The following is a 115,343-nucleotide window of genomic DNA, read 5'->3' as shown; positions in this document are numbered from 1 at the left end:
CAGTTGCTTAATATTCCTATAAAACATTCCAAAGTAGCCCATCAAAAAACCAAAGACGTCAAACTCGAAACCGCTTTTGATTGGCAAAAACAACACTTCAAATCCTTAGAAGCAGCGTATCGTACTTCGCCTTTCTTTGAATATTTTGAAGACGACATCGCTCCTATTTTCCAAAAGAAACATACCTTTTTAATGGATTTGAATTTGGAAACCATGTCGGTCGTTTCAAAATGTTTAGGCTTGGAATTCGATTACAACGAAACGGCCGAATACTTTCATGAGGTTACTGATAAAATCGATTGGCGCGGATTGATTAACGGTAAAAAAGACACTTCGGTTTTCGAACCTTACACGCAAGTTTTCGGAGAAAAACACGGGTATTTGAACAATTTAAGCATCCTCGACTTATTATTCAACGAAGGCCGATATGCCTTAGATTATCTTAAAAAACAAAGGCTGTAGTCTAATTGGCAAAAGCCAAACGCGTCATAATCGGGAAGTGATCCGAATTTTCGAAACGCGAAAAACTTTGGAAACTTTTCACCTTCATGCGCTTATCGGCAAAGATGTAATCAATACGCGCCGGATAATACTTGAAACGATAGGTTTGTCCGAAACCTAAGCCGGCTTCTTCAAAACAATCGCTTAAATCGCCTTTAATATTGCGATAGATGTACGAAAAGGCGCTGTTGTTCATATCGCCGCAAATTATTACCGGATACGGACACGCTTTACGGTGGTTGACTAACTTCTCCGCTTGCTTTTCTTGCTTTTTAAAAGCCTCACGAATTCGAACAAACAATTGTTGGGATTTGCTTTTGTCGATAGCATCAACATGCGACTCAATTTCATTCACATCCGGAGAAATTTTTATCGATTGCAAGTGAATGTTATACACGCGAATCGTATCTTTTCCTTTTTTGATATCGGCATAAACTACATTATTCCCTAAATCGGGTATTTTGAAATCGCCTTGATTGAAAATCGGATATTTGGAAAAAATAGCTTGACCGGTTTTGATTTGCTTGCCTTCCATGAATACCGCTTTGTACTTGTATGCTCTCAGATTTACTTTGGCACTTTCGGAATATTCCTGAAGACAAATGATATCCGGGTTTTGGTCGTTGATGAAAGACAAAATAGTATCGCCTACATGTTCGTTGGGCAACCATTCGAATAAATTAAATAAACGAACGTTGTAGCTCATCACCGTAAAATCTTTTTCCTCTTCAGCTAATGCTCTCGAGGAAAACTTGTAGAACTTATTGATAAAAGTAATCCCCAATAACAACACCAATCCCGATAAAATAACTTGTCGCTTGAGTTGCAACAACCAATACACAAAGAAAAAGGCGTTTAAAATCAGAAACAGCGGTAAAATGAGTGTCAGCACCGATAATAACGGAAACAACTTTGGCGCTAAAAAAGGTAACGCATAAGCCACGAATGTCAATACAGTCAACGCTATATTGAATCCGAACATTACTTTATTAAACCACGATAGCTTTTTCAAAAAGATTGATTTAAGATTTCATTTTCCTCAAACAGAAAACGACAAACAAATATGCAAAATAATACTGCTATTTTCCAGCGCGAAACAGAAATTCTTTTTCTTCGGCGGTCAAACTGTCGTAACCCGATTGGCTGATTTTATCCAAAATCTCATCAATTTGTTGTTGGGTTTTATCTTTGGCCACAATTTTACTAGTTGGTTTGGCGACAGGCTTCTTCGGATTGACGTGTACTTTTTTGAATGGTGTTGTTTTTTTTGGAGAAAATAAATTCGCAAAAAAATCAATCACTGAGGTAACAATGCGACTCAAATCGGTGCCATTTTGCAACAATTTGATGTAAATAAATCCGAAAAATGCACCACTCAAATGCGCAATGTGTCCGCCCATATTGCCCAATTGGATTTGCAGTAAATCGAGCAGTAACAATACGCCGGTAATGTGCCATAGTTTAACATTACCTATCAAAAGCAATCGGATTTCCATTAAAGGTTGGTAGGTTGTAGTAGCTACCAAAAGCGCCATAATAGCCGCTGAAGCACCAACCATAGTAGAGGAATAACCTAATAAGTAAAAACTCAACACATAAACCAAACCTGCAAAAACAGCACTCAACAAATACAAGCCTAAATATTGCTTTTGAGTAAAAAAAGTCAAGAACAAACGACTCGAAAAATGCAAGACCATCATGTTGAAAAACAAATGCATAAATCCCTGATGGAAAAAAGCATAAGTGATAAGTGACCAAGGCTTATATAAGGCCTCCATGGGTTGAGAAGAAACGGCCAACCAAGTCGGATAATCGAAAAAACCACTTGCAAATTGATAAAACAACGGAATCGACAAGATAAATAAGCCTACATTCCAATAAATCATTTTATTGGCTATGCCTCCGATTCTGTATTGCAGTTTTAAATCTTCCAGTATGCTCATAACTAATCCCAGCGCTTATTGTTGAACGAATTTTTCTTCCAATACCACATCATAATAAAACCGGTTAAAGCACCTCCCAAATGCGCAAAGTGAGCAATTCCGGTTCCGCCGCTCCCGAAAATTGAGCTGCCTTTGAACCCTAAAACCAAATCCAGAACCAACAAACCCGGTACAAAATATTTGGCTTTAATAGGTACGGGGATAAACATCATCATCAATTCGGCATTCGGGAACATGAAAGCGAAAGCGATTAATAAACCATAAATTGCGCCGGAAGCTCCAACGGCCGGTATATTATATGAACTATACATGGCTTCTAAATCCGATAAAGAAATGATTTCCAATAAGGCATTATTGTATCGTCCTTCTTTTACAACAGCATTAATAACCTCCGTCGGAACATTCGCTTGTTGTAATATTTCCAAAGCATGATGGTATTGGTAATAATTCACGCCCATATGCAATAAAGCCGCCCCCAATCCACAGGAAATATAGAAAAACAAAAATTTTCTCGCACCCCAAAAATGTTCCAAAGCACTACCAAAGGAAATTAAAGCAAACATATTAAAGACAATATGCATCAAGTTTGGAAAACGGGCATGCATAAACATGCTCGTTAAAGGTTGCCAATAGTTGAAATTGGGATTATCCGGAGAAAAAAGAGCAAACAATTGATAAGTAACATCGCCCACATAATTGGAGCCGATGTAAAAAATAACATTGATTATCAGTAACTGCTTAACAGTCTCGGTCATTCGCATCATACGCTGAATTTTTTGTCTATATCTTCCACACTCATAGTGATGAAAGTGGGTTTTTGAAACGGCGACACATCCGGCTCTTTACAAGCAAACAGGTTGTGCACCAAATTTTCCTGTTCTTTTTCGGTCAAATACGTTCCGGTTTTAATGGCCAAACTACGCGCCATAGACTTGGCGATAGTATCATTTTGCGAAAAACTACTGTCCGGTATGCCGTCTTGCAAATCACGCAATAACTCTTCCAAAACAATGGAAATCTCACTTTCGGTCACATTGACAGGTAAACCGGAAATCATGACGTGGTCGACTTCCATCGCTTCAAATACAAATCCGGTATTTTCTAAAGCCGATTTTAATTCGGCCAATAAATCCATTTCGGGAGCCGAAAAATACAACTGCAACGGAAACAACAATTGCTGACTCGATGCTTGATGTACTGTCATGCTGGTTAGGAATGCTTCGTATAAAACCCGCTCATGCGCTCTGTTTTGGTTGATGATAACCATTCCGGACTTAATCGGACTGACAATGTATTTTTTATGAATTTGGTAAGTTCTTTTTACTTCCTGTTCTACTTCATTTTCCTCAAACAAGGAAGAAGTAACAGCATCGTTTTCAAAGGTCATTTCCGCCAATTCTTGCCCGGCTTGTTTCAGACCTACATACAAACTTTCCCAATTAGGCTGCGCTTCCGGCTTTTTATAGGATGGTGTTGAAAACGACTTACTAGGCTTATCATCAGCAAACGGATTGTAACTTCTGTCCACTTGAATGGTTGGATATTCCGCTTCTTTATTTTGGTATTGATAAGGCGTGTCCAAATTCGGATCTCGGTCGAAATCCAATACCGGCGCCACATTAAATTGTCCTAAACTGTGTTTGATGGCTGAGCGTAAAATGGCGTACAAAGCGTGCTCGTCATCAAACTTAATTTCGGTTTTGGTAGGATGAATATTGATATCGATGGTATGTGGCGGAACAGTCAAATACAGAAAATAACTCGGCTGCGAACCGTCTTTCAGCAAACCTTCATAAGCAGCCATAACGGCGTGATGCAAATAGCCGCTTTTGATGAAACGATCGTTAACAAAGAAGAATTGCTCCCCACGGTTTTTCTTGGAAAATTCGGGTTTCCCTACAAATCCTTGTAAACTTAAGATATCCGTTTCTTCTTTAACAGGTACTAATTTTTCATTCGTTTTGCCCGAAAAAATATTGACGATGCGCTGTCTGAAATTTGATATCGGCAAATTGAACATCTCACTACCGTTATGATACATCGTAAAATGGATGTTCGGATGCGCCATCGCTACACGCTGGAACTCATCTACTATATGACGTTGTTCAACGGTTTCCGATTTTAAGAAATTGCGACGTGCCGGGATATTAAAAAACAAATTCTTGACTGCAAACGAAGTACCTTTGGGCAAAACCGCCGGTTCCTGCGACATAAACTTGCCGCCTTCTATGACAATGTGCGTTCCTAATTCTTCTTGGTCTTGTTTGGTTTTCATTTCCACATGCGCAATAGCCGCGATGGAAGCCAACGCCTCACCACGAAAACCTTTGGTATGTAATGAAAATAAATCTTCGGCTTGGCGGATTTTAGAAGTGGCGTGACGTTCAAAACACAAACGCGAATCGGTGACACTCATCCCAACGCCATTATCAATCACTTGTATTAATGATTTTCCGGCATCTTTGATGATGAGTTTGATATCGGTGGCTTTGGCATCTACAGCGTTTTCCAACAACTCTTTGACTACCGAAGCCGGTCTTTGCACTACTTCACCGGCTGCAATTTGATTGGCCACATGATCCGGAAGCAATTGAATGATACTCGACATTATTTAGTTTCAGTGTTTTGAATTAAGGACTCGGGCTACCACCCAAACCAAGCAAATTTAAGGAAAAAGTATGGGGATTTATAGTTAATCATTCCCTAAAAATAAAAAACCTATTCACAAAAGAATAGGCTTATCATTTACATCCGAAAAGGGAATCTATTGCATCGTTTTGCTGCGCAAATCAGCCATTTTGATAGCAGCAATGGCAGCTTCAGTGCCTTTATTTCCGTGAACGCCACCACTTCGGTCGATAGATTGTTGTTCGTTATTATCCGTTAGCAAACAAAAAATAACCGGCACATCGGTTTGTACGTTTAAATCTTTGATGCCTTGGGTTACGCCTTCGCACACAAATTCAAAGTGCATGGTTTCGCCTTTGATCACACAACCAATAGTAATGACCACATCTACTTCTTGGGTGACGATCATACGTTGTGCGCCGTAAATCAGTTCGAAACTTCCGGGTACATTCCATCGCACTATGTTTTCCTGCAAAGCGCCACAATCCAACAAAGCGGCTTCGGCTCCTTGGTACAAGCCGTTGGTAATATGATCATTCCACTCGGATACCACGATACCAAACTTGAACTCTTTCGCACTGGGCAATTGGGTTTTGTCGTAATTAGAAAGGTTTTTATTAGCTGTTGCCATAATTTATGATTTTAAACTAAAAAAGGATTAAAGATACACTCCTTAATCCTTTTTTGGGTATTATTAATTTGAAATTTATTGCGCTAATCCGATTAAAGCATCTACTTGTTGAGCTTCAGGAGCAGTATCAAAATTTTCTTTGATGTCTGTGAAATATTTCAAAGCTTCGGCTTTGTTACCCATTGCTAAAGCAGTTTTACCGGCTTTCATCAAATATCTTGGTCTGGTAAAGTCGTTAGTCTGACTCGCATCAGCAGCTTTCACATAAAACTCTAACGCTTCTTTTTGTTTGTTTTGTTGTGCGTAAGCATCTCCGATAGATCCTTTAGCCAAAATGCTTAAAGTAACATCTTTAGAGTTGAATTTTTCCAAACTCGCAATAGCTTCAGCATATTTACCGGTGTTCAAGTAAGCGATACCGGCCATGAAATTAGCTTGGTTTGCGGCGTCAGTTCCTGAATATTGTTCAGCAATTTTAAGTACACCAAATTTACCTTCAGAACCATTCAATACTAAATTGAATAAAGAATCCGCTTTCACATCACCATCAACGGCTTTTTGGAAATTTTGTTGGGATACGAATAATTCTTCAGCAGCTTCTTGTTGGTTTGGCTCAGCAATAAATTTATCATAAGCGAAATAACCCACAACTACCACCACTACTGCCAACAAACCACCTAAAATTACTTTTTGGTTTTTAGCAATAAAATCTTCTGCTTTAGAAGCTGATTGGTCTAAGGTGTCGAATGCTTTAGCTGTAGTACTGTCTTTTTCATCAACATTTACGTCTTCAATGAAAGTTTCGTCTACTTTTTCCGCTTTTTCTTTTGGTGCTTTATATCCTCTTTTGTTAAAAGTTGCCATCTATTTTTAATTTAGTGTGCGCAAAAATAAAATTTTTATTCAAACTCCCATAAAAAAAATCGATTTAATATTTTTTAAAGTAGAAAATACTCGTTTTTGAATCGCTCACAAAAGAGCAACCGCTAAAGAATTCTAACGTTCATTCTTTTTATCAATAATTTTGAATAATTTGCAGGGCTTTCTTTAACTGCTTCAAAAAGAAAACAAATTATTGCAAACCAATTATTTAACCTTAACTCAAGCGATACCGAATTGTTTTTAAAACGCCTTTCAGTCCTAAACTACAAGAATTTTTCGGATGCCACCTTCGAATTTGATACTAAAATCAATTGCTTCGTAGGGAAAAACGGCATTGGAAAAACCAATATTTTGGATGCTGTGTATCATTTAGCCATCGGTAAAAGTTATTTCAACCCGCTGGCCGTGCAGAACATCAAACACGGTGAAGATTTTTTTGTGGTGGACGGCGAGTTTGAGAAAAACAACCGTACCGAGCAAATTCTGTGTAGCTTGAAAAAAGGCCAAAAGAAAATGCTCAAACGCAACGGCAAACTCTACGAAAAGTTCTCCGATCATGTGGGTTTTATACCATTGGTGATTATTTCACCGGCCGACAGGGATTTGATCATTGAAGGCAGTGAAACAAGACGCAAATTTATCGACAGTGTGATTTCGCAGTTAGACAGCAGCTATCTACAACAGTTGATTCAGTACCACAAGATTGTAAGCCAACGCAATGCGCTGTTGAAATATTTTGCCTTGAATCATGTTTTTGAAAAAGATACTTTGTCCATCTACAATGAACAATTGGAGGCTTTAGGGCAAGTTATTTTTGAAAAGCGAAAAGCGTTTTTGGCCGACTTTGTGCCGATTTTCAATGCGTATCATCAAACGATTTCCGATTCGGCCGAAACCGTACAATTGGTGTATCAAAGTGATTTGTTTGAGAAAGATACGTTGACATTACTGGAAGAAAACCTCAGCAAAGACAGAGCTTTACAATACACTTCCGTAGGGATTCACAAAGATGATTTGTCTTTTGAAATAGACCACTTCCCTATTAAAAAGTTCGGTTCGCAAGGACAACAAAAATCGTTTTTAATCGCCCTTAAACTCGCCCAATTCGATTTTGTCAAAAAACAAAGCGGTGAAAAACCTATTTTGCTTTTTGATGACATTTTCGACAAACTGGATGAGTTTCGCGTGAGTAAGATTGTAGAAATGGTGAATAATGACGAATTTGGCCAACTATTCATCTCCGATACGCATCCGGAACGCACCGAAAATATTGTAAAAACCACACACCAGAGTTATAAAATATTTAACCTTTAATGCAACGGTATTTTGTACTTTAGCTAAAACTTTTTTTATCATGAAAACCAAATTATTTTCCCTACTATTCATCAGCTTTTTATTTTTAAGTTGCCAAGGCCAAGCCACAAAACCGGTGCAAACCCTGGATGTTAAAACTTATGCGGAAAAATTAAAAAACACCGAAAAACCCCAATTGTTAGATGTTAGAACTCCGGAAGAATTCGGCGTTGAACATATAGAAAATGCCGATAATGTAAACGTTAACAGTCCTGATTTTGCTACCAAAGCGGGACAATACGACAAATCGAAACCCATTTTTGTGTATTGTAAAGTAGGCGGACGAAGTGCTCAAGCCGCTGATAAGTTAGTCGCCATGGGCTTTACAGAAGTTTACAACTTAGAAGGCGGTATCATGAAATGGACTACAGCCGGGATGCCTAAAGCCGGACAAACGGCTAAAACAGGTGGCATGACCGTTGAAGATTATCAAAAATTAGTAGCATCGGATAAAAAAGTACTCATCAATTTTACCGCGGTTTGGTGTGCACCTTGCCAGAAAATGAAGCCTTATATTTTGAAAATGCAGGAAGAATTAAAAAACCAAGTCAAAATTGTGAGAGTAGATGCCGACGAAAACAAAGGCCTGACCGAAGCCATGAAAATTGAAGGATTACCGATGATTATCATTTATGAAAATGGTAAAGAAGTTTGGCGCAACTTAGGTTACATCAGTGAAGAAGACTTAAAAAAACACCTTTAGTATGATTACCCAAGAAGCGCTACAGTTTTTAGAAGATTTGGTCGCCAACAACAATACCGATTGGATGCATGCCAACAAAAAACGGTATGAGCAATATAAAAAAGATTACCATGCGTTTATTGCCGGTTTGTTGGCCGAAATGAAACAACTTGACCCTAAACTAGACGATTTGGAAGTAAAAAATTGTACGTTTCGCATCAATCGAGACATTCGCTTTTCGAAAGACAAATCGCCCTACAAAACCAATATGGGCGTTTGGTTTACCCAAAATAAATTCCAAAAAAACAGCCCTGGCTATTACGTACATTTCGAAAAAGGCAACTGTTTTCTAGCCGGTGGTGTTTGGTGTCCGGAACCGGCGCAATTGAAACAAATTAGAAGAGAAATTGCTTTTTTCTACGACGATTTAGAGAAAATTGTAGCCGATGCAGCTTTCAAAAAAGAATATGGCGATTTGTCTCGTGAAGCAGATAACGTACTGAAAAAAGCGCCCAAGGATTTCGATCCGAACCATCCGGCCATCGAATTTTTAAAACTGAAGAGCTTTACGGCTTCGCAACCCATCGACGAAAAATTATTTACCGATAAAAATTTCAATAAAACGGTAGCGCAAAAACTGATCGCGCTCAAACCTTTAAACGATTTTCTGTACCGCGCTTTAGAAACCGAAGAATAAATTATCTTTTACATCTCATGCAAATTCAATCTAACTTCTCTTTAAAATCTTTCAACACTTTCGGCATAGAAGCCAAAGCCAAAAACTTTGTAGCGGTTCATTCTTTGGACGAATTAAAAACCGTTTTGGCAGAACATGCGGCTGAACCCAAATTCATTTTAGGCGGTGGCAGCAATATGTTGCTAACGCAAGACATTGAGGCTTTGGTGATTCATATCGACTTGAAAGGAAAAAGGATAGTAAAAGAAGACGACAACTTTGTATGGGTAGAAAGTATGGCCGGTGAAAATTGGCACGAGTTTGTGCTTTGGACTATCGATCAAAACTTCGGTGGTTTGGAAAACATGTCACTTATTCCGGGCAATGTCGGCACTACACCGGTACAAAATATCGGCGCTTACGGAACCGAAATCAAAGACACTTTTGTTTCTTGTGACGCTATGAAAATCGACGACCAAACGATGCGAACTTTCAGTAAAGAAGACTGTCGTTTCGGGTATCGAGAAAGCATTTTCAAGCAAGAAGCCAAAAACCAATACATCATTACTTCGGTAGTTTTCAAACTCACCAAACATAATCATAAAATCAACACTTCATATGGCGATATTACTAAAGAATTAGCACTGCAAAACGTGACCGATCCTTCTTTGAAAGACGTTTCCAATGCTGTGATTGCCATTCGACAAAGCAAATTACCCGATCCGAAAGTATTGGGCAACAGTGGTAGTTTCTTTAAAAATCCGGTCATTTCGAGAAGTCATTTCGAAAAAGTACAAGCACAATTTCCGGAGATTAAATTCTTCGAAGTTTCGCCTACCGAAGTCAAAGTTCCCGCCGGTTGGTTAATCGAACAAGCCGGTTACAAAGGATTTCGCAAAGGCGATGCCGGCGTTCACAAAAATCAAGCTTTGGTATTGGTGAATTACGGCTCGGCTACCGGGCAGGATATTTTGGCTCTTTCGCGTGAAGTACAGCAGGCCGTTTTCGACAAATACAGCATTGCTATTGAAGCGGAAGTGAATGTAATTTAAAACGATTCCCATGTACATTCCCGAGTTATACAAAAACGAAAATCGCGAAGAAATTGAAAACTTCGTCCACCAAAATGGTTTTGCGATTTTGGTTAATCAAACGCAAGGAAAATTGTGGGCCACGCACACACCATTGTTGTTAGAAACCCGTGAAGACGGTAAACTCATCTTAACCGGACATATTTCTAAAGCCAATCCGCAAGCATTAAGTTTCAATGATAATGACGAAGTATTAGCTATTTTTTCGGGTGCGCATACTTATATTTCTTCGTCTTGGTACGATCATGAAAATGTGCCGACTTGGAATTATTTGGCCGTACACGTTTACGGCAAAGTACGCGTTTACAATCACGAAGAAGCGTTAGATTTTCTGAAGAAATTAGTCGACAAATACGAGGCTAAATCGAAAAACCCTATTCGAGTAGAAAACTTATCCGAAAAAACAATGCGGGAAGCGCGTGGTATCGTTGCCTTTGAAATTGAAATTACGAACCTCGAAGCCCAAAAGAAACTTTCCCAAAATCGCGATGACAAAAACTACCGCAACATCATCACCGAGCTGGAAAAAACTAAGGAAAATCAAGCCCTTGCCGTAGCAGAAGCCATGAAAAAGAACCGATAGGAATTTGTTAAAATTCGTTTGATTATTGGTTGCAGAATACCTACATTTGCAGTCCTTTTTAAAAGATAAAAGAACACCATGTTATTAATAGTTTTCTGTGTATTCATCGCCGTAGTTGTTATTCAATTTTTGTATTACATTGTGGTATTCGGTAAATTTTCATTTGCCAAACCGCAAACCGTAAACCCGAAAAGAGTGCCGATTTCTGTAATTGTTTGCGCCAAAAATGAAGAAGAAAACGTCAAAAAGTTTGTACCGCTTTTGGCCGAACAAGATTACCACACATTTGAAATCGTATTGATTGACGATGCCTCCAGCGATAACACTTTAGAAATCTTTGAAGAATTCGAAAAACAATACCCAAACATCAAATTGGTTAAGGTAGAAAACAACGAAGCCTTTTGGGGCAATAAAAAATTCGCGCTAACCTTAGGCATCAAAGCCGCTAAATACGAATACTTGTTGTTTACCGATGCTGATTGCTATCCGACTTCCAAAGATTGGATTACTTCGATGAGTGCGCAATTTACGCAACAAAAGAATATTGTTTTGGGTTATGGTGCTTATGAAAAAATCAGCAATTCGTTTCTAAACAAAATCATTCGATTTGAAACCTTGTTAACTGCTACGCAATATTTTTCTTGGGCTAAAATCGGCAAACCTTATATGGGAATTGGTCGCAACATGGCTTACAAACGCGAAGAGTTTTTTAAAGTACGCGGCTTTATGGATCACATGAAAATCCGTTCCGGCGATGATGACTTATTTATCAATCAGGCTGCTAACGGAGATAATACAACCATTTGCTACGTACCGGATAGTTTTACTTATTCTACACCTAAAACCCGTTTTAAAGATTGGTTTACCCAAAAACGCCGTCATGTATCGACTGCCAAACACTACAAATTATTTGACCGCAATCAGTTAGGCTTGTTTTACGTGTCGCAGTTACTCTTTCTTTTATTGCCTATAGTTTTATTGGCGTTTCAATACCAATGGATTGCGGTAGTAAGTATAATCGGTTTCCGCTATCTATTTGCTTGGCTAACCTTAGGTTTTGCCGCGGGTAAACTCAAAGAAAAAGACGTCATGTATTGGTTTCCCATCATAGAAATTGTTTTGATTTTTACGCAACTGAATGTTTTTATCACCAATACGTTTTCTAAACCAGTACATTGGAAATAAAAAAATACATAGAGAAAGCCAAAAAAGGAGACCAAGTGGCCTTTACCTTTTTGCTCGACCGTTACTGGAACGAAGTGTATGGTTTTATGCTCAAACGTACTGAAAATGAAACCGATTCGGAAGACATTACTATAGAAACTTTCTCGAAGGCTTTTGACAAAATTGCGACTTACAATCCGGAATTCCAGTTCAACACTTGGTTGATTGCCATTGCTAAAAACGTACACATCGACATGTTACGCAAGAAAAAGTCGACCGTATTCGTAGAGATAACTGACGAAGAAGACCAACAAGCGTATAATGTGGCCGATAGTTCGCCTTCGGCAGAAGACGAATTGATTACCGAACAAAACCTGTCTCGCCTACTCCAATTCATCAAAGAATTGAAACCGCACTACCAAGAAGTGATCCAATTGCGTTACTTTCAAGAGATGAGCTATCAGGAAATCTCGGAACAATTGAATGAACCTTTAAGCAATGTAAAAATCAAATTGCTTCGCGCTAAAAAACTATTGGCTGAAATCATAGAAAGTAAAAAATAACTTTCTATTTAAAAATCGGCATCGCTTCCCAACCTTTTCAGAGAATTTGTTATCTTATAAGAAAATAGTTAAAAGTTTTTATACTATTTTAACATTTCTTGCGTTATAACATTAAATTCGATGCTTATGTAACATAGATACTTAACTCAAAACAATTCATTATGTCACACGTTAGTATTTATGAAAAAAACTGGATAGATCTGGTTTTTGAAGGCAAAAACAAAGCCTATGGCGCTTATCAATTGCGTCAAGAAAACACCAAAACCTCATTGATTGCTTTTATTGGAGGGATTACTTTTATGTTATCCTTGATTGGAGGCGGCTTAATGCTGACCTCATTTGATGACACCGAGGTAATCTGTCAATTTCCCATCATTGAGAACGAGCGCATTGTTCCAGTTGATATGGATCCGATTAAGGAACAGCAAAAAGAGGAAAGTGCCGCCGCAGCTCCACAAGAGATTTCTGAAGTTAAACCTCAAGATTTGTCTCGCATGGTAGTAGCTCAAACCAATGAAGCCACTCCGGATGTTCAAACCAACCAAGAAATTCGCGAAACACCACCGGCCAACGATGGTAGCGGAACCGGAACACTCACTGATGTTGGCAACAATGGCGGCGGTGATGATAACGGTAATGATGACGCAAGCACACCTGGCATTAACGAACCGGTCACCACTAACAAACTCGACAAACTCCCATTATTCCCGGGCGGAATGGATCGTTTTTACAAATACGTAAGCAACAACATCAACCGACCTGAAATAGAAGAAGACAGTCAAATCACCATGAGTGTTGTGATGGCATTTGTGATTGAAAAAGACGGCAGTATGACGGATATTCGAGCATTGCGAAGCACCGATAAAAATTTAGAGAGAGAAGCCATTCGTGTTTTGAAATCGCTCAAAACCAAATGGGAACCGGGATACCAAAACGACAAACCGGTGCGAACACTCTACATGTTACCGATTAAGGTTAAAATCTAATTCCTTAAAGCCGCCCATGAGGCGGTTTTTTGTTGGCATTAACCGAAAAACATTAACATCTATTGGTAAATAAAAGGTTTTAATTTCGATTAAATATTGGTATTATTGCAATCATTTTAAAATCATGAAGATTACGCTCGTCGGTTTTTTCCTTTCTTCCCTTTTGTACTTTTCCGGACCTGTTGGCGGAGAGCGCAATGGTGCTTATGATACCAATAGGAATAGTGACAGCACTTTAATCACCATCCCGTTTCCGGTTAAGTTTGGTCAAGTATCCGAAGCTTACCTTCAGGAGAAGAAGCCTAAAATCGATTCGTTTTACAACAAGTTCATTAATTCGCCTTTTTACAGCGGTAGTTTTTTAGTGGCTAAAAACGGTCGCATTCTATACGAAGATTACAAAGGATTATCCAATATCAAAACCGGAAAAAAGGTCGACGCTAATACTGCGATTCACTTGGCTTCAGTCAGTAAAATATTGACGGCCACGGCTATTTTAAAACTAGTACAGGAAGACAACATCATGTTAGACCAAAAGGTAACCGATTGGCTGCCGCGATTTCCCTATAAAAACACCACCATCCGAACTTTGCTGAACCACCGCAGCGGTTTACAGCATTACTCTAACTTTCCGGGACTATTGAAAAAAAGTTGGGATCGCAAAAAGGTATTGTCTAACCAAGATGTTTATGAAATATTGGTAAAGCATAAATTCAGATTGGTATTTAACGACAATACGCGTTTTGATTACTGTAATACCAACTACGTCATTTTAGCCTTAATTATTGAAAAAGCTACCGGTTTAAATTACCGTGATGCCATGCAGGAATTGATTTTTAAACCTTTGGGCATGAAAAACACCTTTGTATTCAATTACGATACCGACAGAGACACTGTTTGCAAGTCCTATCGCGGCAACAACATTTTTCCATGGGATCAATACGACCGTTTGTATGGCGATAAAAACATTTATTCAACACCCAGAGATTTAGTGAAATTTGATTTGGCGACCTATTCCCCCGATTTTATCAAACCCGAACTATTGCAAGAAGCCTACACCGGATATAGCGCCGGCAATATTGCCAAACCTATAAAAGATTACGGTTTAGGAATGCGTATGCGTTATTTGGCTAGCGGAGAAAAGCTGATTTACCACAACGGTTGGTGGCACGGTAACAACACTTCATTTGTTCCGATTAAAAAAGATACTATTACCATCATTTGTTTAGGGAATAAATATTCAAATCGTCCTTACGAAACCTTGCGTATGGCGAATGAATTCTTTTTAAAGAAAAAACCGGAACCGACTTTAGTACCGGAATTGCCTTATACCGGAGAATAAAACTATTCTTTCACCAAGTAAATGCCGTCGTCTTTAATTTCGATAAGCTTGTCTTTGTAAAGCGCACCAATGGCTTTTTTGAAAGTCTTTTTGCTCATTTTCAAAACAGTTTTGATGTCTTCCGGATGACTGTTGTCATTTAAACGAAGAAAACCTCTGCCGGCACGGAGTTCATTCAGAATTTTTTCGGCATTAGGTTCTACTTTGCTATAGCCGAATTTTTGCAGCGTGACATCTATTTTATGATCCGGTCGGATGTTTTTGATATAGCCTATGATACGATCGCCGGGTTTTATATCGTCGTACACTTCATCTTTATACAACAAACCTTTGTGTTGGTCGTTGATAATTACGTTGATACCAACCTCAGTAATATGAGAAATAATCAAATCCACTTCATCACCTACGGCTACCGTTAAATTTTCATTATTTAAAAACTGATTCGTTTTACTGGAAGCTACAATACGGTTGGTTTTCTCGTCCATATATGCATATACTAAATAGCGTTTGCCTTTTTCCATAGGACGCGCTTGCTCTTTGAACGGAACAAAGATATCTTTCTCCAAACCCCAATCGAGGAACGCACCAAACTGATTCACATAATTCACACGCAACAAACCAAATTCATCCAATAAAATATACGGCTCCAAGGTCGTAGCCACCGGTCTTTCTTCGTGATCTAAATACACAAAAACGATTATCTCATCGCCAATGGCATACTGCTTAGGCACATATTTTAAAGGCAACAACACATCGGATGTACCGTCCGTTAAATAAAGTCCAATTTTAGTTTCGCGTGCAATCGTAAGTGTATTGTAGTGGCCTATTTCCATAGTAAGGGTTGTATTTTACGGGGCAAAGATAGGCAAATTAAAAACTTGAACCGCAAACCGAAAAATTGTAGCTTTACGAAGTGTAACAAAACTTAGGATTACACTACTAACGGGCTATGAGTGACGATTTAGAAAAATCATTTGTAAAACAACTTAAGGAAAACCAGAATATCATTCACAAGATATGCCGGTTGTACACCAATGGTGAAGATGCACACAATGATTTGTTTCAGGAAATCACCATACAATTGTGGAAAGCCTTTCCCAAGTTTAGAGGCGAATCAAAGTTTTCCACTTGGGCTTACCGAGTGGCTTTAAACACAGCCATCACGTTATACCGCAAAAGCACCCGTACTGTAGCCACAGTAACTTACGAAGGCCAGAAACACTTTTTATCCCAGGAAGATTACAATCTCGAAGAAGAAGAGCAAATCAAGTTGATGTACCAAGCCGTGCAACAACTCAACGACATTGAAAAAGCACTCGTTTTTTTGTATCTGGAAGATAAAGACTATACCGAAATATCGGAAACATTAGGGATTAGTGAAGTGAATGCCCGCGTTAAAATGAACAGAATTAAAGGAAAATTAAAAAAGATATTAAATCCTTAAGGATTATGGAAGAGTTGGATTTATTAAAAAAAGCTTGGCAAAAAGACACCCATTCTTTTGAGCAAGTTACAGAAGTTGAAATTTACAAAATGCTGCATAGGAAGTCATCGTCTATAGTAAAATGGATATTGGTGATTAGTCTGTTAGAGTTTGGTTTGTGGGCTTTGGTTAGTTTTATGTTTAATACAGATGATGCTATCAAAAGTTTACATGCCGAAAGTTTTGAAATATACTTAAAAATTATCACCTACGTTAATTATGCCGTGGTATTGTGGTTTATTTATAATTTCTACCGAAACTATGCCCGTATCTCTACCACTACCTCAACCAAACAGTTGATGCAAGATATTATTCGCACCCGAAAAACGGTACAACATTATGTTTGGTATAACCTTTTTATGATATTCATCAGCACTTTACTTGGTTTTGCCATGGCGTTCATTTACAATCCTAACATGGACACACTTAGATATCAAATTGAACATGAAGATGGTTATAAAACCTTATCAATAACCATTTGTATGGTTCTAATTACTATAGTTGTTTTTGTGGGCTTATTTTGGTTGTTCTACCGAATAATTTACGGAACACTATTACGAAGGCTCAATGCGAATTACAAGGAATTGAAAAAAATAGACTTATAAAATGAAAAAAATATTTTTACTGCTGTGCTCCTTTTTTTTGGGAATGGCTTTTGGACAAAAAAGCGATAATTCTTTGTTATGGAAGATTTCGGGGAACGGACTCAAAGAACCGTCTTACTTGTTTGGCACCATTCACATTACTTGCGACGCTTCGCTATCTGATAAAGTAAAAACAGCCTTAGACAAAACCCAACAGCTGTGCTTAGAGTTGGATATGGATGATCCAAACATGCAAGTTGAAATGATGAACAGCATGATGATGCAAAACGGTGTTACCATGAAATCTCTGGCCAAACCTGAGGATTTTAAAGCGGTTGACGCTTTTTTAACGGCCAATGTTGGTTTTTCTGCCGAAATGCTGAATACCGTAAAACCATTTATGGTGAGTGCGATGCTTTATCCGAAAATGTTAAACTGCGAAATGCAATCGGTAGAAGCCGAGCTAATCAAAATAGCCAAAACCCAAAATGAAGAAGTCATCGGATTGGAAACGGTAAGTGAGCAATTAGCAGTTTTTGATGCCATTCCGTACCAAGAACAAATGAACGAATTGGTGATTACCGCCAAAGACAATATGCAGCGCGATAAAACGGAATTTACCGAAATGATGGCAATTTACAAAAGCGAGAATGTGGAAGCAATGGTAACCTTCACGGAAAAATCGCCCAATGCCATGACGTCTAAATACGGCGATGTATTGCTGAAAAACAGAAATCAAAATTGGATCAGTAGGATGACAACCATTGCCAAAAACAAACCAACCTTTTTTGGTGTAGGTGCCGCTCACTTAGGTGGGAAAGAAGGTGTCATTGCGTTGTTACGCAAAGCCGGTTTTACAGTAGAAGCGGTATATTAGTTTAGAAAAAAAGAGATAAGTTAAAAGGGATAAGTTAGTAATGGCTTATCCTTTTTTTTATGGCATACGGAAACCGGCTCGGTTTGAGTTTGTTGAAACGAGATGAATTAAAGATTCCAATCACAAATCGGATTTTACTATACTTCTTCTTTGCTTTCTTTCTCCACTTGCCATTTGCGCAATTGATTCAAACGCTCTTGTTCGGCCAATTCTTCGGCAGGTATGACTTTTAAGAAAGACGGATGTTGTTCGATAGCGTATTCTACTTTCTCTACAATTTGTTCTATGGTTTCGTTCTCGTAATCAATCACCAATGGCTCTTTTATGATAAACGATTGCAGTATGTTTTTCTTTTTCACGCGCAAGCCTTTTTTGTCGAATGAGCGTCGGAAACCATCAATTACAATTGGCACTACTATAGGTTTGTGTTGCTTGATGATATGTGCTGTTCCTTTGCGAACCGGCTTGAAGGATTTGGTGGTACCTTGCGGAAAGGTAATAACCCAACCGTCTTCCAAGGCAATGCGAATATTCTCGGTATCATTGGGATTGACTTCTCTCTTCTCAGTAACATCTTTCCCCCCACAGCGCCAAGTGCGTTCTACTGTAATGGCGCCTACATAAGATAAAATTCTGGGTAATAAACCGGCTCTCATGGTTTCACTGGCGGCCACATAGTATATATTCATTTTAGGCTGCCATAAATAGCCTACATTTCGAATGTGATCAACACGGCCCGAAAGACTGGCATTGAATACGTGAAACATAGCCACTACATCGGCAAAATAGGTTTGATGGTTGGAGATGAAAAGCACATTAGTATCCGGTAAGCCTTTGATGATTTCGGAACCTTCAATATGAAGTTCGTTAAAACCACGATACCGGCGGTGTGTTAATACTCCGAAAATGCGAATTAACCATTTCTTGATAAAAAGGATATGACCAAAAGGATTTCTTTTCAATAATCCCATAATTTTTTGAATTTATCTCCGACTGCTCAAAAATAACAGACGGGTTGCAAATCTAAAAAACTTAAACTTATAAAACCAATTTAAGCGTATCTTTCAGTTCGCTGAGCATCATAGCAGTGGCGCCCCAAACAAAATGTTCATTTACCTGAAATCCGGGGACTTCAATACTGCCGGCATAAGAAGTTTGCATTACAGTATTGACAATGATGTTGTCGTTCATAAAATCGGCAAAAGGAAACTCAACCAAACCGGCAACTTCTTCTTCTTGCAACACAAAATCGAGTTCCCTTTCACTGTAGCCTAAAAACGGATACACCATAAAGTTACTTGGCGGAATATAGACTTCAGTAAACGGACGAATCACTTTAATATGTTTCGGATGTATACCAATTTCCTCGTGGGTTTCCCTTAGGGCTGTATGGCTCAAATCGGCATCCTCATCCTCTACTTTACCACCGGGAAAAGCAATTTGAGAAGAATGAACACCATTATAACTCGTACGAAGTATAAGTGCTAAATGGGTTTGCGATGCTTTAGGATAAAACAGCATCATTACGGCAGCACGTTTGGGTACGACTTTAGTAAAATCGATGGCTTTCAATAAGTCCATACGATTAGAAGGAGCCATTTTTGCATGTGCTTTGGTTGCCGGTAGCTGCGCATTTTGTATTTTTGGCGTGTATTTTAAAAACTCTTCAAAGTGCATTTTGATCGTTTTAGAAATATAAAATTACCGTAAAAAAACAAAGCATCCCACTTTTATCCTCACAAAATGTACAGTAAAGAAGAAGCGCAACAAATAAAAAAAGAATTTTGGACAGCCTTTGCCGAGGCTTATCCGAGAAAATGGTTGTTGTATGACACTAAAATTAAAGACGTTACTTTTAAATTCTATATCGACAACAAGAAGGCTCAAGTACTTCTGGATATCGAACCCAAAGACGAGGAAAAAAGAAAAATCTACTACGAAAAAATTGAATCTCTCAAAACCATACTCCACGAAGAATACTTATCCGAAGCCATTTTGGAGCGCAACTTTTACTTGGATAACGGCAAAGTCATTAGCAGAATTTGGATTGAAAAACTGAATGTCAGCTTGAACAATCGCAACTACTGGCCGGAGATTTTTGAATTCTTTAGCGAAACGATGACAAAGTTTGAAATGTTCTTTTTTGAATTTGAAGAATATATCAAAGATTTGGAAATGAATACCTAGCGAAGAATAACGTCTTTCACAACTTCTTTCCCCAATTCTTCATTAATCATTTTGATGATTTTTTGTTTGCCGTAACTCAATTCTTCTCGTAAAACTGCCGAAGTTAGTGCTACATACAAAGTAGTTCCTTTTAAAACTACTTCTTTAGTGTAACTGTTTACGCCATTACCCATGAGGTTTTTCCAAGCCTGCTGTACGTCAATTTTGTCCATACCGGCCTGAAGCTTATTTGTTTCGATAAAAGCTTTTAATACGTCACCTATAGAACTTTCGTTGCTGAGTCGTTTGGCCATTACTTGAGAGAGAAAGGTTTAAACTTTTTGTAGGTATAAATAATATCTTGTTTGTTTTTAAGCACTAGAGTCGAATCTTCTAGCAAAATGATTGCTTCATTCCACTTACCATAATCGGTTTTACATTCTAAGAAAAAAGCATTATCAACCTCAAAGACTTTTAGGTTTTCTCGAATTCCGTTGGTTTTGAAAGTACCGTCGAATTGTGGCATAACTTTTTGGCGAAAACCTACTAAAGGTTGTCCGGTTTTAGCCGATTTAACCTCTATATAATCTATGGTTTCATTAACCTTGTATTCCTTGGTTTCTCCGTTGCTGAATTCGACTTCTTTAATTTCCCAATACCCGTTAAGCTGGGTTAAATTTTCTTTTTTTACCTCCGATTGACAAGAGAACAACAAAAAAATAACGGCTAAAAGAAGATTGTATTTCATAACAAGAGTACATTTTATCGAAGACAAATTTAATTCATTACACCGCAAAAGCGAACAAAAACAAAATTAATATTATCAACATTAAACTATTTTATACATTTATAGTCCTACTGAAAAATCGTTACTATTATGAAAAACTTGTACTCCCTTTTGTTACTCTCTTTTTTAACTTTCAGTTGCAATTCAGATTCCGATGGTGAAACAGAGCCTACACCGGAAGCCATGTATTTTCCACCCAGTGATGGCAGCAATACTTGGGAAAGCAAATCGGTTGCCGATTTAAATTGGAATCAAAATGCAGTACAACCCTTGTTGGATTATTTAGAATTGAAAAACACCAAATCGTTTATCATTTTGGTCAATGGTCGTATAGTAATGGAAAACTACTTTAACGGACACAGCGCTACAACACCATGGTATTGGGCCAGTGCCGGGAAAACACTAACAGCAACAGTTACCGGTATTGCGCAAGAAGAAGGACTAATCAACATTAACAACAAAGTATCGGATTATTTGGGCACCGGATGGACAAGCGCACCATTGGCCAAAGAAAGTATGATTACTTGCAAGAACCTGCTTTGCATGACTTCAGGCTTAAATGATGCCTTAGGAGACGATGTTTCGCCGGCAAATTTACAATATGTAGCCGATGCCGGAACCCGTTGGGCTTATCATAATGTATATGTGAAATTACAAGATGTCGTGGCCCAAGCGAGCGGACAAACTTGGACCAATTATTTCAACACCAAACTCAGAGATCGCATCGGAATGACCGGTGGTGCTTGGATTAACAGCGACGGTTTAAGCGTATATTGGAGTACAACACGTAACATGGCTCGTTTCGGACTATTATCGTTAAATCAGGGAAAATGGGACGGAAACACCATTGTAAACAGTGCCTACTTTAATCAGGCTACTACAACCTCACAAAATTTAAACCAAGCTTATGGCTATTTGTGGTGGTTAAATGGTAAATCAACTTATCGTTTACCCGGACTTCAATTACAGTTTAATGGTACTTTGATTCCGAATGCACCAAGCGATATGTATGCGGCTTTAGGCAAAAACGACCAAAAAATATATGTGATTCCGAGTATGAAAATGGTTATTATCCGAATGGGAGAAGTAGCCAATCCGGAGAATCCAACTTTTGCATTGTCCGGTTTTGACAATGAATTGTGGGACAAAATAAATGATTTATACCAATAAGCTTACTTGCGATTGATTAATCGCATAACACCGTACAAAAACAGTACAAAGGCTAACAATCGCAAACCCATAAAGACATTGGGCAAAGGTTTTTCAATAAAATAGCTCAGTACAACTATTAAAATACTGATTCCCATGAGTTTTATTGGAGATGAATCTTTGAAAAAAGATAGAATTTTGCTCATATTATTTATTTAAAAAAAGAATCTACAAATTCATATTTGTTGAAAACCTGCAAGTCTTCAATACCTTCACCAACCCCTATATACTTTACAGGGATTTGGAACTGGTCCGAGATACCGATAACCACACCGCCTTTGGCTGTACCGTCTAATTTGGTTACGGCTAAACAAGAAACCTCTGTAGCCGCTGTAAACTGTTTGGCTTGTTCAAAAGCATTCTGACCGGTAGAACCGTCTAACACCAGCAACACATCGTGAGGCGCTTCTTCTACCACTTTTTGCATGACACGTTTTACTTTGGTCAATTCGTTCATCAAATTGACTTTATTGTGCAAACGGCCGGCAGTATCAATAATCACCACATCGGCATTTTGGGTTACAGCACTTTGTAGGGTATCAAAAGCTACAGAAGCAGGATCGCTACCCATTTGTTGTTTGACCAAAGGAACACCTACTCTATCTGCCCAAACTTGCAACTGATCAATCGCTGCGGCACGGAAGGTATCTGCAGCACCTAAAACCACTTTGTAACCGGCCTTTTTAAATTGATTGGCCAATTTCCCTATCGTGGTTGTTTTCCCTACCCCATTCACGCCTACCACCATAATCACATAAGGTTTTTTGTTGGCAGGTATTGTGAATTCAGTTTCTTCACCGGATTGGGTTTCGGAGAGTAATGCCGCTATTTCTTCGCGCAAAATTTTATTAAGCTCATCGGTGCCAAGGTATTTATCCTCAGCCACACGAGCTTCGATTCGTTCGATGATTTTTAAAGTAGTGTTTACGCCGACATCCGAGGAAACCAAAACTTCTTCCAGATTATCGAGTACTTCATCATCTACTTTAGATTTTCCGGCAACTGCTTTGGTTAGTTTGGAGAAAAAGGAAGTCTTGGTTTGCTCCAGACCTTTATCTAAAGTCTCTTTTTTTTCGGAGGAAAATATTCTTTTGAAAAAACTCATTGTATCGGATTGTAAATTCGAATTGATTTGATGCGCCCGAGTTTGGCATAAACGAAACTGACAGGCTTGGCAAATATAAAAATAAAAAAGCTACTTCCGAACGAAAGTAGCTTTGATATATAGAGTTTGAAAAATTATTTCTTGTTCAAGAAACTATCAACTTCCTCAGGAGTCATAATAGCCTCTTGGAAAGTGTAAGCACCAGTTTTTGGAGATTTAACCATTTTAATAGCTTTGGTTAATCTTTTTGATGCGGTTTGTAACGTTGCAACGGTTTTCTTTGCCATGACTTATAATGTTTTATTTGAAATTTCTATCGGGTAAAAACTTCTAAATTATTTAATCTCTTTATGAACAGTCATTCTCTTTAAGATTGGATTAAATTTTTTAATCTCTAATCTGTCCGGAGTATTTTTTTTGTTTTTCTTGGTGATGTAACGAGAAGTTCCAGGAAGACCTGTTGCTTTGTGCTCAGTACACTCTAAAATTACTTGGATTCTATTTCCTTTCTTTGCCATCTTACTTTATTTTTAAGGATTTCAGATTATTTAATAAATCCGTTAGCTTTAGCATCTTTTAATACTGCAGCCAATCCGTTTTTGTTGATTGTTTTAATTGTAGACGCAGCTACTCTCAACGTAATCCATCTGTCTTCTTCCGCAAGATAGAAACGTTTTTTAACTAAGTTAACAGAAAATTTTCTCTTAGTTTTGTTCATAGCGTGAGAAACGTTATTTCCTACCATCGCTTTTTTACCTGTAAGGTCACAAACTCTTGACATTATGCTTTTCTTTTATCGTTATTCAAAATCAGGGTGCAAACTTACAGAAAATAAATCATTGTAGCAAAAAAATTATAGCAGATTTTTTTCTTTTTTTTGATTTGCAGTTTACAGGCTAAAACCAATTCACTTATTTAACTAATAATCAGCTTAGAAACAAGCTAAACAGTTTTACGCAAAATAGCTTGTTGCAACATTTCCAAAGCTTTATTAACCGCTCTATCGATGACTTTCTCTCGTGGTTGTCCAAAATTAAATTCGGATACCAAAACCGTCTCTGGCGTTGCCAAAGCGATGAACACAACACCTACCTCAGCTTTCCCCGGCTCGGAGGTCGGACCCGCATTTCCGGTAGTTGCAATAGCATAATCGGCTTGCAACAATCGTTTGGTATTGACAGCCATAGCTTGAGCAACTTCAGCACTAACCACATCGTGTTGGGCAATGAGTTCAGGAGAAATACCAAGCACATCCACTTTAGCAGTATTAGAATAAGAAACTATGCTTCCTTTAAAATATCCCGAGGCTCCGGCTACTGAAGTAATCATTTGTGCTATTTTACCTCCGGTACAACTTTCGGCCGTTGCCAATGTTTTTCCTTGAGTCGCTAACAATTTTCCTACTACTACCTCTATCGTTTCGTCTTCATCAAAACCTACAATGATATCACCTATTATCGCCGCTAAAGAAGCCACATTTTCCCGTACTGCTTTCTCCAAAACTTCTTTATTTCCTCCTCTGGCTGTTAAGCGCAATCGCACTCTGCCTGGTGCCGGAAGGTAAGCCAACTTGATAAAATGCGGTAAATTATTTTCCCAAGCCTCGATTCGTTCTGCCACCATACTTTCACCCTGACCATACGTTAAAATGGTTTGGTGCACTATGTGTGGTCGCTGGTATTCTTTAACCAATTTCGGAACAATCTCTTGGTCTACCAAATACTTCATTTCGTAAGGCACTCCGGGCAAAGAAACAAAAACAGTGTTCTCTTTCTTCATCCACATGCCGGGCGCTGTTCCCATTTTATTGAAAAGCACTTCACATTTCGACGGCACTAAAGCTTGTTCTTTGTTTAACTGATTAATCGGACGCTTGTAAAAATTCTCTATGATTTCGGTGACATGCGCTAAAACCGCTTGGTCTTCCACCAATACATCTTCAAAATAATCACAGAAGGTTTTTTTGGTAATATCGTCTTTGGTTGGCCCAAGTCCGCCGGTGATAATTACCAAATCAACTTGATTTTGAAGCTTGGTAAACGTATCCAAAATATGCTGCTTATCATCGGAGATGGACAGCATTTCGTGGGTTTGTATGCCAATCTTATCTAAGGCTTTGGCGATGTAACCCGAGTTAGTATCGACAATTTGACCGATTAAAATTTCGTCGCCTATGGTGACTATGGTTGCTTTCATTCGATTGTTAATATTGTTTTTTTTCAGCGGTCTCATGCAGTCACTCCGCTCGTGTCATTTTCTAGGTGCTGAGGTAGTAAGGTTCTGAGATACTAAGGCTTGAGGTAACTTGTATTGTTTCCAAGTAAAAAAACGGAAAACTGACTAGCCCCGGTTGTCCCGAAGCTTCGGGAGAAATCCTCACTAAAAGTGAGACATAACGAAAAGCGGGAATTACCATTACCGATAATTCCCGAGCCATTCGCTTCTGATTTTTTATACTTCGAAATCTTTTTTGATTTCTTTTACAGCCTTTTCAACTTGGCTTTTGATGCTTTCGAAAGTGTCGTTGATTTCTTTGCGTTTGCCTTCTCTTTTGGTCCAAGCTTCTACTTCTAAAATCTCCTGATGTGCTACGGTCATCCCTAACAAATCGAGTGAAGGTTTGATTTTGTGCGCGTAAGAATAGGCTAATTTATGATCTTTGTCCTTGATGCCTTGTTCCACAAACTTTAGATCTTCGGGAACCTCGGTAACGAATAAAGTGATGATTTGCATGACGAATTCAGGATCGTTGTCTGAAAGCGCATATACTTTTGCTAGGTTGTAGTTGATTGCCATTATTTTATTTGTAATCTTAATACTTTTTTATTTTCGATAAAGCCTTCTAAAACATCGTTAGGCGATACTTTTGCTACTCCTTCAGGCGTTCCGGTAAAGATGATATCTCCTTTTTTTAGGGTGAAAAACTGAGAAACATAAGCAATGATTTCATCTATTTTCCACAACATATTGGCGGTATTTCCTTTTTGAACCGTTTGTCCGTTGTTGGTTAATTCAAATGTAATATTTTCTGTGGAACTAAACTCATTTTTCGGTATAAAGTCACCAATAATCGCTGAACCGTCAAATGCCTTTGCTTTTTCCCATGGCAAACCTTTTTCTTTGAGTCTGTTTTGTACATCGCGAGCGGTGAAATCGATACCCAATCCGATTTCGTCATAATACTTATGGGCGAATTTAGGATCGATGTATTTGCCTAATTTGTTAATCTTCACAATCACTTCGATTTCGTGGTGAATGTCGGAACTAAAGTCGGGAATCACAAACGGAGCCTTATCCGGCAATACGGCTGAATCCGGCTTTAAAAAAATAACGGGTTCCTCCGGACGCTCATTTTGGAGTTCCGCTATGTGGTTGGCGTAATTTCTTCCTATGCAGATGATTTTCATATTTGCTGGTTGTAAGTTCTAAGTTCTAAGTTGTAAGTTACTAACACAGAACCTACAACTTAGCACTTACAACTATTTAGTATTTAACTTTCTTAACTTAATTGCAGTGAGTACTTTTTTGGTGTACAGCGGGAATTCGGCATTCTGAATCCAACCGAAATAACCCGGTTCTTTGTCAAACACGTCTTCAACCAAAGCGCCTTTGTGTTTACCGAAAGTGAAAATTTCTTGGCCTTTGTCGTTCAATGCAATAAACCCGGCAAAGTCAACCGATTTTTTTCGTGTGGTGAATTCTGCCAAAGCTTTCATATCGTTTTCCAAATCGGTGTAACGATCCAATTGCGCTTTTAGGATTTCGTAAGTGGCCATCGTATCAGCTTCGGCACTGTGGGCATTTTCTAAACTTTGATTGCAGTAAAACTTGTAGGCAGCACTCAAAGTGCGTTCTTCTTTTTTGTGAAAGATGGTCTGCACATCTACCGACACTCGGTTTTTCATATCGAAATCGACTTCCGCACGCAATAATTCTTCGGCTAAAAGCGGAATATCAAAACGATCAGAGTTGAATCCGGCCAAATCGGAATCCTTTATCATGTTGTGAATTTGTCCCGATAACTCTTTAAAAGTAGGCTCGTTGGCAACTTTTTCATTAGAGATTCCGTGAACCGCTGTGGCTTGTGGTGGAATGGGAATGGTAGGATTGACCAACCAGGTTTTGCTTTCTTTATTGCCGTTAGGATAGACTTTAAATATTGAGATTTCGACGATTCGGTCTTTGGCGACATCGATTCCTGTAGTTTCTAAATCGAAGAAGCAAATCGGTCGGGTGAGTTTTAATTCCATTAGTATAATTTATGCCAACAAAGATAAAATAATGACTTTACCGTTTGTCGATATCTTAATAAAGATTTATGAATTGTGGATAAAAAAACCCTTTCCGAAACAGAAAGGGTTAATTTGATTTTATGATTTTTAATATTCTCTATTCACATCAAAAGCTTCTAAATATTCGGCCACACGTTTTACAAAACTGCCGCCCAACGCGCCATCCACTACTCGGTGATCATAAGAGTGTGACAAGAACATTTTTTGACGAATACCGATAAAATCTCCTTCCGGTGTTTCGATTACTGCCGGCACTTTTCTAATGGCACCCAACGCTAAGATTCCCACTTGCGGTTGGTTGATGATTGGCGTTCCGAATACAGACCCAAAAGTACCTACATTCGTTACCGTGTAAGTTCCTCCTTGGGTATCGTCCGGTTTTAATTTTCCGGCTTTAGCACGGTTACCTAAATCGTTTACGGCTTTGGCCATACCTACCAAATTCAGTTGGTCTGCATTTTTAATTACCGGAACAATTAAGTTTCCGTTTGGCAACGCTGCCGCCATTCCTAAGTTGATGTTTTTGCGTTTGATGATAAACTCACCATCTACAGAAATGTTCATCCCCGGGAAGTCTTTTAATGCTTTGGCTACCGCTTCCATAAAGATTGGAGTGAAAGTCAGTTTCTCGCCTTCTCTCTTTTCGAAAGCATTTTTAACGCGATCTCTCCATTTTACAATGTTGGTCACGTCGACTTCTATAAACGATTGTACGTGTGCCGAAGTTTGTACTGAAGCCACCATATAACCCGAAATCAACTTGCGCATTCTATCCATTTCTACAATTTCGTCACCACCGTTAACCGAAACCGGCGTAGCGATTGGTGTTGTAGTTTTAGGAGCCGAAGTACTTACCGGAGCTGCTACTTGAGTTGCAGCTGCCGATTGATTTCCTCTGTTTTTAACGTAATTTAAAATATCGTCTTTGGTAACGCGACCGTCTTTTCCGGAACCGGCAATAGTCTCTAGCTCGGCTACCGAAACGCCTTCAGCAGCAGCAATGTTTTTCACTAAAGGTGAAAAGAATTTATCCGATGCTTTGAAATCGGCCGGAGCTGCTGTAGCCACAGCAACTTCAACTGTTTTAGCTAATTGCTGCGCCTGTTCGCTAACGCTCGAGTCCGCTACCGGAGCTGCCACTATTTCCGCAACCGGAGCCGCCGCAACGGAACCGCCTTCGGTATCAATAATAGCAATGGTTTGCCCAACTTTCACCACATCATTCACCTGAAATAAAACCTCGGTTAAAACCCCCGAAACTTCACTTGGCACTTCACTGTCTACTTTGTCTGTTGCGATTTCCAAAACCGCTTCGTCAGCGCTAATGCTGTCGCCTACATTTTTCAACCAGTTGGTAATCGTTGCTTCTGCAACACTTTCTCCCATTTTGGGCAATTTCAATTCAAACTTTGCCATATTAATAATCTAAAGTTGTTTTTTGTTGTTTCGATTGCAAAATTAATAAAAGAAATCAGGATTAAGCCGTAATTCTATATTTTTTGACGCAAATCAATTTGTTTATTTATTCTGAAATCTGCAATCTGTGTTCTGCTTTCTTAAATCTGTATCACTTCTCCTCTGTCATTGCTGCTGTTGCTTCCTATGATAAAATTACTCGAAGGCGGTAACAACTTAAAGGTAAACGACTTATTCTTGTTTTCTTTTAAAAACGACATAGCCTTTTTAAATCCGAGATAATCGACATCTAAAATGACTTCCGTCGGCTTGATTTTCGAAATCGTTTGCGAAATTACTATTTTCCCGTTTTCCATGGTGGTTCTTTCCACACTTTTTTGCAAAACAGCGGTTAATTTTTCTCGCAAAGCTTCATTATCAGAAACTAAAAGATACTGTTCAGGCACAGGTTTGGGCGATACTTTTCCCTGAAACATTTTGACCAAAGCAAAGAAAACGATACCGATTCTCATGAACATCGAAAAAAAGAATGAACCTTGATAATGCTTTTGATAGAAAAACTGCATCGCTTCTTGGAAACGTCTCATATAAGTTCCGTCTTTAACCGTGCTTTCCCCTTTATAATGAATGACCGTAGTTTCGGCAAAATAGTAATTCTTTTTGCCGTGTAATAAAGCGCGATAAGATAAATCAATGTCGTCCGCATACATAAAACAATCTTCGTCAAAGCCGCCTAATTCAAGGTACAACTCTCTTTTCATCACCATAAAAGCGCCGACCAAAATATCGACTTCACCACTTTGGTTCTCGTTTAAATGTTGGGCATAATATTGATTAAACAGCGTCGAGTTCGGAAAAAATTTATACAAACCGAAAATCTTCGTAAAAGCAACCCAAGGTGTTGGAACACCTCGTTTGCTTTCGGGTAAAAAATTCCCGGTGCCATCGATGAGTTTGCAACCTATTATACCAAGTTGCGAGTTGCGAGTTACGAGTTGCGAGTTTAGTATTTTCTCAAAAGTGTCTTCGGCAACAACCGTGTCAGGATTCAAAATACAGATGTATTCGCCTTTAGCTTCTTTGACAGCGATGTTATTGCCTTTCGGAAAACCCAAATTGGCTTTGTTTTCGATGCGTTTGATGTGCGGAAAACGGGCGCGCATCATGGCGCAACTGTCGTCTGAAGAATGATTGTCCACCACTATAATTTCGGCCTCCAAGTTTTGAATGGCTTTTTCCACACTCAAAACACACTGCTCTAAAAAGTAGCGCACATTATAATTCAGGATGATGACCGATAATTGCATTGGACAAATATAATGGATTGTTAGATTATTAGACACAGCCATGCCTGTAGATTGTTAGAAATTTGAATTACTTTTGCCGGAAAGTTGTGTTTTACACAATTCATAATTTATAATAGACATATCAACGTGAATTATTTATCCGTAGAAAACATATCCAAATCTTTTGGCGAAAGAACCTTGTTTAAAGACATCTCTTTTGGCATCAACAAAGACCAGAAAATCGCTTTTATTGCCAAAAACGGTTCGGGAAAAACCCAAATTATGCGCATGATTAACGGCGATGACGAACCGGATTCCGGGCAAATCATCATCCGAAAAGGCATTAAAATGGCTTTCTTATCGCAAAACAATAATTTGCAAGATGAACTAACGATAGAGGAAAGCATCTTCGCCTCCGACAATGAAATTCTACACGTAATTGAGCGTTACGAAAAAGCTTTAGAAAATCCGGAGGACGAAGAAAAATACCAATTGGCTTTCGACGAAATGGATCGCTTTAACGCTTGGGATTTTGAAACGCAATTCAAACAAATTTTGTCCAAATTAAAGTTGGACGATTTAAAACTGAAAGTAAAATCGCTTTCCGGTGGCCAAAAAAAGCGTTTATCTTTAGCCATTATCCTCATCAATCGCCCGGATTTATTAATTTTAGATGAGCCGACGAACCACTTGGATTTGGAAATGATTGAATGGTTGGAAAGTTACTTCGCCAAAGAAAACATCACTTTATTTATGGTCACGCACGACCGTTTCTTTTTGGAACGCGTTTGCAACGAAATCATCGAACTGGATAACGGGAAACTCTACGCTTACAAAGGCAATTATTCCTATTACCTGCAAAAGAAAGAAGAGCGCATTGCGATGGAAAATTCAACTATAGATAAAGCGCAAAATCTTTTCGTCAAAGAATTGGCTTGGATGCGTCGCCAACCGAAAGCCAGAACCACCAAATCGAAATCGCGTCAGGATGATTTTTACAAAATCAAATCGGTAGCCGAAAGTCGCCGTAAAGAAAATGTGGTGGAACTCGAAATCAACATGGAACGCATGGGCAGCAAGATTATTGAGCTGCACAAGATTTATAAAAAGTTTAAAGACAAGGTTATTTTAGACAATTTCAGTTACGATTTTCAACGCGGTGAACGCATCGGGATTATCGGAAAAAACGGTACCGGTAAATCTACTTTTCTCAACATCTTAACCAAAACCATGCAACCCGATGCCGGAAAAGTGGTCATTGGTGAAACAATTAAAGTAGGCTATTACACCCAAAGCGGCATCAACCCAAAACCCGGACAAAAAGTAATCGACATCATTAAAGAATACGGCGAATACATTCCGCTTACCAAGGGCAAAATCATCTCCGCCTCACAATTGTTGGAACGCTTTTTATTCGACGCTAAAAAACAATACGATTATGTTGAAAAATTAAGCGGTGGCGAATTAAAACGCTTGTATTTATGTACGGTGTTAATTCAGAATCCGAACTTTTTGATATTGGATGAACCTACGAACGACTTGGACATTGTGACCTTAAATGTTTTGGAAAGTTTCTTATTAGACTATCCGGGTTGCTTGCTGGTAGTGTCGCACGACCGTTATTTTATGGACAAAATTGTCGACCACTTATTTGTGTTTAGAGGCGAAGGCGAAGTTGAAGATTTCCCCGGGAATTATTCTGATTTCCGAGCTTACGAAGACAGCGCCGAACCCGAAAAATCCGAGGCCAAAGAAAAAGTCAATTGGAAACAAAACCATCCAACTACTTCCGGTTTGAATTTTAACGAGCAAAAGGAATTCAACAAAATCGAACGCGAAATCAAAGACCTGGAATACGAGAAAAAACAAATCGAAAACCTATTCGCCGAAGGCAAAGTGGCCGATGCCGACATCACCAAAAAAGCAGAAGAATTACAAGCGATTATCAATAAATTAGAGGCAAAAGAAGAGCGTTGGTTTGAGCTTTCGAGTAAAATGGAAGAATAGATTTAAGATTGTAGATTAACGATTTTTGATTTTCGAGGTATAACTAATCTGAAATCATATATCGTTAATCTTAAATCACCAATAAAAATATAATGTTGCAAATACTAAAATCATATCTCAACTTCCTTTACCATTCCAAAAACGAACACGGCGTGCATTCCCCTTTTGTGTTCAATTTGGTGACGAAATGTTTTTATGATAAGCAGCCATATCCCGAATATGCCATCCTGAAAAACTACAGAAAATCGCTTTTACAAAACAAAAACACCATCGAAGTAACCGACTTCGGAGCCGGCTCCCGAGTATTTAAAAGTAATAAACGAGCTGTCAATAAAATCGCCCAAACCGCCGGAATTTCATCAAAACGAGCGGAATTGCTTTTCAGAATAACAAAGTATTTTCAACCCAAAAATATACTTGAAATCGGAACATCCTTGGGTTTAGCGACTTCGGCTTTAGCATTAGGTAACCCTGATGCTAAAATAACAACCTTAGAAGGTTGCAAGAACACACTTAATCAATGTCAATCGCAATTGGAAAAATTCAATATCAATAATGTTGACTGTGTTAATACCGAATTTAGTTCCTTTTTAAAAAACCTACAACCTACAACCTACAACCTACAACTCATTTACTTTGACGGCAACCATTCGAAAGCTGCCACATTAAACTATTTCGAACTCTTACTACCAACCATAACCAACGAAACCGTTTGGATTTTCGACGACATCCATTGGTCTAACGATATGGAAGCCGCTTGGGAAACCATCCAAAACCACCCAAAAGTAACGGTAACGATTGACACCTTTCAATGGGGATTGGTTTTTTTTCGAACTGAACAGAAAAAAGAACACTTTGTGATTCGAACATAAAAAAGGCAATCATCACTGATTGCCGATTTCAGAATTAACAAACCAATTCAAAAATTATTCTTTTGCTTCTTCATTTTCTCTTGACTTAGCGCCTATTCTATTCACTTTAAACATGGGGGCAAATTTAAACTTGATAGCTGCTATTTTATTGTTGTCCTCAGAAGACAAACCTTCATTTTCAACTGTATTTTTTCTGCTGTCTAAAGCTTCGTAAATCATCTTCACTTCATCGTAATCTTCTCTGGTAAAATTGCCTTTATTGGCTTTATAAGCTTCAAAAAAAGTTTGATAGGTCTGCAAAATATTGTCTTTGTTTACCCAGGAAAAATTCATGTCTTCCCCTAATTTTCCGGCGCCAAAAAAAGTATCTCTTAGCCTTTGATTGTAATTAACTTTAACCGGTGCTTTACTTGCCTCTAGGTTTGATTTGATGAAAAAATACCTTGCTTTAACAGAATCCAATCTTTCTTGACTACTCTTTTTTACGTCATCTCGAAGTGATGTAATCGCTGCATCGGCCTCTGCCATTCTTCGATCATAATCAACTGTTATTTGATCCCAATTGGATACTGCCTCATCCGATTTTACACTTTCAAGTGAATCAACATAGCTTTCCATAGCGCCAATTCTTTCTTCTGCTGTCGCTTCAGTTTTATCATTTTTGCAAGATATCATACTGATTAATAAAGCCATAAAAACGCCAAATTCAATTCTTTTGTTTTTCATTTTATTCTAATTTTAATGTTGAATCAAAACTAATTAAGAGTAGGCTTTAGTTTTTTATACAATTCACCGAAATTGTATCATAATTCATCCTTTTAAAATTAAAACACAGTTTGTAACAATATCATTATATTTACTACTTATTTGAGAAATTTAATCACACCCAAACAATGGCCAATCCATTAATCAACATCAAAGCCCTCAAACGCGATTTCCAATTAGGTAGCGAAACCATCTACGTATTAAAAGGCATCGATTTACAAATCAACAAAGGCGAATACGTTGCCTTAATGGGACCATCGGGTTCGGGAAAATCTACTTTGATGAACCTTTTGGGTTGTTTGGATACGCCAACCTCGGGAACTTATATCTTGAACGGTAAAGACGTCAGTCAAATGCACGATGACGATTTGGCCGAAATCCGCAACAAAGAAATCGGATTTGTGTTCCAAACCTTCAACTTATTACCCAGAACCACGGCTTTAGACAACGTGGCTTTGCCTATGATTTACGCAGGCTATTCCAAATCGGAACGCAACCAGCGCGCTACAGAAGTATTGACACAAGTCAACTTGGCCGATCGTATGGACCACCAACCCAACCAACTTTCGGGTGGACAACGCCAGCGTGTGGCCATCGCCAGGGCTTTGGTGAATAAGCCGTCCATCATCTTAGCCGATGAGCCAACCGGAAACCTAGATAGTAAAACTTCAGTCGAAATTATGAACCTCTTCAACGAAATCCACAAAAACGGTAACACCGTGATTTTGGTTACCCACGAAGAGGACATCGCCCAATACGCCCACCGCATCATCCGTTTGCGCGACGGTATCATCGAAAGCGACACTCAAAACACCAATCATTTGTAATAAAGTAAGGAGCCGAAAAGTTCGGGACTTATCAGCCGTCCGTTTTCCTGCTGTCCGAGTTGCGCGGCAACTACTCCCATCAGGGCTATTTAGGAATCTATTTGCCTTTTTGTCAATATAAAACTCAGCATCTAAGTCACTAAGCACCTTTAAAAAAAACTCAGTACCTTAGCGCCTCAGTACCTTAGCACCTATAACTATGAAAGTCTACACTAAAACCGGCGACACCGGAACCACTGCGCTTTTTGGCGGTACCCGTGTGCCAAAACACCATATTCGCATCGAAAGCTACGGCACCGTCGACGAACTCAACTCACATATCGGCTTAATCCGCGACCAAGACATCAATGTTTTATACAAAAACGTATTAATTGAAGTGCAAGACCGACTCTTTACCGTAGGCGCCATTTTGGCCACACCACCGGAAAAAGAAGTATTGAAAAACGGACAACCGCGCTTAAATATCAACCGTATTTCCGAAGAAGATATCGCGTTTTTAGAAAACGAAATTGACATCATGGACACCGCTTTGCCACCTATGACACACTTTGTCTTACCGGGCGGTCATACCACCGTGTCATATTGTCACATTGCGCGCTGTGTCTGCCGTAGAGCGGAACGTTTAGCTGTACATTTACACGAATTAGAGCCTACCGACGAACAGGTTATTAAGTACTTAAACCGACTTTCTGACTACCTTTTTGTCTTGGCACGGAAGTTGTCATTTGACCTGCAAGCCGAGGAAGTAAAATGGATTCCGCGCAAATAAAAAGTAACTGTTTCAAGTGGTCCAATTCTGTAAACTGAGACTGAGACTGTATACTGATAAAAACGTTCTTACACTTACTTAAAAATAAATCAAAAAAAACTTGACTTTTTCAGTATAAAATTTATTTTTGCATAAACTAAAATCGACAGAAGATGTATTGGACATTAGAATTGGCATCCTATTTAAGTGATGCACCTTGGCCAGCTACCAAAGATGAACTTATCGACTATGCTATACGAACAGGAGCTCCGCTAGAAGTAGTAGAGAATTTGCAATCGATAGAAGATGAGGGCGAAATTTACGAATCGATGGAAGAAATTTGGCCGGATTATCCAACCGACGAAGATTACCTTTGGAACGAGGATGAATATTAAAAAAATAACAATCACAACCATGAAAAAAGTCCGATTAGGGCTTTTTTTTTGTTTAAATTTGCACACTCTAAAAGTTAGAAGAATACGGTAAAAATTCAACTACTGACACAACCGCACTGCTAACCATCATTAAAATAAACAAACCCAATATGAGTTTAATTAACAGCATACTTAAAGTTTTTGTAGGCGACAAATCACAAAAAGACGTCAAAGCCACTCAACCTTACATTAATAAAATCAAAGCCTTAGAACCTGTTTTGGCGGCTTTGTCACACGATGAATTAAGAGCCAAAACAGCCGAATTCAAAGCTAAAATCAAAGAGGCACGTGCCAAACAAGACGCCGAAATCGAAGCTAAAAAAGCTGAAGCCGAAAACACTACCGACATCGATAAAAGAGAAGATATTTACAACGCCATCGATGCTTTAGAAAAAGAGGCTTACCAAATCTCCGAAAAAGTACTCGAAGAAATTCTACCGGAAGCCTTTGCTGTGGTAAAAGAAACAGCGCGTCGTTTTAAAGAAAACAGTAACATCACAGTTACTGCGACACCAAAAGACAGAGAGCTTTCCGCTACGAAATCCTACATCACTTTAGACGGTGAAAATGCCGTTTGGGCTAATACATGGAACGCCGCCGGTAAGGAAATAACTTGGGACATGATTCACTACGACGTACAGTTAATTGGTGGTATCGTATTACACCAAGGTAAAATTGCCGAAATGCAAACCGGGGAAGGGAAAACCTTGGTAGCAACTTTGCCTTTATACTTAAACGCCTTAACCGGAAACGGTGTACACTTGGTAACCGTAAACGACTATTTGGCGAAACGTGACAGTACTTGGAAAGCACCATTGTTCGAGTTCCACGGATTGACGGTAGACTGTATCGACAACCACTCGCCTAACTCAGATGCTCGTAGAAAAGCCTACGAGGCAGATATCACTTACGGAACCAACAATGAATTCGGTTTCGATTACCTGCGCGATAATATGGCGCATTCTCCGGAAGATTTGGTGCAAAGAAAACACAACTATGCTATCGTGGACGAGGTCGATTCGGTATTGATTGACGACGCGAGAACACCATTAATCATCTCCGGTCCGGTTCCTGATGGTGATCGTCATGAGTTTAATGAACTCAAACCGAAAATCGAAAACTTATACAACTTACAACGCCAATTGGCCAACGGATTCTTAACCGAAGCCAAACGTTTGATTAAAGAAGGCAACAACAAAGATGGCGGTTTCCAATTGTTAAGAGCCTATCGTGCTTTACCTAAAAATAAAGCCTTGATTAAGTTTTTAAGTGAAGAAGGTATCAAGCAATTGCTTCAAAAAACCGAAAACGAATACATGCAAGACAACAACCGCAGAATGCCGGAAGTTGATGAAGCCATGTATTTTGTGATTGAAGAAAAAAACAACCAAGTAGAATTAACCGACAACGGTATCAAATTTTTATCCAAAGATACTTCGGAAGATTTCTTCGTATTGCCGGATATCGGAACTGAAATTGCCAATATCGAAAAACAAAATCTTGAAAAAGACAAAGAAGCGGAAGCCAAAGAAAGATTGTTCCAGGATTTTGGTGTAAAATCAGAAAGAATTCACACCCTTACCCAATTGCTTAAAGCGTATACTTTGTTTGAAAAAGACGTGGAATACGTTATCATGGACAACAAAATCCTTATCGTTGACGAGCAAACCGGACGTATCATGGACGGTCGTCGTTACTCCGACGGATTGCACCAAGCTATCGAAGCCAAAGAGCAAGTGACCATTGAAGCAGCCACCCAAACTTTTGCTACGATTACGTTGCAAAACTACTTCCGTATGTACAGCAAGTTATCGGGTATGACCGGAACTGCCGTAACGGAAGCCGGTGAGTTTTGGGAAATTTACAAATTAGACGTAGTAGAAATTCCAACCAACAGAGGTATTTCTCGTAAAGATAAAGAAGACTTAATCTACCGTTCCGTACGTGAAAAATTCAACGCCGTTATCGAAGATGTAACCCAATTGTCACAATCCGGTCGTCCGGTGTTGATTGGTACTACTTCGGTAGAAATTTCGGAATTGTTGAGCCGTATGTTGAAAATGCGTGGTGTTGCACACAACGTATTGAACGCGAAAATGCACAAAAAAGAAGCAGAAATCGTAGCCGAAGCGGGTAAACCGGGCGTAGTAACCATCGCCACCAACATGGCCGGTCGTGGTACGGATATCAAACTAACGCCGGAAGTAAAAGCCGCCGGAGGTTTGGCTATCATAGGTACAGAGCGTCACGATTCTCGTCGCGTTGACCGTCAGTTGCGCGGTCGTGCCGGTCGTCAGGGAGATCCGGGAAGTTCACAATTCTATGTGTCTTTGGAAGACAACTTGATGCGTTTGTTCGGTTCGGAAAGAGTCGCCAAAATCATGGACCGTATGGGATTGAAAGAAGGTGAAGTGATTCAGCATTCTATGATGACCAAATCCATCGAACGCGCTCAGAAAAAAGTAGAAGAAAACAACTTCGGTACGCGTAAACGTTTGTTGGAATACGACGACGTAATGAATGCGCAACGTGAAGTGGTTTACAAACGTCGCCGTCACGCTCTGTTCGGAGAACGTTTGAAATTGGATATCGCTAACATGATGTACGACACTTGTGAGGTAATCGTTGGCGATAACAAAGCGCGCAACGATTTCAAGAATTTTGAATTCGAATTGATTCGCTACTTCTCGATTACTTCTCCGGTAACACAAGCTGAGTTTGAAAAACTTTCCGAAATGGAAATCACCGGAAAAGTGTACAAAGCAGCCTCAACCTATTACACTGAAAAAACCGAAAGAAGTGCTCGCGAAGCCTTCCCAATTATAGCCGACGTGTACCAAAGAGAAGGCAATACGTTTGAGCGAATTGTAGTGCCGTTTTCTGATGGAATCAAATCCTTGAACGTAGTAACCGACTTGAAAAAAGCCTACGAATCCAACGGAGCGCAATTGGTAGCCGATTTTGAGAAAAACATCACCTTAGCCATCGTAGACGAAGCTTGGAAAAAGCACTTGCGTAAAATGGATGAGTTGAAAACTTCGGTACAATTAGCCGTTCACGAGCAAAAAGATCCGTTGTTGATTTACAAATTAGAAGCTTTCAAATTGTTCCGTAACATGCTAGACGGCGTGAACAAAGAAGTGATTTCGTTCTTATTCAAAGGCGATTTACCGCAGCAAAACCAGAACATTCAAGAAGCGCGTCAGGTTCGTGAAAAACAAAACTACACGGAAAGCAAAGACGAAATCGAGAGCAGCGAAAGTGCTAATCGCGAGGCCGGTCAAACGCAACAACGTCCGCAAGTAACTGAAACCATTGTTAGAGAAACACCAAAAATCAATCGCAATGACAATGTTACTATCAAACACGTAATGAGCGGTAAAACCGAAACCATGAAATACAAAAAAGCCGAAGGCATGTTAGCCACCGGCGAATGGGTTTTGGTTAATGAATAAATAATATTAAACCTTTACAAATAACAATCCTCAACAGTTACTACTGTTGGGGATTTTTTATACATTTGAAAATACACAAAGAACATTATGAAACTTAAAGTACTGTCATTATTTTTATTATTAAGTGCTACGGCATTCGGACAAACCTCAAAATTCAGCGTTGAAGTCGCTTATCCTATTCCGGTTGATAACAATTTTTTAGGTGAAAATTATCAAGGAATAGCCGATTTAGGATTGAAATACAAAATCAAGAATTTAGAAGTAATCAATATCGGAGTTTCAGTCAACGGATCGATGTTTACCTATAATGACACTAAATTTTTTCCGCTGGCTGATGAAAATTTGAGTTTTAAAACCACTTTATACATGATTCAGCCAAGGGCGTTTGCCGAACTTAATTTAAAAAAAGTGACTAAAATTCATCCTATGGTTGGTATTGGTTATACCATTTTACAAGCCAAAACCACGTTTGATTCCCAAACGGAAATATCCGATTACAACAGTTCCCAAAGTGGTTTAAATTTCACTATCGGACTTTCTTATGATGTATTTACTAAGTTTTATGTGTTTGGTAATTATGAATATATTTCTCTTAGTAATGTTGATGCTGATGTCCCTAAAACCACCTATAACACTAAAATTAACCTTGTTAAGTTAGGCCTTGGTTTAAGATTTTAACTATGAAACTAAAACACCTTTCAATCCTATTCTTTTTTGTAGTTGTCAACGCCTATTCACAAAGTGCAACAACTTTAAAATCGGCTATGCAACAACTTTACGAAGCCAATTATTTAATGGATTTTGAGACCATAGCGCAATTGTCTTATCCCAATATGGTGGAAAAAACCGGAAAAGAAGCCTTCCTGGAACAAACCGAACAATTTTACGAAAATGATACCTATAGACAGCGTTATCAATTGCAGACAGTGCCTTTCCAATTCGGACCGATAACAAAAATTGGAAACCAATGGTTTTGCGTGGTTACTGTTCGGATCCCGAAACGGTATTTCTTTGAAGCAAAACTAAGCGAGGAAAAAGCATTAGAGAAAAAGACTTGGCTACAAGAAATGAACCAAACCAAAGACGTGACTTTCGAACCGAACCGCAATAGTTTTAACGTCAAAATGATAGCTACTTTCATAGCCGTATACAATGAAAACACTAACGGCAATTGGCGCTTTTTCAATTTTGATTTTACAGAACAAAAAACCACATTCGAGCAGTTGTTTGACGAAACTGTGATCAAACAGTTGAAACTATAATTCATCCGGAAATATCTTCCCGGGATTCAATACATTGTTTGGATCGAAAACCCTTTTGATGCTTTCCATCAATTCCAGATGCGTTCGGGTAAAGGCAATATCCATAAAATTCTTTTGCACATAACCAATACCGTGTTCACCGGACAAAGTGCCTTTTAAAGAAACAGTCAGTTCAAATATTTCGCGGATACCGATAGGCACTTGAGTTTTCCAATGGTCATCGGTCATATCACCTTTAATGATATTCACGTGTAAATTCCCATCGCCGGCGTGGCCGTAGCAAACCGATTGAAAACCGTACTTCGCTCCTATCTTTTTTATGCCACTCAGTAATTCAGGTAACATATATCTTGGAACAACCGTATCTTCTTCTTTGTAAACCGAATTCGATTTTACTGCTTCCGCTACCGAACGACGCAATTTCCACAACGCATTTTTTTGGTCTTCAGTGTCGGCAAACAAGACTTCATCGATTTCAAATTGCTCCACTACCGTCATGATTTTTTCGGCTTCCAGCATCAAAATTTCCGGATAATTGCCATCGACTTCAATCAGCAAATGCGCCTGAACATTTTCGTTTACACTAACATTGATATTATCATGGTATTTTAATGTCCAATCGATGGCATCGCGCTCCATAAATTCTAAAGCACTCGGTACTATGCCCGCTCTGAAAATAGCCGAAACGGCTTCGCAAGCTTCGTGGGCTTTGTAAAATGGCACCAACATCAACACATTATGACTGTTTTGGGGCAAAAGTTTCAACACTGCTTTAGTGATAACGCCCAAAGTACCTTCGCTGCCTACCATGAGTTGCGTTAGGTTGTATCCGGTAGAGTTTTTCAAGGTATTGGCGCCGGTCCAAATGATTTCGCCATTAGGTAAAACAACCTCTAAATTCAACACATAATCTTTGGTCACTCCGTACTTCACCGCTCGAGCGCCACCGGAATTTTCGGCGATGTTACCACCTATCCAACAACTGCCCATACTGCTCGGGTCGACCGGATAAAACAAGCCCTTCTCGGCCACAGCTTCTCGCAATACTTGGGTAATTACGGCTGGTTCAACGGTGACTTGCAGATTTAACTCATCAATATCAATGATTTTGTTGAGACGTTCGGTCGACAAGCCGATGCCTTCGTAAATACTCAAAGCACCGCCGCTCAAACCGGTTCTCGCGCCTATCGGTGTAGTGGGAATTTTATAATCGTTGGCGACTTTAAGCACCGCTGCAATTTCCCGGGCATTGGCCGGTTTAACGACTACATTAGGCGGAAACACGTAGTCTTCGGTTTCATCGTGACCGTAATGGTTACGGGTTTCTATATCTGTAAAAATATAATTCTCGCCTACTATGGCGGTGAGTTTCTGAATAATTTCGGGTTGAAGTGACATGGTATACAATTGAGAAGTAAATATAATTTATTTCACAGAGATACACAAAGAAGTAGAGAGATTCACAGAGAAATCAAAGTGTCTTTTTGCTTTTCAGATTAGGCAGAAAATAACAAATAATGCCAATTAGAGGCAAGAAAGAACACACATGATAGACGTATTGAATAGAAGTGGCGTCGGCCAAATTACCAAGCAAAGCCGAACCCAAAGCGCCCATACCAAAAGCAAAACCATAGAATAAGCCCGAAACCATGCCCAGCTTTTTAGGCAACAGTTCTTGGGCATAGACTAAAATGGCCGGGAAAGCCGAGGAAATGATAATACCTATAACCACCATCAACACATCGGTCCAAAATAAATTCACATAAGGCAACAACAAGGCAAAGGGCGCCGCACCGAAAACCGAAAGCCAAATCACATACTTGCGTCCGATTTTATCGCCTAAAGGTCCGCCCAAAATGGTGCCGACAGCATACGCTATGAGGTAAATAAACATATGGAATTGGGCCTCTTTGATGGACAAGTGAAACTTATCGATGATGTAAAAAGTGTAGTAAGAAGACAAACTGGCCGAATAGAAAAACTTGGAAAAAATCACGATTAACAAAATGGCAATCGACACTTGAACTTTACGTTTGGGCAGGTTGTGTAAGTTGATAAACGGCTGCACTTTGTTTTTTCGGTACACCAAATGATCGCGGTACCAAAAGGCAATTTTGCTGATGATGGCCAAGCCAATCATAGCGGCTATGATAAACCAAAGGATGTGCATTTGTCCGTGCGGAACCACTATTAAAGCCACGAGTAACGGCCCTAAAGCGGTGCCGAAATTACCGCCGACTTGGAAAATCGATTGCGCCAAACCACGTTTCCCACCGGAGGCTAAATTAGAGATGCGTGCCGATTCGGGGTGGAAAATCGAGGAACCGGTGCCGATGAAAACTACAGAAAGTAAAATCCAGTAAAAATTATCGGCAAAAGACAGTGAAACGATACCGGCTAAGGAAAACAACATCCCGTAAATTTGGGAGAACGGTTTCGGATGTTTGTCGGTATAATAACCAACAAGCGGTTGGAAAATAGAAGCTGAGAATTGAAACGCAAACGTAATCAAACCGATTTGGGAAAAAGAAAGATTGTACTTTTCTTTTAAAATGGGATAGACCGACGGAATGATAGCCTGAATCAAATCGTTGAGCAAATGGGCAAAACTGATGGCAAATAAGATAGAGTAAACCGTTTTTTGGGCTAACTCTTTATTTTTGGTTGAAACATTTACGATGGAATCCATTTTAAAAACTAATTAAAAGATAATACCAGAAAGCGAGTGACAGGAACGACAAAGGAATGCCGACGCCTACCATCATGCTGCTGAGTTTGGGTTTGAGTCCGTAGTTAGAAGCCAAAATAGCTCCGGTAATCATAGGTGCCATGGCCGATTCTAAGATAGAAGCGTCTACCGTTATGCCTTTACCTCCCAAGATAATTCGGTACAATACAAAGAAAAAAGCCGGCGTAAGGAATAGCTTGAAAAACAATCCGAGGCTCAAGAATTTCCAATGGCGACTGTGACGGTCAATTTTAAGCTGTAATCCTACAGAGACTAAGGCCACCGGAGTAACTGTGGCACCCAATTTCATGAAAACACTTTGAATATTATTGTGAAAATCGAAGTGCAAAACATTCATCACACAAGCCAAGACAAAGGCAATAAAAGGCGGAAAGAAAATGATTTTTTTAAGGATGTCACTCCCTTTTGAAGCGCCTTTGGCAAATATTCCGGCGGTAATGATACCCAAAGTGGCCATCACTACAAAAGAACCCGGTTGGTCAACAATAATCGCAGTTTTAAGCCCTTCTTCCCCATACAACGCTTGAATAATGGGAAAGCCTACAAAAGAAGTATTACCTAAACCGGCAGTAATGATGAGACAGCCGATTAAGCGATTGGACCAGCCCATTTTTTTTCCTAAGGTGTAGAAAAAAGCAAAAGACAGTAAAAAACCAATCCATGCAATTCCCAATGGATAGAGCAAATCGGTGGTAACTGAAACTTTAGGAATATAGTACAACGCCAAAGCCGGCAAAGCCACATAAATAACAAATTGGTTTAGGGCCAGATATCCGTTTTTAGGAAAAGACGCAACACTTTGAAGGGCTAAACCCATAATCAAACTCAGAAAAACTAAAAGAATGTTGTCCATTCAGCCGTTGGAATTATTTTGCAAAGGAACGGCAAAAAAAGGAAAACCATTCTAATCAATCGCTAAAGGTTTCTTAAAAAATGATTCGGGAAGTTTATCCCACATTTTTTATTTTACTAATTTTACCCAAACGATTTTCCTTTGAAAGAACAAGACAACCCAAAAAGCGCCTTACACGAGAAAGACGGCATTCCGCAACCGGAGAGCTTCAGTGTCTCGGCTATGGCTAAGGTGTTGACTAGCCGAAAAGTACAACCTAGTGCGGAAGAATTGGTAAAAGGCATTTTGTCCGGAAACATTTCGGCTTTGAGTCGCGCCATTACTTTAGTGGAAAGCACAAATCCTTCGCATTTAGCCAAAGCCAACGACATCATTTCGGCTTGTTTGCCACACGCTAATCAATCGGTTCGCATTGGGATAACCGGTGTTCCGGGTGTTGGAAAGAGTACTTTTATTGAAGTGTTTGGCAAATACCTCACCGGTTTAGGAAAAAAAGTGGCTGTTTTGGCTGTTGACCCGAGCAGTTCTATTTCGCACGGCAGTATTCTGGGCGATAAAACCCGTATGGAGGAATTGGTTAAAGATCCGAATGCTTTTATTAGACCGAGTGCTTCGGGTGAGACTTTAGGCGGTGTGGCGCGAAAAACACGAGAAACGATAATACTTTGCGAAGCCGCCGGGTTTGACACCATCATCATTGAAACGGTTGGTGTTGGGCAAAGTGAAACCGCAGTACACAGTATGGTGGATTTCTTTTTACTGCTTAAAATTGCCGGTGCCGGCGATGAATTACAAGGCATCAAACGTGGCATTATGGAAATGGCGGATGCTATCGTAATTAATAAAGCCGATGGCGATAATGTTGCTAAGGCAAAATTGGCTAAAACCGAATTTAACAGAGCTTTGCATTTGTTTCCCGCTAAAAGTTCAGGGTGGATTCCGACCGTTACTACCTGCAGTGCTTATGAAAAAACCGGAATTGACAACGTATGGCAAATTATATCAGACTATTTTGCATTAGTGAAAGGCAATAAATATTTTGAAGAAAAACGACAAAGCCAAAGCCAGTATTGGATGATGGAAACCATTAATGAGCAATTGAAAAATCATTTCTACCAACATCCGGAAATTGCAGCACTTTTGGAGCAAAACAAAAAAGCCGTGGAAGAAAATCAATTATCACCTTTTGCTGCGGCGATGCAATTGTTAGCAAAATACTTTAAGTAATTCAAAACCATTTGGTGTAAAAATTAAAAGCCACGGAGAGAACTCCATGGCTTTAAATGACAACTCAAATAACCACAATATCTAGTTGCAATTCTTTTAGTAATACCCTGAATAATAATTACCTTTCTGGACAATGATAAAAATGTAGGGTCTCACAAATTATCTTGACTAACATTACAAAGATGCACGAATATCGGGAATAAAAATCTAGGTAATCAACCCTTTTTATTATGTTTGTTTAACCCTAAAAATACCGTTGTTTAACGGATAAAAAAAAGTGTTACTGAAGATTGAATCTAAAAAAGTAATTGTTTCTTTATGTTTGCGTAACATTGAAGTGAATCAGCGCTCATTTAACACTAACAATTTACAGCTTAAGGACAGCAAACTATGCTCAAAGATGACATTTTTTTTATTGAACTTTGCTTTTTTACCATCGGTTTTTTAAGCTTGGCAGGTGTCATTACACTTTTTTTAAACACCTATTTTTCCTCTCGAATTTACAAGTTTTACGGCGCTTATTTGTTGGTTATTGTAGCCTTTGTTATACTGGTATATGTTAAAAACACAGGCGAATACCCTAAAGAATCCGGTTTGAGGATGATCCTGAATTTGATTGCAGATTTGTTACAAATACTGAGTCACTTCTTTTTCTGCAGTTTTGTGTATCATGCCATGGTTATGGAAGACCGTCAATTTAAAAAACTAAACAAGGCCTATGTCGTTTTCCAAATTTTTACAGTGGTTTACATCATTGTACTGGCGCTGTTTCCCATCTTTGTCAGCAAAGATTTTATCTATTTCTTAATTACACGTGTGTTTATTTTTGTGTTGTCGATGGTGTTTTATTATCATTTGTTCAAAAACTTAGATAAAATTTTCTTTCGCTTTTTGTTTGCTGCCGTAAGTTTTGTGTTCTTAAGTGGTTTCCTTGCTTTGTGGGACAGTATAAGCAGTAACGGGTTTAGTAAATATACCGGTTTCGATTACTTATGCTATGGGTATTTTTTGGAAAATCTTTGTTTTGTAGGCGCCTTGATTTATAAATATTTCAGTATCGAAAAGGAAAAAGAAGTCATTGCTCTAGCACACAAACAAGAATTATTATCCACCCAAAAAGAAATCCAAAAAGAAACAATTGAGCACATTGGTCGGGAAATACATGATAACATCGGACAGAAACTTACTTTAGCCAGTTTGTATACCCAGCAATTGGAATTTGAAAACAAAGCACCGCAAATCAATACCACTATTGAAAACATCAGCAATATCATCAACGAATCGATAGCTGAGTTACGAGAACTATCAAAATCACTTATTGATAACGCCATCGATACCAACACCTTAAGTCAGTTGATTGACAAAGAATGTGAGAAGATAAAACTGCTTAACAAGTGTGCTATTGCATATACAAGCAATACTTCAACGGCAAATTTAAAATACCAAGAAAAGTCTATTCTGATTCGAATCATACAAGAATTCATCAACAACAGTATCAAACATTCCAAATGCCAAAATATTTATGTGTCGCTCATGACCGATAAAAACACGATTCTCTTATCTTTGAAGGACGATGGCATCGGGTTTGACCCTAAATCCATCTCGGCCGGACAAGGCATTGCCAACATGAAAAAAAGAGCAGCTATTATCAAAGCTAAAATAGAATTCAAAAGCACTGAAAACAGCGGTACCCAACTCCTAATTCGATTACCATATGGGCAGTAAAAAAACCATAGCCATTGTTGATGATCACATCCTGATTGCGCAAGCTATCAAAGGAATTATAGCCAATTTTGAAGATTTTGAAACCATTTGCGAATGCGAGAACGGTCAGGAATTAATCGATAAAATAAACACTTATAATGTTTTACCCGACATTGTATTGCTCGACATCAGTATGCCGGTGATGGACGGTTTCCAAACTGCCGATTGGTTACAAAAAAACCATCCCGAAGTTTTGGTGATGGTACTAAGCATGCAAAACGACGAACAAAGCGTCATCAAAATGGTTAAAAACGGGGCCAAAAGTTATTTATTGAAAAACTCCCATCCGCGCGAATTAGAATCCGCCTTACTCAAACTGGTCGAAAATGGCTTTTACTATCCGGAATGGGCTTCCAAAATCATCTTTTCGAGCATCAACAAAACTTCAAATGAAGCCTTATCCAAACTGACCGACAGAGAAAAGGAATTCCTAAAATACACCATCACCGAGAAAAGCTATAAAGAAATAGCCGAACTGATGTTTTGCAGTCCGAGAACGGTAGAAAGTTACCGAGACAATCTCTTCGAAAAATTAAATTTGAAAACCCGAGTAGGCTTAGCAGTATATGCGATTAAAAACGGTTACGATCAGTAAAATTTACTCTTCGTAAGCCTCCATTTCTTTGTCGTAGAATTCTCCGGCCAAAGTAATTAAATGCTCCATTTCACTTTCCAATTCGGTTTGATCTTCGTCTTCCAAATCTTCCAAGAACTCCACTTCATCATCTTTTAAATTGATGATAAAACGAGGGAAATCAAGGTGAATAACAAATATATCATCCGGGAAATCGGAGTTGTCTGCGAGTACGAATTTTGGTAATTCCATGTTGAATTATAAATTTTAAGTTATGAGTTTTGCCTCAACAACTTCTTAGTTAAATAATGAAAGCGAAGGTACAAAAATAATGCAGCCGCTGTTAATCCGCCCAATAATCCTATCCAAACGCCTTCGGCACCTAAATTAGTTTTCAGACCTAAGTAATACGAAATCGGGAAACCCACTATCCAATAGGCCACAAAGGTAATATACATCGGTACTTTAACGTCTTGTAAACCACGCAAAGCACCCAGCACTACGACTTGAATACCATCGGAAATTTGAAAAACAGCCGCCACCAAAAGCAATTTAGCTGCTATAGCAATTACTTCCGCATTGTCTAACAATTGCATTTTATTGTCCATGTTGAGAAACAAATAAGGCAAAATTTGGTGCAAAGCCACAAACATCAGTGCAAATATGATTTCAATAATGATAGCCAATAAAAAGATGGAACGCCCAACAACTATCAGCTGTTTGTAATCGCCTAATCCTTTTTGGTTACTAATGCGTATCATAGATACCACACTCAATCCCATGGCAAACATAAAAGTCATCGAAGCCAAACTCAACGCAATTTGATTGGCGGCCTGACTCGTTTTACCGATACTTCCGCAAAGCCAAATAGCTGCGGTGAACAACACCACTTCAAACAACATTTGCATGGCCGAAGGCAAGCCTAAACTGACAATTTTTGAAATCGTAGCTTTCTTGATTTGGTCGAAACTGAAATTTTGAAAATACGGCTTAAGGGCTGCTTTTCGAGATAAGATAAAATGCATAAAAACCACCATCGCAATTCGGGAAATCACCGTTCCCAAAGCCGCACCTATGATGCCCATTTTGGGGAAAAACCAAATCCCGTATATCAAAAGGTAGTTGATAATTACGTGCAAGATATTGGCCATGATAATGGCGTACATCGAAACTTTAGTCATCGACAAACCATCGGCAAATTGCTTGTAACCCTGATAAATAATTAATGGCACTAACGAAAATGCGACCCATGTCAGAAACGGTTTGGCCAAAGCAATCACTTCTTTAGGTTGGTGCAACCACTCCATAATCGGCTGTGCCAAAACCACCAAGCCAAAAAGCATAAAACCCAAAATGGTACACAGCAATAAGCCGTGGTGAAAAGCCGAACGAATTTTACCCGTGTCTTTTTCTGCATCGGCTTCGGCTACTATAGGTGTAATTGCCGTAGAAAATCCGATACCGATAGACATCGCTACAAAAATCAAACTGTTGCCTAAGGAAACGGCAGCCAATTCGGTACTACCCAATTTGCCCACCATGATATTATCAACAATCCCAATCAACGTATGTCCAACCATACCCAAAATCACCGGGTAAGCCAGTTGCATATTGTATCGGAATTCTTTGGTGTATTGGGCTAAGTTCACTTTGCAATTTTTGAGTGGGCAAAGATATAACGTTTTATCCTTTCAATTGCTCGCGATACACGTCAATATTAGCTTTTACTTTCGGATCCAATTCAGGTTCCGTAATATCGGTGAGCGACTCCAATTTTTCCCAAATGGTTTGCGCCACTATGAAACGCGCCACGCCTTTGTCATCCGCCGGAACCACATACCAAGGTGCGTAATCGGTATTGGTGTTGTTAATGGCTTCTTCGTAGTACGCCATGTAATCATCCCATCGCTCGCGTTCTTTCAAATCACCGGTCGAAAACTTCCAATTGTCCTCCGGATTCTCCAAGCGTTTCAACAAGCGAAGTCGTTGCTCCTCTTTACTCATATGAAAATAAAACTTCAAAATCGTCGTGCCGTTTTGCGCAATGTGCTTTTCAAAATTATTGATTTGCTCCATACGATTCGCCCAAAACTGGGGTGTAATGTCTTCTACTTTTTCAATACCGGGCAAATTTTCGAATAAAATATATTCCGGATGCACGCGTGTCACCAACACGTTTTCATAATGCGTTCGGTTGAACACCGCAAACTTTCCTTTCTCTGGCAACGCCAAATAATGACGCCACAAATAATCGTGCTCCAACTCGGTCGAATTGGGCGTTTTAAAACTGTGAATCACCACGCCACGCGGATTGAATTCCTTGAACACTTCGCGAATCAAACTGTCCTTCCCGCTGGTATCCATACCTTGCAAACAAATCAAAAACGCATGCCGATTGTGCGCATACATCGCATCTTGCTTCTTGCTGAGCTTCATTTGCACCTTATCCAAAGCCAAAGTTTCTTCTTCTTTATCGGTGTCAGTAGCCAATCGGGTTGGGATTTTCGACAAATCGACTTTGCCTTTTACTCTAAAATCTTCGGGAGTGATGTTTTTCATACCTTCAATGTTTATATTTGTAGGAGCTGTTTCCCGCTTTCCGCTATATCTTTTTTGTTTTCTGCCTCAACCAATGTCACACTGAGCTTGTCGAAGTGCTTCAAGGCAGAAAACAAAAAAGGATGCCGCTGCAATCGGGGCTAATAACTTACTGCTAACATATGGAAAAATTTCAACTTACCCTATTATTTAAAATCATTGGTATTGGTTCGGCTTCCGGATTGGTGTATCACGACGAAAAACTTTACCTCATTTCCGACAACAGTACTTTTCTGTATGAATATTCGATTCCGACTGAAAAACTGAACAAAATCGCTCTCGTCGAAAACGCCCAAGACAATATCGCCAAAAAAGACAAACCCGATTTTGAAGCCATCGCCTTAAAAGGAAATGATTTAGTAGTATTAGGTTCAGGCTCTACCCAAAACCGAAATAAAGTGGTGAAATACGATATGAATTCCAAAAAGATTCAGGAGCGGAATTTTGAGAAAATGTATGAAAAAATCAAAAGCCAACTCCATATTTCAGCCGATGAACTCAATATTGAAGGTTTGATTGTGACTACCGAAACCATTTATTTCTTTCAACGCGGTAACGGAACCAACGGCAAAAACGGGATCATCTATGCCAATGACGATGCCGAAAACCAAGTGTTCCAATTTGTCCCTTTCGATTTACCTAAAATCAAAAACATTCCCACTACTTTCACCGATGCCGTTTTGGTCAACGACACTATTTATTTTTTAGCTTCTGCCGAAGATACCACCTCAACGTATTTGGATGGCGAAGTTTTAGGTAGTATCATCGGTACTATCGACTTAAAAACCATGAAACTGACCGGTTCAGTCCAAATCAGCGAGACAAATAAGTTCGAGGGCTTAACGCTATACAAACAATCCGAAAACGAAATCGAATTCCTCCTTTGCGAAGACACGGATAGTGAACTATTAGAATCCAATATTTATAAATTAGTGATAAGGGATTAGGGAAAAGGGAAAAGTACTTATGCCATATCCGTTGCTACTTTTTTTATTTTTTTCAATCTCGTCCCAACCTTTTTCTAAAATCCATGCTCTTTACTCATAAAGACACCCATAGTGATAAACGAAACACTCATAGCAGCCTGTAAAAAAATGCAACGCGATGCGCAGCGGGAAGTGTATACTTATATGTCGCCCAAGCTGTATCGCACTTGCAAACGGTATTTAAAAAAGGAAGAGGAAATTGAAGAAGTACTGGCCGATGCTTTTTACACCATCTTTACCAAACTCGATCAATTAAAGGAAGTTGGCGCCTTTGAAGCTTGGGCTCGAAAAATTACAGTCAACCAATGTTTACTGCAATTAAAACGCAACGTGAACTTTAATTTGTATTTAGAGGAAACGTCGTTCAGCATCCAACCGCAAAGTGCGCAGGAAACGCCATTGGAAGAAGAAGATTTGCTCAACTTGCTCAACTTAATTCCCGAAGGTTGTAAAACCATTTTCAATTTGTTTGTCATTGAAGGGTACGGTCACAAAGAAATCGCCCTAATGCTGAACATTTCGGAAGGCACATCAAAATCACAGTTGAATGCTGCCAAAACCAAGTTGAAAGATTTAGTCAACAACCTGTATTATCAAAAAGCAAAGTAGTCATGGAAAATCAAGATATTTTTAACCAATTCAAAAAAGCCGCCGAGAACGCCGAGTCGCCCGAATTCGCTTCGATGGAACAAGTTTGGTCGCGCGTGGAAGCCAAACTCGACCAAAAAGAGTTGAAGCAAGAAACAACACTTTGGAAAAAATGGGCCATCGCGGCTTCGCTCTTACTCATCGGAACTTTAGGGTATCAATTTCTGAAAAAGGATTCGCAAGTTGTAAATAGTAATGAAATCATAGTACAAAAAGATTCGGTTCCGCAAAACAATTCAGTGGTAAATGAAGCGATAACTTCCCAGGAAACAGCACATCCGGCTATAAAACAAGAAGCCGATAAAATCTTAGAAAAGCAAATCGTTTCGGCACCGAAAGTCGCCACCGCAGAAACCGTATCAATGCCAAACCACTTTGACAGTGATAGTATTTCCAAAGGCTTTGTAGTTCCTGCTGTGGCAGCGAGAAATCATGTACCACAAAGTGCCGCTATGTATGATGAGGCCAAAACGATGGAAGTCTTTATCGACAAAGACAACAAAGTTTCCAATGCTAAAAAGGAAAAACCTTTGCTGGTGTACAACAATAAAGTAGAAAACAAACAAACGGTAAAAGAAGTCGAAATGGACGATATCGAATCCATCGTAGAACTTCCCGATCCGCTCTACATTATTAACGGTGTAGAATACACAGAACAAGAATTATTCGGGCCCAACCCAACCAGTCCTTATACACCGCTAAGTGAACAAGAAATCGACTCCATTACTGTACTGCAGCAGGAAAAAGCGATGGCCGCTTACGGACAAAAAGGCAAAAAAGGCGTAGTCATCATCTCCACCAAAAACGGAAAACCGGCTGCCAAAAAACGCCAATAAATTAGTCTAATCTTTTAAAATTCAACGTCATGAAAAATTTCAAAAAGTTTTCATTAGGCATCGCTATGCTTATTAGTTTCCTAACCTTTGGCCAAGACCCGAGCGCAAGCGAATCGGCGAAGCAAAAAACCATTACCGGAACCGTATCCGATAAAACTGGCCCATTACCGGGCGCCAATGTAGTAGTAAAAGGCACCTCAACCGGAACCCAAACGAATTTTGACGGTAAATACACTATCAAAGCTTCAGAAGGACAAACTTTAGAATTCAGTTATGTGGGCTTTGGTACGAAACAAGTTAAAGTAACTAAATCCAATGTTATTAATGTGGTTTTAGATGAAGCGGTTACCTTGAGTGAAGTGGTGATGGTGAGTCAGGGCTATTCAAGAGAAAAAGCGGTAAGCTATTCTCTATCACAAACATTTCACGGACAAACATCGGGAGTAAGCATAGCCCACAACAAAGGAAAGCCCGGAGCGGCTGGCGTAGTGATTCGTGGAGCAAAATCATTGCACAACAATAACAATCCCGTTTATATTGTAGACGGCGTTCCTGTAAAAGAAGAAGACTTTAAAAAACTGAATCAACAAGACATCAGCACCGTTAGTGTACTTAAAGACGCTGCTGCCACTTCACTTTACGGCAACAGAGCTGCGAATGGCGCTGTAATCGTTCAAACCAAAAACGGTATTACACAAAATTTGTCTAAGTCAGAATTGCAAAAACGAATCAAAGAAATCGACAAAACTACTACACCTATCGCCATTGAACCAGAAAATGAAGACTACAACAGCTTTGTAGAAAACGCTTTTGAAAGTCCGAAATCGGCGCCACTCTCTACTTTTTCTATCGATGTTGACAATGCTTCCTACACCAATGTGCGACGCTATATCAATAATGGTCAATCGGTACCAAAAGATGCGGTTCGCGTGGAAGAAATGATCAACTTTTTCAAATACCAATACCCGCAACCTACCGGGCAACATCCGTTTTCTATCCATACCGAATACAGCGATTGTCCATGGAATAAGACTAACAAATTGGTGCGCATCGGCTTGCAAGGCAAAGACATTCCAACCGATAATTTACCGAAATCCAATTTGGTATTTCTGATAGATGTGTCCGGTTCCATGAGTGATGTCAACAAACTGCCATTACTGAAAGAATCGATGAAAGTACTGGTAAACCAATTGAGAGACGAAGACAAAATTGCGATGGTCGTTTATGCCGGAGCGGCCGGATTGGTATTACCGCCAACCTCGGGCAAAGACAAAAAAACCATCATTGACGCTTTAGAAAAATTAGAATCCGGCGGCAGTACAGCCGGTGGCGCAGGTATTGAATTGGCCTATAAAACTGCTCAGGAAAATTTCATCAAAGATGGCAACAACCGTGTAATCTTGGCTACCGACGGCGATTTTAACGTAGGTGCTTCTTCCGATAAAGACATGCAAACTTTGATTGAAGAAAAAAGAAAATCGGGTGTATTCCTAACTTGCTTAGGCTACGGCATGGGCAATTACAAAGACAGCAAATTGGAAACCTTGGCCGACAAAGGCAACGGCAATTACGCTTACATCGACAACATTCAGGAAGCCAATCGCTTTTTGGGCAAAGAATTCAAAGGCTCTATGTTTGCCATTGCCAAAGATGTGAAAATTCAGATCGAGTTCAATCCGGCGCATGTAAAAGCCTACCGATTGATTGGCTATGAAAACCGAAAATTGCGTCCGGAAGATTTTAAAAACGATGCGATAGATGCCGGAGAATTGGGCAGTGGTCATACGGTTACGGCTTTGTATGAAATCATTCCAGCGGATGTTAAAAGCGACTTTTTTACCGAAATCGACGAATTAAAATACGCCAAAGTGGAACCAAGCAAAACGCAATTTCAGGACGAATTGGCAACTATCAAATTTCGTTACAAAAAACCGGATGGCGCCAAAAGCATTGAAATGGTGGAAGTTATTGCCAACAAAGTTTCTGCATTAAACCAGACTTCTGCCGGATTCAAATTCAGCACAGCAGTCGCTTGGTTCGGATTGAAATTGAGAGACTCGCAATTGGTTACCGATAAATCTTCAGCCGCCATTGCGCAATTAGCCCGCGAAGGTTTGGCTTACGACCAAGATGGCTACAAAGCGGAGTTCATTCGTTTAGTTGAAGCCGTACAATAAAAAAGTTGGGTGTTTTTTGGGGTGATGATGAAACCCTGTCGGATGCACAACGGCAGGGTTTTGAAACCCAAACATACTATTTCCGACAAAAAATCGTTTCCTTTTAAATCAATCTCTCATACAAACATGAAAAAAATCATTTTATTACTGGTTGTCTTTAGTAGCGCTTTACTACACAGTCAAGAGAAAAACTTTATCGACAAACCTTATTTGGAAGTACAAGGCAAAGCCGATACTTTGGTTACACCCAATCGCATTTACATTGATGTACTGATTTCCGAGAAAGACACCAAAGGCAAAAAATCGGTGGAAGAATTGGAAAGCGAAATGCTTAGCAAACTCAAATCACTTGGCATTGATACCGAGAAAAACGTGTCGATGCAAGACATGATGAGCAACTACAAAAAGTTTTTCCTCAAACAAACCGACATCCAAAAAGCCAAGTCGTATTCGATTTTAGTGTATGATGCTAAATCGACCGCAAAAGTGTTTATCGGCTTGGAAGAAGTAGGCATTTCCAATGTTCGAATCGACAAATTGGAACATTCCGAAGAAGCCAAACTCCAATTGCTCATGAATACCAAAGCGATGGAAAATGCGAAAGCCAATGCTATCAGTTTTACCAAGCCATTGGGACAAAATATTGGAAAAGCATTGTTTGTTAGTCAGAATAAAAACGTTGCCTACCGTGGAAATGCCAATCAAATTAGAATTCGAGGATATGCCTCTGAAAGAAAATATGACGCTCAAAGTGACAAATACAATACTGAAATCGAATTCGAAAAAATTACTGTTACAAGTGAAGTTATCACGCGCTTCTCCTTAGAATAATAAATTGTGGTTATTTGTTCATGCAAAAACCCGCCTGGTTCATCGAACCGGACGGGTTTTGTTTATTTTATCTCTGTGCAAGTAAAACTACTTCTCAATTTCCTTCAAACTCTCCATTTTCTTGTGTGCCAAGAATCCTTTGATGTCTTCAAAATGTTCTTTCACTCGTTTGTTGCCGAATTCGAATACTTTCTCCGCCAAACCGTCTAAGAAATCACGGTCGTGCGATACTAAGATTAACGTTCCGTCAAACTCTTTCAAGGCTTCTTTAATGATGTCTTTGGTCTTCATATCCAAGTGATTTGAAGGCTCATCGAGAATCAACAAGTTGACCGGTTCCAACAATAATTTAATCATCGCCAAACGCGTTTTTTCGCCACCGGAAAGCACTTTGACTTTCTTCTGAATATCATCGCCTTGGAACATAAAAGCACCCAAGAGATTTTTGATTTGAGTACGAATATCGCCTACTGCAATCGCATCGATGGTTTCAAAAATGGTAGCATTTTCGTCTAACAAAGCGGCTTGGTTTTGGGCAAAATACCCAATCTGACAGTTGTGTCCAATTTCCACCGAACCACCGTTGATTTCGATTTCTTTCATAATCGCCTTAATCATGGTCGATTTTCCTTCCCCGTTTTTCCCGACAAAGGCTACTTTCTGACCGCGCTCAATGACCATATTGGCGTCTTTAAAAATGACTTTATCGCCATACGATTTCTCCAAATCGCGCACAATAACCGGATATTGCCCGGAACGTACCGAAGGCGGAAACTTCAACTTCAACGCAGAATTATCTATTTCGTCTACCTCAACCAAGACTAATTTCTCCAACATGCGAACACGCGATTGCACTTGCTCGGTTTTGGAAAATGTCCCACGGAAACGTTCGATAAACGCTTGGTTTTCGGCTATGAATTTTTGTTGCTCTTCGTAGGCTTTTTGTTGGTGAATGCGTCGGTCTTTGCGCAATTCCAAATAATGAGAATACTTGGCTTTGTAATCGTAAATGCGACCCATCGTTACTTCTATGGTACGATTGGTAATGTTATCTACAAACGCACGGTCGTGGGAAATGACCATAACCGCTTTGGCTTGATTGATTAAGAAATCTTCCAACCACTGAATACTGTCCATGTCCAAGTGATTCGTCGGCTCATCCAGCAAAATCAAATCGGGTTGCTTTAATAAAATTTTAGCCAACTCTATACGCATGCGCCAACCACCGGAAAACTCAGAAGTAGGACGCTGAAAGTCGTCTCTTTCAAAACCTAAGCCTTTCAACACTTTCTCTACTTCGGCTTCGTAATTGACTTCTTCTATGGAATAATATTTTTCACTCAGTTCAGAAACGCGTTCAATCAACTTCATATACTCATCGCTTTCGTAATCGGTGCGAATGGTTAATTGTTCATTGATTTCGTCGATTTCGGCTTTCATTTTAAACACTTCCGCAAAAGCTTTCGACGCTTCTTCCATCACGGTACAATTGTCGTCCATCAACAAATGCTGCGGCAAATAAGCGATAACGGCTTCTTTGGGCGCTGAAATATTTCCTCTGGTAGGTTTGTTTTGTCCGGCAACAATTTTAAGTAAGGTTGATTTTCCGGCGCCGTTTTTACCCATCAAGGCAATTTTATCGGTTTCGTTGATGGCGAAAGTTACCTCGCTAAACAAAGTGGTACCGCCAAACTCGACGGCTATGTCGTTAACTGTAATCATTTAGATTTTTAGATTATTAGATTTTAAGACTTCTCAGCAATTTGAAGCGGCAAAGATAGTTTAATTAGGTAATTTGAAAATGTAAGCCTTTGAAAATTTGAAAATGAAAGATGCTTTTAGGCAGGACAGAAACCATAATTTAATAACAATAACGTTTTAGTTCATTAGAAACGAAGTCTGACAAAGCTTAATGTGTATTTTTGCTCAGTAAATAATGATTTGAAGTATGCCTTTATTTGATTACAGCTTTTTGAGCAAAATAGTCCCCAAAGCCAAGATTAAGAAAGGCTACCGAAAAGCCAAAAAATCGTATTTGAACCGAGTGCGTTTGGCTACATCCTTGTTTTTCTTTGGGATGGGATTTTGCTTTGCCACTTGGGCGAGTCGAATTCCGGATATCAAATCGGCTTTGCATTTGAGCGAAGCGGCTTTGGGTACTTTACTTTTTGCCATGCCTATCGGACAATTGTTTGCCATGCCTTTCTCGGGTAAAATTGTAACCCGTTATGGCAGTAGGGCCATTACAATTTTGGGATTGATTTTATACGCAGCCTGTTTACCGTTAATTGGCTTGGCTACAGAAAAATGGCAGTTGGCAGTAGGTTTGTTTCTATTCGGACTGTTTGGCAATTTTTGCAATATTGCGGTGAATACGCAAGGTGTTTATACCCAACAATTGTTCGACAAACCTATTATTGGTTCCTTTCACGGCTCGTGGAGTTTGGCCGGGTTTTGCGGTGCGCTTACCGGTTTGCTGATGTTAGCTTTAGAGTTAAGTGTATTTCAGCATTTTATTGTTGCCTTTGCCTTTGTTTTGGTCATTATAGCAACCAGCCAAAAGTTTATCATTAAAGCCAAATCGAAACAAGAAGCCGAAAAATCCACCTATTCATTTTGGAAAAATCCCGATAAAAACTTGCTCTTATTAGGCCTAATTTGTTTTTGCGGGATGGCCAGCGAAGGCATTATGTTTGACTGGAGCGGTGTGTATTTTAAAGAAATCATCAAAGCTCCCGGTGCCTTGGTTGTTTTGGGTTACACCACTTTTATGATTAGTATGGCTTCGGGGCGATTTTTAAGCGATTTTTTGGTCGCCCGATACGGCGCGAGTAAAGTACTAATAATTAGTGGCTTAGTCATCTCGACCGGTTTGTATACCGCCGTTTTGTTGCCCTATATCATTCCGTGTACGATAGCTTTTATGTTGGTAGGATTTGGTGTTTCGAATGTAGTTCCGATTATCTTTAACGTAGCCGGAAATAATGAAAATGTACCCACAGGCATTGCGTTAACCATAGTTACCAGTATCAGTTTCCTTGGCTTTTTAATGGGACCGCCGTTAATTGGTTACATAGCCGAATTAACGAGCTTAAAACATTCCTTTGCAATAATAGGAATATTTGGGGTGTTGGTATCGCTGTTGGTTTGGCGATTGAAAGTCATTAAATAACTAAATACTCATACGAAACGCCTCAATCACCGGATTCGCTTTGTGGAAGTCGGTTTCCTGAATGAACAATTCTACCGGTTTGTCGGCGGAAACACTCGGCAATACATTCGACTGATTGTTGTTGCGAATCACCACATTGATCTCTACTGCTTCCAGTTTGTCTTTTAAAGTAACGGCTAGAATTTCGTTACCGGAGAATATTTTTATTAATCCCATTTGGTTGTATGTTCTATGTTCTAAGTTAAAAAATCTGCTTTTTATTTCTTACTTATTAAAACTATTCCTCTTCCTCCATTTCGAAGAAAGTCGGCTCTATCATTACCTTATCGGCTAACACTTCTACCCTTTCGGAGATTTGTGAACAGAAGAACAAGCGTTGGGTTTTCTCGATACTTTGAGACAAGCGCAATACTACGGCATCCAAACGGTTCCGGAATAAAATATCGGCATCGTCAACCACAAACATCTTGATGGTATTGCTATTGAAGCCGGCAGAAGAAAACATGGCATTTATTTTATTGGGTGTTCCGATTAAAATATCCAAGCCCATCGACACGATATTTTTGTCGTAATCGATGTCGCCCTTGTCGTGTACACCGTATATGCTCAAATCGTGGTAAGTGCCAAGTTTCAGGAACAATTCTTCCATCTCCTGAACGCGCTCTTTGTTTTCTACCAATATCAAGGCTCGGGTACTTTCGCCTACCGATTTTTCCAAACGTTGGATCACATTCAGAACAATTGTCGTTGTTTTCCCGGTTCCCGCAGGCGATTGAATCACCGCATCGGCACCGCTTTTAATGGTAGAGAAGGTTTCCTGCTGGATCTCATTGGCTTCGGTCAAACCGTTTTCGATGAGTGCTTTTTGGAGGTCGGGGTTTATTTTTTTTAGGTTCATTTTTTTTGTTCTAGGTTGTAAGTTCTAAGTTCTAAGTTAAAATAACCTACAACTTACAACCTACAACTGTTTTATTTGCTGGCAAACAAAGTCACATCGGTTTCCGAAATCTCGTTGCCACCAAGAATGATCAATCTTTCAACTACATTTCTGAGTTCACGGATGTTTCCGGTCCAATCGTATTCTTGTAATAGTTTGACGGCATCTTTTGAAAATACTTTAGGTGCGTTGCCTTGTTCTTCGGCAATTTTTACGGCAAAGTGTTCGATTAGCAACGGAATATCGTCTCTGCGGTCGTTCAAGGCCGGGACTTTGATTAGGATAACGGCCAAACGATGGTACAAATCTTCGCGGAAACGGCCTTCGGCAATCTCTTTCTTCAAATCTTTATTGGTTGCCGCAATAACGCGTACGTTGATTTTGATGTCTTTATCGGCGCCGACTCTTTGTATCAAACTTTCCTGTAAAGCGCGTAATACTTTAGCTTGAGCCGATAAACTCATGTCGCCTATTTCATCCAAGAAAATGGTTCCGCCATCGGCTGCTTCGAATTTTCCGGCTCGGTCTTTTACGGCTGAAGTAAAAGCACCTTTTACGTGACCGAACAATTCGCTTTCGATTAATTCTGATGGTATAGCGGCGCAGTTCACCTCTATCATAGGCGCTGAAGCGCGTTCACTTTTTTCATGCAATTGATGAGCAACCAATTCTTTTCCGGTGCCGTTAGGTCCTGTGATAAGCACTCTGGCGTCGGTTTGGGCGACTTTTTCAATCATTTGTTTGATTTGATTGATGGGTTCGCTTTCGCCAATGATTTCGTAGTTTTTGGAAACTTTTTTCTTGAGGATTTTATTCTCAACCACCAACTGTTTTTTGTCGAGGGCATTGCGAACGGTGTTCAGTAAGCGATTCAAATCGGGTGGCTTGGAAATATAATCGAAAGCGCCTAAACGCATGGTATTGACTGCGGTTTCCAAATCGCCGTGGCCGGAAATCATAACCATCGGAATTTCGGGTTTGATTTTTTTTACAGCTTCGAGCAATTCCTCACCACTCATTTTGGGCATTTTGATGTCGCACAACACCAAATCGTAATCTTCGTTTTTGATTTTTTCAAAACCTTGTTTGCCGTCTTCGGCTTCTTCAACGGTGTACGTATCGCTTTCTTCAGTGAGTATTTTGGTTAATACCCTACGGATGGCAGCTTCGTCTTCGATGATTAGTATTTTGGGCATATGGGTTGTAAGTTGTAAGTTGTAAGTTGTAAGTTAAAATCCTAACTCATAACTCCTAACTCATCATTTATAATTCTTTTTTATGGTTGGCTATCTAGCCCTGATTCCTTCGGCAGTCGCATTGCTCGTGTGGAGCAGTTACCGCGTAACGCGGAAAGCAGGAATACGGTTTACTTTTGGCCCGAGCCTTTCGCTTCAAATCAGTTTCGACAAAAATAAGATAATTTCACATTTGGCGCTTCATAAAAATAGATTTAATACTTTTACAGCTTCTAAACGAACCATTATGTCTACTGCGAAAAAAGATTACAAAAGAATTACGACCAAGTCCTTGTTTGATATGAAAGCCAATGGCGAAAAAATATCGATGTTAACGGCTTATGATTACACCATGGCAAAGATTGTGGATTCAGCGGGTGTTGACGTGATTTTGGTAGGCGATTCGGCGAGTAATGTAATGGCAGGTCACGAAACGACTTTGCCGATAACATTAGACCAAATGATTTACCACGCTTCCTCTGTAGTTCGTGGGATTGAACGCGCTCTAGTGGTGGTAGATTTGCCTTTTGGGAGTTACCAAAGTGACCCTAAAGAAGCCTTGCGCTCTGCTATCCGAATCATGAAAGAAAGTGGTGGTCATGCGGTAAAACTGGAAGGTGGCAGCGAAATTAAAGAAAGTATCAAACGCATTTTGAATGCGGGAATTCCGGTTATGGGCCATTTGGGTTTGACACCGCAATCCATCTATAAATTCGGAACTTACACCGTAAGAGCTAAGGAAGATGCCGAAGCCGAAAAACTGATTGAAGACGCCAAATTATTGGAACGCATTGGTTGTTTTGCTTTGGTTTTGGAAAAAATCCCGGCAGCGCTGGCCGAAAAAGTAGCCAAAAGCATTTCTATACCGGTTATTGGTATTGGTGCCGGCGGTGGCGTTGACGGACAAGTTTTGGTTTTGCACGATATGATTGGTATGACGCATGAGTTTAGTCCGAGATTTCTTCGCCGCTACATGAACTTATACGAAGACATGACCAAAGCCATCGGACAATATGTGGACGATGTGAAGTCGCAGGATTTTCCGAATGCGAATGAGCAATATTAATTAGACTTCTTAGACAAGTTAGATTTTTAGACTTCTTAGACAATAATATGCATAGATATAAGGAATTAGAGATTTGGAAGAAAAGTAGATTATTTTGCTCTCAAATTTATGAGATAACCTCAAAATTCCCTAGCGATGAAAAGTTTGGTTTAACCAATCAATTGCGTCGGGCTTCTGTTTCAATTCCTTCAAATATTGCTGAAGGCTCTTCAAGAAGTTCAAATAAAGATTTTTCCAGATTTTTAGAAATTGCTGTTGGTTCAGCTTACGAAGTTGAAACACAACTTTTAATTGCTTCAGATTTAGGATTTGTCAATAATGAAGAATCAGAAAAAATTGCCGGTGAGTTGAATGAAATTGTCAAAATGATTTCTCGTTTTCGCACCACTCTGAAAATCTAACCTTCTAACAATCTAAAATGTCTAAGCTAGTCTCAAATAAAGACAACCTCCAAATCCTGCACGAAGACAACCACATCATAGTGGTCAACAAACGTGTTGGCGATATTGTACAAGGTGATAAGACCGGAGACAAACCTTTATCGGATGTGGTTAAAGAATACATTAAAGAGAAATACAATAAGCCGGGCGAAGTGTTTTTAGGCGTGGTGCATCGGTTGGACCGACCTACCACCGGGATTGTAGTTTTTGCCCGAACCAGTAAAGCTTTGACCCGATTGAACGAAATGTTCAGTCAACGAGAAACCCAAAAAACCTATTGGGCTGTGGTGAAAAACAAACCGCCGAAAACAGAAGACAATTTGGTTCATTTTCTCAAACGCAATGAAAAAAATAACACCTCCAAAGCGCACTTAAAAGAAGTACCGGAAAGCAAAAAAGCGAGTTTGGATTATAAAATCATTAAAACGCTAGACAACTACTTTGTGTTGGAAATTAATTTGCATACCGGACGACATCACCAAATCAGAGCACAATTATCGGCGATTGGTTGCCCTATCAAAGGCGATTTGAAGTATGGGTTTGATCGCAGTAACCCTGACGGCGGGATTCATTTGCACGCCCGACAATTGGTTTTTACCCATCCGGTTTCTAAAGAAAATTTAGTCATTACAGCACCTACTCCAAAAGATGCCATTTGGAATGCTATGTAAACTAAAATGCCTACTTTTACGTTTATAGTTGTGTTAGGGTTTTCAAAAAACCGACTGTTATAACCTAAATCCATCTTACCTATGAAGCAAATCATTGTAACTGTAGCGCTGCTTATCGGCCTAAACACAGTAGCCCAAGAACATTATTCGGGCATTAGTACTTCTAATCGTGTTGGAATTTTGAACGCCAACATCAATCCGGCCGAGTTGGCCAATTTATCGAAAAAATTTGAAGTCAATATTTACGGCTTAAGTTTTAATGTTGCAAACAATAAAATTGCCTTTAGTGATATTTCATCCGATGCCGACTTTGAAACTTTGATTTTCCAGGGCAACAGTCCGGTTAACGCACGAATTGATGCCGAAATCAACGGTCCTGGATTAGCCATTCGTTGGCAAAAATGGGGTTTTGCCGTGACTACTAAAGCGCACGCCAAATTTGACATGGTTAATGTAGATCCAACCATTGGAAATGCTATCACCAATGATAATATTATTTTGAACACTACTTCCTTAAACTATCCGGGAAACCAACGTTTGAGTGGTACTTCTTATGGTGAAGTTGGTTTGTCTGCTGCGCGAACTTTCTTTGAAAACGACAATCATAAGTTTAGCGCCGGAGTTACTTTAAAAATATTATTCCCGGGTTCTTACTCCAACTTTGGTTTGAGTAACCTGAACGGAACAGTAACCGAAAACGCTACCGGAGCTTACTTAACTACCAGTTCGCCGGCTACTTTAAACATCGCTTACTCCGGAAACTTGGCGGATAGCTTTACCAATTTTGATGATTACAGTAAATCTATCTTTGGCGGATTGAACGGATTTGCAGGCGACATCGGGTTTAATTACCAATGGAAAAAAGGGAAAGGCTACAAACTAAACGCCGGTTTGGCTATTAGAAACATTGGCAGTATGACTTTTAAAGATGATAATAATGCCTCAACTAATTATGTTTTGAATATTCCACAAACTAATCCGTTAGATTTGAGTTTATTTGAAAACGTAGATAATTTAGGAGATGTAGAGCAAATACTTTCCGATGGCGGTTATTTAACCCAAACTAGCGGTCAAACCGATTTCAAAGTTAAATTACCTACCGTTCTTTCTACTTATGCCGATTTCCGCATTGTGCCTAAATTGTATGTGACCGCTTTTTTACAACAAAAAGTCAACGAAGATTCGGGCAACGACCAAATCACTGTGCCGAATATTTTCAGCATTACACCAAGAGTGAATTTAGGGTTCTTTGAAACCTATGTACCGGTAAGTTTTAACGAAATTTCCGGAACCAACATTGGTTTAGGATTTAGATTGGGCGGATTTTACTTAGGCACCAGCTCGTTGGTAAGTGCTTTGGTCAGCGACAGCAAACAAGGTGACATTTACACCGGTTTCCGCTGGGCCTTTTTGTAAAAAACAAGCCAGAATCTCTTTAAAAATCCTATATTAGCCTAGCTAATTAATTTGTCATGATTTTTAAAACGGATTTGAATTACCGAAAACAAGCGTTAGTAAAATTATTGCTTAACGTTCAAAAAAAAGAAGCTGAAATCATTCAAGCCTTGTATGACGATTTCAAAAAACCGGCTTTCGAAGCGGTAGCAACGGAAACCAGCTACATCGTTTCCGAATTGGAATACACTATAAAAAACTTAAAGAAATGGGCAAAACCTCAACGGGTTTTGCCTTCTTTTTTGAACTTTCCCTCTACTGATTATCTCTACAAAGAACCTTACGGAAAGGTATTGGTAATTTCGCCTTGGAATTATCCTTACCAATTGGCCTTAGCACCATTAATTGCGGCTGTTGCTGCAGGCAATCAAGTAGTGGTAAAACCTTCTGAGTTGGCTGAAAATACTTCCCGAATAATTGCAGAAATCATCGCAGCAAGTTTTGAAGAACAGCATGTGCAATGCGTTTTAGGTGGTGTTGAAGTATCCCAAAACTTATTGTCACAACGTTGGGATTATATCTTTTTCACCGGAAGTGTAGCTGTGGGCAAAATTGTAGCCCAAGCCGCTGCCACACATTTAACCCCGGTGACTTTAGAATTAGGCGGCAAAAATCCTTGTATTATTGATGAGTCGGCCGACCTGAAATTGGCTGCCAAACGGATTGTTTGGGGCAAGTTTTTGAATGCCGGACAAACGTGTATAGCGCCGGATTATCTATTAGTCCATGAGCATATCAAACCAAAACTGATTGAATATCTCAAAGCAGAAATTATTTTGGCTTATGGTGAAAACCCACAGGAGTCAACTGATTTTCCGAGAATCATCAATGAAAAAAACTGGAAGAGACAGTTGCAACTTTTGGAAAACCAAACCGTGATTTTTGGCGGACAATCAGATGTAAGCGACTTTTATTTGGCACCAACATTAGTTGACGAACCTTCATTAGACAGTTTGGTCATGCAAGAAGAGATTTTCGGTCCGATTTTACCGATTTTGGGTTATACTTCGGAAACCGACTTAGAAAAAATCATTGTAAGATATGAGAAACCATTATCACTTTATGTTTTCACACAAAGAAAATCATTCGCCCAAAAAATAATCACCCGATTTTCTTTTGGAGGCGGTTGCATCAACGACACCGTGATTCATTTTGCCAATAAAAGATTACCTTTTGGCGGTGTAGGACACAGTGGTATCGGCGCATATCACGGTAAGCGAAGTTTTGAGTTGTTCTCCCATAACAAACCGATTGTTAAAAAAGCCACTTGGCTTGATATTCCACTGCGATATGCTCCCTACCAAGGAAAACTTTCCGGTTTAAAAAAAATGTTAAAATGGTTTTCCTAAACCCAATGTTTTTTCAAAAATAAACTGTACATTTATACTGTTTTTGTGGGAATCTTGGAGATAAAAAACACTCTCTTTATTTTTGTTTAATATTGGTATAATCTACTTTGTAAATTGAATAACCTATTTTCATTTGCTAATACAATAAATAGCTATATTGTAATAGCTCTGCTATTGATTGTAATGTTCTTATTTTACATGGCAATACAGAAGACATTACAAAATAAACTAACCCTAGCCAACTCAAAAGAGGATGATTTTGAACCTCGTGAAGAGCAATTCAGAATATATTCATTATTTTTCGGAATCACCTTGCCGTTGGTGGAAACCGTTATTAATTTTTTTGAACTTAGGCCGCAAAGTCAATTAGCACTCAACTACATTATTGGGTTTTCGTTGTTAAGTTTGTTTCTACTATCAAAAAAAAATAATTTTCTTTATCGGAATATCAACGTCATATTTACCAGTATTTACCTGGCTTATTTTTGTTTTATGACTTATATGGTCTTCTTTCATCCCTTTGAAATGACGGCCTACATTACCTTAATTATTACTTTTTTCTTATCGTATTTCATTTTAAAAACCATAAAACACTACTGGATCTTTGTGATCTGTGTGCTGTTTTTTTTAATACTGGCCTACAATTTACAACTGTCAGACACCAAACTGATTGTCATGTTTATTTGTGCCTTGATTGCTGTAGTGGCAGTTCACATTTCCAGACATTTATCTCAAATAGAAACCAAAAACAAGTTTTTATTCTCCAGTATCGTGGTTAACAATGGGAATTCGCTTATTATGACTACCAACCGAAAAGGAGAAGTTTCGTTTTGCAGTGAATCGGTTGAAGCTATTTTGGGTTACACTGTGGAAGAAGTGTTGGGCATGGGATTTTGGCAACTCACTGAAGATGCTGAATTTATCGGCGAAGCCTATCACAACACTTATGTCGATGATCGCTCTTACACTCGAAAATTAAAGTGTAAAAATGGTGATTATAAATTCATCCAGTGGAAAGACAAGAAATATTCAGACGATATTACCATTGGAATCGGACAGGATGTTACAGAGCAAATCAAGATCAAAGACCAATACCGCAGCTTGATTGAGTCGGCAGCCGACCTGATTTATGAAATCGATTTGACTGCAACAGTAACCTACGTGAATCAATTTGCGGTTAAAACTTTAGGCTATGACAAAGAAGAAATTTTAGGCAAGCGCATTTCTAATTTTGTGAGAAACGATTATTTGGAATACGTAACAGATTTCTACAAAGACATTCCTAAAGAAACCGAAGAATTCAGCGATTTGGTCTTTCCTTTGGTTAAGAAAAACGGCGAAACGATTTGGGTTTCCCAAAAAGTAACTTTGAAGAAAGATGAAACCGGTTATATTTTAGGCTATTCCGGAATTGCCAGGGATATAACACTGGTCAAAAACCTGGAAATTGAGCATTACAACCGCAGTAAAAAAGTCCGAATTCATAACGAAACCTTAAAGGTATTAACGTCACAGAGTTATTCCAACAAAGATACTTTCAATGGTATTTTAAAAAACATACTAAGAGTAGCATCGACCAATTGTGCTATTGACAGGGTTAGTTATTGGTCCTGTATCCCGGAGGGCATCAAATGTGAAAGCATTTACTATTTGCAAAGTGACCGATTTGAAAAAAACTTTTTCCTGCAAATGTCGGATTATCCGGTTTACTTCTCTCACCTGCACTCCGGTATGCAAATAGTGGCTTCCAATGCATATAACAACACCATTACTTTTGAACTCTGCTCAGAATACCTTCCGAAAAACAAAATCATGTCGTTGCTGGATACGCCTATTTTCATCAACGGTAAAATCATCGGTATTTTGTGCTTTGAAAAAACTGATTCGCCAATTGAATGGGACAACGAAGACATTAACTTTTCTCGCTCAATAGCCGATTTAATTGCCATTGCTATCGAATCTCAACTCTTATTGGAATCGGATAAAAAGCTCTCCTATAAGAGTGAGATATTGACTGTAATCAGTAGAAATATCGATAAGTTTTTATTGAATAAGGATACCGATGAAATCCTGAAAGGTATTGTCAAAGAAATCGGTAAAGTCCTTAAAGTTGACAAAATTTCCTTTTTTGCCAAAAAAGAAAACGATACTGTATTTTACCAAAGAATTCGTTGGATTGCCTCAGAATTTGGCTTTACAAAACCCAACGAAACTTTGCAAAACATTACCCCTGAAATGATTGCAGAGGTACTGCAACAAATGGAAGAAAATTTCTATTATGCTGCCATAGTTAGAAAAATTAAAGATGATACAACGCGTAATTTATTAGAAAATCTTAATGTTAAATCAGTACTCTTCTTGCCTATTTTCGTTAAAAACAAACTGCATGGTTTCTTAGTTTTTGATGATTCTACAATAGAAAGAGAATGGTCTATCGATGAAATCACAATTCTTCAATCGCTGTCGAACAACATTTCTTCAGCTTTTGAAAGAAATATTAACGAAGCAATTATTCAGGAAAGTGAAGAAAAATTCCGTTTGCTGGCCAATAACATTCCGGGAACTGTTCACTTGTCGAAATACGACGAAAAATGGTCTAAAATTTACCTCAACGATGAAATTGAGAAACTAACCGGTTATCCTAAAGAAGATTTCCTTCAAAATAAAATCTTTTACATCGATTTGGTTCATCCGGAAGACATAGCGATTGTTAGAGATTATGCCAACGAATTGTTTCTGAAAAAACAAAAAATCCATCTAATTTACAGAATCATCAACAAATCAGGTCAATACATTTGGGTGGAAGAATTTGGTGAACCGATTTTTAAAGACAATGAAATTGTTTATATCGTTGGGATTTTTATCGATATTACCCAAAGAATGGAAGCCGAGGAAGCCATCAAAGCCAAGAATTATGCTGAAGCAGCCAACCGTGCCAAATCAGAATTCCTGGCCAATATGAGTCACGAAATTCGAACACCGCTAAACGGCATCATTGGTTTTACCGAGCTTTTGATGAATACCAAACTCGAAAGTATTCAGAAAAAATACATGGATACCATCAACCAATCGGCGAATTCATTGATGGAAGTCATCAATAACATTTTGGATTTTTCTAAAATTGAGTCCGGTAAATTGGAACTGCATGTCGAAAAAATCAATTTATCTGAGCTTTTAAATCAGGTAATCGACCTTATCCAATACGAAGCCGATCACAAAAAACTGGACTTACGTTTAACTATTGAAGACAAAGTACCAACCTTTGTTTGGATGGATTATATCCGAATCAAGCAAATCCTCATCAACTTGTTGAGTAACGCCATTAAGTTTACCGAAAAAGGGAGTATCGATTTAACAGTCAATACACTTCAAACTAACGAGAATCACAAAATAAAATTACTCTTTGCCGTCAAGGATACCGGCATCGGCATCCAAAAAAACAACCAACAAAAAATATTTGAAGCTTTCTCACAAGAGGACAATTCAACTTCCAAAAAATTCGGCGGAACCGGTTTAGGACTAACCATTTCAAACCAATTATTGGGATTGATGAACAGTCATTTAGACTTAAAAAGTGAGTTGGGTCAAGGCAGTGAATTTAGTTTTGTATTAGAAGTTAGTTATTCTGATGAAATTCCCGATAACCACAAGCCAACACTCAAATTGGTTACCAGCGAACCTCACAACAATGTAATTTCTACAGATAACAAGTTGATTTACATCGTAGAAGACAACAAAATCAATATGCTTTTGGCCAAGACTTTAGTCAAACAAATTCTACCGAATGCCGAAATCATCGAACTACAAAACGGTAAGGAAGCACTGGAAAAAACAGAAAGTTTGCGACCGGACTTGATTTTGATGGACATCCAAATGCCGATTATGAACGGTTACGAATCAACAGCTGCTATCCGAAAATTACCGGATTCCGAACAAATTCCGATCATAGCCTTAACGGCCGGTACTGTTTTGGGTGAAAAAGAAAAATGTATCGAATTCGGCATGAACGATTACATCCCGAAACCTATCGACAAAGAAATGTTGGAAAAAATTATTCGGGAAGTCATGCAACTCAATTAAAACCAAAGCTTATGAAATGGGATAAAAAAGAAAGCGGCAATTTTGAAGACCGCAGAGGCATGTCGGGCGGCGGTAAAGCGGTGCTGGGCGGCGGAATCATCGGTATTATTGTTTTATTGCTAAATATGTTTGGAGGCGAAACCGGACAAACTATCGGCACCATTATCGAACAAACCCAAGGCAGTCAAACGCAAACCGAAACTACCCAAACCCGTGAGCTTTCTGCAGAAGAAAAAGAATTAGGCGATTTTGCTGAATCGTGTTTTGTGTACAACACTGAAACTTGGAGTACTATTTTTGAAGAGAACAATATGGATTTTCAAGAACCGCGTATGGTGCTTTTTGACGATGGCGTGAATACAGCCTGCGGAAGCGCTACTTCAGCTGCGGGTCCTTTTTACTGTCCGAGCGACAAGAAAATCTACATGGATTTGCGCTTCTTTGAAGAACTGAAAAACCGTTTTGGCGCTAAAGGCGGTGATTTTGCCATTGCTTATGTCATAGCACACGAAATGGGACATCATTTGCAAACCATTTTGGGAACTTCCGGAAAAGTACGCCAATTACAAGCGGAAAAAAGTGAGAAAGAAGCCAACAAACTTTCGGTTTGTTTGGAATTGCAAGCCGACTTTTATGCGGGTGTTTGGGCACATTACAATAAAAATCTCTTAGAAGCAGGCGATATTGAAGAAGCTTTAAGCGCCGCCAATGCAGTTGGCGACGACGCTATACAAAGTAAAATGCAAGGTCATGTAACACCGGATAGTTTTACTCATGGCACTTCTGAACAACGCATGTATTGGTTTAAAAAAGGATACACCTCGGGCGATATTAAACAAGGTGATACTTTCTCAGCTTTGTTAGATTAAAAAAAAGCAATTATTACCGGTAAAAATCACAAATCAAAAAATAAAACTCGGGTTTATTGCATTAATCACAAATCGTGTTCAAGCCACTGATTTTTAAGGACAATTTCAATGAATTTTGAAGTTGTCTTTTTTAATTTTGTTCGGCAAAAAATTGAATAAAATGAAAGTAGGCATCCACAGTATTGCATTTGATATTCCACAATTATATTTACCGATAACCACCTTAGCCGAAGCCAGAAATATTGAGGCCGACAAACTCATCAAAGGTTTAGGACTACTAAAAATGAGCTTTCCTGATGTACACCAAGATGTAGTAACTATGGCCTCTAATGCGGCTTTGAAACTCATCCGTCAGGAAAATATTAAGCCTAATGAAATCAGCCGAATTTATGTAGGTACCGAAAGTGGCGTAGACAGTTCGAAACCTGTTGGTTCTTACGTTTTGTCTAATTTAGAAAGTGTTTTGGGTGAAGGCAGTTTTAGAAATTGTGACGTAGTTGATCTGACTTTTGCCTGTATAGGTGCTGTAGATGCCTTGCAAAATTGCTTGGATTACATTCGACTTAATCCTACCAAGAAAGCCATTGTTATTGCTTCTGATAATGCCAAATACGATTTGAACTCAACCGGAGAATATACCCAAGGCGCCGGTGCTATAGCAATGTTAATTACCGCAAATCCTAACATCCTGAGTTTTTCAAACGCTGTTGGAGTAGCTACTGAAGGCGTATTCGATTTCTTTAAACCAAGAAGAGCCGTCAGTAAAGCCACAATAACAACATCAGACGAAAATCCGGAATGGCAAGGTGTATTGGAAAATGAAATTGCGATTTACAAAGAGCAACCGGTTTTCGACGGTCAATATTCCAACCAATGCTACATCAATCGCATTACGGAAGCCTACGAACACTTTAAAACAGAGAGTGAACAACAAGGAAAGATTTACGAAAATTGGACGAACATCCTAATGCATCTTCCCTACTGTTTCCAAGGCAGAAGAACCTTTATTGAAATATTTGCTAAAGAAAATCCGGAGCTGTTAGCGGCACAAATTGGCGAAACGGATAAGGATAAACTAAAAGCGTTGGCTAAAAGTTCTGAATACCTCAGCTTGGTACAGGCAAAAATCCAACCCTCCGAAATAGCTTCCGGGCAAGTTGGTAACATCTACACCGGTTCGATTTTCTTAGGGATGTTATCTACTTTGTGCTATCATTACCAACAAAAAACCAATTTGGCCCATCAAAAATTAGGGTTTATTGCTTACGGCAGCGGTTCAAAATCCAAAGTATTCGAAGCTGAAGTGGCAACCGAATGGCAATCGGCTATTGCCAAAGTAAAACTATTTGAAGCGTTGGAAGCTTGTCAAGCGATAGATTTCCCAACTTACGAAAAACTCCATAAAAAGGAATTGAAAACCGCAGTGATTCAACCGAGTAAAGAATTTTATTTAGACAGCATTGAAAAAGAAAATCCGGTCTTGATTGGCGCGAGATATTATAAATACGGTTTATAAACCATAAACTTAACCCAACCATCCGTCTCTATCCAAACTGCGGTACTGAATGGCTTCGGCTATGTGGTTGGATTTTACTACTTCTGATGCTTCTAAATCAGCTATTGTTCTCGAAACTTTTAAAATACGGTCATACGCCCTGGCCGACAAATTCAATCGCTCCATGGCCGTTTTTAATAATTGCAACGAACTGTCGTCCAGCGCACAGTAGGTTCGAATTTGTTTCGTAGTCATTTGCGCGTTGTAGTGAATAGATTGGTATTGCTCAAATCGCTTGGACTGAATTTCACGGGCTTTCGTTACTCGTTCCCGAATCAAAACACTGCTTTCAGCCGGTCGGGTTTCGGTGAGTTTTTCAAACGGTACAGGCGTCACTTCAATATGAATATCGATTCGGTCCAACAATGGCCCGGAAATCTTACTCAAATACCGTTGCATCTCGGCTGGAGAAGAACTGACCGGCGCATCAGGATCGTTAAAATAGCCACCCGGACTCGGATTCATGCTCGCCACCAACATAAAAGACGACGGATAAGTTATGGTGAATTTGGCTCGGGATATCGTTACTTCACGGTCTTCCAATGGTTGTCGCATCACTTCCAACACTTCTCTTTTAAACTCTGGCAACTCATCTAAAAACAAGACGCCGTTGTGCGCTAAAGAAATTTCGCCCGGTTGCGGATAACTGCCGCCACCAACTAGTGAAACACTGCTGGCCGTGTGGTGCGGACTCCGAAAAGGCCTTTGATTCAGCAAACCGACATCTTTGATTTTTCCGGCTACACTGTGTATTTTGGTGGTTTCTAAAGCTTCATTTAATGTCATTGGCGGTAAAATACTTGGCAATCGCTTGGCTAACATGGTTTTTCCCGAACCCGGCGGTCCGATGAGAATGATATTATGCCCGCCAGCCGCTGCAATTTCCATACAGCGTTTGATACTTTCTTGTCCTTTAACATCAGCAAAATCAAACTCCGGGAAATCTAAGGTTTTATAAAACTCTTCGTGGGTATCTATTTTGGTGGGTTCGAGCGTGCCTTTGCCTTCAAAAAAATCGATGACTTGCAATACATTTTCCACACCATAAACGTCTAAACCGTCTACGATAGCGGCTTCTTTTACATTTTGTATCGGTAGAAAAAAACCTTTAAACCCTTCTTCTTTGGCTTTGATGGCAATGGATAACGCACCTTTGATGGGTTGCAAACTTCCGTCTAACGACAACTCGCCCATGATGACATACTGGTCAACTTCTGTAGCATTGATTTGATTGGAAGCCGATAAAATCCCAACCGCCAAAGTCAAATCGTAAGCTGAACCTTCCTTTCGCAAATCGGCAGGCGCTAAATTGACGGTAATCTTCTTTCCGGGAAATTCGTAACCGTTATTCTTGAGTGCTGCCGCTATACGATAACTACTTTCTTTGATGGCATTATCAGGCAAACCTACCAAATGGTACCCGATTCCTTTATCAATATTGACTTCAACCGTAATGGTTGTGGCTTCTACTCCAAAAACAGCACTTCCAAAAACTTTTACTAACATATCTTACATTTATAAAATAAAAATAGTAAAATAATTACAATAAAATATTTTTTGTAAGAATTAAGAAGTTTACTGTAGATTATCGCTCATTAACTCGCTCTTGTTTTTGGCGTAGTCATAGCCTTTGTGCCACCAATCTTTCATTTTGTCTTTGTTGAAAATCAGCGCGTTATCTGTTAACTGCGTTGGTGTGTAGTATAAATTGAGTTTGGCATCTTTGTTTTTGGCTGCCAATTTACCAATGGTGATGTCGTGTTTTTCTACTTGTGTCAATAAGGTTTGAAACAAATCAATCATCAAAGAAAACGGATTGCGTCCAATCTTTTTCGGACGCGTTTGTACTTCGGTTTCCAATACTATCACATCGACTTCTGTAGCACCACGTTTAATCGCCTCACGAATCGGAACCAAACTCGAAAAACCGCCATCACCGTATTCATAACCGTTTTTAGTCACCAAAGACATAAACGGAATATAATTACATGAAATCCATATCCACTCGCAAAACTCCTCGTATTCAAAGTCTTTTATGGATTTGTACTCTACTTCATTCTTAGATAAATTCGTCACCGTAACAACCACTTCACAAGCCGTTGATTTAAGCAATGCAAATTCAGATATAGTAAAGTTTTCTTTGATGTATTCCAACAGTTTATGGCTTTCTCCAAAGGTTCTTTTACCTTTGACAAATTGTTTGATCACATTCCAGTGATTGATAGAAACGGTTTCGTTAGGCGTATTTTTGTTTTTAACCACAAACGGACTAACATCAAAAATACTGCGCATGTTCACATTAGAATAGATGTTGTAAATCTTATTGACTTCGCCCAGTGCCAAATGCGGAATCAACAAACTTCCGGTAGAACTTCCGATAAGAATATCGTATTCACAACCATTTTCCTGCATCAGGTATTGCGCAACGCCACCGGCAAATGCACCTTTACTTCCGCCACCTGAAATCACTAATGCCCTCATGCCTTTTCACTTAACAATTTTTGCAATTGAATCACTTCGCTCTCCGATAAAGAAGGTAGAATCGATTGAAACAAGTCGGCATAACCCTCTTTTTTGAGCAACTGTCGAATTTTATCCCGACCAAACTTGCTGAACTGCCATTTGTGATGTACCGTTGCATTGACCAGATTTCTCAACACCGCTGAGTCTTTCGGATTGATTGACAATGCATTTGTAATGGCGTTTTGACGAACCGAACTTTCGAAAGTCGGTGCTGTATAGGCTACTAATTCTGCATACAACGACTCATTGTTTTGATTGTCCGCAGAAAGCAACGCAAAAGTGAGGTACATGATGCGTAAACTTTTGTCGTTGCCACCTATCCAATGTTGCGCTTTCTCCAAATATTTGGCTTGATTTTCAGGAAACGTTTTCCAAAGCGTCATAAAGGCAATTTCTCGGGTATCATAAGAGGCATCGTCTAATAAAGCTTCATACGAAGATTGAAAAGACACCGGGATTTCTCCTGTAAACTCTGCTACTGCCTGACGCACTTTAACATCATTGGTTTGCAATGCGAGTGACAATAACTCCGCCTTTTCAGCAAAAGTAACGTCTTTCAGTTGGTATAGAATTTCGGTTTTTATCGGATAAAAAACATCGGATTGCAACAATTCTGTGTAGCGCTGTTTGTTTTCAGTTAATGCTTTTTTACGCAACTGTTGGGTTTCAAAAAGTTGTTGCATAAACGGACTTTGGCGTAACAAAGCGTTGGCTTCTTCCGTTTGAAAATGATAGTCTTCTAACCAGTTTTTTTTGAACTTTTCAGTATCGAAATTCGGTGCTGCTTTTTTTATTTCTGCCAGAAAATCATCAGTTTCGACATTCTTAAATTGGTACTTTTTCAAATACGATTTCACTGCTTTTTGAAATAGTTTTGGTCCGATGGCTTCTCGAATAGTATGCAACGCCCAAGCCCCTTTTTGGTAAAACGATAGCGAACTGGCTTTTTCGTTCAGTACCGGAATAGTATCGGTTTTAGCGGCATTGCGCAATTGCAAAGACGTTCGGTACAATTGATGGTAAAAATAATCGTCTCCAAAAACCGCTCGCTCGGCCAATAAAGCATAATAAGTAGCAAATCCTTCCTGCAGCCAATGATGCTTTCCGGATTTAGCGGTAACCACATCGCCAAACCATTGGTGCGCCAACTCGTGTGCATTGACATTCACATAATTTCTATCGTTAAATCCAATGTCGTCCACCACATAATCTTGGGCAAAAATAGTACAAGAAGTATTTTCCATACCGGCGTACAAAAAGTCTTCTACCGGAATTTGCTTGTACACTTGCCACGGGTATTTGAATCCGATTTCTTTTTCTAAGTAATCAAAGATTTGATTTGAATAACGGTAAGTAACGTCGAACTTGGCAGTGTCTTTCGGTTGAATAAAAAACTGTAACGGAATCCCTGATTTTGAGGCAATGACTTTATTTCTGAAATCGCCTATTACAAGCGCTACCAAATAAGAGCTCATAGGTTTTTGCATCTGGTACAACCACGACTTAAAATGTTGATCAACCGGCATGCTCTTTTGAAGTACACCGTTAGCAATAGCTACAAATTTTTTTGGACTGATAACTTGAAGATTGAAAACGACTTTTTCGTTCACATCGTCAAAGCTCGGCATCCAATGGCTGGTGTACTTTCCTTGTCCTTGTGTCCAAATCTGAGCGGTTTCGCCTTGTCCGGTGAAATACATCGTTTGCTTTGGAAAGGCTGTATAGCTGAAACTGACACTGTTATTTCCTTTCTTGAAACCTTCAAACAGTAGTAATTCTTTTTTATTACTTTTAAAATTAACCGGTTTATTGTTAATCTTCACCTTACTGAAATTCATATCTTTAGCATCAATGCGGATAGTATCAATGGGTTGTAAAACCTTAAAGTGATACACTACCGCGCCTACTACCTTCTTCAAATGATGATCGGGTGCTACGATGGAATGGCATTTAGTGAAGTCGACTTTAGTAGTTTGTTGGGCAAAACTAAAAAAGCTAAAAAAAAGGAAATAAAGGGAGCGCATTGTGGAGTCAATTAATAATTACGAATATACTGAATTACACATTATGCTTACTTTTTTTTAAATTAAAAAACTATCTTCGCTATGCTTTTAACGCTTTAAATAATGTCGGTTAACCTTCTTCAAACTCCTATTGAATACCTAAAAGGCGTCGGACCGCAACGCGGTGAATTGTTGCGTAAAGAGTTGGGCATTCACCGCTATGAAGATTTGCTGAATTTTTATCCGAATCGCTACATCGACAGAACGCGTTATTACCAAATTAATGAGTTGAATAACAATCCCGCCGAAGTACAAATTATTGGAAAAGTTGTTCACCTCAAAACAGTCGAATTCGGCAAAGGCAAAAAACGATTGGTTGCCAGTTTTACAGACGGAACCGGTGTTCTGGAACTCAACTGGTTCCAAGGGCATAAATGGATTCGGGATTCACTCAAACTCAATACACCTTATGTCATTTTCGGAAAAGTGACTAATTTTAACGGGCAATACAGTATGGCGCATCCGGAAATGGAATTGTATCAAGAACACCAACAAAGCCTGCGCTCGTCTATGCAACCCGTTTATCCTTCTACGGAAACCCTTACCAACAGAGGTGTTTCCAATAGGGTAATCAACAAAATGATGCAACAGGTATTTTTGGAAACCCAAGGCCTGTTTGTAGAAACCTTACCGCAAAATCTTTTAGAGGAATTAAAGATGATTCCCAAAAGCGCTGCACTGTTCAACATCCATTTTCCGAAAAGTCCGGAGCTGTTGGCCAAAGCGCAATTCCGATTAAAATTTGAAGAATTGTTCTTCATCCAACTGCAACTCATTACCAAAAACCTTGTTCGCAAACACAAAATCAAAGGACATCCGTTTACTGTAGTTGGCGAACATTTTAATAATTTCTACAAAAATCATTTGCCGTTTGAGTTGACCAATGCCCAAAAAAAGGTACTGAAAGAAATCCGAAACGACATGGGAACCAACGCCCAAATGAACCGCTTATTACAAGGGGATGTTGGCTCCGGGAAAACCATAGTCGCTTTAATGGCGATGCTGATTGCTCTAGACAACGGCTTTCAAAGTTGTTTGATGGCACCTACGGAAATTTTAGCCAACCAACATTTCAATGGGTTAACCGAATTGGCCAAAGACCTCAACATCAATATAAAATTACTCACCGGTTCGACCAAAACTGCTGAGCGAAAAATCATCCACGAGGAGTTGGAAAACGGCAGTTTGCATATCATAATCGGAACGCACGCACTTTTGGAAGACAAAGTACAATTCTACAATTTAGGTTTGGCTATAATCGATGAGCAGCATCGTTTTGGTGTAGAACAACGCTCAAAATTGTGGCAAAAAAACGAAATTCCGCCGCATATCTTGGTCATGACCGCCACGCCTATTCCGCGTACCTTGGCCATGAGTTTGTATGGCGATTTGGATATTTCGGTTATAGACGAATTACCGCCGGGCCGAAAACCCATTCAAACTGTACATCGCTACGACAGCAACCGATTGAAAGTTTGGAAATTCATTAAAGATGAAATCGCTAAAGGCCGCCAAATATATATAGTCTATCCTTTAATTCAAGAAAGTGAAACAATGGATTATAAAGATTTGATGGACGGCTACGAAAGTATATCACGGGATTTTCCGTTACCACACTACAGCATTTCGATGGTACACGGCAAAATGAAACCAGCCGATAAAGACGCTGAAATGAAACGCTTCGCCCAAGGCAAAACCAATATCATGATAGCTACTACGGTAATTGAAGTTGGCGTAAATGTGCCCAATGCCAGTGTGATGATTATTGAAAGTGCCGAACGTTTCGGTTTATCGCAATTGCATCAGCTCAGAGGTCGCGTAGGTCGCGGAGCGGAACAGAGTTATTGTATCTTAATGACTTCGTTCAAATTGTCTAACGACAGTAAAATTCGTCTGGAAACCATGTGCAAAACCAATGACGGATTCGAGATCGCGGAAGTCGATTTAAAATTGCGCGGTCCCGGAGATATCATGGGAAAACAACAAAGCGGTGTGTTGAATTTACAAATCGCCGATTTGGTCAAAGACAAAGAAATTCTGCTATTGGCGCGACATGAAGCGATGAAATTGCTCAAAAAAGATCCTTCAATGTCCTTGCCGGAACACCAAACGCTCCGTTCGGTTTATATCGAATTAACCAAAAAGAAAAATATTTGGAATTACATCAGTTAATGAATAGTTGTACCTACAACTGTTAAATAAATTCTAAGGCTGTCGCGGTTTCCGTGTGTAAAAAGTAACTTTGCCGACACAACTAACTTCAACAATTACCTTTCTTTTACATGAAAATAAAAAACTTAGTCATCGCCATTATAGTCATTGCCCTAGGCGGAATGATAGCCTTCAGAATCACCAAAAACAAAGCGGAAAACGACAAAGGAAACGATAAAAACGGCAAAAAACCGGCCACTCCGGTTACTTTTTATGTGGTGAAAGGGCAGGATTTCTCGAATACCATTTCACTTTCCGGTTCCATTGAAGCCAATGAGCAAATTGAAATTAGAAGCGAAGTATCCGGCATAGTAGAAAACATCGCTTTCACTGAAGGTAGTTCTGTCAGTAAAGGACAAGTATTATTCAAAGTGAATGATATCGAACTTCGTGCACAACTGGCTCAAGCCAAAACCAAAGAAAGTCTGGCTTCCGAAAACGAAAGAAGAGCCAAATTGTTGCTGCAAAAAGAAGCCATCAGCCAAGAAGAATACGACATCGCCAGCGCTGATTATCGCACCGCCAAAGCACAAACACAATTGATTCAAGCACAAATCGGGAAAACCTCCGTGCGAGCGCCTTTCTCGGGAAAAATTGGGTTACGCAGTATTTCGCCGGGAACGTATGTTACGCCCACTACGCTCATCGCAAAGTTAGTTAGTACCAATCCGCTGAAAATCACTTTCTCCATACCGGAAAAATACGCTACTGAGATTAGTAAAAATAACAGCATAACGTTTACGGTTCCCAATGTAAAAGAAACCTTTACAGCCAAAATTTATGCTTTAGAGCCTGCCATTGAAGCCACAACCAGAACTTTACAAATCAGAGCTTTAACCGATAATTCGAACGGAAAATTATTACCGGGAACTTTTGCCAACATCGAATTACCGCTCAAAAATATCAAAGATGCCATCATCATTCCTACGGAAGCGATTGTGCCGATTCAAGACGGTAAAAAAGTTTTTATCGCTAATAATGGTAAAGCCAAAGAAGTAAAAGTCGAAACCTTAACCCGAACCGATAAAGATGTAGTCATTACTTCCGGTCTGAAAATCGGAGATACGGTATTGACATCGGGTGTGATGTCGTTAAAAGACGAAGCCGACATTAAAATAATGGTCAAATAATTTTAGCATTTCAATTCCCAAATCTGAAATCTGAAATCTAAAATCTGAAATCAAATGAGTTTATCCACTATAAGTATAAAGCGACCGGTTTTTACCATTGTAATCAATTTGCTGATTATCCTTTTCGGCATCATCGGTTACAGCTATTTGGGCGTAAGAGAATTTCCTTCGATTGATCCGGCACAAATTTCTGTTAGAACCAATTATACCGGTGCCAATGCTGATATCATCGAATCGCAAATTACCGAACCGCTCGAAAAAGCCATCAACTCCATCGATGGTATTCGAAACATTACGTCTTCCAGCAACCAAGGTTCAAGTAATATTACCATCGAATTCAAACTCGAAAAAAACTTAGAAGAAGCCGCTAATGATGTCCGCGATAAAGTATCGCAAGCCATCCGAAGCTTGCCGCAAGACATCGATGCGCCGCCGGTAGTTTCGAAAGCCGATGCTGATTCGGACGCCATCATTTCCATGACCGTTCAAAGCGATACTAAGAGTGTATTGGAACTGAGTGATTATGCCGAAAATGTTATAGCCGAACGCTTGCAAACCATACCGGGCGTGAGCGGAGTACAAATTTGGGGACAAAAGCGTTATGCCATGCGCATTTGGCTCGATCCGGTAAAGCTCAATTCCTACGGCGTTACCGTTTCTGATGTCAGAATTGCTTTGGAGAAACAAAACGTCGAATTGCCTTCGGGGAAATTAACCGGAGCCAATACTGAACTTACGGTAAAAACGTTGGGGAATTTATCCAACGAAACCGAATTCAACAACATTATCATTGTAGCCAACAACGACAAGATTGTAAGATTAAGCGATGTTGGTCGCGCCGAATTAGGTCCGGAAAACTTAGAAACCCAATTCAAAGCCAACGACCAATCGATGGTAGCTTTGGCGATAGTACCACAACCGGGAACCAATTATCTGGCCATAGCCGAAGAGTTTTACAAACAATATGAAGGTTTTCAAAAAGACTTGCCGAAAGACATCAAGCTCAACGTGGCTTTGGACAATACGGTTTTCATTAAAAAATCGATAGTGGAAGTTGCTGAGACATTACTGATTTCGGTGATTTTGGTGATTTTGATTATCTTTTTGTTTTTCCGCGACTGGTCTATTGCTTTCCGTCCGTTAATTGATATTCCGGTATCATTGATTGCCACGTTTTTCATCATGTATTTGTGTGGTTTTTCGGTGAACGTACTCACATTATTGGCGATAGTTTTAGCCACCGGTTTGGTGGTAGATGACGGAATTGTAGTGACGGAAAACATCTTCAAAAAAGTCGAAGAAGGCATGTCGCCTATAGAAGCTGCCATCAAAGGTTCTAACGAAATTTTCTTCGCTGTAATCTCAATCTCCATCACTTTAGCAGCGGTGTTTTTACCGATTATCTTTTTGGAAGGATTCGTGGGTAGATTGTTCCGAGAATTCGGAGTCGTCATCGGAGCAGCCGTTTTGGTTTCGGCCTTTGTATCGCTTACCTTAACCCCTATGTTGAACGCCTATTTGATGAAAGGCGGCGAACAAAAGAAAACCAAATTCTACACTTTTACCGAACCGTATTTTCAGAGTTTAAATAAAGGTTACGCTTCGGCTTTAGAAGGATTTATGCGAAGAAAATGGTTGAGTTTCCCTATCGTAATCGTTTGTTTCGGATTGATTGCTTTGTTCTTCAATATATTACCTAAAGAAACGGCTCCTTACGACGACAGAAGTTTGGTGATTGTTAGTGTGACCACGCCGGAAGGTGCTACTTTTGATTATACAGACCGATTTATGGAAGACATGTCGAAATTGATGAACGACAGCATACCGGAGAAGAAAATTGCTTTGGTGATTACGTCACCCGGATTTTTATCGTCTTCAGTAAATACGGGCCGAATTCGTTTGGCTCTCAAAAATCCGGAGGAAAGAGAACGCTCTCAAAAAGAAATTGCAGACGATTTTACCAAATGGACTAAAAAATATACGGAAGCCAAAGTCACCATTTCGGAACAACCAACCATAGCTGTAAACCGTCGTGGAGGATTGCCAATACAGTATATTATTCAGGCACCAAACTTTGAAAAGTTGCGTGAAAAGATTCCGCAGTTCATGGAAGAAGCCAACAAAAGCGAGGTGTTTTCCACCGTGGATGTGAATTTGAAATTCAACAAGCCCGAAATTAACGTGACCATCGATCGCGAAAAAGCGGAGAGCTTGGGCATTTCGGTTTTAGATGTCGCGCAAACGCTGCAATTGTCGTTAAGCGGACAACGTTTCGGTTATTACATGCAAAACGGCAAACAGTACCAAGTGATTGGGCAATTTGACGAAAAAGACCGCGATGAACCTTTGGATTTGACTTCGATGTTTGTGAAAAACAACAAAGGCGAATTGATTCAGCTTGACAATGTGGTTACCGTGGAAGAACAAAGTAATCCACCGCAGTTATTCCACAACAACCGTTATATGTCGGCCACCGTTTTCGCCGGATTAGCACCGGGCAAAAGTATGGGCGACGGTATTGAAGCCATGGACGAAATTAAAGCGAAAGTGCTGGACGATAGTTTCACCACCGATTTAGGCGGAGAATCGCGCGATTTTGTGGAAAGTAGTTCCAATACTTCCTTCGCCTTCGGCTTGGCATTATTACTGATTTATTTGATTTTAGCTGCTCAGTTTGAAAGTTTTATCGATCCGTTCATTATCATTTTAACCGTGCCAATGGCAGTAGCCGGAGCGTTATTTTCCTTGTGGTTGTTTGGTCAAACATGGAACATCTTCAGTCAAATCGGAACCGTAATGCTCATTGGATTGGTAACCAAAAACGGAATTTTGATCGTAGAATTTGCCAACCAACTCCGAGAACAAGGCTTGCCTAAATACGAAGCCATCATCCAAGCCTCGGAAGCGCGATTGCGACCTATTTTAATGACGAGTTTGGCGATTGCCTTGGGTGCGTTGCCAATTGCATTGTCGCTTGGCGCTGCATCCACCAGCCGAATCGGAATGGGTGTTGTCATTGTAGGCGGAACCATTTTCTCTTTGATTCTGACCTTGTTTGTAATTCCGGCCTTCTACTTAATGTGGTCGAGAGCTAAGAAACACCGTCCGGAATTTGATAATTTAGAAGCTTTAGAGAAGTAATTATGAAAATCAAATCGATATATATCATCACTTTGGTCTTGGCTTTTTTACCAAAAATGCAAGCTCAAGAATTGTTGCCCCTGGAAGATGCTGTTAAAATAGCCTTAGAAAATAACTACGACATCAAATTGGCGAAAAATGAACTCAAAATTGATGAGCTCAACAACAGCATAGGAAATGCCGGTATGCTCCCAACAATTAATGCGTTAGTAACCGACAACAACAGCATTACAAACACCAAACAAACCCAAGCCGATGGTTCGGAAAGAACTTTAGACGGTGCGCGAAATATGAACTTAACTTATGGTGTAGGTTTGGATTGGACGGTTTTCGACGGACTAAGAATGTTTGCCCGAAAAGAGCAACTTAACATCCTGCAAAAACAAGGCGAAGCCGAATTGAAATTGGCCATACTCACCAAAATCAGTGAAGTGTATTTGAACTATTTCGATTTGGTCCAACAGCAGCAACAATTGGCGGCTATAGATACAGCCATTGTGATTTCACAAGAAAGAGTTACAACGGCACAAAATCGTTTTAGCATCGGGAAAGCTTCTAAATTAGAGGTTTTAAACGCACAAGTCGATTTGAATACCGATAAAAGTTTGCAACTCAAACAACTGGAAACGCTCAAAAATGCTAAGATTCGCCTAAACGAAATTTTAGCGCGTGATGTTCAAACCGAGTTTGTAGTGGCCAACGAAATTTCGGTAGACGAACAGTTGAAATATGACGAATTGAAATCGGCTGCCGAGAATCAGAATCCGCAATTGCAAGCCCAAATGCTGACCAAAAACAGCGCAGAACAACAACTGAAGCAAGTCAAATCCGGACGTTATCCAACCATTCGCATTACTTCGGGCTATAATTTTACGCGTTCGGAAGCTTCTTTAGGCTTTATCACGCAATCGTCCAACCGTGGGTTTGCCTATGGTTTTAACGCATCGATGCCTATCTTTAACGGCAACCTGCAAAACCGTAATGAGCGCATCGCCAAAGTACAATTGGAAAACGCCAACGTTACTTTGGAACAACAAAAAAGAAGCCTGGAAAGCCAATTAAATGCTGCTTTTGCCAGTTACACCACCAATTTGGAATTGACCAAAGTAGAGGCGCAAAACCTCAAAATCGCAGCACAAAATTTGGATATTACGTTGGCTAAATTCAAGATCGGAACCATTACGCCTATTGAATTCAGAACCGCTCAGCAGAATTTTTTAGAGGCTAAAGTGCGTTACAGCAATGCGTTGTATCTGACTAAAATTCACGAAATCACTTTAAAAGAATTGGCGGGAAGTTTGCGTTTTTAATGTATTTTTGAGCGCAAATCAATTATCAAAATGGTAAAATACAACCCTAAAGACTGGATAACCTTTATTTTCCGATTTCACAAAGCCGATACGTTTCGACAATTGTTTCCAATGATGATTTTTATCGGATTGTATTCCGGTGCCATTTGCTATTTGGAAGTCGAATACTGGAAACTATCAGATACCAGTCATGTGAAAAATATTTCCATCATGCACGGGATGTTGGGTTTTGTTATTTCGTTATTGTTGGCTTACCGAACCAACACGGCATACGATCGTTGGTGGGAAGGCCGAAAACTCTGGGGTTCGTTGGTGAATAACAGTCGGAATTTAGCGATTAAGCTATCGGCCATACTAAAAGACGAACACGATAAAAAATACTTGCGCTTTCTGATTCCGACTTACGCTTCTATCCTATCCAAGCATTTGAGCAATAAAGAAGTCGGGCAAATTTTATTTGAAGATGTCGAGTTACAAATCAACTTGCAAAAACACAAACCCAATCAGGTAGCGCAAGTGTTGTTTCTAAAAATAAATGATTTGCACCAAGCCGGAAAAATATCGGGAGAACAATTAATTATTTTGAACGCCGAGTTACAATCGTTTACTGACGTTTGCGGTGCTTGTGAACGCATCAAAAACACGCCTATTCCCTACTCTTACAGTGCTTTTATCAAGAAATTTATATTCTTTTATGTGATGACTTTGCCTTTTGGCTATGTTTTCAATTTAGGGTATTATGTGATACCGGTAGTGGTTTTCATCTTTTATGTTTTGGCTTCGTTGGAATTGATTGCCGAGGAAATTGAAGATCCTTTCGGTAACGACGAGAACGATTTGCCTACCGTTAAGATAGCCGAAAACATCAAGCGCCACGTGGAAGAAATCCTTTAAGTATAGTTATTTAGCAAGAAAATTGGCTCTGTATAAAAATGCAATTACTTTAAGTCTTATCTTAGTAGTTCGATTGTTTTTTTATGGCGTCCAAAATTTTGCTTAACAAACCTGCTCTTACTCACGAAAAGTCGCTCAAGACTTTGGTGGAAAACCGCACTATTTTTTCCTTAGACCATTGCGAACTCAATATTTTTGAAACCTATCAAAAATCGGATTTGGTGCCGCTCAAGTTTAATGATTTGGTAGTTACGAGTATGTTGCGCGGTAAAAAAATCATGCATCTTTTTGAGGAACCGCAGTTTGAGTATTTGCCCGGAGAAACCGTGATTGTACCTTCGAATGTGGAAATGAAAATTGACTTTCCCGAAGCGTCTAAAGAAAATCCTACGCAATGTATAGCTTTGGCTATCGATAATAAAATCATCACCGACACTTTAGATTTTTTAAACGAAAAATACCCCAAGGAAGGCAAGAGCAATTTGTGGAAACTCGACCATGAGAACTACTTTTTTTACAACAATGTAGAATTGGCCGGTACCATCAATAAGCTGATTAAGGAATGCATGGGCGATTCGATTACCAAAGATGCCATAGCCGATTTGACGCTGCAAGAATTAATCATCCGCATCATTCAAACCCAAACAGCCAAGCGTTTTGAAGATGAAAAGTTCATCGACAGCAGCAGTCCGATTTCGCCTTCGATAGATTTCATCAAAAAGAACATCCGCGAAAGCATCAGTTTGAAAGATTTGAGCGATAAAGCATGTATGAGTACGACTTCTTTTTATCGTTATTTTAAAAGAGAATTGGGCATGAGTCCGATTGAATACATCTTAAACGAAAAAATAAAACACGCTAAAAAACTCCTCAGCAATCCGAACATTCACGTTAACGAAGTGTCTTATGCCAGTGGTTTTGAAGATTGCAATTATTTCATTCGACTGTTCAAAAAATACGAAGGCGTCACTCCGAAACAATACCAATTGATGAATTTTACGTCACACTAATCGTAAGTGTTGTACTTGACCGGTTCGAGTTGGGCCAGTTCTTCCTCAGTAAATAATCGATAATTGATTATAAACGTTTTGCCGTAAGGGGTTTCCAACGAAAAGCCACCCGCGCCTATGCCGTCCATCACATCTAAAGTGAAATGCGCATTTTTCCAGTATTCGAATAAATCTTTGTCGAGCCAAAACTCGTATTCGGCTATTTCGCCTATGCAAACATCTCCGGTTCGGATGTAAAAACCACCTTTTTCAAAACACTGTGGTTGCGTCCCTTCGCAACAACCACCGGCTTGGTAAAACATCAAATCGCCAAACTTTTTTTTCAGCATTTGTACCAATGCTAAAGCGTTTTCAGTTACTGCTAATCTTTTCATCTTTATCTATTTTTAGTATAAACAAACCGCAAACCGACTCCGAAAAGCCAATTTGCGGTAGTAACCAATTAATCTCAACTACTAAAAGAACCCTAATTTATTTTTGTTATAAGAAATCAACATATTCTTAGTTTGACGGTAATGCGCCAACATCATTTTGTGGTTTTCTCTACCAATACCCGATTGCTTGTAACCGCCAAACGGTGCTCCTGCAGGATAAGCGTGGTAACTGTTTACCCAAACCCTACCGGCGTGAATCGCTCTCGGCACTTGATACAATTCGTGAGCGTCGCGTGTCCAAACTCCGGCGCCTAAACCATACAAAGTATCATTGGCAATTTCGATAGCTTCTTCGGTGGTTTTAAAAGTGGTCACGGCCAATACCGGTCCGAATATCTCTTCTTGGAAAATGCGCATTTTATTAGTGCCTTTGAATACCGTTGGTTTGATGTAATAACCATTGTCCAAATCGCCACCCAATTTGTTCTCATCACCACCAATTAACAACTCGGCGCCTTCCTCTTTTCCTAAATTGATGTAAGACATAATTTTATCTCTTTGCACTTTAGAAGCTTGGGCGCCCATCATTACTGTCGGATCCAACGGATTTCCGGTTTTTACGGCAGCTACTCTTTCAATTACTCTTTCGATGAATTTATCGTAGATGTCTTCATGCACCAATAAACGTGACGGACAAGTACAAACTTCTCCTTGGTTCAAGCAATACAATACTGCTCCTTCTATAGCTTTATCTAAAAACTCATCATCGGCTTCCATTACAGACGGGAAGAAAATGTTAGGCGATTTTCCACCCAATTCTAAAGTTACCGGAACGATATTTTCGGTAGCATATTGCATTACCATTCTACCGGTTGCTGTTGAACCGGTGAACGCAGCTTTGGCTACTTTCGGGTTAGTCACTAAAGCTCTTCCCAATTCGGATCCGAAACCATTCACTACATTAACAACTCCGGACGGAATGATATCGCCTATCAATTCCATCAAAACCATAATCGAAATTGGCGTATTTTCAGCCGGTTTTAAAACCACGCAGTTTCCGGCAGCCAAAGCCGGAGCCAATTTCCAAACGGCCATCAACAACGGGAAATTCCACGGAATGATTTGGGCAATAACACCTATAGGTTCGTGAACAATCAAGGAAACCGTAGTATCATCTAACTCGCTCACCGAACCTTCTTCGGCACGAATTACACCGGCAAAATATCTGAAATGATCTATAGCCAAAGGCAAATCAGCCGCTAAAGTTTCGCGAACCGCTTTACCGTTATCAATGGTTTCAACCGCCGCCAAATACTCGAGATTGTCTTCCATCACTTGGGCAATTTTAATCAGCATATTGCTTCGGTCGGTTACCGACACTTTACTCCAAGTTTTAAAGGCTTCATGCGCGGCATCAACCGCTAAGGTTAAATCTTCTTTGTTTGAATGTGCGGCTTTGGTAAATACTTTTCCGTCAACCGGAGACACTACATCGAAGTACTGACCCGAGGCCGGCGCCACGAATTTACCGCCTATAAAATTGTCGTACTTATCTTTAAATGTGGGTCTTTGAATTAAATTACTCATAATTATATTTTTTTGATTCATTCAAAAGTACTGTCAATCCCAAATTCCTAATAGCACAATTCGGGCAATTTATAGCACAATTTTACAGATATGGAAATTTTAACAAATGATAATTGGAGTTTCTCTAAAAATATACCCAAATAATCATCAATATAACAATGTTTTAATTTGAGCTTCAGCGCACTTTCGTTTAAAAATATATTTTAATCTGAAAACTGTAATTCCTATATTTGCACCCTTAAAATACGATACATGAGAATCTCATACAATTGGTTAAAACAATTCATTAAAATAGATTTAAAATCAGAAGAAACTGCTGCTATATTAACCGATTTAGGGTTGGAAGTAGAAGTAGTTGAAAAATACCAATCGGTTCGCGGCGGATTGGAAGGTGTAGTTGTTGGTCATGTGTTGACGTGTGAAAAACATCCTGACGCCGACAGGTTAAAAATCACTACTGTTGATTTAGGCGATGGTACTCCGGTGCAAATTGTGTGTGGTGCAGCTAATGTAGCGGCCGGGCAAAAAGTACCTGTGGCTACTATCGGAACCAAATTATTTGACAAAGACGGTAACGAGTTTGAGATTAAAAAAGGAAAAATCCGCGGACAAGAAAGCCACGGTATGATTTGCGCCGAAGATGAATTGGGCTTAGGTACCAGTCATGACGGCATTATGATATTAGACGAAAAGCTAAAACCGGGAACGCCTTGTGCTAAGGTATTCAATATCGAAAATGATGAAGTGTTCGAAATCGGTTTAACCCCTAACCGTGCCGATGCGATGTCGCACATGGGCGTGGCTCGTGATTTGCGTGCCAGCTTATTGCAAAAAAACAGCAATGTCGAATTAATCACGCCATCAGTAAGCACATTCCGCATCGACAAAAGAACCTTGAAAATTGACGTTGACGTTAAAGACAGTAAGTTAGCGCCGAGATATTGCGGTGTTACCATTTCAGGTGTAACCGTAAAAGAATCGCCGGATTGGTTGAAAAACCGTTTGAAAGCTATCGGTTTAACCCCGAAAAACAATATTGTTGACGTAACCAATTATATTTTACACGATTTAGGCCAACCGTTACACGCCTTTGATGCAGCTAAAATTAATGGCAAAATTATTGTGAAAACGGTTGCAGCAGGAACCAAATTCACCACTTTAGACGAGGTGGAAAGAACCTTACACGAAGAAGATTTAATGATTTGCGACGAAAAAGGACCGCTTTGTTTGGCCGGTGTTTTCGGCGGAAAATCTTCAGGAGTTACCGAAACAACTAATGCTATTTTCTTAGAAAGCGCTTACTTCAATCCGGTTTCCATCCGAAAATCGGCCAAAAGACATGGTTTGAATACCGATGCTTCTTTCCGTTTTGAAAGAGGAATAGATCCTAATATTACTGAGTTTGCCTTAAAACGTGCGGCACTTTTAATCAAAGAAGTTGCCGGCGGTGAAATAACATCAGACATTATCGATGTATATCCTAAAAAAATTGAAGATTTCCCGGTATTCCTTCATTTTGAAAAAGCCAATAAATTAATCGGACAAGAATTGCCGAAAGAAACCATCAAGAAAATTTTAGCTTCATTAGATATTAAAGTGACTACGGTTTCTGATGCCGGATTGGGTTTAATCATTCCGTCTTACCGTGTTGATGTACAACGTGAAATCGATGTGATTGAAGAAATTTTACGCGTTTACGGTTACAACAACATCAATTTTACCAAAAAATTAAATGCTACAGTAGCCAATTCTGCCCGTACGGAAGATTATAAAGTACAAAACATAGTGGCCACCCAATTGAACGGCTTAGGCTTTCATGAAATGATGGCCAATTCTTTGACTACACCGGATTACGTTGGTTTATCGGATATGTTGAAAGAAGAATACAATGTAATGATGTTGAATCCGTTGAGCAACGACTTATCGGCCATGCGTCAGTCATTACTATTCTCAGGACTTGAAGCCGTTTCCTATAATATCAACCGCAGAAACGGTGATTTGAAATTATTCGAATTCGGAAAAACGTACCACAAATTGCCATCGGGTTATGACGAGCCGAAACACCTGACTTTATTTGTTTCAGGTAATCGCAATGCTGAAAGTTGGACCAATCCGCAAAAACCTTCCGATTTCTTTTTATTCAAAGGTTATGTAAGTTCGGTTTTAGAGCGATTGGGCATCAACAAAATCCAAAACAAACCGGCTGCTTCGGATGTGTTTGCGGAAGGCATTGCCATAGCTTCCGGGAATGATACTTTGGTAGAATTCGGAACTGTGAAGAAATCGATTTTAAAACATTTCGACATCAAGCAGGAAGTGTTTTATGCCGATTTCAATTGGAATCTGATTTTAAAACTCATCGGTAGCAAAATTAAATTTACCGACATCCCGAAATATCCGGAAGTTCGCAGAGATTTAGCCCTTTTGGTAGATGAAACAGTGGCTTTTGATGCGATTTACAACATTGCGCGTCAAACCGAAAAATCGCTGTTAAAAGCCGTGAATTTGTTTGATGTGTACCAAGGCAAAAACCTACCGGAAGGCAAAAAGTCGTATGCCGTAAGTTTTACACTGCAAGACAGTACGAAGACTTTAACTGACGAGCAAATTGATAAAATCATGAGCAAGTTGTTGAAGAATATGGAAAACGAATTAGGCGCCAGTTTGAGATAACTGTTTCCTTGATATTAAATAAAAAACGCCCGAATTAATTTGGGCGTTTTTTATTGCAATTTGCATACAATTTTTACAGCAGAATTTTTCAAAACTTTAACAACTGTAGAAAAGTAATTTGGAAGCCGGCTTGTAAGTTTTGAAAAAAATATTTTGTAAATTTCGTTTGTGTAATTTTCAAGTTATCAACTGTTTAAAAATTTACATTATGTTGCTCCACAAGGTAAACCTTCAAGAAGAATTACTTTCCGAAAGAAAAAAACGCCAATCAGAAGCTGCCATTTTAGCGCAAGTACAATCCATTTTAGCCGAAAACGAGTGGGAACGGGAAATGGTAACTGACAAGTTGCAGCGCAAAAGTTCAACAATTTCTAATGCTTTGCAATTTGATTTGCTGGAAACCGATAAAATTTTCCACATCGACCAAATCCGCAAAATTTGCGTGGATTATCGCTTGCGATTCTTAGACAGCAGTATTTTTAAAAACGAGATACCCGAAGAAGCTATCACCAAAATCAGAAGTCTCGAAAAACAGCACCAGACTTCATTAGACGGCTTTAAAATCATAGCACCGAGTAAGGCTTTCCATTTGCTCAACTACGATGATCCATTGCTTTTTGTGCCCATCAGAAACGATTACTATTACTTGATTCACCAATGGGGAACCGAAATCAATCCGTGGCGCAAACTGATGGTTTTGCCTTTTAAAAATTTAGGCTATTTTACCGTAACGGCTATACTTTTCAGTGCTTTGCTTGCGATGTTAGTTCCTGAAAACAATTTAAGCAAATCGGTTCCTATGGCTTCGCTGATTGTATTTCTTTTTGCTTTTAAATCGATTTTCGCAGTATTTGCTTATTACTTTTTTATGATGGGTAAAAACTTCAACGAGGAAATTTGGAAAAGAGAATATTATAATAATTAATTTATTTTTCCGTTACAACTGTAGAAGCTTTAAAGGATTGTTACATTAAAAGCGTACAGTAATGGAAAATCAGCAATACAGTTCCCGAATTATCAAAGAAAAATTCAAGACCAAAAAGTTCAAAACAAGAATCGACTTGGCTGCTATGGTCAGTGTTTCATTTTTGTTGATTGTTTTCTTTATGGTAAGTAAAGAATTGGCCAGACCACAAAGTATGGATTTGGGATTAGCCGATGAAGGCGGATGCCATTTTGGTGGATGCCATCGCCCGGATTTTAATCGTACTATAACACTTTTATTAGACGAGAAAGACCAAATTATTTTTTATTGGGGATTGTTAGAAGAGCCCAACGAGCCGCCAAAAAAATTGGGATACGGTAAGAATGGTATCCGTAAAGAATTAATGGCTAAGAATAAAATCATTCAAAAATATTTGTCTGAAAGAAATACCAGAAACGGCGCAATAGTCCTAATCAAACCCAGCAAAAAATCAACCTATGGTAACCTAGTGGCTATTTTAGACGAAATGAACATCACAAACATTAAAACTTACGCCATTGTAAACGATTTTACACCCGAGGAGTCAAAACTTTTAGCTTCGAAATAAAAAAAGCCCCGATTACTCGGGGCTTTTCTATGTAATCAAAAGGGAAAAATTATTTTTTCTCTTTCTTTTCCATTTCAGCTTTTAAGCCGGCTAAGATATCATTGTTATCTCCTAAAGTTTGAGCAGGAGCATTGTTAGTAGAAGCTACAGTTTCATTAGAAGCTTTTACATTTTTCTCCTCTTCTTCTCTGAAGATAGCGGTATGAGAAGCTACTACTCTTTTGAATTCTTTGTTGAACTCAATTACTTTGAATTGTGCTTCTTCACCTTTTTTCAATTTTTTACCGTCTTCTTTTTCTAAGTGACGTGTTGGAATAAACGCAACTACATCATCTCCGAAATCTACAGTAGCACCTTTGTCAACAATCTCAGCGATAGTTCCGGTGTGGATAGTTCCAACAGCAAAAGCATCTTCATGTTTGTCCCAAGGGTTTTCAGTAGTTTGTTTGTGACCTAAAGACAACTTACGGCCTTCAACATCCAACTCTAATACTACTACGTCTAATTTGTCACCTACGTTAACAAATTCAGATGGGTGTTTGATTTTCTTAGTCCAAGACAAGTCAGAGATGTACACTAAACCGTCGATTCCTTCTTCTAACTCAACAAAAATACCGAAGTTAGTAAAGTTTCTAACGATACCTGTGTGTTTAGAACCTACAGGGTATTTAGAGGTAATGTCTGTCCATGGATCTTGTGACAATTGTTTGATACCCAATGACATTTTACGATCGTCTCTGTCTAAAGTTAAGATAACTGCTTCAACAGTATCACCTACTTTTACGAAATCTTGAGCACTTCTCAAGTGAGTTGACCAAGACATTTCAGAAACGTGGATCAAACCTTCAACACCTTCAGCTACTTCAATGAAAGCACCGTAATCAGCAATAACTACTACTTTACCTTTCACTTTGTCACCAACTTGTAAGTTAGCATCTAAAGCATCCCAAGGGTGAGCGTTTAATTGTTTTAAACCTAATTGGATTCTTGTTTTCTCATCATCAAAGTCTAAGATAACAACGTTCAATTTTTGGTCTAATTCCAATACTTCGCTTGGGTGGTTGATTCTTGACCAAGACAAGTCAGTAATGTGGATCAATCCGTCTACACCTCCTAAATCGATGAACACACCGTAAGAAGTGATGTTTTTAACCACACCTTCTAATACTTGACCTTTTTCTAATTGACCGATGATTTCTTTTTTCTGAACTTCGATATCAGCTTCAATCAATGCTTTGTGTGATACTACAACGTTTTTGAATTCGTGGTTGATTTTTACCACTTTGAATTCCATCATTTTGTTCACATATACATCGTAATCACGGATTGGTTTCACATCAATTTGTGAACCTGGTAAGAACGCCTCGATACCGAAAACGTCCACAATCATACCACCTTTAGTTCTGCATTTAACAAAACCTTGAACGATTTCTCCGGTTTCATTAGCCGCGATAACACGATCCCATGATTTGATAGTTCTTGCTTTTCTGTGTGACAATACCAATTGACCTGTTTTGTCCTCACGAACGTCAATCAATACCTCAACTTTGTCTCCAACTTTTAAGTTTGGATTGTAACGGAACTCATTCAAAGAAATAACTCCTTCAGATTTCGCGTTAATGTCAACAATAGCGTCTCTTTCAGTAATTCTTACTACTACACCTTCTACTACTTCTTCTTGGTCAGTTGAGATAAAAGTTTTAGTTACTAAATCTTCAAACTCTTTCAAGTTTTTCTCATCTACCGCGTCAATACCTTCGGCATAGTTGTGCCAGTTAAATTCATTTAAAAACGCTTCTTGTTCTTTGTTTAATACAGCCATGCTGATAAAAAATTTGTATGCTATGTTGCCAGAGTTTCTTGATGCGAAAACAAACACAGCAGTGTTAGATTTTAATTGGTAAACCCTAATGGAAACTCTACTCCGCCAAAAGGTGTGCAAAATTAAACATAATTTCTTAATTACAAAACAATTACACCGGAAAAAACTATTGTTAGTTGGTTGTTTTTCAGAAGCGAATGGTTCGGGCATTTTCATCCCGAAGCTTCGGGGCATTTTCCCGCTATCCACACCGCAAGGCGGTTTGCTCCTATCGGGGCTAGACGGGATTCGCATCGCATTCTTGGCTACAAAAAAACCTGACAAGTTTACAACTTATCAGGTTTTATTTTTATAGTAAGCACTTTTAAATTAATGACTCACATTGGCTACCGCATTCGGATCGTGTTTGTGTTTAAACATCACGGCAAACAATACTGCAATCACTAAAGAATAAGCCGCAAAAGCCAACCAGATGCTGTGCCAATCTCTGGCACCGTCGTGTGTAAAGAATTTATCTATCGCCCAGCCGGAAGTAAAGCTTCCCAAAACTGCTCCAAAGCCGTTGGTCATCATCATAAACAAACCTTGAGCCGAAGAACGAATTTTGGCATTGGTAGACGTTTCCACGAACAATGAACCTGAAATATTGAAGAAATCGAATGCCATTCCGTAAACGATACAAGACAAAATAATCATCCACAAACCATCGGTTGGATTTCCGTAAGCAAACAACCCAAAACGCAATACCCAAGCCAACATCGAAATCAACATTACTTGTTTGATACCAAATCGTTTTAAGAAAAACGGAATCGCCAAAATGAATAAGGTTTCCGAAACCTGAGAAATCGACATGATAATCGTAGAATATTCTACTACAAAAGAATCAACATATTTTGGAAAATGTTTAAATTCATCCAAAAAGACATCGCCATAGGCATTGGTCAATTGCAAAGCACCACCCAAAAACATAGAGAAGATAAAGAACAATGCCATCTTATAGGTACCAAACAACTTAAAGGCTTCCAACCCCAAAGATTCCATAAACGAAGCCTTTTCGCCTTTGGTGTGTTGCGGTTTACATTGCGGCAAAGTAAAAGCATACAATCCTAACAAAACAGCCGCAATTCCGGCTATGTAGAACTGAAAGGCAGTAGCCTTGTTTCCGGTCAAATTGGTCAACCACATGGCGGCAATAAAACCAATAGTTCCCCAAACGCGAATAGGCGGAAAATCTTTCACCACATCGCTGTCGGCACTGTTTTTCAAAGCCGTATAAGAAATGGAATTAGAAAGTGCAATGGTTGGCATATAGCAACACATCGCTACCAACATCACATATATAAAGTTTTCCGGTGTGGTAACTTGCGGAAGGTAAAACAAAACCAAAGCATAAGCTATATGTAAAATCCCGTAAAGTCGTTCGGCATTCACCCAACGGTCGGCTATGATTCCGGTTAAAGTCGGCATAAACAAAGAGGCAATTCCCATCGTTCCGAATACCAATCCGAATTGGGTTCCGTCCCATTGTTTCGTGCCAAACCAAAAGTTGGCAATGGTAATAAGCCAAGCACCCCAGACAAAGAACTGAAAGAAGTTCATGGCAATTAATCTGTTTTTTATACTCATAAATAATAGTTTTTGGTTTTAGTAAATAACAACCCGTAAATCTACTATTTATATTGAGAAAAAAAAATATTTACAACGATTTCGAGACTTGGTCCACCAAGGCTAAGACAGCGTCAAATTGTTCCTCTCGGGTAAGTGCGGAATTGTCAATCTCGATAGCGCCATCGGCCATAACCAAAGGAGAATCTTCGCGGTGGGTATCAATATGGTCTCGTTCTACAACGTTTTTCAGCACGGCTTCAAAAGAAACCTCTTGGCCTTTGGCTTGTAATTCGTCATAACGGCGACGGGCACGGGTTTCCGGACTGGCCGTCATAAACACCTTAAGTTCGGCATCGGGGAACACCACTGTTCCTATGTCGCGGCCGTCCATTACTATGCCTTTGTCTTTACCCATTTCTTGTTGTTGCTCAACCAATTTGGCTCTGACTTCCGAAACCTCAGCAATCTTGCTCACATAACCGGAAACTTCTATGGTACGAATTGCCGCTTCGACATTCTCACCATTCAAATACATTTCGGCAAAACCCAAATCGGGATTAAACTCGAAATGCAATTTGATAAACGGCAAACTATTGATTAAGGTTTGTTTGTCAAAAAAATCGGGACCAACACAACCGTTCTGCATGGCAAAATAAGTCACCGCACGGTACATCGCGCCGGAATCTACATAAACATATCCTAAATGTTTGGCCAATTGCTTGGCTAAAGTGCTTTTGCCGGTGGAAGAAAATCCGTCGATGGCTATGGTAATTTTTTTGCTCACAATATTATTTTTTTGCTGTTCGCGAACCTCAGTTTTTAATATCGGTTCCCCGAAAAATCTATCGTCAATCCAAACAAACTAGTATTGGCCGCTAAAGTATATCTCGAATACGAATAATTAAATTTCAAGTTGTTGATTTTCAAGCCAAAACCCACCGACAATCCGGAGAAATTTCGCTGCTCTAAAATACGCAATTCTTCAGCTCTACGGAAATTATAGCCCAGGCGAATGTTAAAGCCTTTGTCGGGAAACAATTCGGCACCTACAATCACGTGGCGTAACGCATTGTTAAAAAATGATACTTTTTCAGGAGTCGAACCGCCGTCCAAATTCCCTTCTGCCCTATTCGGATTGGCAAAAGCCAACTGCCATTGCTGCATATTTTCCAGGGTTAAATGCCAACGAATCGGAACATTTTCCATGAGTTGTGACACTCCGATTAAGACTTCCAAAGGCAATTTTTCACGTGTCTCGGCGTAAGGCGTAATTTGAGTTCCGATGTTTCGAATGGCAATGGCCCAATTGACATCGTTTCGAGTGTCGATAAACAAAGCACCGATATCTATGGCGGCTCCAAACGAATTGTAACTTTCCAAAGACGAAGAAATCAGCTTGGCATTGGCACCAAGATACAAATCGGTAAACGGCACATTGTAAGCATAACCAAAACTAAGCGCGATTTCGCTACCGGTAAAACTGGCTGTTTGCTGGCCATTTTCGTCGTATCCGTCAAACTTGCCATAATTCACATAATTGACACCACCGAAAAAAGTTTGCACATGACGATCGTAAGTATAGGCATAAGAAGCCGTTCCGTAAGTCACTTCGCCAAAATAACTACCATAGTTGAGCGACAATTTGTTGTCCATTTCGGCATTAATACAAGCCGGATTGAAATGCCCTTGGTTGACATCTTGGTCGTAAAAAGTAATCACTTTTCCGCCAAGAGCTGCTTGCCTGGGCGAAGTAACCAGGTTTAGAAATTGGTATACCGATTGACCGCCAACTTGTCCGAAACCGACCAAACCGACGAGGCAAAAGGCAATACAAATTGTGTTTCTAAACATTCAAATTAACTTAAGGCAATTACTATAACGGAGATGCGAAGATATTATTTTATCTCGGAGGAAAAAAGTTAATAAAAAAGGCATGAGCTTTGGTATCACTCATGCCTTCTAATTATTTATAAAATGACTTATAGTTTTTTGGCATTTTTGACCTTTTGTTGGGTCAAGGCAATGTCAATCACATCTTTCATTTCTTTAACGTAATGGAATGTCAATCCTTCTAAATATTCCGATTTGATTTCCTCAATATCGCTTTTGTTTTCGTGACAAAGGATAATCTCTTTGATGTTTGCTCTTTTGGCTGCTAAAATCTTCTCTTTGATTCCGCCCACCGGTAAGACTTTGCCACGCAGGGTGATTTCACCTGTCATGGCCAAATCTTTTTTGACTTTTCGTTGCGTGTACAAAGAAACTAACGACGTCAACATCGCAATTCCGGCGCTTGGTCCGTCTTTAGGAGTGGCACCTTCCGGTACGTGTAAATGGATATTGTATTTGCCGATAATTTCGTTGTCAAGACCAAAAAGTTCAGCATTTGCTTTGATATATTCGAGGGCAATCGTGGCTGATTCCTTCATGACCGTTCCAAGATTTCCTGTGAGCGTCAAGGCGCCTTTACCCGGAGAAATCAAAGATTCAATAAATAATATATCACCGCCAACTGAAGTCCATGCCAAACCGGTTACTACACCGGCCACATCATTATTTTCCGATTTGTCGCGGGTTAACTTTGGTGCGCCTAAAATGGCTACTACATCTTCATCGGTTACTTTTTTATTGTAATCTTCTTCCATAGCAACCGATTTGGCCGCATTTCGGATGACTTGAGCAATTTTGGCTTCCAAGCTACGAACGCCGGATTCACGGGTGTAACCTTCCACAATTTTTTCCAATTGCTTTTTGCCGATGGATAAATCTTTGTTGGTTAATCCGTGTTCTTTTAATTGTTTCGGCAATAAGTGTTGGCGTGCAATTTCAATTTTCTCTTCAATGGTATAACCCGTCATTTTAATCACTTCCATACGGTCTTTCAAAGCCGGTTGTATCGTAGCCATATTGTTAGAAGTGGCGATGAACATCACTTTCGACAAGTCGTAACCCATTTCCAAAAAGTTATCGTAGAACTCTTTGTTTTGTTCCGGATCCAACACTTCCAATAAAGCCGATGACGGATCGCCTTGGTGACTGCTCGACAATTTATCGATTTCATCCAACACAAATACCGGATTGGACGTACCGGCTTTTTTCAAGCTTTGGATAATTCTGCCCGGCATGGCACCGATATAGGTTTTACGGTGACCGCGAATTTCTGCTTCGTCGCGCAAACCGCCTAACGAAATACGCACGTATTCTCTACCTAGAGCTTCTGCTATCGATTTACCAATGGAGGTTTTACCCACGCCCGGAGGTCCGGTTAAACAAATGATAGGCGATTTCATATCGTTGCGCAATTTGAGTACGGCCAAATGTTCGATGATGCGTTTTTTGACATCTTCCAAACCAAAATGGTCGCGGTCTAATATTTTTTGAGCCCGTTTTAAGTCGAAATTGTCCTGAGAATACTCGTTCCAAGGCAATTCTAAAAACAACTCTAAGTAGTTTCTTTGAATACCAAAATCGGGTGCTTGGGGATTCATGCGTTGCAACTTCGAGACTTCTTTCTCGAAATGCTTGCCAGTCTTTTCGTCCCATTTTTTAGTCTTGGCCTTCTGACGCATTTCTTCGATTTCCTGTTCATAGGAAACGCCACCCAATTCTTCCTGAATGGTTTTCATTTGTTGGTGGAGGAAATATTCGCGTTGTTGTTGGTCGAGGTCGAATCGAACTTTCGATTGAATATCGTTTTTCAATTCTAACTTTTGCAACTCTACGTTCATATAACGCAAAGTTTCCATTGCACGATCTTTCAAGACATTAATCGTTAACAAATCTTGTTTCTCCTTCACTGTTAAGTTCATATTAGAAGAAACAAAATTGATTAGGAACGATTGGCTTTCGATGTTTTTGATGGCGAAAGTTGCTTCGGTTGGAATGTTCGGGCTTTCCTTTATAATTTCGATGGCTAATTCTCGGATTGAATCTACTATCGCTTGGAATTCAGTATCATTTTTTTTGGGACGCTTTTCTTCGACTTCTTTAATAACAGCTTTCAAGTAAGGCGTTTCGGCCGTTACGGTATCGATTTCAAAGCGCTTTTTGCCTTGCAGAATAACCGTTACATTACCGTCAGGCATTTTTAAAACGCGTAGAATTTGCGCTACTGTTCCGATGGTATGAATGTCGTTTTTGGTTGGATCTTCAACCTCTTCATTCTTTTGGGCGACTACACCGATGATTTTGTTTCCGGCATTGGCGTCGTTGATGAGTTTAATCGATTTATCTCTTCCTGCCGTGATCGGAATTACGACACCCGGAAATAAAACGGTATTGCGCAAGGGTAAAATAGGCAGTGAGTTGGGTAATTCTTCCTTGTTCATTTCCTCTTCGTCTTCCGGTGTTAGTAACGGAATCAAATCGGTTTCGGCATCGAACTCCTGCAATGACAGATTGTCTAGTGTTAAAATATTGTGGTTTCGCATGTGGCGTTTAATTTAGTCAAATTGACATTAAAAAAATAATGATACACAAAGGTAAAACATCTTTAAGTAGCTGAAAATTAATCGTCATGGATTAACATATCATTAATACCAAAAACGATTGGTTTATGGGAAAGATACTCTACTGCTGTGACAAGTCAATGACTATGCCACAAAAAAAATCCGCCAAATTGACGGACTTTATAATTTATCTTGGTAATAATTAATTCAAAATAAACGACATCAACTCATTAGTAGTTGTACTGCCTTGAGAAACGGTAACGGCTTTAATTGGTCCGACATCTTTAGCAAACCAATAATCCGAATCAGCAACGGTTGGCGTTGGTAATCCCGGAAAAGTAGTTGATTGGCTTATTCTCAATTTAATTACATTCGTATAACTGGCTCCGTTTACGGTTACCGTTGCGCCTTTTTCCACTATAGTACCGGTATAATTTGTAGTTTGTGTAATATCCGGAATTTGTGGATCGCTATAATTGGTTGTTTGCGTATAAACCCCATTCCAAGTTTGGCCTACAGCTAAGTAATCCTTCAAAATCACATATTCAAAACCTGTCATCGTTGCGGTTAAATTATTACCTAAATTCAGATTCAAATCTTCTATTTTGATGTAATAATCACCAGAATTCTTTTTCATTCTTGTTGTAGCGGAACCCATAGTTCCCATAGAACCTTGTCCGAATAAAGTATCGAATGTATAGTAAGTACTACCGCCAATGCTATTGATAGAAATTATTTTCATTGGTGGTTGTTGTACTCCATCCAACTTAAAAACCCATTGATTATTCAATGCAGCCGGCCAATAATCTCCGGTAGAAGTTCCTCCGCCTCCGTTATTACCTCCGCCATTGTTACCTCCTCCGTTGTTGTTGCCGTTATTTAATTCGATACTACTGTCTATCGGTTCATTATCACAAGAAGTAAAGGTAAAGGCAGTAAAAATTAAAAAAAGTCCAACTATTAGTTTTATAGTTTTCATGTATGATTATGGGTTTTATTGTTTGGTATAAATAAGAGATATGTCGCAGGTTAAATAGACCGGCGCTCCTGTGGTTACTTCTGTCCCTACAACAGCACCATCGTTTATGGTGTAAACTAAAGTGTTGCCTACAACGTTAAAACTGTCCGTCATAACATCACCTGTTTCGGGATCTGTATAAGTTAGCGATAGAATATTTCCTGAAAGTGTCCAAGTTCCTGACAAGTCAGGATCTGTAAAACAAGTTATTGTTTCAACCGTTTCTCCGGTGGCTGCATCAACTTGAATATCAATATCAGTTCCTTTAGAATCAGAAACAAAAGTATTGTTAGCATTTAGTGTTAAAAACATATCATTCATACAAGCTGTCTCATTCATCTGATTTACAGAAGCAGTTCCATCATTGTTTAAGTCTGTTGGAACGGAAGTATTAAAAGCAGTAAGTCTGTAAGTCCCGGCAACAGTTCCACCTGTATTGTTTACAGCTGCTACATTTATTGGTCCTACCCAACTACTGAATTCAGTAGCAGTACATTTGGCTCTGACATAAAAGTCATAACCGCCTGTAGTAGCTATATTGGTGATTTCTTTAGTTAAGGTCGTTGAGGCTACTGTAATTCCGTTACCAAGTGGAAATCCGGTTGTACCGTATTGTATCTCCCAAGATGTTTCAGTTCCTCCGGCTGCCCAAGCTACATTCACTGTTGTATTTTGAGTAGCATTTCTAGAAGCTGTTAAATTGGTTGGATTTCCACAATTCGGATTCACAACTGCCTGAACAGTTACCGGTCCAACCCATTGGCTGCTTTCATCTGCAGAACAGTTTGATTTTACGTAAAAACTATAACTGTTTCCTGAATTCAAACCTGCGATGGTAGCAGAATTTGTGGGAGAAACTATTGTTGTTCCTGTTCCTAATGCAAATCCTTGAACGCCGTATTCAATAGTCCAAGAAGTTTCATTTCCACCAGGTGACCATGTTAAGTTAACAATTGAATTATTGACAAAATCACTAGCCTGAAGAGACGATGGTTCATTACAAGTGTTTATATTAATGGCCGGATCAATCGGCTCATTTTCACAAGAAGTAAAGGTAAAAGCTGTTAGAATGAGGAATATCCCGATTAGATATTTTATGTTTTTCATTTTGTTTGTGTAATTTTTTTCCAAATATAATTGATTTATTTATTTCTCAAGGCATTTTTGGGAACTCTGAACAACAGAATTAAGCCAATGATGAAAAAAGCCCCCAAAAAGACGATGGCATTACGCATGCTACCTGTGATTTGGTCAATGATACCGTAAATTGACATCCCGATTACAATACCGACTTTTTCAGTCACATCGTAAAAACTAAAGAACGAAGTAGTGTCTTTGGTTTCGGGCAATAGTTTCGAATAAGTAGAGCGGGCCAGCGATTGGATGCCGCCCATAACCAAACCAACAAAACCGGCTGTAGTGTAAAATTCTACCGGTGTTTCCACAAAGTAAGCAAAGGCACAAAGCACGGCCCAAAAAGCATTCAGGAAAATTAAAACATTTAAATTTCCGTATACCGCAGAAGCACGTGACGTTAAAAAAGCACCCAAAACGGCCACCAATTGTATAACCAAAATACTAATGATTAACCCCATCGTTTTTTGACCCGGCGATTCCCAAGCAATTTCGGTAGCTCCAAAATAAGTGGCCACCAACATTACAGTTTGTACCGCCATAATAAAGACAAAATAGCTGTACAAATAACGCTTCAATGCTAAGTTTTCTTGTAACTGATGCCAAACCAACTTCAACTCGCGAAAACCTTTAAAGATAAAATCCTTGCTCAATTTTGCATTATTACGCGTTCCTTTAGGCAAATAATAATAAGTAATATGGCTAAAGCCAATCCACCAAACACCTACCGTTAAGAAAGAAATACGCATGGCCATCATACTGGCTTCTTCGTCACTACCGCCAATACCAAACGTATGCGGAAACATGACCATAGCCAAATTGAAAATAAGCAATAAGGTACTTCCTATATAACCCATAGAAAATCCGCGCGCACTTACTTTATCTTGTTGTTCCGGATAGGCAATATCAGGCAAGTAAGAATTGTAAAACACCAAACTCGACCAAAAACCAATCAATCCGAAAAAATAAAAAGTGTAGCTCAAAAACAGCTTATCCAAATCGAACCAAAACAATCCGATACAAGACAAAGCGCCTAAATAACAAAAAAAGCGCAAAAAAGCTTTCTTATTTCCAATATAATCAGCTATACCGGACAAAAAAGGTGAAAAGAGCGCCACAACCAAAAAGGCGAAAGCCGTAACAAAACTAATCATCGCGGTATCTTTACATTGCCAACCTAAAAAGTTAACATAATTTTTACCGCTTTGTTTGAAAATCATTTCGTAAAAAATCGGAAAAACCGCCGAAGCGATTACCAAACTGTAAACGGAATTGGCCCAATCGTAAAATGCCCAAGCATTTAATAATTTCGGATGCCCTTTGGGAAGTGTTGCCATACGCTTGTTTTTAAATAAAAAATCCTGTCTCGACTATGAGACAGGATTCAAATATAAACTAATTTTATTATTTAAAGGTTACCCCGAATTTGGCAGCTTCCGCTTTAGCCTTCGGAATCATCTTTTTCAAATTGGCAATTCTGGTTGCATCCGAAGGGTGAGTGCTTAACAACTCAGCAGGTGCTGCACCGCCCGACTTGGCCGACATTCTTTCCCAAAAAGCAATGGATGTTTCCGGATTGTAACCGGCTATAGCCATTAAAATTAACCCAATTTCATCTGCTTCAGTTTCATGGCTTCTGCTAAAAGGCAGCATACCGCCTACTGTGGTTCCGATACCGTAAGCTTGCATCACTAAGGCTTGAGTTTCGGCACTTTTCCCGCCTACAGCTGCTTGCGCTACTCCGGCTCCAACTTGTTGGGCTAATCCGGCACTCATGCGTTGCTGACCGTGATTGGCCAAAGCGTGAGCTACTTCGTGTCCCATAACGGTTGCCATACCGGCTTCGTCTTTACAAATAGGTAAAATTCCGGAATAGAATACAATTTTTCCTCCGGGCATACACCAAGCATTGACTTCTTTATTGTCAACCAATTTGTACTCCCATGCATAACCTTGCAATTGTCCTTGCGTTCCTCTGGATTGTAGTAATTTTTCGGCCGCAGCTCTGATTTTCATTCCAACGGTTTCAACGCGTTTGGCATCAGCTGTACCGGCAATGACTTTATTCGTCTTTAAAAATTCGCCGTACTGACTAAAAGAAGACGCGAAAATTTCCGAATTCGACACCAAGGCCAAAGTTTTCTTTCCCGTTACCGGATTAGTAGAACAGGCAATCGCTATCAATACCAACAGCGAAACACCCAAAAAAATTCCTTTTTTCATGTTTTATATTTTGGTTTCACAAAGGTAAGAAAACTGGCTTAACCTATGAGATGCAACTCGGTAAAATCTTTGTCGATAACTAGGGAATTGTCTCCGTTAAGATGCAATTTGTCTAATGCAATTTTTTCGTTGTCTACTTCTACTTTCTTGACTTTAAACGGCAAACCTTTTAAGTTGATTTTGAATTTGGTGTATGTCGTTTCAAAAGTACCTTCTTGGTGTTGCTGAATGATGAGCTCTTTTTCTTTCCCATTCAAGTTGAAAGTTCGCAAGGAGAAACGACCTTTATTGTAATCATAACCGTCTTGCGCATCTTCGTAAACTGTCGATTTTTCTTTACCTAGTTTATAATAAACATCCAAAATCAGTTCTTCAATTTGCTTTTCTCCAACGTATTGTTGTACCGGATATTTCGGAATAATAGCGCCTTCTTTGATGAAAATCGGAATCTCATCAAATTGGGTATTCACCCACAACTCCTTTTTCCCCTCAATCACTTCATTCGTCCAGAAGTTATACCAATTGCCCTTAGGCAAATACATACGGCGACCCAAAGCATTAGGCTCTAAAATAGGACAGACCAAAATTTGATTTCCGAAAATGAATTCATCAGTTCTGTAATGTGTATGGAAATCGTCTTGATCAAAATACACCAACGGTTTTAACATCGGTACACCTTCGTTAACGTACTGCCAAAACATGGTATACAAATATGGTAACAACTGATAACGCAATTCCACAAATTTCCTTGTGATATCGATGACTTCTTCCCCAAAAGACCAAGGTTCTTGCTCGCCGTGATCACCCGATGAATGCGTTCTGCAAAACGGATGAAACACACCTAACTGAATCCATCGCGCGTACAATTCGCCCGAAGGTTGCTCGGCAAAACCACCGATATCCGAACCGGTAAAGCCCATACCCGACATCGACATGCGTTGCATTTGGATATTGGCTATCCACAAATGCTCCCAACTCGCCACATTATCACCGGTCCATGACGAAGTATAACGTTGTGCACCGGAATAAGCGGAACGGGTTATAATAAAAGGTCTTTTAGGATAGGCAAATCGCTTCACACCTTCGTAAGTAGCGCGTGCCATTTGGGTACCATAAATATTATGCGCTTTGCGGTGACTGCACGGATTACCATCGTAATCATGGCGAACGTCGTTCGGGAAGGTTTTTCCGGGAACATCCATGACAGCAGGTTCGTTCATATCATTCCAAACCCCTTTCACGCCGATTTCCGAAATCAATTCTTTAAACAAGCCTGCCCACCATTCGCGAACTTCCGGGTTGGTATAATCGGGAAAATTACATTCGCCAGGCCACACTTTGCCCTTCATGAACGGACCATCGGCTCGTTTACAGAAATAATCGTTTTTCAACGCTTCCTGATATACCCAATAGTCTTTGTCGATTTTGATTCCGGGATCAATAATAACTACCGTTTTAAAACCGTCTTTAGCCAATTCGGCTACCATGCGTTTCGGCTCCGGAAAATACTCTTTGCTCCATGTAAAGCAACGGAAACCTTCCATATAATCGATATCCAAATAAATGGCATCACAAGGAATGCGCAATTCTCTAAACTTTCCGGTAATTTCTTTCACCTTGCTCTCCGGATAATAACTCCATTTGCATTGGTGGTAACCCAAAGTCCACATAGGCGGCAACTCGGGTTTTCCGGTTAAGTGCGTGTAATTCACAACCACATCACTCATTTTCGGACCGTAGAAAAAGTAGTAGTTCATTTCGCCGCCTTCAGCCCAATAGCTGGTTACATTACGGCGTTCGTGACAAAAATCGAAGAAGGTTCTAAAAGTATTATCGAAAAAGATACCGTACGCTTTGTGATGGTGTAAACCTATATAAAAAGGCACTACTTTGTACAATGGTTCTTGGTCTTTGTGGAAAGCGTATTGGTCGGTAGCCCAATTTTCCACACGTTTGCCTTTCAAGTTTAAATGCGTTGGCTTGTCACCTAATCCGTAGAAACTTTCACCGTCTTTGGAGACTTTACTCATCTTCACTATGTTGCCACCGTGTTCGTAGCATTCTTCCCAATGAAAACCGAGTTCGTCTTCTAAAATTGGGAACCCGTCAATGTCGTAAATCGAAATTTTAAGGTCTTTTTTTTGTACCCTACAAAAAACTTTGCTGGTTTTGATTTGGTAAAACTCCGACTCTTCGGTAACCTCTAATTGGTTGTAGCCATGCGATTGGGTTTTATCGATAGCATATGAAAAGTCATTACTGAAATACCCTTTGGTGGTATATCGAAAACGAATTAAGCTATCGCGAAGTATGGTGATTTTTAAAATAACGTTGTTGTCGGTATGGAAATAAATACTGTCAACATCTTGCTCAAAAGAAACAATTTGCGACGGAAATTGATCGCCTTTGTATTCCAGTTCTGTATTGGTAATCATAGTGATTTATTAGAGTCGAGTGCCAAATTTACAAAGATGATACTCAAAATTTTACAACAGTTTCAAGTAGTTTTTAACTACAACGTTTGCGGATAATAATAAAAAAGAAGAACCACGAATTACTTGAATTTTCACCTTTTAATTTGTGACAATTCAAGTAATTCGTGGCTTAAAATAAGGCTAAGAAATTTTGTAAACCGTTACACCCAAAGGTGGCAAAGTCAACTCCGCCGAAAACTCACGGAAATTCCAAGCTTGTTTGTCGATTTTTATTGGTTTGACTGACATCACCCCGCTTCCGCCGTATTCGGTATTATCCGAATTGAAGACTTCAACTAACTTTCCTTTGGCCGGTAACCCGATACGATAATTTTCATGTACGACCGGCGTAAAGTTGGCCACTACGATTAAATCGTCTTTAGTATTCAACCCTTTTCGAATGTAGGCCAACACCGAGTTTTCGTTATCGGAATAATTAATCCATTCAAAACCATCGGCGTGGAATTGCTGCTCGTACAAAGCCGAATGATTTTTGTATAACGCATTCAAATCGGTGATACATTTTTTGATGCCTTGATGGTAGCCAAACTGTAACAAATGCCAATCCAAACTGTTTTCAAAATTCCACTCACCACTTTGCCCGAATTCGGCGCCCATAAACAAAAGCTTGGTTCCCGGATGCGTAAACATATAGCCGTACAACAAGCGTAAATTGGCAAAACGCTGCCATTCATCGCCGGTCATTCTGCCTAAAATGGAATGTTTTCCGTAAACCACTTCATCATGCGACAGCGGCAACATAAAATTTTCGGTAAACGCGTAGGTCATGGAAAACGTAATGTCGTTTTGGTGGTAACGTCGGTAAATCGGTTCTTTTTTGAAATACTGCAAGGTGTCGTGCATCCAACCCATCATCCATTTCATACCAAATCCGAGTCCGCCTATATACGTGGGACGAGAAACCATTGGGAAGCTCGTACTTTCCTCGGCTATGGTTTGCACATCCGGAAAAGCCGCATATACGGCTTCATTAAAATCTTTTAAGAAACTAATGGTATCTAAGTTTTCACGACCGCCGTAAATATTCGGTTCCCATTCGCCGTCTTTGCGGGAATAGTCTAAGTACAACATTGAAGCCACGGCATCTACGCGCAACCCATCGACATGGTATTGGTGCAACCAAAAAATAGCATTACTGATTAAGAACGAACGCACTTCATTGCGTCCGTAATTGAACACCAAACTCTTCCAATCAGGATGAAATCCTTTTCTTCTGTCGGGATGTTCGTATAAGTTGGAACCGTCAAAAAAACCCAGTCCGTGTGCGTCTTCCGGAAAGTGCGATGGCACCCAATCGAGAATAACTCCAACGCCGGCTTGGTGAAATTTATCTACCAACAACATAAAATCTTGCGGCTTGCCGAAACGGGAAGTGGGTGCAAAATAACCCACCAATTGGTAACCCCAAGACGGATCATACGGATATTCCATCACCGGCATAAACTCGACATGCGTGAAACCGGTTTCTTTGACGTAAGCCACTAATTCGTCGGCCATTTCTACATACGACAGGAATTTACCTTCGGCATTGCGACGCCATGAGCCTAAATGGACTTCATACACCGAAAACGGCTTATCTAAAGCATTTTTGTCTTTGCGGTTGTCCATCCATTTTTTGTCCTTCCATTTGTACTCTAAGTCCCAAATGACGGAAGCGGTTTGTGGCGGATGCTCACAAAACAAAGCAAACGGATCGGCTTTCTCGGTAATAACACCTTCGTTATTGGATTGGATTTTGTATTTGTAGCGTGTGCCTTTGTCGATGCCGGGAATAAATCCCTCCCAAATGCCCGAGCCGTCCCAACGCACATTGAGTTGGTGTTCGCCTTGGATCCAGTAATTAAAATCGCCTACGACCGAAACCGAACGCGCGGCCGGTGCCCAAACGGCAAAATACACGCCTTTCACACCATTGACTTCCGTTAGGTGTGCGCCCAGTTTTTCATATAATCGAAAATGCTTTCCGGCTTTGAACAAATCGATGTCGAAATCGGTAAAAAGCGAGTGTACTTGTACTTGGTTCATGTTGTTGTTATTATATTATTGACATTGAAATTGTCATTGCTATTGTTATTGATTTGAAGCGAATGGTCAGTGCTTCCTTGTTATCCTTTTTCCCGCTTTCTGTGCTACGCGGTAGCACTTCCAATCGGGGCTGGTTAGGTTTTGTCTTTTGTTTCAGTGGCCTTTCCACTCTAGCCCTGATTGGAGTGGAAATCCTTTTTGTGTCAGCAAAAAGATTGGAGCGGAAAGCGGGAATGACGCTTCCTGAAACCGCCAGAACGATTCGCTTCCCCTTTTAATAATTCATGATACTCTGTATGCCGCGCAACGGTATCACCGCCCAACGCGGACGGGAATTGAGTTCGTACCCGAGTTCGTACACCGCTTTTTCCAGCAGGCAATACTTGAGTAAAAACTCGATTTCGTGTGTATAGCCAATATTCAAATTACCCGATTGTGCTTTGTCGATATAGGTTTCCAAAAACGCACCTACGAAATAGTGGAACAAGATTTCGGCCGCTTGGAACAATTGGTCTTGGTCGTACGGATACTTGTCTTTGTTGTTGAAAATCGTAGCATAAATAGCGTAATGGAAGGAGCGGAACAACCCGGCCACATCTTTAAGCGGCGGTTGTTTCACTTTACGATCGCGGATGGTACTTTCGGGTTCGCCCTCGAAATCGAGCAGGTAAAAATCGTCCCCGTTCACCAAAATTTGCCCCAAGTGATAATCGCCGTGGATGCGAATGCGCTCGGATTTCATTTTGGTCCAATCGAAATCGACAAAGTGTTTGCGGACGATTTTTTTATTTTCCATAAACTGATGCGCCAGCTCGAGCGCTAGTCCGTCGAGTTTGTGCAAACTATTCTCGATGATGTTCAATCGGTTTTGGAACTGATACAACATTCGGTTTTTGAGCCACACGGTGTAATCGCCATTGTATGTGGTTGGTGTGAACGCTGTGTCGTGGATATCACCGCCCAATGCGATGTGCATTTCAGCGGTGCGCTTGGCCAAAGTTTGCAAACGCAGGAACAAACTCAATCCAACCCAATCAATAATTTCCGGTGGAATATCATTAATCCTCATGCGTTTGAACATCGGAATATCCGGGAGTTTATCGATCTTGATTTTTTTGTTTTTTAAGTTTGAAAAAACACCGTCGATTTCCTCAAGCATGAATTTCCAGGCATCGCCTTGATTCGGCACCAATTCCTGCATTAAACCTAAAGTAATGTTACCTTCGGGCAATGCCAAATTGATACTTCCGGTATAGGCCGGTGAACTTTTAAAATGCATGCGCTCTGTCAGGAAACGACTGATTTCGTAATCGGGATTGGTACTTACATAAATGCGACGGAAAATTTTGAGCACAAAAGCGTCATTGAAAATAATAGACGTATTGCTTTGTTCCAAGCCCATGAATTTGGACGACTTGTATTCTTTATCGTTAAACTGCGTGCCTTTGTGGAAAATCAACTTCAGCTCCGGATTTTCGGTGGCTTGGACGATGTTATCAAACAAAAGTTTGCGGAAATCTTCCTGGTGCAAAGCATCCACCAAATAGCCTTCGATAGGGCCAAATTTAGCCGGCGAGATGATGGTACTCGTATCCAATTCGTCCGACGTCATGAAGGCCAACGGCATAAAATAATGTTGGTAAAACGCTTCCTTGAAATTCACTTCGAGCAAAACCCCGTAATAGGTATTTTTCTTAGACGTGATTTTAAAATGATCTACGACTTCGATATACTTTAACGTACTGGCTTTACCGCCATACCAACGTTTGTTGATGATGTAATTCTCGAGTATATCAGAAGCAAAGACTTTGATAAACTCTTCGTCGGTGAAAGCATTTTTCCATTCCGATTTGAACTTAAACGGATTGGCGAAGGTGTCTTGGTTAGCGTTTTCCATAAGACTATTTGTAAATTTTAAACAAATGGAACGGCAAGGCCGGGTGCAATTCCACGAAATTCCATTCTTTATCCCAATGGTAGCTATTGCCGGTAATTAAATCGACCACTTTTACCGTTTGCCCGGCATGAATCCCCAACGAAGCCAACGGCAATTGTACCCAGGCTTGTTTAGCGTAATAAGGATCAAGGCTGCAAATCATTAGCGTTTCGTCATGTTTGGCATCGTCAAATTTGTAATAGGCTAAAATTTGGTCGTTGTCGGTAGCACAAAATTGGATGTTATTGGTTTGTTGCAACGACGGTTGTTCCTTGCGGATTTTATTGATTTTGGTGATGATGGCAATCAACTTGTTTTGAATGCTCCAGTCCCAGTGGTAAAATTCATATTTCTCGGAGTTGAAATATTCTTCTTTTCCCGGCATGGCTTCCGACACCATATACTCATAGACCGGTCCGTAAATCCCAACGCTGGAACTTAAGGTAGCCGCTAAGAAATATTTGTGCAAATAGATGCTCTCGTTACCGCTTTGGAGTGCGTATGGAAGAATATCCGGCGTGTTAGGCCAGAAATTAGGTCGGTAAAAATCGGCTTGCTCGGTTTTGGTTAATTCTTCTACATATTCGATTAATTCCGCTTTGGTGTTGCGCCAAGTGAAATAAGTATAGGATTGCGAGAAACCTTGTTTGGCCAACTCGTGCATGATTTTCGGACGTGTAAAGGCTTCGGCTAAGAAGAGTACATCAGGATGTTTCTTTTTGACTTCGGCTATAAGCCAACCCCAAAAATAAAACGGTTTGGTATGCGGATTGTCTACGCGGAACACGCGGATATCACATTCTTCAACCCAAAACAGTGCAACATCCAACAATTCTTTCCAAAGATTTTTCCAATCGCCGGTTTCAAAGTAAATCGGCATAATGTCTTGGTATTTCTTCGGCGGATTTTCGGCATATTGTACCGTTCCGTCCGGGCGCCATTTGAACCATTGTGGAAACTCTTTCACATACGGATGGTCCGGCGCAGCTTGAAGCGCATAATCCATAGCCACTTCAATCCCCAAACTTTTGGCTGTTTTGACTAAGGATTTGAAATCATCTATCGTTCCCAATTCGGGATGCGTGGCTTTGTGTCCGCCATATTGAGAACCTATGCCCCAAGGTGAACCCACATCGCCCGGTTCAGCAGTAGTCGCATTGTTTTTCCCTTTGCGATTGACTTCACCAATCGGATGAATCGGCGGAAAGTATAAGGTATCAAAACCCATCGCGGCTACTCTAGGCAATAACTTTTCACAATCTTTAAACGTCCCGTGCTTTCCTTTTTCAGGAGAAGACGAGCGCGGAAAAAATTCGTACCAAGTACTGAACAAGGCTTTGGGACGATCGACATACACTTGCAATTCGTGTGACTTGTTGGCTAAAGTTCTCGTGGGATAAGCTTCAAAAATATGGTGTAATTCTTTAGATAATGCGATTTGAATAGCCTTGTCGTATAGCTTCTCGTCTTGAAAAGCTTTGATTGCTTCGTTTAGGTATTTTTTTTCAGAAGCGGTTACTTCTTTTAGAATAGCTTCGCAATATTCAGCGCCTTCAAGCAATTCTGATTTGACATATTGATTGTCTTGTATTTTTCGCTCGGTACCGTGTTGCCAATTTAAGGCATAATCCACCCAAGCTTCGACGAAATACGAAAAGTGACCTTGTTTCTCTACAGTAAACTCAGCTTGCCATTCATCATTCCCTAATTCGGTCATGCGTACTTCCTGCCATTTTTTGGCCGACTCATGTTTGAACTTAACACAAGACGCTATTACATCATGTCCGTCGGCAAAAACATTGGCTTTTACCACAACCGATTGTCCAACAATTCTCTTGATATAAAAAGCACCGCCATCCAATTGAGGCGTAACATTTTCAATAATTATTCGGGTTTGATTTTGCATTTTGACGTATATTTATGATGTTGAAATTTAACAAAATTTAAGTTAAGTTTTTAAGCGTCCAAAAAATTATTGAAATGACAAAAAAGGCCCAAAAATCTACTCAATCATTGCAAATTCCGAAGTCAATTTTGTTTATAGCTAAAATATTAGAGAGAATTTCTCCAAAATTAACCACTCTTTTTGCAGCCCGACTTTTTACCACGCCAATCAAATACAAAATTCCGAAGCGCGAATGGCAGATGGAAGAACAAAGTCGGAAAACGAAGCTTTACATCCCTACCATACAAAAGAAAATTCAAGTGTATCACTATGGAGAAAGTGAGAAAAAAGTATTACTAGTTCACGGTTGGTCGGGACGCGGAACCCAATTGGTGAAAATTGCCGATGAGTTAGTAAAAATGGGTTACCAAACAGTAAGTTTTGACGCACCGGCTCATGGCAAATCGGAGGGCAAAACAACTATTATGACTGAGTTTATTGCTTCGATTTTAGAATTGGAAAAACAATTTGGCCCTTTTGAGTTTGCTGTAGGTCACTCCTTGGGCGGCATGTCTATTTTAAATGCCATAAAGCAAAACCTTCAAGTAAAAAAAGCAGTGATCATTGGTAGTGGTGATGTGATTCAAGACATTTTAGAAGACTTTGTTAAAAAATTAAAATTGTCCGTAACATACGCAACGTTGTTGAAAGCCCATTTCGAAAAAAAATTCGGAGAACCGATGGAACATTATTCTGCGCATTTTGCAGCCCAAGAGGTTAAAATTCCGGTATTGGTCATTCACGATCAAAACGATGCTGATGTTTCGGTCAAAGCGGCTCACCACATCCATAAACATTTGGAAAAAAGTGAACTCATGATTACAGAACATTTAGGGCATCGCAAAATTTTAGGAAGTGAAGCAGTAATCCATAACATTACCTCCTTTTTAAATTCTTAGAAGATGAATTTATTTGATTCGAATACTTGGGACGCAAAACTACAACCGGTCATTGATTTGTATCGAGGTAAAAAACACCCTTTGGAGTATGAAGACTTGTACCAATTAATAGTAATGGTTGTTCTATCGGCTCAAGACTCTGATGCTAATATCAACAAGATTGCACCGGCTTTATTCCAAAAGTATCCTGACTTTGAAAGCTTATCTACAGCAAGTTTTGAAACACTATTCCCTTTAGTAAATAAGGTAAGAAACTTTAACACCAAATCAAGTTGGTTACTCGAAATTGCTAAAACCTTAAAATCCGTCGATAACATCCCTACAACATTACCGGAACTGACTGCTTTAAAAGGAATAGGCAGAAAATCGGCCAATGTAATTATGCGGGAAATGAAAGTTCCTGCCGAAGGCATCGTAGTGGATTTACATGTGATTAGGGTTGCGCCAAGAATCGGTTTAGCTAATGAAAGTAAAGATGGAAATAAAGTTGAAAAACAATTAATGCAAATCCTTCCCAAAAGCATTTGGGGAGAAATTGGCATGGCTATATCCTTTTTAGGGAGAGAAACTTGTAGACCAACTAATCCGAAGTGTCGTAATTGTCCGATTCAAAATGATTGCCACTATCCGTTAAAAACAATTTAGAGATTATAACGTGTCCTCGTCTCGT

General features: G+C 39.6%; 103 protein-coding genes (1 of these 103 running past the window's edge). 52 read left to right on the top strand and 51 right to left on the bottom strand.

Annotated elements, in window-relative coordinates:
* Window positions 1–462 carry the 3' portion of a WbqC family protein gene (locus SK086_RS09170; RefSeq protein WP_324691117.1) on the top strand. Its footprint begins 153 nt before the window's first position, so only the last 462 of its 615 coding nucleotides appear in the window; its start codon lies beyond the left edge, outside the window; it ends in the stop codon at window positions 460–462.
* A gap of 1 nt (window position 463) precedes the next feature.
* On the opposite strand, the gene SK086_RS09165 is transcribed toward SK086_RS09170, so the two are convergent.
* From SK086_RS09165 to SK086_RS09140, 6 genes are all read right to left on the bottom strand, one after another.
* Entirely contained in the window at window positions 464–1,513 is a 1,050-nt protein-coding gene (locus SK086_RS09165; RefSeq protein ID WP_290873879.1) for an endonuclease/exonuclease/phosphatase family protein, read from the bottom strand.
* Window positions 1,514–1,580: 67 nt separating this feature from the next.
* The gene (locus SK086_RS09160) at window positions 1,581–2,444 is read right to left on the bottom strand and encodes a rhomboid family intramembrane serine protease (RefSeq protein WP_290873882.1); all 864 of its coding nucleotides are present in this window, start codon (window positions 2,442–2,444) and stop codon (window positions 1,581–1,583) included.
* 2 nt (window positions 2,445–2,446) lie between these two features.
* Window positions 2,447–3,208 (bottom strand): rhomboid family intramembrane serine protease, encoded by a 762-nt coding sequence (locus tag SK086_RS09155; protein WP_324691116.1) that lies wholly within the window; start codon window positions 3,206–3,208, stop codon window positions 2,447–2,449.
* Window positions 3,205–5,052 (bottom strand): DNA mismatch repair endonuclease MutL, encoded by a 1,848-nt coding sequence (gene mutL / locus SK086_RS09150; protein WP_324691115.1) that lies wholly within the window; start codon window positions 5,050–5,052, stop codon window positions 3,205–3,207. The genes SK086_RS09155 and mutL overlap by 4 nt, the downstream gene beginning before the upstream one ends.
* 156 nt (window positions 5,053–5,208) lie before the next feature.
* On the bottom strand, window positions 5,209–5,703 hold the full coding sequence (ribH, locus tag SK086_RS09145) for a 6,7-dimethyl-8-ribityllumazine synthase (RefSeq protein ID WP_324691113.1): 495 nt from the start codon (window positions 5,701–5,703) through the stop codon (window positions 5,209–5,211).
* A 75-nt stretch (window positions 5,704–5,778) separates the two neighbouring features.
* Complete coding sequence (locus SK086_RS09140; protein WP_324691112.1) at window positions 5,779–6,567, bottom strand: tetratricopeptide repeat protein; 789 nt, start codon at window positions 6,565–6,567, stop codon at window positions 5,779–5,781.
* A 252-nt stretch (window positions 6,568–6,819) separates the two neighbouring features.
* On the opposite strand from SK086_RS09140, the gene recF reads away from it, so the two are divergent.
* The 9 genes from recF to SK086_RS09095 all read left to right on the top strand — a co-directional run bounded on the left by recF (window position 6,820) and on the right by SK086_RS09095 (window position 15,025).
* Entirely contained in the window at window positions 6,820–7,899 is a 1,080-nt protein-coding gene (gene recF / locus SK086_RS09135; protein WP_324691110.1) for a DNA replication/repair protein RecF, read from the top strand.
* Between the two features lie 40 nt (window positions 7,900–7,939).
* Window positions 7,940–8,641, top strand: a complete 702-nt coding sequence (locus tag SK086_RS09130) for a thioredoxin domain-containing protein (RefSeq protein WP_324691109.1) — start codon at window positions 7,940–7,942, stop codon at window positions 8,639–8,641.
* Between the two features lies 1 nt (window position 8,642).
* Window positions 8,643–9,317 carry a DUF2461 domain-containing protein gene (locus SK086_RS09125; RefSeq protein WP_324691107.1) on the top strand — a complete coding sequence of 225 codons (675 nt, stop codon included), beginning with the start codon at window positions 8,643–8,645 and terminating at the stop codon, window positions 9,315–9,317.
* Between the two features lie 17 nt (window positions 9,318–9,334).
* Window positions 9,335–10,348 carry a UDP-N-acetylmuramate dehydrogenase gene (gene murB / locus SK086_RS09120; protein WP_324691106.1) on the top strand — a complete coding sequence of 338 codons (1,014 nt, stop codon included), beginning with the start codon at window positions 9,335–9,337 and terminating at the stop codon, window positions 10,346–10,348.
* A gap of 10 nt (window positions 10,349–10,358) precedes the next feature.
* Entirely contained in the window at window positions 10,359–10,970 is a 612-nt protein-coding gene (locus SK086_RS09115) for an FMN-binding negative transcriptional regulator (protein WP_324691105.1), read from the top strand.
* A gap of 78 nt (window positions 10,971–11,048) precedes the next feature.
* A complete protein-coding gene (locus tag SK086_RS09110; RefSeq protein WP_324691103.1) occupies window positions 11,049–12,155 on the top strand; it encodes a glycosyltransferase in 1,107 nt (368 codons plus the stop codon).
* Window positions 12,146–12,697, top strand: coding sequence for an RNA polymerase sigma factor (locus SK086_RS09105; protein ID WP_290875609.1), 552 nt, complete (start codon window positions 12,146–12,148; stop codon window positions 12,695–12,697). The genes SK086_RS09110 and SK086_RS09105 overlap by 10 nt, the downstream gene beginning before the upstream one ends.
* 161 nt (window positions 12,698–12,858) lie before the next feature.
* A complete protein-coding gene (locus tag SK086_RS09100; protein ID WP_324691100.1) occupies window positions 12,859–13,683 on the top strand; it encodes an energy transducer TonB in 825 nt (274 codons plus the stop codon).
* 124 nt (window positions 13,684–13,807) lie between these two features.
* A complete protein-coding gene (locus SK086_RS09095; protein ID WP_324691098.1) occupies window positions 13,808–15,025 on the top strand; it encodes a serine hydrolase domain-containing protein in 1,218 nt (405 codons plus the stop codon).
* 2 nt (window positions 15,026–15,027) lie between these two features.
* Here the strand turns inward: SK086_RS09095 and SK086_RS09090 are convergent, their stop codons facing one another.
* Window positions 15,028–15,858: a CvfB family protein gene (locus SK086_RS09090; RefSeq protein ID WP_324691097.1), complete on the bottom strand. Its 831-nt coding sequence runs from the start codon at window positions 15,856–15,858 to the stop codon at window positions 15,028–15,030.
* A 116-nt stretch (window positions 15,859–15,974) separates the two neighbouring features.
* Between SK086_RS09090 and SK086_RS09085 the strand changes: the two genes are divergently transcribed.
* The 3 genes from SK086_RS09085 to SK086_RS09075 are packed head-to-tail and all read left to right on the top strand — an operon-like array spanning window position 15,975 to window position 17,969.
* Window positions 15,975–16,469 carry an RNA polymerase sigma factor gene (locus SK086_RS09085; protein ID WP_290875617.1) on the top strand — a complete coding sequence of 165 codons (495 nt, stop codon included), beginning with the start codon at window positions 15,975–15,977 and terminating at the stop codon, window positions 16,467–16,469.
* Between the two features lie 5 nt (window positions 16,470–16,474).
* Window positions 16,475–17,113 (top strand): hypothetical protein, encoded by a 639-nt coding sequence (locus SK086_RS09080; protein WP_290875619.1) that lies wholly within the window; start codon window positions 16,475–16,477, stop codon window positions 17,111–17,113.
* A gap of 1 nt (window position 17,114) precedes the next feature.
* On the top strand, window positions 17,115–17,969 hold the full coding sequence (locus SK086_RS09075) for a TraB/GumN family protein (protein WP_324691095.1): 855 nt from the start codon (window positions 17,115–17,117) through the stop codon (window positions 17,967–17,969).
* 137 nt (window positions 17,970–18,106) lie between these two features.
* On the opposite strand, the gene SK086_RS09070 is transcribed toward SK086_RS09075, so the two are convergent.
* Window positions 18,107–18,940, bottom strand: coding sequence for a lysophospholipid acyltransferase family protein (locus SK086_RS09070; protein ID WP_324691094.1), 834 nt, complete (start codon window positions 18,938–18,940; stop codon window positions 18,107–18,109).
* 67 nt (window positions 18,941–19,007) lie between these two features.
* A complete protein-coding gene (locus SK086_RS09065; protein ID WP_290875625.1) occupies window positions 19,008–19,646 on the bottom strand; it encodes an NUDIX hydrolase in 639 nt (212 codons plus the stop codon).
* 66 nt (window positions 19,647–19,712) lie between these two features.
* On the opposite strand from SK086_RS09065, the gene SK086_RS09060 reads away from it, so the two are divergent.
* Window positions 19,713–20,156: a DUF4268 domain-containing protein gene (locus SK086_RS09060; protein WP_324691092.1), complete on the top strand. Its 444-nt coding sequence runs from the start codon at window positions 19,713–19,715 to the stop codon at window positions 20,154–20,156.
* Here SK086_RS09060 and SK086_RS09055 read toward each other — a convergent pair.
* Window positions 20,153–20,449: a DUF721 domain-containing protein gene (locus SK086_RS09055; RefSeq protein WP_290875629.1), complete on the bottom strand. Its 297-nt coding sequence runs from the start codon at window positions 20,447–20,449 to the stop codon at window positions 20,153–20,155. The genes SK086_RS09060 and SK086_RS09055 overlap by 4 nt on opposite strands.
* Window positions 20,449–20,883, bottom strand: coding sequence for a hypothetical protein (locus tag SK086_RS09050; protein WP_324691091.1), 435 nt, complete (start codon window positions 20,881–20,883; stop codon window positions 20,449–20,451). Before SK086_RS09050 ends, SK086_RS09055 begins: the two co-directional genes overlap by 1 nt.
* A gap of 129 nt (window positions 20,884–21,012) precedes the next feature.
* Here SK086_RS09050 and SK086_RS09045 point away from each other — a divergent pair, with 129 nt between their 5' ends.
* Complete coding sequence (locus tag SK086_RS09045; protein ID WP_324691090.1) at window positions 21,013–22,092, top strand: serine hydrolase domain-containing protein; 1,080 nt, start codon at window positions 21,013–21,015, stop codon at window positions 22,090–22,092.
* Between the two features lie 2 nt (window positions 22,093–22,094).
* Here SK086_RS09045 and SK086_RS09040 read toward each other — a convergent pair whose 3' ends face one another.
* The 11 genes from SK086_RS09040 to SK086_RS08990 form a co-directional block, all read right to left on the bottom strand.
* Complete coding sequence (locus SK086_RS09040; protein ID WP_324691089.1) at window positions 22,095–22,277, bottom strand: hypothetical protein; 183 nt, start codon at window positions 22,275–22,277, stop codon at window positions 22,095–22,097.
* Between the two features lie 5 nt (window positions 22,278–22,282).
* A complete protein-coding gene (gene ftsY / locus SK086_RS09035) occupies window positions 22,283–23,236 on the bottom strand; it encodes a signal recognition particle-docking protein FtsY (protein WP_324691088.1) in 954 nt (317 codons plus the stop codon).
* Window positions 23,237–23,370: 134 nt separating this feature from the next.
* The gene (locus SK086_RS09030; protein WP_176307716.1) at window positions 23,371–23,523 is read right to left on the bottom strand and encodes a DUF4295 domain-containing protein; all 153 of its coding nucleotides are present in this window, start codon (window positions 23,521–23,523) and stop codon (window positions 23,371–23,373) included.
* A gap of 48 nt (window positions 23,524–23,571) precedes the next feature.
* Entirely contained in the window at window positions 23,572–23,754 is a 183-nt protein-coding gene (gene rpmG / locus SK086_RS09025; protein WP_112112007.1) for a 50S ribosomal protein L33, read from the bottom strand.
* A gap of 26 nt (window positions 23,755–23,780) precedes the next feature.
* A complete protein-coding gene (gene rpmB, locus SK086_RS09020) occupies window positions 23,781–24,017 on the bottom strand; it encodes a 50S ribosomal protein L28 (protein ID WP_131475925.1) in 237 nt (78 codons plus the stop codon).
* 161 nt (window positions 24,018–24,178) lie between these two features.
* Window positions 24,179–25,432: a CinA family nicotinamide mononucleotide deamidase-related protein gene (locus tag SK086_RS09015; RefSeq protein WP_324691086.1), complete on the bottom strand. Its 1,254-nt coding sequence runs from the start codon at window positions 25,430–25,432 to the stop codon at window positions 24,179–24,181.
* Between the two features lie 255 nt (window positions 25,433–25,687).
* Window positions 25,688–26,032 (bottom strand): Hpt domain-containing protein, encoded by a 345-nt coding sequence (locus SK086_RS09010; protein ID WP_324691085.1) that lies wholly within the window; start codon window positions 26,030–26,032, stop codon window positions 25,688–25,690.
* Window positions 26,032–26,643 carry a fumarylacetoacetate hydrolase family protein gene (locus SK086_RS09005; protein WP_324691083.1) on the bottom strand — a complete coding sequence of 204 codons (612 nt, stop codon included), beginning with the start codon at window positions 26,641–26,643 and terminating at the stop codon, window positions 26,032–26,034. Before SK086_RS09005 ends, SK086_RS09010 begins: the two co-directional genes overlap by 1 nt.
* Before the next feature lie 72 nt (window positions 26,644–26,715).
* Window positions 26,716–27,486: a 3'-5' exonuclease gene (locus SK086_RS09000; RefSeq protein WP_290877378.1), complete on the bottom strand. Its 771-nt coding sequence runs from the start codon at window positions 27,484–27,486 to the stop codon at window positions 26,716–26,718.
* A 129-nt stretch (window positions 27,487–27,615) separates the two neighbouring features.
* The gene (locus tag SK086_RS08995) at window positions 27,616–28,944 is read right to left on the bottom strand and encodes a dihydrolipoamide acetyltransferase family protein (RefSeq protein WP_324691081.1); all 1,329 of its coding nucleotides are present in this window, start codon (window positions 28,942–28,944) and stop codon (window positions 27,616–27,618) included.
* A gap of 140 nt (window positions 28,945–29,084) precedes the next feature.
* Window positions 29,085–30,251 carry a glycosyltransferase family 2 protein gene (locus SK086_RS08990; RefSeq protein ID WP_324691080.1) on the bottom strand — a complete coding sequence of 389 codons (1,167 nt, stop codon included), beginning with the start codon at window positions 30,249–30,251 and terminating at the stop codon, window positions 29,085–29,087.
* Window positions 30,252–30,377: 126 nt separating this feature from the next.
* Between SK086_RS08990 and SK086_RS08985 the strand changes: the two genes are divergently transcribed.
* Both SK086_RS08985 and SK086_RS08980 read left to right on the top strand, forming a co-directional pair.
* Entirely contained in the window at window positions 30,378–32,237 is a 1,860-nt protein-coding gene (locus SK086_RS08985) for an ABC-F family ATP-binding cassette domain-containing protein (RefSeq protein ID WP_324691079.1), read from the top strand.
* A 92-nt stretch (window positions 32,238–32,329) separates the two neighbouring features.
* A complete protein-coding gene (locus tag SK086_RS08980; protein ID WP_324691078.1) occupies window positions 32,330–33,109 on the top strand; it encodes an O-methyltransferase in 780 nt (259 codons plus the stop codon).
* Window positions 33,110–33,163: 54 nt separating this feature from the next.
* Here SK086_RS08980 and SK086_RS08975 read toward each other — a convergent pair whose 3' ends face one another.
* Entirely contained in the window at window positions 33,164–33,835 is a 672-nt protein-coding gene (locus SK086_RS08975; protein ID WP_324691077.1) for a hypothetical protein, read from the bottom strand.
* 167 nt (window positions 33,836–34,002) lie between these two features.
* Here SK086_RS08975 and SK086_RS08970 point away from each other — a divergent pair, with 167 nt between their 5' ends.
* From SK086_RS08970 to SK086_RS08945, 6 genes are all read left to right on the top strand, one after another.
* Complete coding sequence (locus tag SK086_RS08970) at window positions 34,003–34,701, top strand: ABC transporter ATP-binding protein (protein WP_290876681.1); 699 nt, start codon at window positions 34,003–34,005, stop codon at window positions 34,699–34,701.
* 199 nt (window positions 34,702–34,900) lie between these two features.
* On the top strand, window positions 34,901–35,470 hold the full coding sequence (locus SK086_RS08965; RefSeq protein WP_290876683.1) for a cob(I)yrinic acid a,c-diamide adenosyltransferase: 570 nt from the start codon (window positions 34,901–34,903) through the stop codon (window positions 35,468–35,470).
* Window positions 35,471–35,622: 152 nt separating this feature from the next.
* Entirely contained in the window at window positions 35,623–35,844 is a 222-nt protein-coding gene (locus tag SK086_RS08960; protein WP_002986941.1) for a DUF2795 domain-containing protein, read from the top strand.
* Between the two features lie 149 nt (window positions 35,845–35,993).
* Window positions 35,994–39,338, top strand: a complete 3,345-nt coding sequence (secA, locus tag SK086_RS08955; RefSeq protein ID WP_324691066.1) for a preprotein translocase subunit SecA — start codon at window positions 35,994–35,996, stop codon at window positions 39,336–39,338.
* An 87-nt stretch (window positions 39,339–39,425) separates the two neighbouring features.
* Window positions 39,426–40,016 (top strand): outer membrane beta-barrel protein, encoded by a 591-nt coding sequence (locus SK086_RS08950; protein WP_324691065.1) that lies wholly within the window; start codon window positions 39,426–39,428, stop codon window positions 40,014–40,016.
* Between the two features lie 2 nt (window positions 40,017–40,018).
* Complete coding sequence (locus SK086_RS08945) at window positions 40,019–40,600, top strand: hypothetical protein (protein ID WP_324691063.1); 582 nt, start codon at window positions 40,019–40,021, stop codon at window positions 40,598–40,600.
* Here the strand turns inward: SK086_RS08945 and SK086_RS08940 are convergent.
* The 3 genes from SK086_RS08940 to SK086_RS08930 all read right to left on the bottom strand — a co-directional run bounded on the left by SK086_RS08940 (window position 40,595) and on the right by SK086_RS08930 (window position 44,202).
* Window positions 40,595–41,998, bottom strand: a complete 1,404-nt coding sequence (locus SK086_RS08940; protein ID WP_324691061.1) for an FAD-binding oxidoreductase — start codon at window positions 41,996–41,998, stop codon at window positions 40,595–40,597. The two genes, SK086_RS08945 and SK086_RS08940, sit on opposite strands and share 6 nt — an antisense overlap.
* A 73-nt stretch (window positions 41,999–42,071) precedes the next feature.
* Window positions 42,072–43,289, bottom strand: coding sequence for an MFS transporter (locus SK086_RS08935; RefSeq protein WP_324691060.1), 1,218 nt, complete (start codon window positions 43,287–43,289; stop codon window positions 42,072–42,074).
* 1 nt (window position 43,290) lies between these two features.
* Window positions 43,291–44,202: an AEC family transporter gene (locus SK086_RS08930; RefSeq protein ID WP_324691058.1), complete on the bottom strand. Its 912-nt coding sequence runs from the start codon at window positions 44,200–44,202 to the stop codon at window positions 43,291–43,293.
* 141 nt (window positions 44,203–44,343) lie between these two features.
* On the opposite strand from SK086_RS08930, the gene meaB reads away from it, so the two are divergent.
* The 3 genes from meaB (at window position 44,344) to SK086_RS08915 (ending at window position 47,788) form a co-directional block, all read left to right on the top strand.
* Window positions 44,344–45,429 carry a methylmalonyl Co-A mutase-associated GTPase MeaB gene (gene meaB, locus SK086_RS08925; protein WP_324691056.1) on the top strand — a complete coding sequence of 362 codons (1,086 nt, stop codon included), beginning with the start codon at window positions 44,344–44,346 and terminating at the stop codon, window positions 45,427–45,429.
* A gap of 390 nt (window positions 45,430–45,819) precedes the next feature.
* The gene (locus SK086_RS08920; RefSeq protein WP_324691054.1) at window positions 45,820–47,154 is read left to right on the top strand and encodes a sensor histidine kinase; all 1,335 of its coding nucleotides are present in this window, start codon (window positions 45,820–45,822) and stop codon (window positions 47,152–47,154) included.
* The gene (locus SK086_RS08915; protein WP_290874971.1) at window positions 47,144–47,788 is read left to right on the top strand and encodes a response regulator transcription factor; all 645 of its coding nucleotides are present in this window, start codon (window positions 47,144–47,146) and stop codon (window positions 47,786–47,788) included. Before SK086_RS08920 ends, SK086_RS08915 begins: the two co-directional genes overlap by 11 nt.
* A 3-nt stretch (window positions 47,789–47,791) precedes the next feature.
* Here the strand turns inward: SK086_RS08915 and SK086_RS08910 are convergent, their stop codons facing one another.
* From SK086_RS08910 to SK086_RS08900, 3 genes are read right to left on the bottom strand one after another with little or no spacing between them, the layout of a single operon-like run.
* Window positions 47,792–48,019, bottom strand: a complete 228-nt coding sequence (locus SK086_RS08910) for a hypothetical protein (protein ID WP_290874973.1) — start codon at window positions 48,017–48,019, stop codon at window positions 47,792–47,794.
* A 20-nt stretch (window positions 48,020–48,039) separates the two neighbouring features.
* Window positions 48,040–49,416 carry an MATE family efflux transporter gene (locus tag SK086_RS08905; RefSeq protein WP_324691051.1) on the bottom strand — a complete coding sequence of 459 codons (1,377 nt, stop codon included), beginning with the start codon at window positions 49,414–49,416 and terminating at the stop codon, window positions 48,040–48,042.
* Window positions 49,417–49,450: 34 nt separating this feature from the next.
* Window positions 49,451–50,326 carry a PPK2 family polyphosphate kinase gene (locus SK086_RS08900; RefSeq protein ID WP_324691049.1) on the bottom strand — a complete coding sequence of 292 codons (876 nt, stop codon included), beginning with the start codon at window positions 50,324–50,326 and terminating at the stop codon, window positions 49,451–49,453.
* A 161-nt stretch (window positions 50,327–50,487) separates the two neighbouring features.
* On the opposite strand from SK086_RS08900, the gene SK086_RS08895 reads away from it, so the two are divergent.
* From SK086_RS08895 to SK086_RS08875, 5 genes are all read left to right on the top strand, one after another.
* A complete protein-coding gene (locus tag SK086_RS08895; RefSeq protein ID WP_324691048.1) occupies window positions 50,488–51,312 on the top strand; it encodes a DUF6929 family protein in 825 nt (274 codons plus the stop codon).
* A gap of 147 nt (window positions 51,313–51,459) precedes the next feature.
* Entirely contained in the window at window positions 51,460–51,960 is a 501-nt protein-coding gene (locus SK086_RS08890) for an RNA polymerase sigma factor (RefSeq protein ID WP_324691047.1), read from the top strand.
* Window positions 51,961–51,962: 2 nt separating this feature from the next.
* Window positions 51,963–52,835, top strand: coding sequence for a hypothetical protein (locus SK086_RS08885; RefSeq protein WP_324691045.1), 873 nt, complete (start codon window positions 51,963–51,965; stop codon window positions 52,833–52,835).
* A gap of 29 nt (window positions 52,836–52,864) precedes the next feature.
* The gene (locus tag SK086_RS08880; protein ID WP_324691043.1) at window positions 52,865–55,012 is read left to right on the top strand and encodes a vWA domain-containing protein; all 2,148 of its coding nucleotides are present in this window, start codon (window positions 52,865–52,867) and stop codon (window positions 55,010–55,012) included.
* Window positions 55,013–55,138: 126 nt separating this feature from the next.
* A complete protein-coding gene (locus SK086_RS08875; RefSeq protein WP_324691041.1) occupies window positions 55,139–55,843 on the top strand; it encodes an SIMPL domain-containing protein in 705 nt (234 codons plus the stop codon).
* Window positions 55,844–55,930: 87 nt separating this feature from the next.
* Here the strand turns inward: SK086_RS08875 and SK086_RS08870 are convergent, their stop codons facing one another.
* On the bottom strand, window positions 55,931–57,565 hold the full coding sequence (locus SK086_RS08870) for an ABC-F family ATP-binding cassette domain-containing protein (protein WP_290874987.1): 1,635 nt from the start codon (window positions 57,563–57,565) through the stop codon (window positions 55,931–55,933).
* A 226-nt stretch (window positions 57,566–57,791) separates the two neighbouring features.
* Here SK086_RS08870 and SK086_RS08865 point away from each other — a divergent pair, with 226 nt between their 5' ends.
* Window positions 57,792–59,015, top strand: coding sequence for an MFS transporter (locus SK086_RS08865; protein ID WP_324691039.1), 1,224 nt, complete (start codon window positions 57,792–57,794; stop codon window positions 59,013–59,015).
* On the opposite strand, the gene SK086_RS08860 is transcribed toward SK086_RS08865, so the two are convergent.
* The 3 genes from SK086_RS08860 to SK086_RS08850 all read right to left on the bottom strand — a co-directional run bounded on the left by SK086_RS08860 (window position 59,016) and on the right by SK086_RS08850 (window position 61,148).
* Window positions 59,016–59,231 (bottom strand): putative signal transducing protein, encoded by a 216-nt coding sequence (locus SK086_RS08860; RefSeq protein WP_290876660.1) that lies wholly within the window; start codon window positions 59,229–59,231, stop codon window positions 59,016–59,018.
* A gap of 61 nt (window positions 59,232–59,292) precedes the next feature.
* The gene (locus tag SK086_RS08855) at window positions 59,293–59,913 is read right to left on the bottom strand and encodes a DEAD/DEAH box helicase (RefSeq protein WP_324691037.1); all 621 of its coding nucleotides are present in this window, start codon (window positions 59,911–59,913) and stop codon (window positions 59,293–59,295) included.
* A 71-nt stretch (window positions 59,914–59,984) separates the two neighbouring features.
* Entirely contained in the window at window positions 59,985–61,148 is a 1,164-nt protein-coding gene (locus SK086_RS08850) for a sigma-54-dependent transcriptional regulator (RefSeq protein WP_324691036.1), read from the bottom strand.
* A 286-nt stretch (window positions 61,149–61,434) separates the two neighbouring features.
* On the opposite strand from SK086_RS08850, the gene panB reads away from it, so the two are divergent.
* The 8 genes from panB to SK086_RS08810 all read left to right on the top strand — a co-directional run bounded on the left by panB (window position 61,435) and on the right by SK086_RS08810 (window position 72,633).
* Window positions 61,435–62,253, top strand: a complete 819-nt coding sequence (gene panB / locus SK086_RS08845) for a 3-methyl-2-oxobutanoate hydroxymethyltransferase (RefSeq protein ID WP_324691034.1) — start codon at window positions 61,435–61,437, stop codon at window positions 62,251–62,253.
* A 47-nt stretch (window positions 62,254–62,300) separates the two neighbouring features.
* Window positions 62,301–62,654: a four helix bundle protein gene (locus tag SK086_RS08840; protein WP_324691033.1), complete on the top strand. Its 354-nt coding sequence runs from the start codon at window positions 62,301–62,303 to the stop codon at window positions 62,652–62,654.
* Between the two features lie 17 nt (window positions 62,655–62,671).
* On the top strand, window positions 62,672–63,364 hold the full coding sequence (locus SK086_RS08835) for an RluA family pseudouridine synthase (RefSeq protein ID WP_324691031.1): 693 nt from the start codon (window positions 62,672–62,674) through the stop codon (window positions 63,362–63,364).
* An 81-nt stretch (window positions 63,365–63,445) separates the two neighbouring features.
* Window positions 63,446–64,780: a hypothetical protein gene (locus SK086_RS08830; protein ID WP_324691029.1), complete on the top strand. Its 1,335-nt coding sequence runs from the start codon at window positions 63,446–63,448 to the stop codon at window positions 64,778–64,780.
* A 56-nt stretch (window positions 64,781–64,836) separates the two neighbouring features.
* Entirely contained in the window at window positions 64,837–66,168 is a 1,332-nt protein-coding gene (locus tag SK086_RS08825; protein WP_324691027.1) for an aldehyde dehydrogenase, read from the top strand.
* 492 nt (window positions 66,169–66,660) lie between these two features.
* Entirely contained in the window at window positions 66,661–70,248 is a 3,588-nt protein-coding gene (locus SK086_RS08820) for a PAS domain S-box protein (RefSeq protein ID WP_324691025.1), read from the top strand.
* 11 nt (window positions 70,249–70,259) lie between these two features.
* Window positions 70,260–71,117, top strand: a complete 858-nt coding sequence (ypfJ, locus tag SK086_RS08815; RefSeq protein ID WP_324691023.1) for a KPN_02809 family neutral zinc metallopeptidase — start codon at window positions 70,260–70,262, stop codon at window positions 71,115–71,117.
* 160 nt (window positions 71,118–71,277) lie between these two features.
* Window positions 71,278–72,633, top strand: a complete 1,356-nt coding sequence (locus SK086_RS08810; protein ID WP_324691022.1) for a hydroxymethylglutaryl-CoA synthase family protein — start codon at window positions 71,278–71,280, stop codon at window positions 72,631–72,633.
* Between the two features lie 9 nt (window positions 72,634–72,642).
* Here SK086_RS08810 and SK086_RS08805 read toward each other — a convergent pair whose 3' ends face one another.
* The 3 genes from SK086_RS08805 to SK086_RS08795 all read right to left on the bottom strand — a co-directional run bounded on the left by SK086_RS08805 (window position 72,643) and on the right by SK086_RS08795 (window position 77,219).
* Window positions 72,643–74,178 (bottom strand): YifB family Mg chelatase-like AAA ATPase, encoded by a 1,536-nt coding sequence (locus SK086_RS08805; RefSeq protein WP_324691020.1) that lies wholly within the window; start codon window positions 74,176–74,178, stop codon window positions 72,643–72,645.
* Between the two features lie 69 nt (window positions 74,179–74,247).
* Window positions 74,248–75,153: a patatin-like phospholipase family protein gene (locus tag SK086_RS08800; protein ID WP_324691019.1), complete on the bottom strand. Its 906-nt coding sequence runs from the start codon at window positions 75,151–75,153 to the stop codon at window positions 74,248–74,250.
* Window positions 75,150–77,219, bottom strand: coding sequence for a M1 family metallopeptidase (locus tag SK086_RS08795; RefSeq protein WP_324691018.1), 2,070 nt, complete (start codon window positions 77,217–77,219; stop codon window positions 75,150–75,152). The genes SK086_RS08800 and SK086_RS08795 overlap by 4 nt, the downstream gene beginning before the upstream one ends.
* 102 nt (window positions 77,220–77,321) lie before the next feature.
* Here SK086_RS08795 and recG point away from each other — a divergent pair, with 102 nt between their 5' ends.
* The 6 genes from recG (at window position 77,322) to SK086_RS08765 (ending at window position 86,954) form a co-directional block, all read left to right on the top strand.
* A complete protein-coding gene (gene recG, locus SK086_RS08790; RefSeq protein ID WP_324691017.1) occupies window positions 77,322–79,430 on the top strand; it encodes an ATP-dependent DNA helicase RecG in 2,109 nt (702 codons plus the stop codon).
* 110 nt (window positions 79,431–79,540) lie between these two features.
* Complete coding sequence (locus tag SK086_RS08785) at window positions 79,541–80,599, top strand: efflux RND transporter periplasmic adaptor subunit (protein WP_324691016.1); 1,059 nt, start codon at window positions 79,541–79,543, stop codon at window positions 80,597–80,599.
* Window positions 80,600–80,653: 54 nt separating this feature from the next.
* Window positions 80,654–83,740, top strand: coding sequence for an efflux RND transporter permease subunit (locus SK086_RS08780; RefSeq protein WP_324691015.1), 3,087 nt, complete (start codon window positions 80,654–80,656; stop codon window positions 83,738–83,740).
* A 2-nt stretch (window positions 83,741–83,742) separates the two neighbouring features.
* Entirely contained in the window at window positions 83,743–85,050 is a 1,308-nt protein-coding gene (locus SK086_RS08775; protein WP_324691014.1) for a TolC family protein, read from the top strand.
* Between the two features lie 30 nt (window positions 85,051–85,080).
* Window positions 85,081–85,944, top strand: a complete 864-nt coding sequence (locus SK086_RS08770) for a bestrophin family protein (protein WP_324691013.1) — start codon at window positions 85,081–85,083, stop codon at window positions 85,942–85,944.
* Window positions 85,945–86,027: 83 nt separating this feature from the next.
* Window positions 86,028–86,954, top strand: coding sequence for an AraC family transcriptional regulator (locus tag SK086_RS08765; protein WP_324691012.1), 927 nt, complete (start codon window positions 86,028–86,030; stop codon window positions 86,952–86,954).
* On the opposite strand, the gene SK086_RS08760 is transcribed toward SK086_RS08765, so the two are convergent.
* Window positions 86,951–87,328 (bottom strand): DUF779 domain-containing protein, encoded by a 378-nt coding sequence (locus SK086_RS08760; RefSeq protein ID WP_324691011.1) that lies wholly within the window; start codon window positions 87,326–87,328, stop codon window positions 86,951–86,953. The two genes, SK086_RS08765 and SK086_RS08760, sit on opposite strands and share 4 nt — an antisense overlap.
* Window positions 87,329–87,409: 81 nt before the next feature.
* Window positions 87,410–88,915, bottom strand: coding sequence for an aldehyde dehydrogenase family protein (locus tag SK086_RS08755; protein ID WP_324691009.1), 1,506 nt, complete (start codon window positions 88,913–88,915; stop codon window positions 87,410–87,412).
* A gap of 252 nt (window positions 88,916–89,167) precedes the next feature.
* On the opposite strand from SK086_RS08755, the gene pheT reads away from it, so the two are divergent.
* The 3 genes from pheT to SK086_RS08740 all read left to right on the top strand — a co-directional run bounded on the left by pheT (window position 89,168) and on the right by SK086_RS08740 (window position 93,120).
* Window positions 89,168–91,588 carry a phenylalanine--tRNA ligase subunit beta gene (gene pheT / locus SK086_RS08750; protein WP_324691007.1) on the top strand — a complete coding sequence of 807 codons (2,421 nt, stop codon included), beginning with the start codon at window positions 89,168–89,170 and terminating at the stop codon, window positions 91,586–91,588.
* Between the two features lie 208 nt (window positions 91,589–91,796).
* Window positions 91,797–92,513, top strand: a complete 717-nt coding sequence (locus SK086_RS08745) for a hypothetical protein (RefSeq protein WP_324691005.1) — start codon at window positions 91,797–91,799, stop codon at window positions 92,511–92,513.
* Between the two features lie 61 nt (window positions 92,514–92,574).
* Entirely contained in the window at window positions 92,575–93,120 is a 546-nt protein-coding gene (locus SK086_RS08740) for an ExbD/TolR family protein (RefSeq protein ID WP_324691003.1), read from the top strand.
* Between the two features lie 49 nt (window positions 93,121–93,169).
* Here SK086_RS08740 and rpsA read toward each other — a convergent pair whose 3' ends face one another.
* Window positions 93,170–94,942: a 30S ribosomal protein S1 gene (gene rpsA / locus SK086_RS08735; protein ID WP_324691001.1), complete on the bottom strand. Its 1,773-nt coding sequence runs from the start codon at window positions 94,940–94,942 to the stop codon at window positions 93,170–93,172.
* 88 nt (window positions 94,943–95,030) lie between these two features.
* Here rpsA and SK086_RS08730 point away from each other — a divergent pair, with 88 nt between their 5' ends.
* Window positions 95,031–95,297, top strand: coding sequence for a hypothetical protein (locus SK086_RS08730; protein ID WP_290875205.1), 267 nt, complete (start codon window positions 95,031–95,033; stop codon window positions 95,295–95,297).
* Window positions 95,298–95,311: 14 nt separating this feature from the next.
* On the opposite strand, the gene SK086_RS08725 is transcribed toward SK086_RS08730, so the two are convergent.
* The 12 genes from SK086_RS08725 to SK086_RS08670 all read right to left on the bottom strand — a co-directional run bounded on the left by SK086_RS08725 (window position 95,312) and on the right by SK086_RS08670 (window position 113,735).
* A complete protein-coding gene (locus SK086_RS08725) occupies window positions 95,312–96,568 on the bottom strand; it encodes a nucleoside permease (protein ID WP_324690999.1) in 1,257 nt (418 codons plus the stop codon).
* Between the two features lie 70 nt (window positions 96,569–96,638).
* Window positions 96,639–97,334: a (d)CMP kinase gene (gene cmk / locus SK086_RS08720; protein ID WP_324690998.1), complete on the bottom strand. Its 696-nt coding sequence runs from the start codon at window positions 97,332–97,334 to the stop codon at window positions 96,639–96,641.
* Window positions 97,335–97,369: 35 nt separating this feature from the next.
* On the bottom strand, window positions 97,370–98,401 hold the full coding sequence (porQ, locus tag SK086_RS08715) for a type IX secretion system protein PorQ (RefSeq protein WP_324690997.1): 1,032 nt from the start codon (window positions 98,399–98,401) through the stop codon (window positions 97,370–97,372).
* 128 nt (window positions 98,402–98,529) lie between these two features.
* Entirely contained in the window at window positions 98,530–100,980 is a 2,451-nt protein-coding gene (gene lon / locus SK086_RS08710; RefSeq protein WP_324690996.1) for an endopeptidase La, read from the bottom strand.
* Window positions 100,981–101,200: 220 nt separating this feature from the next.
* Entirely contained in the window at window positions 101,201–101,977 is a 777-nt protein-coding gene (locus tag SK086_RS08705; RefSeq protein ID WP_324690994.1) for a hypothetical protein, read from the bottom strand.
* A 15-nt stretch (window positions 101,978–101,992) separates the two neighbouring features.
* Window positions 101,993–103,123 carry a fibronectin type III domain-containing protein gene (locus tag SK086_RS08700; protein WP_324690993.1) on the bottom strand — a complete coding sequence of 377 codons (1,131 nt, stop codon included), beginning with the start codon at window positions 103,121–103,123 and terminating at the stop codon, window positions 101,993–101,995.
* Between the two features lie 35 nt (window positions 103,124–103,158).
* Window positions 103,159–104,487 (bottom strand): MFS transporter, encoded by a 1,329-nt coding sequence (locus tag SK086_RS08695; protein ID WP_324690992.1) that lies wholly within the window; start codon window positions 104,485–104,487, stop codon window positions 103,159–103,161.
* 67 nt (window positions 104,488–104,554) lie between these two features.
* Window positions 104,555–105,373, bottom strand: coding sequence for a M48 family metallopeptidase (locus tag SK086_RS08690; protein ID WP_324690990.1), 819 nt, complete (start codon window positions 105,371–105,373; stop codon window positions 104,555–104,557).
* Between the two features lie 38 nt (window positions 105,374–105,411).
* On the bottom strand, window positions 105,412–107,808 hold the full coding sequence (locus tag SK086_RS08685) for a glycoside hydrolase family 31 protein (RefSeq protein ID WP_324690988.1): 2,397 nt from the start codon (window positions 107,806–107,808) through the stop codon (window positions 105,412–105,414).
* Window positions 107,809–107,988: 180 nt separating this feature from the next.
* Window positions 107,989–109,893: a 1,4-alpha-glucan branching protein GlgB gene (glgB, locus tag SK086_RS08680; protein ID WP_324690986.1), complete on the bottom strand. Its 1,905-nt coding sequence runs from the start codon at window positions 109,891–109,893 to the stop codon at window positions 107,989–107,991.
* A gap of 274 nt (window positions 109,894–110,167) precedes the next feature.
* Complete coding sequence (locus SK086_RS08675; RefSeq protein WP_290875227.1) at window positions 110,168–111,790, bottom strand: trehalose synthase; 1,623 nt, start codon at window positions 111,788–111,790, stop codon at window positions 110,168–110,170.
* A 4-nt stretch (window positions 111,791–111,794) separates the two neighbouring features.
* Window positions 111,795–113,735 (bottom strand): alpha-1,4-glucan--maltose-1-phosphate maltosyltransferase, encoded by a 1,941-nt coding sequence (locus tag SK086_RS08670; protein ID WP_324690984.1) that lies wholly within the window; start codon window positions 113,733–113,735, stop codon window positions 111,795–111,797.
* 74 nt (window positions 113,736–113,809) lie between these two features.
* Between SK086_RS08670 and SK086_RS08665 the strand changes: the two genes are divergently transcribed.
* Together SK086_RS08665 and SK086_RS08660 are read left to right on the top strand one after the other, a co-directional pair.
* Window positions 113,810–114,673, top strand: a complete 864-nt coding sequence (locus SK086_RS08665) for an alpha/beta fold hydrolase (protein ID WP_324690982.1) — start codon at window positions 113,810–113,812, stop codon at window positions 114,671–114,673.
* Between the two features lie 3 nt (window positions 114,674–114,676).
* On the top strand, window positions 114,677–115,318 hold the full coding sequence (locus tag SK086_RS08660) for an endonuclease III domain-containing protein (protein WP_324690981.1): 642 nt from the start codon (window positions 114,677–114,679) through the stop codon (window positions 115,316–115,318).
* Window positions 115,319–115,343 lie beyond the last annotated feature (25 nt).

It is taken from the genome of Flavobacterium cheonhonense, assembly GCF_035671315.1.
Lineage (GTDB): Bacteria > Bacteroidota > Bacteroidia > Flavobacteriales > Flavobacteriaceae > Flavobacterium > Flavobacterium cheonhonense.
This window is presented reverse-complemented; position numbering and strand designations above follow the sequence as displayed.

Bases quoted from the DNA above. Each gene is read 5' to 3' on its own strand.
- SK086_RS09160 (WP_290873882.1), bottom strand. From the start codon at position 2,444: ATGAGCATACTGGAAGATTTAAAACTGCAATACAGAATCGGAGGCATA.
- SK086_RS09155 (WP_324691116.1), bottom strand. From the start codon at position 3,208: ATGATGCGAATGACCGAGACTGTTAAGCAGTTACTGATAATCAATGTT.
- mutL (WP_324691115.1), bottom strand. From the start codon at position 5,052: ATGTCGAGTATCATTCAATTGCTTCCGGATCATGTGGCCAATCAAATT.
- ribH (WP_324691113.1), bottom strand. From the start codon at position 5,703: ATGGCAACAGCTAATAAAAACCTTTCTAATTACGACAAAACCCAATTG.
- SK086_RS09140 (WP_324691112.1), bottom strand. From the start codon at position 6,567: ATGGCAACTTTTAACAAAAGAGGATATAAAGCACCAAAAGAAAAAGCG.
- SK086_RS09130 (WP_324691109.1), top strand. From the start codon at position 7,940: ATGAAAACCAAATTATTTTCCCTACTATTCATCAGCTTTTTATTTTTA.
- SK086_RS09125 (WP_324691107.1), top strand. From the start codon at position 8,643: ATGATTACCCAAGAAGCGCTACAGTTTTTAGAAGATTTGGTCGCCAAC.
- murB (WP_324691106.1), top strand. From the start codon at position 9,335: ATGCAAATTCAATCTAACTTCTCTTTAAAATCTTTCAACACTTTCGGC.
- SK086_RS09115 (WP_324691105.1), top strand. From the start codon at position 10,359: ATGTACATTCCCGAGTTATACAAAAACGAAAATCGCGAAGAAATTGAA.
- SK086_RS09110 (WP_324691103.1), top strand. From the start codon at position 11,049: ATGTTATTAATAGTTTTCTGTGTATTCATCGCCGTAGTTGTTATTCAA.
- SK086_RS09100 (WP_324691100.1), top strand. From the start codon at position 12,859: ATGTCACACGTTAGTATTTATGAAAAAAACTGGATAGATCTGGTTTTT.
- SK086_RS09095 (WP_324691098.1), top strand. From the start codon at position 13,808: ATGAAGATTACGCTCGTCGGTTTTTTCCTTTCTTCCCTTTTGTACTTT.
- SK086_RS09090 (WP_324691097.1), bottom strand. From the start codon at position 15,858: ATGGAAATAGGCCACTACAATACACTTACGATTGCACGCGAAACTAAA.
- SK086_RS09085 (WP_290875617.1), top strand. From the start codon at position 15,975: ATGAGTGACGATTTAGAAAAATCATTTGTAAAACAACTTAAGGAAAAC.
- SK086_RS09080 (WP_290875619.1), top strand. From the start codon at position 16,475: ATGGAAGAGTTGGATTTATTAAAAAAAGCTTGGCAAAAAGACACCCAT.
- SK086_RS09075 (WP_324691095.1), top strand. From the start codon at position 17,115: ATGAAAAAAATATTTTTACTGCTGTGCTCCTTTTTTTTGGGAATGGCT.
- SK086_RS09070 (WP_324691094.1), bottom strand. From the start codon at position 18,940: ATGGGATTATTGAAAAGAAATCCTTTTGGTCATATCCTTTTTATCAAG.
- SK086_RS09065 (WP_290875625.1), bottom strand. From the start codon at position 19,646: ATGCACTTTGAAGAGTTTTTAAAATACACGCCAAAAATACAAAATGCG.
- SK086_RS09060 (WP_324691092.1), top strand. From the start codon at position 19,713: ATGTACAGTAAAGAAGAAGCGCAACAAATAAAAAAAGAATTTTGGACA.
- SK086_RS09055 (WP_290875629.1), bottom strand. From the start codon at position 20,449: ATGGCCAAACGACTCAGCAACGAAAGTTCTATAGGTGACGTATTAAAA.
- SK086_RS09050 (WP_324691091.1), bottom strand. From the start codon at position 20,883: ATGAAATACAATCTTCTTTTAGCCGTTATTTTTTTGTTGTTCTCTTGT.
- SK086_RS09045 (WP_324691090.1), top strand. From the start codon at position 21,013: ATGAAAAACTTGTACTCCCTTTTGTTACTCTCTTTTTTAACTTTCAGT.
- SK086_RS09040 (WP_324691089.1), bottom strand. From the start codon at position 22,277: ATGAGCAAAATTCTATCTTTTTTCAAAGATTCATCTCCAATAAAACTC.
- ftsY (WP_324691088.1), bottom strand. From the start codon at position 23,236: ATGAGTTTTTTCAAAAGAATATTTTCCTCCGAAAAAAAAGAGACTTTA.
- SK086_RS09030 (WP_176307716.1), bottom strand. From the start codon at position 23,523: ATGGCAAAGAAAACCGTTGCAACGTTACAAACCGCATCAAAAAGATTA.
- rpmG (WP_112112007.1), bottom strand. From the start codon at position 23,754: ATGGCAAAGAAAGGAAATAGAATCCAAGTAATTTTAGAGTGTACTGAG.
- rpmB (WP_131475925.1), bottom strand. From the start codon at position 24,017: ATGTCAAGAGTTTGTGACCTTACAGGTAAAAAAGCGATGGTAGGAAAT.
- SK086_RS09015 (WP_324691086.1), bottom strand. From the start codon at position 25,432: ATGAAAGCAACCATAGTCACCATAGGCGACGAAATTTTAATCGGTCAA.
- SK086_RS09010 (WP_324691085.1), bottom strand. From the start codon at position 26,032: ATGGCAATCAACTACAACCTAGCAAAAGTATATGCGCTTTCAGACAAC.
- SK086_RS09005 (WP_324691083.1), bottom strand. From the start codon at position 26,643: ATGAAAATCATCTGCATAGGAAGAAATTACGCCAACCACATAGCGGAA.
- SK086_RS09000 (WP_290877378.1), bottom strand. From the start codon at position 27,486: ATGGAATTAAAACTCACCCGACCGATTTGCTTCTTCGATTTAGAAACT.
- SK086_RS08995 (WP_324691081.1), bottom strand. From the start codon at position 28,944: ATGGCAAAGTTTGAATTGAAATTGCCCAAAATGGGAGAAAGTGTTGCA.
- SK086_RS08990 (WP_324691080.1), bottom strand. From the start codon at position 30,251: ATGCAATTATCGGTCATCATCCTGAATTATAATGTGCGCTACTTTTTA.
- SK086_RS08980 (WP_324691078.1), top strand. From the start codon at position 32,330: ATGTTGCAAATACTAAAATCATATCTCAACTTCCTTTACCATTCCAAA.
- SK086_RS08975 (WP_324691077.1), bottom strand. From the start codon at position 33,835: ATGAAAAACAAAAGAATTGAATTTGGCGTTTTTATGGCTTTATTAATC.
- SK086_RS08970 (WP_290876681.1), top strand. From the start codon at position 34,003: ATGGCCAATCCATTAATCAACATCAAAGCCCTCAAACGCGATTTCCAA.
- SK086_RS08965 (WP_290876683.1), top strand. From the start codon at position 34,901: ATGAAAGTCTACACTAAAACCGGCGACACCGGAACCACTGCGCTTTTT.
- SK086_RS08960 (WP_002986941.1), top strand. From the start codon at position 35,623: ATGTATTGGACATTAGAATTGGCATCCTATTTAAGTGATGCACCTTGG.
- secA (WP_324691066.1), top strand. From the start codon at position 35,994: ATGAGTTTAATTAACAGCATACTTAAAGTTTTTGTAGGCGACAAATCA.
- SK086_RS08950 (WP_324691065.1), top strand. From the start codon at position 39,426: ATGAAACTTAAAGTACTGTCATTATTTTTATTATTAAGTGCTACGGCA.
- SK086_RS08945 (WP_324691063.1), top strand. From the start codon at position 40,019: ATGAAACTAAAACACCTTTCAATCCTATTCTTTTTTGTAGTTGTCAAC.
- SK086_RS08940 (WP_324691061.1), bottom strand. From the start codon at position 41,998: ATGTCACTTCAACCCGAAATTATTCAGAAACTCACCGCCATAGTAGGC.
- SK086_RS08935 (WP_324691060.1), bottom strand. From the start codon at position 43,289: ATGGATTCCATCGTAAATGTTTCAACCAAAAATAAAGAGTTAGCCCAA.
- SK086_RS08930 (WP_324691058.1), bottom strand. From the start codon at position 44,202: ATGGACAACATTCTTTTAGTTTTTCTGAGTTTGATTATGGGTTTAGCC.
- SK086_RS08920 (WP_324691054.1), top strand. From the start codon at position 45,820: ATGCTCAAAGATGACATTTTTTTTATTGAACTTTGCTTTTTTACCATC.
- SK086_RS08915 (WP_290874971.1), top strand. From the start codon at position 47,144: ATGGGCAGTAAAAAAACCATAGCCATTGTTGATGATCACATCCTGATT.
- SK086_RS08910 (WP_290874973.1), bottom strand. From the start codon at position 48,019: ATGGAATTACCAAAATTCGTACTCGCAGACAACTCCGATTTCCCGGAT.
- SK086_RS08900 (WP_324691049.1), bottom strand. From the start codon at position 50,326: ATGAAAAACATCACTCCCGAAGATTTTAGAGTAAAAGGCAAAGTCGAT.
- SK086_RS08895 (WP_324691048.1), top strand. From the start codon at position 50,488: ATGGAAAAATTTCAACTTACCCTATTATTTAAAATCATTGGTATTGGT.
- SK086_RS08890 (WP_324691047.1), top strand. From the start codon at position 51,460: ATGCAACGCGATGCGCAGCGGGAAGTGTATACTTATATGTCGCCCAAG.
- SK086_RS08885 (WP_324691045.1), top strand. From the start codon at position 51,963: ATGGAAAATCAAGATATTTTTAACCAATTCAAAAAAGCCGCCGAGAAC.
- SK086_RS08880 (WP_324691043.1), top strand. From the start codon at position 52,865: ATGAAAAATTTCAAAAAGTTTTCATTAGGCATCGCTATGCTTATTAGT.
- SK086_RS08875 (WP_324691041.1), top strand. From the start codon at position 55,139: ATGAAAAAAATCATTTTATTACTGGTTGTCTTTAGTAGCGCTTTACTA.
- SK086_RS08870 (WP_290874987.1), bottom strand. From the start codon at position 57,565: ATGATTACAGTTAACGACATAGCCGTCGAGTTTGGCGGTACCACTTTG.
- SK086_RS08865 (WP_324691039.1), top strand. From the start codon at position 57,792: ATGCCTTTATTTGATTACAGCTTTTTGAGCAAAATAGTCCCCAAAGCC.
- SK086_RS08860 (WP_290876660.1), bottom strand. From the start codon at position 59,231: ATGGGATTAATAAAAATATTCTCCGGTAACGAAATTCTAGCCGTTACT.
- SK086_RS08855 (WP_324691037.1), bottom strand. From the start codon at position 59,913: ATGAACCTAAAAAAAATAAACCCCGACCTCCAAAAAGCACTCATCGAA.
- SK086_RS08850 (WP_324691036.1), bottom strand. From the start codon at position 61,148: ATGCCCAAAATACTAATCATCGAAGACGAAGCTGCCATCCGTAGGGTA.
- panB (WP_324691034.1), top strand. From the start codon at position 61,435: ATGTCTACTGCGAAAAAAGATTACAAAAGAATTACGACCAAGTCCTTG.
- SK086_RS08840 (WP_324691033.1), top strand. From the start codon at position 62,301: ATGCATAGATATAAGGAATTAGAGATTTGGAAGAAAAGTAGATTATTT.
- SK086_RS08835 (WP_324691031.1), top strand. From the start codon at position 62,672: ATGTCTAAGCTAGTCTCAAATAAAGACAACCTCCAAATCCTGCACGAA.
- SK086_RS08830 (WP_324691029.1), top strand. From the start codon at position 63,446: ATGAAGCAAATCATTGTAACTGTAGCGCTGCTTATCGGCCTAAACACA.
- SK086_RS08825 (WP_324691027.1), top strand. From the start codon at position 64,837: ATGATTTTTAAAACGGATTTGAATTACCGAAAACAAGCGTTAGTAAAA.
- SK086_RS08820 (WP_324691025.1), top strand. From the start codon at position 66,661: ATGACTTATATGGTCTTCTTTCATCCCTTTGAAATGACGGCCTACATT.
- ypfJ (WP_324691023.1), top strand. From the start codon at position 70,260: ATGAAATGGGATAAAAAAGAAAGCGGCAATTTTGAAGACCGCAGAGGC.
- SK086_RS08810 (WP_324691022.1), top strand. From the start codon at position 71,278: ATGAAAGTAGGCATCCACAGTATTGCATTTGATATTCCACAATTATAT.
- SK086_RS08805 (WP_324691020.1), bottom strand. From the start codon at position 74,178: ATGTTAGTAAAAGTTTTTGGAAGTGCTGTTTTTGGAGTAGAAGCCACA.
- SK086_RS08800 (WP_324691019.1), bottom strand. From the start codon at position 75,153: ATGAGGGCATTAGTGATTTCAGGTGGCGGAAGTAAAGGTGCATTTGCC.
- SK086_RS08795 (WP_324691018.1), bottom strand. From the start codon at position 77,219: ATGCGCTCCCTTTATTTCCTTTTTTTTAGCTTTTTTAGTTTTGCCCAA.
- recG (WP_324691017.1), top strand. From the start codon at position 77,322: ATGTCGGTTAACCTTCTTCAAACTCCTATTGAATACCTAAAAGGCGTC.
- SK086_RS08785 (WP_324691016.1), top strand. From the start codon at position 79,541: ATGAAAATAAAAAACTTAGTCATCGCCATTATAGTCATTGCCCTAGGC.
- SK086_RS08780 (WP_324691015.1), top strand. From the start codon at position 80,654: ATGAGTTTATCCACTATAAGTATAAAGCGACCGGTTTTTACCATTGTA.
- SK086_RS08775 (WP_324691014.1), top strand. From the start codon at position 83,743: ATGAAAATCAAATCGATATATATCATCACTTTGGTCTTGGCTTTTTTA.
- SK086_RS08770 (WP_324691013.1), top strand. From the start codon at position 85,081: ATGGTAAAATACAACCCTAAAGACTGGATAACCTTTATTTTCCGATTT.
- SK086_RS08765 (WP_324691012.1), top strand. From the start codon at position 86,028: ATGGCGTCCAAAATTTTGCTTAACAAACCTGCTCTTACTCACGAAAAG.
- SK086_RS08760 (WP_324691011.1), bottom strand. From the start codon at position 87,328: ATGAAAAGATTAGCAGTAACTGAAAACGCTTTAGCATTGGTACAAATG.
- SK086_RS08755 (WP_324691009.1), bottom strand. From the start codon at position 88,915: ATGAGTAATTTAATTCAAAGACCCACATTTAAAGATAAGTACGACAAT.
- pheT (WP_324691007.1), top strand. From the start codon at position 89,168: ATGAGAATCTCATACAATTGGTTAAAACAATTCATTAAAATAGATTTA.
- SK086_RS08745 (WP_324691005.1), top strand. From the start codon at position 91,797: ATGTTGCTCCACAAGGTAAACCTTCAAGAAGAATTACTTTCCGAAAGA.
- SK086_RS08740 (WP_324691003.1), top strand. From the start codon at position 92,575: ATGGAAAATCAGCAATACAGTTCCCGAATTATCAAAGAAAAATTCAAG.
- rpsA (WP_324691001.1), bottom strand. From the start codon at position 94,942: ATGGCTGTATTAAACAAAGAACAAGAAGCGTTTTTAAATGAATTTAAC.
- SK086_RS08730 (WP_290875205.1), top strand. From the start codon at position 95,031: ATGGAAACTCTACTCCGCCAAAAGGTGTGCAAAATTAAACATAATTTC.
- SK086_RS08725 (WP_324690999.1), bottom strand. From the start codon at position 96,568: ATGAGTATAAAAAACAGATTAATTGCCATGAACTTCTTTCAGTTCTTT.
- porQ (WP_324690997.1), bottom strand. From the start codon at position 98,401: ATGTTTAGAAACACAATTTGTATTGCCTTTTGCCTCGTCGGTTTGGTC.
- lon (WP_324690996.1), bottom strand. From the start codon at position 100,980: ATGCGAAACCACAATATTTTAACACTAGACAATCTGTCATTGCAGGAG.
- SK086_RS08705 (WP_324690994.1), bottom strand. From the start codon at position 101,977: ATGAAAACTATAAAACTAATAGTTGGACTTTTTTTAATTTTTACTGCC.
- SK086_RS08700 (WP_324690993.1), bottom strand. From the start codon at position 103,123: ATGAAAAACATAAAATATCTAATCGGGATATTCCTCATTCTAACAGCT.
- SK086_RS08695 (WP_324690992.1), bottom strand. From the start codon at position 104,487: ATGGCAACACTTCCCAAAGGGCATCCGAAATTATTAAATGCTTGGGCA.
- SK086_RS08690 (WP_324690990.1), bottom strand. From the start codon at position 105,373: ATGAAAAAAGGAATTTTTTTGGGTGTTTCGCTGTTGGTATTGATAGCG.
- SK086_RS08685 (WP_324690988.1), bottom strand. From the start codon at position 107,808: ATGATTACCAATACAGAACTGGAATACAAAGGCGATCAATTTCCGTCG.
- glgB (WP_324690986.1), bottom strand. From the start codon at position 109,893: ATGAACCAAGTACAAGTACACTCGCTTTTTACCGATTTCGACATCGAT.
- SK086_RS08675 (WP_290875227.1), bottom strand. From the start codon at position 111,790: ATGGAAAACGCTAACCAAGACACCTTCGCCAATCCGTTTAAGTTCAAA.
- SK086_RS08670 (WP_324690984.1), bottom strand. From the start codon at position 113,735: ATGCAAAATCAAACCCGAATAATTATTGAAAATGTTACGCCTCAATTG.
- SK086_RS08665 (WP_324690982.1), top strand. From the start codon at position 113,810: ATGACAAAAAAGGCCCAAAAATCTACTCAATCATTGCAAATTCCGAAG.
- SK086_RS08660 (WP_324690981.1), top strand. From the start codon at position 114,677: ATGAATTTATTTGATTCGAATACTTGGGACGCAAAACTACAACCGGTC.